The sequence below is a fragment of the Novosphingobium malaysiense genome (assembly GCF_000802225.1).
Classification (GTDB): domain Bacteria; phylum Pseudomonadota; class Alphaproteobacteria; order Sphingomonadales; family Sphingomonadaceae; genus Novosphingobium; species Novosphingobium malaysiense.
Window position 1 is genome coordinate 108,466 of sequence record NZ_JTDI01000007.1, and the last position, 114,407, is coordinate 222,872.

Annotated in this window: 104 protein-coding genes and 2 tRNA genes (2 of these 106 only partly in view); 51 read left to right on the top strand and 55 right to left on the bottom strand. The window is 64.4% G+C overall.

The annotated features are described in order from the left end of the window. A protein-coding gene (locus LK12_RS19950; protein ID WP_039288197.1) for a MarC family protein crosses the window boundary here: on the top strand, positions 1–517 show its 3' portion. It extends 119 nt beyond the left edge of the window; 517 of the gene's 636 nt are visible here — the last part of the coding sequence; the start codon falls outside the window, past its left edge; the stop codon is at positions 515–517. A 43-nt stretch (positions 518–560) separates the two neighbouring features. Here the strand turns inward: LK12_RS19950 and LK12_RS19955 are convergent, their stop codons facing one another. From LK12_RS19955 to LK12_RS19965, 3 genes are read right to left on the bottom strand one after another with little or no spacing between them, the layout of a single operon-like run. Beyond that, entirely contained in the window at positions 561–1,373 is an 813-nt protein-coding gene (locus LK12_RS19955) for a cephalosporin hydroxylase family protein (protein WP_039288198.1), read from the bottom strand. Positions 1,374–1,388: 15 nt separating this feature from the next. After that, the gene (locus tag LK12_RS19960) at positions 1,389–2,117 is read right to left on the bottom strand and encodes an FkbM family methyltransferase (protein WP_039288199.1); all 729 of its coding nucleotides are present in this window, start codon (positions 2,115–2,117) and stop codon (positions 1,389–1,391) included. A gap of 4 nt (positions 2,118–2,121) precedes the next feature. Further along, a complete protein-coding gene (locus tag LK12_RS19965) occupies positions 2,122–3,336 on the bottom strand; it encodes an FkbM family methyltransferase (protein ID WP_039288200.1) in 1,215 nt (404 codons plus the stop codon). A 119-nt stretch (positions 3,337–3,455) separates the two neighbouring features. Here LK12_RS19965 and LK12_RS19970 point away from each other — a divergent pair, with 119 nt between their 5' ends. Genes LK12_RS19970 through LK12_RS19985 form a run of 4 tightly spaced genes read left to right on the top strand, consistent with a single transcriptional unit; the run spans position 3,456 to position 7,597 of the window. Beyond that, the gene (locus tag LK12_RS19970) at positions 3,456–4,316 is read left to right on the top strand and encodes an NAD-dependent epimerase/dehydratase family protein (RefSeq protein WP_039288201.1); all 861 of its coding nucleotides are present in this window, start codon (positions 3,456–3,458) and stop codon (positions 4,314–4,316) included. Further along, entirely contained in the window at positions 4,313–5,389 is a 1,077-nt protein-coding gene (locus LK12_RS19975; protein WP_039288203.1) for a radical SAM protein, read from the top strand. The genes LK12_RS19970 and LK12_RS19975 overlap by 4 nt, the downstream gene beginning before the upstream one ends. Continuing rightward, positions 5,386–6,645: a glycosyltransferase gene (locus LK12_RS19980; RefSeq protein ID WP_039288205.1), complete on the top strand. Its 1,260-nt coding sequence runs from the start codon at positions 5,386–5,388 to the stop codon at positions 6,643–6,645. The genes LK12_RS19975 and LK12_RS19980 overlap by 4 nt, the downstream gene beginning before the upstream one ends. Before the next feature lie 40 nt (positions 6,646–6,685). After that, positions 6,686–7,597, top strand: coding sequence for a hypothetical protein (locus LK12_RS19985; RefSeq protein ID WP_156135573.1), 912 nt, complete (start codon positions 6,686–6,688; stop codon positions 7,595–7,597). Between the two features lie 25 nt (positions 7,598–7,622). Here the strand turns inward: LK12_RS19985 and LK12_RS19990 are convergent, their stop codons facing one another. The 8 genes from LK12_RS19990 to lptB form a co-directional block, all read right to left on the bottom strand. Continuing rightward, positions 7,623–8,864, bottom strand: a complete 1,242-nt coding sequence (locus LK12_RS19990; protein WP_039288210.1) for a glycosyltransferase family 2 protein — start codon at positions 8,862–8,864, stop codon at positions 7,623–7,625. Continuing rightward, positions 8,861–9,403, bottom strand: coding sequence for a dTDP-4-dehydrorhamnose 3,5-epimerase (rfbC, locus tag LK12_RS19995; protein WP_039288212.1), 543 nt, complete (start codon positions 9,401–9,403; stop codon positions 8,861–8,863). Before rfbC ends, LK12_RS19990 begins: the two co-directional genes overlap by 4 nt. Continuing rightward, positions 9,400–10,635, bottom strand: coding sequence for a class I SAM-dependent methyltransferase (locus LK12_RS20000; RefSeq protein WP_039288214.1), 1,236 nt, complete (start codon positions 10,633–10,635; stop codon positions 9,400–9,402). Before LK12_RS20000 ends, rfbC begins: the two co-directional genes overlap by 4 nt. Beyond that, positions 10,632–11,693: a CDP-glucose 4,6-dehydratase gene (gene rfbG / locus LK12_RS20005; protein WP_039288216.1), complete on the bottom strand. Its 1,062-nt coding sequence runs from the start codon at positions 11,691–11,693 to the stop codon at positions 10,632–10,634. The genes LK12_RS20000 and rfbG overlap by 4 nt, the downstream gene beginning before the upstream one ends. Further along, positions 11,684–12,457, bottom strand: coding sequence for a glucose-1-phosphate cytidylyltransferase (gene rfbF / locus LK12_RS20010; protein WP_039288217.1), 774 nt, complete (start codon positions 12,455–12,457; stop codon positions 11,684–11,686). The genes rfbG and rfbF overlap by 10 nt, the downstream gene beginning before the upstream one ends. A gap of 394 nt (positions 12,458–12,851) precedes the next feature. Beyond that, a complete protein-coding gene (locus LK12_RS20015) occupies positions 12,852–13,529 on the bottom strand; it encodes an energy transducer TonB (protein ID WP_039288218.1) in 678 nt (225 codons plus the stop codon). A 222-nt stretch (positions 13,530–13,751) separates the two neighbouring features. Next, complete coding sequence (gene rpoN / locus LK12_RS20020; RefSeq protein WP_039288220.1) at positions 13,752–15,263, bottom strand: RNA polymerase factor sigma-54; 1,512 nt, start codon at positions 15,261–15,263, stop codon at positions 13,752–13,754. Positions 15,264–15,310: 47 nt separating this feature from the next. Beyond that, entirely contained in the window at positions 15,311–16,075 is a 765-nt protein-coding gene (gene lptB / locus LK12_RS20025; RefSeq protein ID WP_052223672.1) for an LPS export ABC transporter ATP-binding protein, read from the bottom strand. 229 nt (positions 16,076–16,304) lie between these two features. On the opposite strand from lptB, the gene LK12_RS20030 reads away from it, so the two are divergent. Both LK12_RS20030 and LK12_RS20035 read left to right on the top strand, forming a co-directional pair. Next, complete coding sequence (locus LK12_RS20030) at positions 16,305–16,703, top strand: hypothetical protein (protein ID WP_231568427.1); 399 nt, start codon at positions 16,305–16,307, stop codon at positions 16,701–16,703. Positions 16,704–16,800: 97 nt separating this feature from the next. After that, positions 16,801–18,147 carry a TldD/PmbA family protein gene (locus LK12_RS20035; RefSeq protein WP_039288224.1) on the top strand — a complete coding sequence of 449 codons (1,347 nt, stop codon included), beginning with the start codon at positions 16,801–16,803 and terminating at the stop codon, positions 18,145–18,147. 4 nt (positions 18,148–18,151) lie between these two features. Here LK12_RS20035 and LK12_RS20040 read toward each other — a convergent pair whose 3' ends face one another. Both LK12_RS20040 and LK12_RS20045 read right to left on the bottom strand, forming a co-directional pair. Further along, complete coding sequence (locus LK12_RS20040; RefSeq protein WP_039288226.1) at positions 18,152–18,937, bottom strand: enoyl-CoA hydratase/isomerase family protein; 786 nt, start codon at positions 18,935–18,937, stop codon at positions 18,152–18,154. Next, positions 18,934–19,734 (bottom strand): enoyl-CoA hydratase-related protein, encoded by an 801-nt coding sequence (locus tag LK12_RS20045; RefSeq protein ID WP_039288227.1) that lies wholly within the window; start codon positions 19,732–19,734, stop codon positions 18,934–18,936. Before LK12_RS20045 ends, LK12_RS20040 begins: the two co-directional genes overlap by 4 nt. 70 nt (positions 19,735–19,804) lie before the next feature. Between LK12_RS20045 and LK12_RS20050 the strand changes: the two genes are divergently transcribed. From LK12_RS20050 to LK12_RS20065, 4 genes are all read left to right on the top strand, one after another. Next, positions 19,805–20,221, top strand: a complete 417-nt coding sequence (locus LK12_RS20050; RefSeq protein WP_039289553.1) for a secondary thiamine-phosphate synthase enzyme YjbQ — start codon at positions 19,805–19,807, stop codon at positions 20,219–20,221. Positions 20,222–20,290: 69 nt separating this feature from the next. Beyond that, positions 20,291–20,923: a carboxymuconolactone decarboxylase family protein gene (locus tag LK12_RS20055; RefSeq protein ID WP_052223634.1), complete on the top strand. Its 633-nt coding sequence runs from the start codon at positions 20,291–20,293 to the stop codon at positions 20,921–20,923. Next, positions 20,920–21,789, top strand: coding sequence for a cytochrome b/b6 domain-containing protein (locus LK12_RS20060; RefSeq protein ID WP_039288229.1), 870 nt, complete (start codon positions 20,920–20,922; stop codon positions 21,787–21,789). The genes LK12_RS20055 and LK12_RS20060 overlap by 4 nt, the downstream gene beginning before the upstream one ends. Continuing rightward, positions 21,786–22,550, top strand: a complete 765-nt coding sequence (locus LK12_RS20065; protein ID WP_039288232.1) for a molybdopterin-dependent oxidoreductase — start codon at positions 21,786–21,788, stop codon at positions 22,548–22,550. The genes LK12_RS20060 and LK12_RS20065 overlap by 4 nt, the downstream gene beginning before the upstream one ends. A gap of 133 nt (positions 22,551–22,683) precedes the next feature. Here the strand turns inward: LK12_RS20065 and LK12_RS24755 are convergent, their stop codons facing one another. After that, positions 22,684–23,139, bottom strand: a complete 456-nt coding sequence (locus LK12_RS24755; protein WP_156135574.1) for a hypothetical protein — start codon at positions 23,137–23,139, stop codon at positions 22,684–22,686. A gap of 327 nt (positions 23,140–23,466) precedes the next feature. Here LK12_RS24755 and LK12_RS20075 point away from each other — a divergent pair, with 327 nt between their 5' ends. Continuing rightward, positions 23,467–24,279: a sterol desaturase family protein gene (locus LK12_RS20075; RefSeq protein WP_039288236.1), complete on the top strand. Its 813-nt coding sequence runs from the start codon at positions 23,467–23,469 to the stop codon at positions 24,277–24,279. Between the two features lie 73 nt (positions 24,280–24,352). Here LK12_RS20075 and LK12_RS20080 read toward each other — a convergent pair whose 3' ends face one another. Further along, positions 24,353–25,618 carry a cytochrome P450 gene (locus LK12_RS20080; protein WP_039288239.1) on the bottom strand — a complete coding sequence of 422 codons (1,266 nt, stop codon included), beginning with the start codon at positions 25,616–25,618 and terminating at the stop codon, positions 24,353–24,355. Positions 25,619–25,739: 121 nt separating this feature from the next. Between LK12_RS20080 and LK12_RS20085 the strand changes: the two genes are divergently transcribed. The 4 genes from LK12_RS20085 (at position 25,740) to LK12_RS20100 (ending at position 30,476) form a co-directional block, all read left to right on the top strand. Further along, the gene (locus LK12_RS20085) at positions 25,740–26,699 is read left to right on the top strand and encodes an ABC transporter ATP-binding protein (protein WP_039288241.1); all 960 of its coding nucleotides are present in this window, start codon (positions 25,740–25,742) and stop codon (positions 26,697–26,699) included. A gap of 583 nt (positions 26,700–27,282) precedes the next feature. Next, positions 27,283–28,881, top strand: coding sequence for an L-aspartate oxidase (gene nadB, locus LK12_RS20090; RefSeq protein WP_039288244.1), 1,599 nt, complete (start codon positions 27,283–27,285; stop codon positions 28,879–28,881). A 90-nt stretch (positions 28,882–28,971) separates the two neighbouring features. Then, a complete protein-coding gene (locus tag LK12_RS20095; RefSeq protein ID WP_039288247.1) occupies positions 28,972–29,712 on the top strand; it encodes an SDR family NAD(P)-dependent oxidoreductase in 741 nt (246 codons plus the stop codon). Further along, positions 29,709–30,476 (top strand): SDR family NAD(P)-dependent oxidoreductase, encoded by a 768-nt coding sequence (locus tag LK12_RS20100; RefSeq protein ID WP_052223635.1) that lies wholly within the window; start codon positions 29,709–29,711, stop codon positions 30,474–30,476. The genes LK12_RS20095 and LK12_RS20100 overlap by 4 nt, the downstream gene beginning before the upstream one ends. 19 nt (positions 30,477–30,495) lie before the next feature. Here LK12_RS20100 and LK12_RS20105 read toward each other — a convergent pair whose 3' ends face one another. Continuing rightward, positions 30,496–30,741 carry a GlsB/YeaQ/YmgE family stress response membrane protein gene (locus LK12_RS20105; protein WP_039288250.1) on the bottom strand — a complete coding sequence of 82 codons (246 nt, stop codon included), beginning with the start codon at positions 30,739–30,741 and terminating at the stop codon, positions 30,496–30,498. Positions 30,742–31,533: 792 nt separating this feature from the next. Here LK12_RS20105 and LK12_RS20110 point away from each other — a divergent pair. Next, on the top strand, positions 31,534–33,426 hold the full coding sequence (locus LK12_RS20110) for a ribonucleoside-diphosphate reductase subunit alpha (protein WP_407938178.1): 1,893 nt from the start codon (positions 31,534–31,536) through the stop codon (positions 33,424–33,426). A gap of 4 nt (positions 33,427–33,430) precedes the next feature. Continuing rightward, entirely contained in the window at positions 33,431–33,748 is a 318-nt protein-coding gene (locus tag LK12_RS20115; protein WP_039288255.1) for a hypothetical protein, read from the top strand. Between the two features lie 34 nt (positions 33,749–33,782). On the opposite strand, the gene LK12_RS20120 is transcribed toward LK12_RS20115, so the two are convergent. From LK12_RS20120 to LK12_RS20130, 3 genes are all read right to left on the bottom strand, one after another. After that, positions 33,783–35,516: an alkaline phosphatase D family protein gene (locus LK12_RS20120; protein WP_039288257.1), complete on the bottom strand. Its 1,734-nt coding sequence runs from the start codon at positions 35,514–35,516 to the stop codon at positions 33,783–33,785. Between the two features lie 150 nt (positions 35,517–35,666). Then, positions 35,667–38,087, bottom strand: coding sequence for a TonB-dependent receptor (locus tag LK12_RS20125; protein WP_039288260.1), 2,421 nt, complete (start codon positions 38,085–38,087; stop codon positions 35,667–35,669). A gap of 216 nt (positions 38,088–38,303) precedes the next feature. Beyond that, a tRNA-Gly gene (locus tag LK12_RS20130) sits at positions 38,304–38,378 on the bottom strand. A gap of 239 nt (positions 38,379–38,617) precedes the next feature. Between LK12_RS20130 and LK12_RS20135 the strand changes: the two genes are divergently transcribed. From LK12_RS20135 to LK12_RS20145, 3 genes are read left to right on the top strand one after another with little or no spacing between them, the layout of a single operon-like run. Continuing rightward, complete coding sequence (locus LK12_RS20135) at positions 38,618–39,520, top strand: tetratricopeptide repeat protein (protein WP_039289559.1); 903 nt, start codon at positions 38,618–38,620, stop codon at positions 39,518–39,520. Between the two features lie 7 nt (positions 39,521–39,527). Next, complete coding sequence (locus LK12_RS20140) at positions 39,528–40,139, top strand: LON peptidase substrate-binding domain-containing protein (protein ID WP_039288263.1); 612 nt, start codon at positions 39,528–39,530, stop codon at positions 40,137–40,139. 47 nt (positions 40,140–40,186) lie between these two features. Next, positions 40,187–40,525 carry a TraR/DksA family transcriptional regulator gene (locus tag LK12_RS20145; protein ID WP_039288265.1) on the top strand — a complete coding sequence of 113 codons (339 nt, stop codon included), beginning with the start codon at positions 40,187–40,189 and terminating at the stop codon, positions 40,523–40,525. A gap of 3 nt (positions 40,526–40,528) precedes the next feature. Here the strand turns inward: LK12_RS20145 and LK12_RS20150 are convergent, their stop codons facing one another. The 3 genes from LK12_RS20150 to LK12_RS20160 all read right to left on the bottom strand — a co-directional run bounded on the left by LK12_RS20150 (position 40,529) and on the right by LK12_RS20160 (position 44,509). Further along, entirely contained in the window at positions 40,529–42,754 is a 2,226-nt protein-coding gene (locus LK12_RS20150; protein ID WP_052223636.1) for an O-linked N-acetylglucosamine transferase, SPINDLY family protein, read from the bottom strand. Between the two features lie 187 nt (positions 42,755–42,941). Continuing rightward, positions 42,942–44,075 (bottom strand): acyltransferase family protein, encoded by a 1,134-nt coding sequence (locus tag LK12_RS20155; RefSeq protein WP_039288268.1) that lies wholly within the window; start codon positions 44,073–44,075, stop codon positions 42,942–42,944. Positions 44,076–44,299: 224 nt separating this feature from the next. Then, positions 44,300–44,509 (bottom strand): hypothetical protein, encoded by a 210-nt coding sequence (locus LK12_RS20160; RefSeq protein ID WP_039288270.1) that lies wholly within the window; start codon positions 44,507–44,509, stop codon positions 44,300–44,302. Between the two features lie 466 nt (positions 44,510–44,975). Between LK12_RS20160 and LK12_RS20165 the strand changes: the two genes are divergently transcribed. Beyond that, a complete protein-coding gene (locus tag LK12_RS20165; RefSeq protein WP_052223637.1) occupies positions 44,976–45,932 on the top strand; it encodes a cupin-like domain-containing protein in 957 nt (318 codons plus the stop codon). A 191-nt stretch (positions 45,933–46,123) separates the two neighbouring features. Here LK12_RS20165 and LK12_RS20170 read toward each other — a convergent pair. Next, positions 46,124–46,199 (bottom strand) — tRNA-Thr (locus LK12_RS20170). Positions 46,200–46,367: 168 nt separating this feature from the next. On the opposite strand from LK12_RS20170, the gene LK12_RS20175 reads away from it, so the two are divergent. Both LK12_RS20175 and LK12_RS20180 read left to right on the top strand, forming a co-directional pair. Continuing rightward, positions 46,368–47,291 (top strand): enoyl-CoA hydratase, encoded by a 924-nt coding sequence (locus tag LK12_RS20175; RefSeq protein WP_052223638.1) that lies wholly within the window; start codon positions 46,368–46,370, stop codon positions 47,289–47,291. A gap of 4 nt (positions 47,292–47,295) precedes the next feature. Continuing rightward, positions 47,296–48,774, top strand: coding sequence for an AMP-binding protein (locus LK12_RS20180; RefSeq protein ID WP_156135575.1), 1,479 nt, complete (start codon positions 47,296–47,298; stop codon positions 48,772–48,774). A 25-nt stretch (positions 48,775–48,799) separates the two neighbouring features. On the opposite strand, the gene LK12_RS20185 is transcribed toward LK12_RS20180, so the two are convergent. Further along, positions 48,800–50,632, bottom strand: a complete 1,833-nt coding sequence (locus tag LK12_RS20185) for a flavin-containing monooxygenase (protein ID WP_039288273.1) — start codon at positions 50,630–50,632, stop codon at positions 48,800–48,802. 98 nt (positions 50,633–50,730) lie between these two features. Beyond that, positions 50,731–51,663 carry an SDR family NAD(P)-dependent oxidoreductase gene (locus LK12_RS20190; RefSeq protein WP_039288276.1) on the bottom strand — a complete coding sequence of 311 codons (933 nt, stop codon included), beginning with the start codon at positions 51,661–51,663 and terminating at the stop codon, positions 50,731–50,733. 266 nt (positions 51,664–51,929) lie between these two features. Here LK12_RS20190 and LK12_RS20195 point away from each other — a divergent pair, with 266 nt between their 5' ends. The 5 genes from LK12_RS20195 to LK12_RS20215 all read left to right on the top strand — a co-directional run bounded on the left by LK12_RS20195 (position 51,930) and on the right by LK12_RS20215 (position 57,679). Further along, a complete protein-coding gene (locus tag LK12_RS20195; RefSeq protein WP_039288279.1) occupies positions 51,930–53,537 on the top strand; it encodes a Vgb family protein in 1,608 nt (535 codons plus the stop codon). Positions 53,538–53,548: 11 nt separating this feature from the next. Beyond that, entirely contained in the window at positions 53,549–53,962 is a 414-nt protein-coding gene (locus LK12_RS20200) for an EthD domain-containing protein (RefSeq protein WP_039288282.1), read from the top strand. A 2-nt stretch (positions 53,963–53,964) separates the two neighbouring features. Then, complete coding sequence (locus tag LK12_RS20205) at positions 53,965–55,212, top strand: MFS transporter (protein ID WP_039288284.1); 1,248 nt, start codon at positions 53,965–53,967, stop codon at positions 55,210–55,212. A gap of 87 nt (positions 55,213–55,299) precedes the next feature. Further along, the gene (locus tag LK12_RS20210; protein WP_039288286.1) at positions 55,300–56,658 is read left to right on the top strand and encodes an aromatic ring-hydroxylating oxygenase subunit alpha; all 1,359 of its coding nucleotides are present in this window, start codon (positions 55,300–55,302) and stop codon (positions 56,656–56,658) included. Between the two features lie 100 nt (positions 56,659–56,758). Continuing rightward, positions 56,759–57,679, top strand: coding sequence for a VOC family protein (locus LK12_RS20215; protein ID WP_039288289.1), 921 nt, complete (start codon positions 56,759–56,761; stop codon positions 57,677–57,679). Positions 57,680–57,700: 21 nt separating this feature from the next. On the opposite strand, the gene LK12_RS20220 is transcribed toward LK12_RS20215, so the two are convergent. Beyond that, positions 57,701–58,735, bottom strand: coding sequence for a hypothetical protein (locus LK12_RS20220; RefSeq protein WP_039288292.1), 1,035 nt, complete (start codon positions 58,733–58,735; stop codon positions 57,701–57,703). Between the two features lie 103 nt (positions 58,736–58,838). Here LK12_RS20220 and LK12_RS20225 point away from each other — a divergent pair, with 103 nt between their 5' ends. Then, positions 58,839–59,975 (top strand): sulfotransferase family protein, encoded by a 1,137-nt coding sequence (locus LK12_RS20225; protein ID WP_052223639.1) that lies wholly within the window; start codon positions 58,839–58,841, stop codon positions 59,973–59,975. A gap of 10 nt (positions 59,976–59,985) precedes the next feature. Here LK12_RS20225 and LK12_RS20230 read toward each other — a convergent pair whose 3' ends face one another. After that, a complete protein-coding gene (locus LK12_RS20230; protein ID WP_039288294.1) occupies positions 59,986–60,579 on the bottom strand; it encodes a TlpA family protein disulfide reductase in 594 nt (197 codons plus the stop codon). Between the two features lie 19 nt (positions 60,580–60,598). On the opposite strand from LK12_RS20230, the gene argH reads away from it, so the two are divergent. From argH to lysA, 3 genes are all read left to right on the top strand, one after another. Then, entirely contained in the window at positions 60,599–61,972 is a 1,374-nt protein-coding gene (gene argH, locus LK12_RS20235) for an argininosuccinate lyase (protein ID WP_039289573.1), read from the top strand. Between the two features lie 5 nt (positions 61,973–61,977). Continuing rightward, on the top strand, positions 61,978–62,232 hold the full coding sequence (locus LK12_RS20240; protein ID WP_039288297.1) for a hypothetical protein: 255 nt from the start codon (positions 61,978–61,980) through the stop codon (positions 62,230–62,232). 125 nt (positions 62,233–62,357) lie between these two features. Continuing rightward, positions 62,358–63,617, top strand: a complete 1,260-nt coding sequence (lysA, locus tag LK12_RS20245; RefSeq protein ID WP_039288299.1) for a diaminopimelate decarboxylase — start codon at positions 62,358–62,360, stop codon at positions 63,615–63,617. Between the two features lie 179 nt (positions 63,618–63,796). Here lysA and LK12_RS24760 read toward each other — a convergent pair whose 3' ends face one another. Together LK12_RS24760 and LK12_RS20250 are read right to left on the bottom strand one after the other, a co-directional pair. Continuing rightward, on the bottom strand, positions 63,797–64,522 hold the full coding sequence (locus LK12_RS24760; protein WP_156135576.1) for a hypothetical protein: 726 nt from the start codon (positions 64,520–64,522) through the stop codon (positions 63,797–63,799). Position 64,523: 1 nt separating this feature from the next. Continuing rightward, a complete protein-coding gene (locus tag LK12_RS20250; RefSeq protein ID WP_039288301.1) occupies positions 64,524–65,576 on the bottom strand; it encodes a ribonucleotide-diphosphate reductase subunit beta in 1,053 nt (350 codons plus the stop codon). 311 nt (positions 65,577–65,887) lie between these two features. Here LK12_RS20250 and LK12_RS20255 point away from each other — a divergent pair, with 311 nt between their 5' ends. Beyond that, positions 65,888–66,139: a DUF2171 domain-containing protein gene (locus LK12_RS20255; RefSeq protein ID WP_039288303.1), complete on the top strand. Its 252-nt coding sequence runs from the start codon at positions 65,888–65,890 to the stop codon at positions 66,137–66,139. A gap of 144 nt (positions 66,140–66,283) precedes the next feature. Here the strand turns inward: LK12_RS20255 and LK12_RS20260 are convergent, their stop codons facing one another. Then, on the bottom strand, positions 66,284–66,676 hold the full coding sequence (locus tag LK12_RS20260; RefSeq protein ID WP_039288305.1) for a PepSY domain-containing protein: 393 nt from the start codon (positions 66,674–66,676) through the stop codon (positions 66,284–66,286). Between the two features lie 203 nt (positions 66,677–66,879). On the opposite strand from LK12_RS20260, the gene LK12_RS20265 reads away from it, so the two are divergent. The 3 genes from LK12_RS20265 (at position 66,880) to LK12_RS20275 (ending at position 70,781) form a co-directional block, all read left to right on the top strand. Next, on the top strand, positions 66,880–67,107 hold the full coding sequence (locus LK12_RS20265; RefSeq protein ID WP_039288307.1) for a DUF2171 domain-containing protein: 228 nt from the start codon (positions 66,880–66,882) through the stop codon (positions 67,105–67,107). 248 nt (positions 67,108–67,355) lie between these two features. Then, positions 67,356–69,752 (top strand): PQQ-dependent dehydrogenase, methanol/ethanol family, encoded by a 2,397-nt coding sequence (locus LK12_RS20270; protein WP_039288309.1) that lies wholly within the window; start codon positions 67,356–67,358, stop codon positions 69,750–69,752. Between the two features lie 150 nt (positions 69,753–69,902). Further along, positions 69,903–70,781 (top strand): SDR family NAD(P)-dependent oxidoreductase, encoded by an 879-nt coding sequence (locus LK12_RS20275; RefSeq protein ID WP_052223641.1) that lies wholly within the window; start codon positions 69,903–69,905, stop codon positions 70,779–70,781. Positions 70,782–70,817: 36 nt separating this feature from the next. Here the strand turns inward: LK12_RS20275 and LK12_RS20280 are convergent, their stop codons facing one another. From LK12_RS20280 to LK12_RS20305, 6 genes are all read right to left on the bottom strand, one after another. Beyond that, a complete protein-coding gene (locus LK12_RS20280) occupies positions 70,818–71,081 on the bottom strand; it encodes a DksA/TraR family C4-type zinc finger protein (RefSeq protein WP_039288311.1) in 264 nt (87 codons plus the stop codon). A 96-nt stretch (positions 71,082–71,177) separates the two neighbouring features. After that, positions 71,178–72,110: an SDR family NAD(P)-dependent oxidoreductase gene (locus LK12_RS20285; protein WP_039288315.1), complete on the bottom strand. Its 933-nt coding sequence runs from the start codon at positions 72,108–72,110 to the stop codon at positions 71,178–71,180. Positions 72,111–72,239: 129 nt separating this feature from the next. Beyond that, positions 72,240–73,454, bottom strand: a complete 1,215-nt coding sequence (locus tag LK12_RS20290; RefSeq protein ID WP_039288318.1) for a CaiB/BaiF CoA transferase family protein — start codon at positions 73,452–73,454, stop codon at positions 72,240–72,242. Further along, the gene (locus LK12_RS20295; protein ID WP_039288321.1) at positions 73,455–74,477 is read right to left on the bottom strand and encodes an alpha/beta hydrolase; all 1,023 of its coding nucleotides are present in this window, start codon (positions 74,475–74,477) and stop codon (positions 73,455–73,457) included. Positions 74,478–74,587: 110 nt separating this feature from the next. Further along, the gene (locus LK12_RS20300; RefSeq protein WP_039288324.1) at positions 74,588–75,712 is read right to left on the bottom strand and encodes an FAS1-like dehydratase domain-containing protein; all 1,125 of its coding nucleotides are present in this window, start codon (positions 75,710–75,712) and stop codon (positions 74,588–74,590) included. A gap of 120 nt (positions 75,713–75,832) precedes the next feature. Further along, positions 75,833–77,407, bottom strand: a complete 1,575-nt coding sequence (locus tag LK12_RS20305; protein WP_039288327.1) for an acyl-CoA synthetase — start codon at positions 77,405–77,407, stop codon at positions 75,833–75,835. Positions 77,408–77,529: 122 nt separating this feature from the next. On the opposite strand from LK12_RS20305, the gene LK12_RS20310 reads away from it, so the two are divergent. Both LK12_RS20310 and LK12_RS20315 read left to right on the top strand, forming a co-directional pair. Then, complete coding sequence (locus tag LK12_RS20310; protein ID WP_039288328.1) at positions 77,530–78,330, top strand: IclR family transcriptional regulator; 801 nt, start codon at positions 77,530–77,532, stop codon at positions 78,328–78,330. A gap of 76 nt (positions 78,331–78,406) precedes the next feature. Further along, entirely contained in the window at positions 78,407–80,110 is a 1,704-nt protein-coding gene (locus LK12_RS20315) for an FAD-binding protein (RefSeq protein WP_039288331.1), read from the top strand. A gap of 10 nt (positions 80,111–80,120) precedes the next feature. Here LK12_RS20315 and LK12_RS20320 read toward each other — a convergent pair whose 3' ends face one another. Continuing rightward, positions 80,121–80,573, bottom strand: a complete 453-nt coding sequence (locus tag LK12_RS20320) for a MaoC family dehydratase (RefSeq protein WP_039288333.1) — start codon at positions 80,571–80,573, stop codon at positions 80,121–80,123. After that, positions 80,573–82,414, bottom strand: a complete 1,842-nt coding sequence (locus LK12_RS20325) for an acetyl/propionyl/methylcrotonyl-CoA carboxylase subunit alpha (RefSeq protein WP_039288335.1) — start codon at positions 82,412–82,414, stop codon at positions 80,573–80,575. Before LK12_RS20325 ends, LK12_RS20320 begins: the two co-directional genes overlap by 1 nt. A gap of 168 nt (positions 82,415–82,582) precedes the next feature. On the opposite strand from LK12_RS20325, the gene LK12_RS20330 reads away from it, so the two are divergent. Then, on the top strand, positions 82,583–82,945 hold the full coding sequence (locus tag LK12_RS20330; protein ID WP_231568428.1) for an endonuclease domain-containing protein: 363 nt from the start codon (positions 82,583–82,585) through the stop codon (positions 82,943–82,945). 71 nt (positions 82,946–83,016) lie between these two features. Here LK12_RS20330 and LK12_RS20335 read toward each other — a convergent pair whose 3' ends face one another. Beyond that, positions 83,017–84,618: a carboxyl transferase domain-containing protein gene (locus LK12_RS20335; protein ID WP_039288338.1), complete on the bottom strand. Its 1,602-nt coding sequence runs from the start codon at positions 84,616–84,618 to the stop codon at positions 83,017–83,019. A 132-nt stretch (positions 84,619–84,750) separates the two neighbouring features. Between LK12_RS20335 and LK12_RS20340 the strand changes: the two genes are divergently transcribed. Both LK12_RS20340 and LK12_RS20345 read left to right on the top strand, forming a co-directional pair. Next, positions 84,751–85,623 (top strand): LysR family transcriptional regulator, encoded by an 873-nt coding sequence (locus tag LK12_RS20340; RefSeq protein ID WP_039288341.1) that lies wholly within the window; start codon positions 84,751–84,753, stop codon positions 85,621–85,623. Between the two features lie 30 nt (positions 85,624–85,653). Beyond that, positions 85,654–86,415, top strand: coding sequence for an SDR family NAD(P)-dependent oxidoreductase (locus LK12_RS20345; protein WP_039288344.1), 762 nt, complete (start codon positions 85,654–85,656; stop codon positions 86,413–86,415). A gap of 372 nt (positions 86,416–86,787) precedes the next feature. Here LK12_RS20345 and LK12_RS20350 read toward each other — a convergent pair whose 3' ends face one another. From LK12_RS20350 to LK12_RS20395, 10 genes are all read right to left on the bottom strand, one after another. Then, positions 86,788–87,822: a zinc-binding dehydrogenase gene (locus LK12_RS20350; protein ID WP_039288346.1), complete on the bottom strand. Its 1,035-nt coding sequence runs from the start codon at positions 87,820–87,822 to the stop codon at positions 86,788–86,790. Beyond that, a complete protein-coding gene (locus LK12_RS20355; RefSeq protein WP_039288348.1) occupies positions 87,819–88,820 on the bottom strand; it encodes an LLM class flavin-dependent oxidoreductase in 1,002 nt (333 codons plus the stop codon). The genes LK12_RS20350 and LK12_RS20355 overlap by 4 nt, the downstream gene beginning before the upstream one ends. After that, complete coding sequence (locus LK12_RS20360) at positions 88,817–89,320, bottom strand: nuclear transport factor 2 family protein (protein ID WP_039288351.1); 504 nt, start codon at positions 89,318–89,320, stop codon at positions 88,817–88,819. Before LK12_RS20360 ends, LK12_RS20355 begins: the two co-directional genes overlap by 4 nt. A gap of 4 nt (positions 89,321–89,324) precedes the next feature. Then, positions 89,325–90,158, bottom strand: a complete 834-nt coding sequence (locus LK12_RS20365; RefSeq protein ID WP_231568429.1) for an SDR family NAD(P)-dependent oxidoreductase — start codon at positions 90,156–90,158, stop codon at positions 89,325–89,327. Positions 90,159–90,251: 93 nt separating this feature from the next. Then, positions 90,252–93,728 carry an indolepyruvate ferredoxin oxidoreductase family protein gene (locus tag LK12_RS20370; protein ID WP_052223644.1) on the bottom strand — a complete coding sequence of 1,159 codons (3,477 nt, stop codon included), beginning with the start codon at positions 93,726–93,728 and terminating at the stop codon, positions 90,252–90,254. A gap of 218 nt (positions 93,729–93,946) precedes the next feature. Next, complete coding sequence (locus LK12_RS20375; RefSeq protein WP_039288359.1) at positions 93,947–94,966, bottom strand: DUF2889 domain-containing protein; 1,020 nt, start codon at positions 94,964–94,966, stop codon at positions 93,947–93,949. A 31-nt stretch (positions 94,967–94,997) separates the two neighbouring features. Then, the gene (locus LK12_RS20380; protein WP_039288362.1) at positions 94,998–96,035 is read right to left on the bottom strand and encodes an NADP-dependent oxidoreductase; all 1,038 of its coding nucleotides are present in this window, start codon (positions 96,033–96,035) and stop codon (positions 94,998–95,000) included. Then, positions 96,032–97,354, bottom strand: coding sequence for a cytochrome P450 (locus tag LK12_RS20385; RefSeq protein WP_039288365.1), 1,323 nt, complete (start codon positions 97,352–97,354; stop codon positions 96,032–96,034). Before LK12_RS20385 ends, LK12_RS20380 begins: the two co-directional genes overlap by 4 nt. Before the next feature lies 1 nt (position 97,355). Continuing rightward, complete coding sequence (locus LK12_RS20390; RefSeq protein WP_039288368.1) at positions 97,356–98,168, bottom strand: SDR family NAD(P)-dependent oxidoreductase; 813 nt, start codon at positions 98,166–98,168, stop codon at positions 97,356–97,358. 21 nt (positions 98,169–98,189) lie between these two features. Further along, on the bottom strand, positions 98,190–99,668 hold the full coding sequence (locus LK12_RS20395; RefSeq protein WP_269430670.1) for an aldehyde dehydrogenase family protein: 1,479 nt from the start codon (positions 99,666–99,668) through the stop codon (positions 98,190–98,192). A 208-nt stretch (positions 99,669–99,876) separates the two neighbouring features. Here LK12_RS20395 and LK12_RS20400 point away from each other — a divergent pair, with 208 nt between their 5' ends. Continuing rightward, entirely contained in the window at positions 99,877–101,328 is a 1,452-nt protein-coding gene (locus LK12_RS20400; protein ID WP_039289580.1) for an NAD-dependent succinate-semialdehyde dehydrogenase, read from the top strand. A gap of 136 nt (positions 101,329–101,464) precedes the next feature. After that, positions 101,465–102,358 (top strand): fumarylacetoacetate hydrolase family protein, encoded by an 894-nt coding sequence (locus LK12_RS20405; protein WP_052223645.1) that lies wholly within the window; start codon positions 101,465–101,467, stop codon positions 102,356–102,358. 151 nt (positions 102,359–102,509) lie between these two features. On the opposite strand, the gene LK12_RS20410 is transcribed toward LK12_RS20405, so the two are convergent. After that, the gene (locus LK12_RS20410; RefSeq protein WP_052223646.1) at positions 102,510–102,836 is read right to left on the bottom strand and encodes a WYL domain-containing protein; all 327 of its coding nucleotides are present in this window, start codon (positions 102,834–102,836) and stop codon (positions 102,510–102,512) included. Between the two features lie 169 nt (positions 102,837–103,005). Here LK12_RS20410 and add point away from each other — a divergent pair, with 169 nt between their 5' ends. Further along, positions 103,006–104,133, top strand: coding sequence for an adenosine deaminase (gene add / locus LK12_RS20415; protein WP_052223647.1), 1,128 nt, complete (start codon positions 103,006–103,008; stop codon positions 104,131–104,133). A gap of 3 nt (positions 104,134–104,136) precedes the next feature. Here the strand turns inward: add and LK12_RS20420 are convergent, their stop codons facing one another. From LK12_RS20420 to LK12_RS20430, 3 genes are all read right to left on the bottom strand, one after another. Beyond that, positions 104,137–104,979 carry a DUF2182 domain-containing protein gene (locus LK12_RS20420; protein WP_039288373.1) on the bottom strand — a complete coding sequence of 281 codons (843 nt, stop codon included), beginning with the start codon at positions 104,977–104,979 and terminating at the stop codon, positions 104,137–104,139. Next, on the bottom strand, positions 104,979–105,611 hold the full coding sequence (locus LK12_RS20425) for a DUF1326 domain-containing protein (protein WP_039288376.1): 633 nt from the start codon (positions 105,609–105,611) through the stop codon (positions 104,979–104,981). Before LK12_RS20425 ends, LK12_RS20420 begins: the two co-directional genes overlap by 1 nt. 103 nt (positions 105,612–105,714) lie before the next feature. Next, entirely contained in the window at positions 105,715–106,767 is a 1,053-nt protein-coding gene (locus LK12_RS20430) for a hypothetical protein (RefSeq protein ID WP_039288379.1), read from the bottom strand. 103 nt (positions 106,768–106,870) lie between these two features. Here LK12_RS20430 and LK12_RS24000 point away from each other — a divergent pair, with 103 nt between their 5' ends. The 6 genes from LK12_RS24000 to LK12_RS20460 all read left to right on the top strand — a co-directional run bounded on the left by LK12_RS24000 (position 106,871) and on the right by LK12_RS20460 (position 113,043). Continuing rightward, the gene (locus LK12_RS24000) at positions 106,871–107,950 is read left to right on the top strand and encodes an AraC family transcriptional regulator (RefSeq protein WP_052223648.1); all 1,080 of its coding nucleotides are present in this window, start codon (positions 106,871–106,873) and stop codon (positions 107,948–107,950) included. Between the two features lie 121 nt (positions 107,951–108,071). Beyond that, complete coding sequence (locus LK12_RS20440) at positions 108,072–109,271, top strand: amidohydrolase family protein (RefSeq protein WP_039288382.1); 1,200 nt, start codon at positions 108,072–108,074, stop codon at positions 109,269–109,271. 41 nt (positions 109,272–109,312) lie between these two features. Then, the gene (locus LK12_RS24005; RefSeq protein WP_052223649.1) at positions 109,313–110,131 is read left to right on the top strand and encodes an SDR family NAD(P)-dependent oxidoreductase; all 819 of its coding nucleotides are present in this window, start codon (positions 109,313–109,315) and stop codon (positions 110,129–110,131) included. A 4-nt stretch (positions 110,132–110,135) separates the two neighbouring features. Further along, positions 110,136–111,299 carry an LLM class flavin-dependent oxidoreductase gene (locus LK12_RS20450; protein ID WP_052223650.1) on the top strand — a complete coding sequence of 388 codons (1,164 nt, stop codon included), beginning with the start codon at positions 110,136–110,138 and terminating at the stop codon, positions 111,297–111,299. Then, the gene (locus LK12_RS20455; protein ID WP_052223651.1) at positions 111,296–112,186 is read left to right on the top strand and encodes an alpha/beta hydrolase; all 891 of its coding nucleotides are present in this window, start codon (positions 111,296–111,298) and stop codon (positions 112,184–112,186) included. Before LK12_RS20450 ends, LK12_RS20455 begins: the two co-directional genes overlap by 4 nt. Positions 112,187–112,293: 107 nt before the next feature. After that, positions 112,294–113,043 carry an SDR family NAD(P)-dependent oxidoreductase gene (locus LK12_RS20460; RefSeq protein ID WP_039288384.1) on the top strand — a complete coding sequence of 250 codons (750 nt, stop codon included), beginning with the start codon at positions 112,294–112,296 and terminating at the stop codon, positions 113,041–113,043. A 123-nt stretch (positions 113,044–113,166) separates the two neighbouring features. Here LK12_RS20460 and ppa read toward each other — a convergent pair whose 3' ends face one another. Beyond that, complete coding sequence (ppa, locus tag LK12_RS20465) at positions 113,167–113,706, bottom strand: inorganic diphosphatase (RefSeq protein ID WP_039288387.1); 540 nt, start codon at positions 113,704–113,706, stop codon at positions 113,167–113,169. 111 nt (positions 113,707–113,817) lie between these two features. Then, positions 113,818–114,407 carry the end of a M61 family metallopeptidase gene (locus tag LK12_RS20470; protein WP_039288391.1) on the bottom strand. It continues 1,354 nt past the right edge of the window, so only the last 590 of its 1,944 coding nucleotides appear in the window; its start codon lies beyond the right edge, outside the window; its stop codon occupies positions 113,818–113,820.

The window sequence follows — 114,407 nt, forward strand, 5'->3', positions numbered from 1 at the left end:
GGCCGCGCGCGCCTGTGCGGTCGCGGCCATGATCCTTGTGGCCTTCGCGCTGTTCGGAAAGCAGTTGCTCGGTGCGTTGCATGTCGAGCTCGACGCCTTCCGCATCGCGGGTGGCATCATGCTGTTCATGATCGCGGTCGACATGGTCTTCGAAAAGCGCACCCAGCGGCGCGAGGAACGCGCCGAAAAGCTGATAGCCGAGCACGCCGAAACGCCCGAAGTGGAAGACGTTTCGATCTTCCCGATGGCTATGCCGATGCTCGCCGGGCCCGGCTCGATCGCGACGATCATGCTGCTGATGAGCCGCGCCCACGGCTTCGAGCAAACGATGACGGTGCTGGCCGCGATGCTCTCGGTCATGCTCCTGAGCTTTGGCGCCCTCGCTGCCGCCGGCCCGCTCATGCGGGTGCTGGGGGACAAGGTCGAGGCCGTGATCACCCGCCTGCTGGGCGTGCTGCTTGCTGCTCTGGCAGCGCAGTATGTGATCGATGGGGTGACGGCCTCGCTGCTGCGCTAGCGGCTGATCAACCCGAACCAGCCACATTCCCCGTTCGGCTAAGTCAAACCCGCCGCAGGAACCCGTCGACCGAGGCGGTGATGACGATCTTGTTCTCGATGGTCTTGTCGAGTTCGAAGGCGAGCTTGCCTCCATCCGCCGCGGTGCGGCCTTCGTCAGCCAGCCGCTTCTGGTATTCCCAGACCGCCGTGCGCGGGTTGTCGCCTTTGCCCCAGGGCCGGTCGGCGCACATTTCGTCGGGCAGGTCTTCCACGCCGGTATCCCAGACCACGCAGTAGGACCCCTTCGAGGTCAGCGGCGCGTAGAGTTCCAGCTCTTCCAGCACATGTTCGTGCGTATGGTTGGAATCGAGGAAGACCATTATCCGCTCGTACCCTTCGGCATGGGCCTTCACCTGCTCGAAGATCTCGGGCGCCACCGAAGAGCCCTGGATGGTGGTGATCTTGTGTGCCATCGGGTGCGCCTCGATCCCGGCGCGGTTGTGCGCGCGGATATCGATGTCGACGCCCACCACCTTGCGGCGGCTGGCCTTCGGATCGAGCACGGTACCCGCTTCGAGGGCATCGCAGTAGTCGAGCATGGCCAGCATCGAGGCCGAGAGGATCAGCGATCCGCCGTGGGCAATGCCGGTCTCGACGATCAGGTCGGGGCGACAGGCCCAGATCAGTTCCTGGATCGCATACTGGTCCTGCGGCACCTGGATGATCGGGCGGCCGAGCCAGGTGAAATTCTGCGCATAATTGTGCCGGATCGCCTCGCGCAGCCAGATCTGCGTCATGCCGAGGAACGCGGTATCCTCGCCGATGCCGCGGATGTTGTCCTGCACATAGGCAGCGAACTTGGCGTTTTCAGACATGCAATCAATTCCCGATCATGTGAGGCGTGTGCAGTGGATGTCCCACCAGCGCGTACGCGGGGCGAGGCGGTTGCCTTCGCGGTCGCGCACCGTCGTGGCGTAGTGTTCCACCATATCGTTGTAGGAGAGCCAGTCGCCCTCGATATCGCGGCCAAGCGGACCGGAGGCACCGGCAGGGAAGACGTGGCCGTGTTCGGCATCGGTGCGCCCCTCGACGGTCGACTGGTCGAGCAGCTTGAACCCGTCGTAACCGCAAGCGGCGAGGGTTTCCATGTAGTCGAAGCCGAAGCGGCAATCCTCGACGCTGACGCAGGCGGGCAGCAACGGTGCGTCGCGGAGCTGGTCGAGCACGACATGATCGACCCCTTCGACATCGATCTTGAGATAGTAGGGCACGCCGTATTGCTCGAACAGTTCGGGCAGCGTCACGCACTGCACGGTGATGCGCTCACACGTGCTGTCGTCGCGTCCGGCCCAGCCCGGATCGATGCTGCTCCAGTGGTCGTTGTCGAGATTGACGAGAAAGCTCGTCTCGCCCGAGTGCTCCCAGATGGCGGCATGAACGATGGTAAGGCGGCCCTGTTCCACTGCATCGGCGAAACGCTCCGAAGCCTTGGCGCAGAGCGCGGGATTGGCTTCCAGCGCGACGACATCGTAGCCGAGCTTCAGATAGTAGTCGGTGTCGTCCCCGTTGTTCATGCCGAGGTCGAAGATCAGGCGGCTGTCGCGGGCATAGGCTGTCATCGGATCACCCCTGCTCCTTCGGCAGCGCATAGACGACGGCGCCGGTACCGCACCAGCTGTGCAGCCGCATCAGGAAGCGATAGTCCTCAAGCGTTTCCATCAGCCATGCGGGTGTCCGCCAGATGCCGTCCGCATTGTGATAAGTGGTCACGGCAAGGATCGGGCGGTGGCGCCGGATCGTCTCTTGCGCACCGCGCAGCGCATCGCGCTCCGCGCCTTCCAGATGCAGTTTGATGAAATCGGGTGCGAGATCGAGGCTGTCGAGCGTTTCGCTGCGCAGTGTGTCCTGCCCGGTGGTGGAGAATTGCGAGGCATAGCCGAGGCCGCGATGGAAGGGCCGCGTATCGTTCTCCGCGCCGAGTGCGGCGGATACGAGCGCGATCCGCTCGGCCACGTCCGGTGCCATCGCCGCGCGCATGGCTTCGATGGCGGCCATGTTGTCGGGATCGGGTTCGATGGCCACGATCTGCCTGAACGCATTGTCGCGCAGAGCCGCGAACTTGCGCGTGACCTGCCCATGATGCGCGCCACCATCGACGAACTCATCCAATGCGTCGGCGCTGGCGCTCACCTCGGGAATGAAGAAGCGGTCGCTTCTCGTGACGGGCGCACCTTCGAAGGTCCACTCCTCGCGCAACATGCGCCAGGCGAGGAACTGCAGATGATGCGCACGCGACAGATCGTCGTCCCACCCTTCAAGAACCTCTGCGGTTCGCGCGAAATCGGTGTCGCTCAGCGGATCGGCGAACCAACCGTTCGAAAGCGGGTGCCTATCGCGCTGGCTCTCGGCGACATCGTAGAAGGGGACGATCTCGGCCCAGCCGTCCGTCGCCAGTTCGCTTTCCAGCGGCTTGAAGGGCGCCGTGGCGACGCAGAGGATCAGCGGCGCATCCTGCTTCACATGGGACGGCACATCATCAGGATGCGCGATCTGAACGCCGCGCCAGAACGGGTCCTTGCGCAGCGTCTCGGCATTGCGGTCGACGACAAGGCCGATCTCGTGGCCGAGCGAGGCGAAGTAGTCGCGCGCCATCCGGCCCATATCGCCGCCGCCATAAAGCGTAATCGGAAAGCGGGGAGGTTGCGGCGCCGCACGGCAGGCGCTGTCCCTCAGTTCAGCCAGCAGCGCGCGTGCTTCGCTGCGCCCCGGCACTTCGCGGAAATGGCGTTGGCCATAGCGATTGGCGCCAGTCAGCACCGCTGGACCCCTTTCGCGCATGACCTTTTCCGTACTCCCCGTGACGAACCACGAACTTATCACACGCAAAGCGTATGGGAATCGTTAACCAAACCTTGGTAGTTGTGTCGGCCAAGGGGAAAAGGGCTTGTAGATTTACCATGAGCGTGGTGCTGTTGACTGGAGCGACCGGCTTCGTCGGTCGAGCGATCCACCGCTATCTCCAGCGGCGGGGCCATGACGTGCGCGTCACGGTCCGCCCCGGCACCGCTTCGCGTCTGGCCGCGCCGGTCCCGCATACCGCCATCATCGAAACCGACGACATCTTCGCGCACGACGCCGCTTGGTGGGCGCGGGCCTGCGAAGGTGTGGACGCCGTCATCCATGCCGCCTGGTATGTCGAGCACGGCCGCTATCTGAACGCTCCCGAAAACGCCGACTGCGTACAGGGCAGCTTTGCTCTCGCGCAGGGCGCGGCGCAGGCCGGGGTGGACCATGTCATCGGTGTGGGCACCTGCATGGAGTACCGCCTGCCGGGCGAGCACCTCTGCGTCGATGCTCCGCTCGAACCGGCCAATTTCTACGCTGCGTGCAAGGTCGCGACCTATCACATGATGCGCGAGTGGCTGGCGCAGCACGACACCCGCTTTTCCTGGTGCCGGCTGTTCTATCTTCACGGCGAGGATGAGCATCCCGCGCGGATCGGCGCTTACCTTCACCGCCAGCTACAGGCCGGTGAACAGGCGGATCTTTCCGCCGGCACCCAGGTCCGCGACTTCCTCGATGTGCGCGAGGCGGGCGCGATGATTGCCAATGTCGTCGACAGCGGCCAGACTGGCGTCATCAACATTTGTTCGGGCGAGCCGCTGACCGTGCGCGCCTTTGCCGAGCGGATCGCCGACAGCTACGGCCGGCGCGACCTGCTGAAATTCGGAGGCCAGCCGCCTCGTCCGTCCGACCCCGCAGCAGTGGTCGGCGTCTGCAATCTCGAAAAATCTGCCGAACTACTGGAGTTCTTATGAAAGCGCAGCTGAAGCCCCGGATCAATCTGGAAGGGCGCACGCCGCTGGAAACGGTCATTCCGCTGGAGACCCCGTTCGTCGTCTTCGTCGACCCGGCCAGCGCCTGCAACTTCCAGTGCAAGTTCTGCCCCACCGGGCACCGCGACATGATCGCCGACACCGGCCGCTACCAAGGCGCGATAAAGTACGACGTCTTCACCAAGGTGGTCGACGATCTCGCCGCGTTCTCGCAGCCGATCAAGGTGCTGCGCATGTACAAGGACGGCGAGCCGTTCCTCAACAAGCGGCTGGCCGACATGGTGCGTTACGCCAAGCAGGCCGATCACATCCTCTATATCGACACCACCACCAACGGCACGCTGATGACGCCGGAACGCGCCGGGCCGGTGATCGAGGCCGGGCTCGACCGGATCAACATCTCCGTCGACGGCATGACCAACGAGCAGTACAAGCGGTTCACCGGATTCGACTTCGATTTCCCCGCCTTCGTGAAGAACGTGAAGTGGCTCTATGAGAACAAGGGCGACATGGAGATCGCGATCAAGATCCCGGGCGAGCTGATCACCGAGGATCAGCGCAAGGAGTTCTTCGACACCTTCGGCAACTACTGCGACCGCATCTTCGTCGAGAACTTCGCGCCTTGCTGGCCCGAGTTCGACATCGAGGCGCATACCGGCGTGAAGATCGAGAAGGGCATCTACCAGCAGGACGTCACGCCCACCGACACCTGCCCCTACATCTTCTACGGCTATTCGGTGAACGCCGACGGCCTCGTCAGCTCGTGCTTCCTCGATTGGGGGCGCAAGCTGGTGATCGGCGACGTGCGCGAGCAGTCGATGAAGGAGATCTGGAACTCCGACAAGATGAACGCGCTGCGGCTGCAGCATCTGGAAGGCCGCCGCTGCGAAAACGGCGTCTGCGGCGATTGCGGCCAGCTGACGCACTGCCTGCCCGATAACGTCGATGAATTCCGCCCCACGCTGCTCGACAAGTTCAACAAGCTGGTGACCATCGATCCGTCCGTGGAGGCCCCGGGCGGGTTCAGGGAGCCGAGCGCCATCGCCGCAGAATGAAGATCCTGCACATCGCTGCGCACCTGGGCGGCGGCGTGGGCAAGGCCCATGCCGCGCTCTGCGCAGCCGATGGCGCCGATGTGCAGCGCCACTACCTGCTGCTCGAAGAACCGCGCGACCGGCGGTATGCGACCGCCATCGAGCAGGCCGGCGGCACGATCATCGTGGCGCCTGATCCGGCAATTGCGCGCGATCTCGTTGCGCAGACGGACATGCTGCAGATCGAATGGTGGAACCACCCGCGGCTTTACGAGTGCTTGTGCCGGTGGGATCTGCCGGCAGCCCGCACGGTGATCTGGGCGCACATCTCCGGCCTCCATGCGCCCTGCATCCCTGCAGGTCTGCTCACCGCCCCGCATCGTTTCCTGTTCACCTCGGCGTGCTCGATGGAAGCCGCTGCCGTGCAGGCGCTTCCGCCGAAAGACCGGACTGGTCTGGGCGTGATCAACAGTGGTTTCGGCTTTACAACACCCGCTCCCACATCACCGGAACGTGCCGGAAATGTAGCTTATCTAGGCACCGTCGATTTCAGCAAACTGAGCCCCGACTTCTTCGCGGTGGTGGACCGCGCCGAGCCCGATACGCCGGTGTCCATCTGGGGTGAGGTGGACGCAGGAAACCCCGTCCTTCGCCGCGCTTCGGCCATGCGCAAGCCCGCCGCGGTGCGCTTTGCCGGCCACACCGACGATCCCGAGGAGGTGCTGCGGCAGACGGGGATATTCCTCTATCTGCTACAGCCCGAGCACTTCGGTACCGCCGAGAACGCGCTCATCGAAGCGATGTCGCTGGGCTGCGCGCCGCTCGTCTTCGACAATCCCGCCGAACGCGCCATCGTCGAGCATGGCCGCACCGGATTCATCGAAGCCGATGCCCCCGCCGCTGCCGAGCGCCTGAAATGGATGCTGCGCAATCCGGATGCGGTCGGAAAAATCGGACAGGCCGCAGCCCGCTCCATGGCGAAAGCCCGGACCGCCACAAAATCCGCCGGCGAATTCGCGGCGATCTACCGCGACGTGCTCTCGCTTGAGAAGCGGAAGACCGACTACAACGCGATACTCGGATCGACGCCCGCCGAATGGTTTCTTTCCACGCTGGAAGATCCCGGTTCGCCCAAAAAAGACGCCAAGGGCCCTGCACGCAAAGGCACGCTGGCCCACTTCGCCCAATGCTTTCCGGACGACCCGTCTTTCGACACGCTGACAAACAAGGCAGCCGGAGCCGAAACGCTGTGGTCGGCAATGAGACAACAGCACTAACAGCGAAACGCCACTACCCAAGGTTTACAGGGGGCTCATCTTGAAGGTTATCATCCACGCCGGATGCGCGAAAAACGGCTCCACGGCGTTCCAGACATTGATGCATCGGGTCGGCCCCGCGCTGGCCGATCAAGGGGTGTATTATCCCCCCGCCGTGCTCGGTCACCGCGACTTCGCCGAGCGGGCCTATATCGACGACTACGAATGGGTGGACCGGGTCATGGCCGACGCCCGAGCCCGGGACGCGACGACATTGCTGATATCGACCGAGCATTTTCAAAATGTGCTGTGCCAGAAGGTCTACGGCCTCGGCATCGGTCTCGCGTTCCGCGAAAGGGAAGCAGAAGAAGTCCGCTACGTCTTCTCGGTCCGGGACCCGTTCGACTACTTCGAATCGATCTATGCAGAAGCGGCGAAGTGGTTTCCGATCAGCGTCGAACAGGCGGCCAATGCCGCGCTTCGGCAGGGCAGCTTCTGGACTGCCTGGCAGGCCCTTGTGCCGGTGGCTTATGTCTTCGACTACGCAACCGTTTTCGGAGAGTTCCGCAACTACCTGGCAACCGTCGATCCAGCCATCACGCTCGACTGCTGGGAACTGTCGGACTTTTCCCACGGCTTTGCCGGGCGGCGACTTCTTGAAACGGCAGGCGTTTCGGACGGGGTCTTGAAGGAGATCGAAGCCGGCCTCGAATCCGGTGAGATCACGATCAATCGCAACCAGCGCAGCAGCGCGCAGGACATCGAAATCTTTCACGCGCAGCAGTATCTGTTCGGCAATACGGTGCTGCCCTCGCTGGCCGCACAGAAGAGCGACCAGCTTGAACCCGTTGCGAACCTCGTTGCCCAGGTCGCGGAAACGAAGCTTCGGCAAATCAATTCACAGCGCGATGCCCTGCGCGCCCGCTTCGCCGAGCGGTTTGCGAACTGGCGGGAATGTCTCTCGCAGGACTAGGCGCCGAGACCCGGCACCGTCCGTGCTAGACCAGCACGAACTTCATCAGGTCGCTTTCCAAGAACACGAAGTGCGGGTCGAAGCCCCGGCCTGCAAAGGCATCTGCCGCTTCCTGTGATGACACGAGAACGGCGGTCGAGGCCGGTTGTGCATCGCTCTCGCCGGCATCGCCCGTCACTTCGATATGGTCTGCGAGGCCGAGCTTGCGCAGCACTTCACCGATGGCCTGCGGATCATCCGCCTCGCTCAGGATCAGGCGCTTCACCTCGGGTATGGCGCTGACGTTGTAGGCCAGCGTCTGCAGGCCAACCATCGCCGGAAACTGCGAGCGCAGTTCCGCAACGCTGGGATGGTCGCCGAAACCGGCAATGGCCATGCGCGTGTAGAGTTCATAGGCCCGCACATAGTCGTTGCGCGCCACCCAGAAGCGCACCGCCACCGACATGCGCAGCGCCGTAAAAATGTGGCACATCCGGTCGTAGAGCGCGCGCGCTTCCTCGTCGTCGCTCAGCTTGCCGCGGCTGACGCCGAAATGCAGGAAGTATTCGAGGCCGCCGCGATACATGTCCCATGAGGTCATGACATCTTCGTTGCCCGCCTGCTCGCGGTTGGGCGCAACCTTGGACACGGTGACCGAACGGTAGAACGGGTCCTTGAGGAAAGTCACCGCGCCCTGATCGAGGAAGTGGGCGAGATAGACGAAGGGCCAGAAGCAGAAGAAGCGCGGCACGAAGGACGAGCGCACGCTCGACATGCGGTAGATCGCGATTTCCGGGAAGATGTGCTTCTGGAAGATGAATTCGAACACGCTCAGGAAATCCTGCCGTTCGAACTTCACATCCGCATCCACCTCGTAGAACTTGCGGTGATCGACGCCCTGAACCTCGTCGTAGAGATACCACGGCGCATGGCAGGCGCTGACGTCCCGGTTGGCGTCGAGGTAGGCGATCACATCCTTGATCCGCGGCAGGATCAGCAGGTCGTCGTCTCCCTGATAGATCATGTACTCGCCCGAGGCGTGCTGGATCGCGTTGGTGAGATTGGGGCCCGGACCGGCATTTTCCGGCATGCGCAGATAGAGGATCGGCAGGCCTTTATCGATGAAACCCTGCACCACCTCCTGCGTGTTATCGCTGGAGGCGTTGTCCGAGATCACGATTTCGTGGGCAAAATCGAAATCCGCTTCCGCCAGGCAGGTCAGCGCAGTTCGCAGGTATTCCGCCCGGTTGTAGGTCGGGATACAGATGCTGAGTTTCGTGTCGGTCAAAGGACCACCTCGTTGCTGAAATCGGGATAGTGGGCATCGCGCGTGCCGATGACTTCGGGCGCGAAGGGCCAGGCGATGGCGAAGGCGGGATCGTCCCAGCGCACGCCGCGAGCCAGATCCGGCGCGTAGATCTCGGACATCTGGTAAAACAGCTCGCAATGGTCCTCAAGCGTGAGGAACCCGTGGGCGCAGCCGGCGGGAATGTAGAAGGCATTGTGCCGGACGGCATCGAGTTCGACCGCCGCCCACTTGAGGTAGCTGGGCGATTCCGGCCGCAGATCGAGCGCGACATCGAACACGCGCCCGCGCGTTGCCCGCACCAGCTTGGCCTCCGCCCTGGGGGCGATCTGGAAATGCATGCCCCGCAGCGTGCCACGCCTGGCATTGGTCGAGACGTTGCATTGCGAATAGACGCTGGCAAGGCCCTGCGCTGCGAACGTCTCCGCGCAGAAGGTGCGGGCGAAAGCACCGCGCTCGTCTTCGAGCATCTCGGGTTCGATCAGAAAAGCCCCGGCCACGTCCGTTGGGACGAACTTCACGCCAGCACCGTCAGTTCCGGAACGGCAACCACGAACTGCCCGCCCCACTCGCGCACCTCGCCCATCGTCGCCATGACTTCCTCGCGAATATTCCAGGGCAGGATCAGGACATAGTCAGGCCGCGTCTCGGCGAGCGTTTCGGGCGGCAGGATCGGAAGGTAGCTACCGGGCAGGAAGTGACCCTGCTTGGCCGGATTGCGATCGACCACATAGGCGATCCGGTCGGTGCCCACGCCGCAGAAGTTGAGCAGGGTATTGCCTTTGGCCGCTGCGCCATAGGCGGCGACCGTCTTCCCATCGCGTGCGGCCTCATCGAGGAATGCCAGCAGCCCTTCGCGCACCGGGGCCACACGGCTCTGGAACGCGGCGTAGGTCTCGATCCGGTCGAACCCGGCGGCCTTTTCATCGCCACGCACTTTGGCGAGGCCGGGGCCGGTTTCGTGCGCCTGCGACGTTGTTGGGCAGGCCAGCACGCGCAGACTGCCGCCGTGGGTGGGCAGTTCCTCGACTTCGAAGACCTTCAGGCCGTGTGCTGCGAAGACCGTCTCCACCGCCAGCAGCGAGAGGTAGTAGAAGTGCTCGTGATAGACGGTGTCGAACTGAACTCCCTCGATCAGCCGCAGTAGATGGGGGAACTCGACGCTGACGACACCGTCGGGCTTGAGGACGGCTGCAAGGCCGCCGACGAAGTCGTTTATGTCGGGCACGTGGGCCAGCACGTTGTTACCGATGACCAAGTCCGCCGCGAGGCCCCGGCTCACCAGATCCTGCGCCGTCTCCTCGCCGAAAAAGCGCGCCTCGGTCGGCACGCCGATCTGCCGGGCGGCCTCGGCGACGTTCTCGGCAGGTTCGATCCCGAGTGCAGGCACGCCCGCGGCAACGAAGTGCTTGAGCAGGTAACCGTCGTTGCTCGCCACCTCGATCACTTGCGAGGTCTCGTCCAGACCGAAGCGTTGGCGTGTCATTTCGGTGAAGCGCCGAGCGTGCTCCACCCAGCTGTCGCTGTAGGAGGAGAAATAGGCGTAGTGGCTGAAGATGTCCTCGGGCGGCACGAAGCTGTCGGCCTGGACGAGCCAGCATTGCGAACACACGAAAGCGCGCAGCGGATAGGCCGGTTCGGGTTGCGCGATCTGCGCTTCGGTGAGGTAGGCATTGGCGAGCGGGGTTTCGCCGAGGTCGACGAAGGGTTGTTCCACCGGCGCGCCGCAGAACCGGCAGGGGCGCGTGCTCATGCCATCAGGTCCTCGTAGGCTGCGATCTGTTGCAGCGTGAATTCGCGCATGTCCGCTCCCCGGCGATGGGCGTCGTACCAAGCGACCGTCCAGTCGACGGTCTGCCCCCGGTCGAGACAGGGACGCCATCCCAGAACGTCAGCGGCGCGGGCGGAATTAAGCATCAGGAACGGCGCTTCGCTGGCCCATTTGCCGGGAGCCTGCTCCCAGCTTCGGGCTAGGCCGAAGCCGCGCCCCAGTTCTTCGGCCAGTTCGGCAACGGTGGCGAAATCCTGCGCGTCGGGGCCGAAGTTCAGCGCATCGGGTAAACCGGCACTCCCGCCCTCGGTTAGCGCGCGGGCATAGGTGAGATAACCGCCGAGAGGTTCCAGCACGTGCTGCCAGGGCCTAACGGCATCGGGATAGCGCAGCATGGCCGGCTCTCCGCTTTCCAGCGCGCGGACGAAATCCGGCACCAGCCGGTCCTCCGCCCAGTCGCCGCCGCCGATGACATTGCCGGCGCGCGCGGTGGCGAGGACGACGCCCTGCTCGCGCAGGAAGCTTTTCGCGTAGCTCTTGCACACCAGTTCGGTGCAGGCCTTCGAACTGCTGTAGGGATCGCTGCCGCCCAGAGGATCGCTTTCCACGAAGGCTGTGGGCTGGCCATCGTTGGCATAGACCTTGTCCGAGGTCACCACGAGCACTGTGCGCACCGAGGGCGTGCTGCGCACGGCATCGAGCAGGTTCACCGTGCCCATGACATTGGTGGCGTAGGTCCCCACAGGATCGGCATAGGAGGGCCGCACCAGCGCTTGCGCCGCCATGTGGATGACAATTTCCGGCTCGGCTTCGCGCAGCAAACCGGAAAGCCCAGCGGAATCGCGGATGTCGGCAGTGTAGTGCTTGCCAGTCCAGGGCGCTGCCATCGCATAGAGCGACGGCGACGATACGGGTGCCAGCGCTACTGCCGATACCGTCGCACCCAGCCGCTCCAGCCAGAGGCTCAGCCAGGCGCCCTTGAAGCCGGTTTGTCCCGTGACGAAAACTCGCCGGTCCTGCCAGAAGCTATTCAGCCCCATACCTTCCAGGGCGCCTTGCCGGAGTTCCACAGTTCCTCGAACTGCACCTTTTCGCGCAGCGTATCCATCGGCTGCCAGAACCCGTCATGCTCAAAGGCCGCAAGCTGTCCGGCGGCGCAGAGCTTTTCGAGCGGCTCGCGCTCCCACACCGTCGCGTCGCCTTCGATCAGATCGATGACCGAACGGTTGAGCACGAAGAATCCTCCGTTGATGCGCTGATTGCTGATGTTCGGCTTCTCGACGAACGAGGTGACGCGTCCGTTCTCGATATTGGCTGCGCCGAAACGGCCCGGCGGCACGACCGCGCACATCGTCGCTTCCAGGCCATGTTCGCGGTGGAAGGCGATCTCGGCGGTGATGTCGATATCGCCTAGCCCGTCGCCATAGGTCATGCAGAACGGCTCGTGGGGATCGAGGTAAGGCGCCACGCGGCGCAGGCGTCCGCCGGTCATCGACTGGATGCCGGTATCGACAACCGTCACCCGCCAGTTGACCTGTTCGGCGCTGTGATGCTCGATCGTGCCGTTGGAAAGGTCCACCGTGATGTCGTTGTGGTGGATGAACAGGTTGGTGAAGTATTCCTTGATCATGTAGCCCTTGTAGCCGGCGCACACGATGAATTCGGTGATCCCGTGATGGGCGTAGATGTTCATGATGTGCCACAGCATCGGCTTTTCGCCGATCTCGATCAGCGGCTTGGGGCGGGCGATCGTTTCTTCCGAAAGACGCGAGCCGAAGCCGCCGGCCAGAATTACGGCTTTCATGAGAGGCGCCCCGCTCCCCAATTTCGTGCAAGCCCTGCCGCAAGCTGCATCTCAGCAATACCCCTGATTTCGCTTTTGTTATTGGCTGACCGGCCGTCCCATCCCGGCATGGCGATCTGAACGGGCAAGGGTATAGGCGTATCGACTCGTTCTGCGCAACCCGTGGAAATGAAGGTCGAAAACCTACGAAAAATGCGGCTCAGCCGAGAAAAAGGTCCTCCCCGGACAAGCCGGGAAGGACAGTATCAGCCGCCCAGGGTGGGGGCGTCAAAGACCGAAGCTGAAAGGCCGGAGCGGCGGTGGAAAGGCGCGGATCGGGCCGCTCCGGCCCTGCAGTCACAGCGACTGCATTCTCGAGGCGACAACGTGTCGCCAATGGATGGACTTTTTGCGGTCAATCGCGCGGAATGACCCAGCGGATCGTCCCGGCATAAGTGCCGGCGACCTGGTTGCCGCCCGCATCGGTCGCGGGTTCGAACCGGGCGCGGCGTGACACGTTGCGGCAAGTGGCATCGTCGAGACCGGCATAGCCGCTGGACTGGACGATGGTGCATTCGCTTACCCGCCCGCTGGCATCGATCGCCAGCCGAAAACGAACCGTTCCGCTGTGGCCGGCACGAAGATCGCGCGTCGGATAATCGTCGGTGGTCACCCATCCGGCCATCGTGCCCGTGGGCCTCGCCGACTTCGGCGCAAAGGGCGGCGGGGGATCGCTCGGGACCACCGGAGGAACGAAGATGAAATCGGCCAGGTTCTTGTCGCCCAGTGGCTCCACGGCTGGCTCCGGCGCGATGTCGAGTGGCGGCAAAACCCTGGCCTCGGCTGACTTGATGAACGTCTCCCGGGGGACCTGCGTCTTGGGCAGTACCTTCGGCTCCTCGACGGGTTTCGGCGGCGGCGGAGGCGGAAGCGCGATCTGCACCCCTTCGGTGCGCGATTCCGGTGCGCTCTCGATGAAGTTGACCGCCAAACCGTGGACGAGGGCCACGGCCAGTCCGACCTGGACAAGCGCGACCGTGCTACCGGTCAGCGCCTTGCGACCGCTGCCGGAATTCCCATCGACATAGGACATGGGCTTCCTCTCCATATGCTGGCCGCATCCCTGCAATCTATCGCAGACCCGGCTCGGTTCATGGACGGAACCGTAACACAATCAATTTGGTTGGGAATTATTTTTTACTAAGGAAAACAAGTATATATAGGATCACTGTTATAATAACCGTGCTTCATTTCTTGGGGAATCGCCGCATTCTGCGGGTGGCAAGCAAGTCGCTGAATTAGGGCTGAATGAAAATCAGCGCGCGCCGGCCAGGGCTTTCTGGCGCCGGCGCTGCACGGAACTGCCCAGACCGATCGCTTCGCGATACTTGGCGACAGTCCGGCGGGCGAGTTCGAAACCCTTTTCCTTGAGCAGTTCGACCAGGGCATCGTCGGACAGGATGGCCTTGGGGTCTTCGGCGTCGATGAGCTGCTTGATTGCCGCCTTCACCGCTTCGGCCGATGCCCCGCCTTCGCCGCCCGCCGAGGCGACACCGGAACTGAAGAAGTACTTGAGCTCGTAGGTCCCGCGCGGACAGTTGAGGAACTTGTTCGAGGTCACGCGGCTGACGGTCGATTCATGCATGCCGATGGCCTCGGCTACCGCGCGCAGCGTGAGCGGCTTTAGCTGCGAGACCCCGTGCCGGAAGAATCCGTCCTGCTGCTTCACCAGTTCGGTGGCGACCTTGAGGATGGTCCGCTGGCGCTGGTCGAGCGCCTTGATCAGCCAGTTGGCATCGGCCAGCTTATCGGAAAGCCAGGCGCGCGAGGACTTGTCGTCGCAGGTGCCCTTGAGCTCGACGTAGTAGCCGCGATTGACGATCAGGCGCGGCAGGGTGGCCTGGTTGAGCGCGATGTCCCACCCGCCATCGGCGCGCGGGGTCACGAGAATGTCCGGCGTGACGGCGCCGCTGGGTTCGCCGCCAAACCGCATGCCCGGCTTGGGATCGTAGCTGCGCAGCTCTGCCAGCATGTCGGCAAAGTCCTCGTCATCCACCCCGCACATGCGCTTGAGCCGGGGCAGGTCGCCGCGCGCGACGAGATCGAGATTGTCGATCAGCTTGGCCATGCAGGGGTCGTAGCGGTCAGCCTCCCTGGCTTGCAGCGCAATGCATTCAGACAGGCTGCGCGCACCGACCCCGGTGGGATCGAGCGACTGGACAAGGGCCAGCCCCTCTTCCGCTTCCCCAGGCTCGATGCCCAGATCCTCGGTAATTTCCTCCAGCGAAGCGGGCAGATACCCGGCCTCGTCGAGCTGGCCGATGAGGTAGCGCGCAATGCCGGCAAGCCGCAGGTCGTCGGTCTCCGCGCCGACCTGCGCTTCGAGGTGTTCCGTGAGCGTCTCGCTGCCGCTGGCCCTTTCGTCGATCCCGGGGCCTTCCTCTCCGGCCGGGCCGCGCAGATCCGAGCCCCAGCTGGCATCGTCGAGCGCGCGCTGTCCGTCACCGGTATCGCGGTCCCGGTCGAGCGAACCGGCATCGATGTCCAGGGGCCGGTCGTCGGCCCCTCGCCCCTCCCCGATCAGCTGATCGACGGAAGAGCTTTCCAGGTTGGTGCGACGCGCCTCTTCCGGCATTTCGACGGTTTCGGAAACAGGCTCCGGCGCACGTTCGCCGACGTCGAGGAGCGGATTGGCTTCCAGCGATTCGCCGATGAAAGTCTCGATCTCGAGATTGGACAGCGCCAGCAGCTTGATCGCCTGCTGCAGCTGCGGCGTCATCACCAGCGACTGGCTCTGTCTGAGGTCTAGGCGGGGCCCCAACGCCATCGGTCAGGCCCGCTTCAGGAAGATGCCCAGAACCCGAACCGCTGGTCTCACAACGTGAAACCCTCGCCCAGATAGAGTCGGCGTACGTTCTCGTCGGCGACCAGCGCTTCGGGACTGCCCGCGAAGAGCACCTGCCCGCCATAGATGATGCAGGCGCGGTCGACGATATCGAGCGTCTCGCGCACGTTGTGGTCGGTAATAAGCACACCGATACCACGCGTTTTGAGATCGCGCACGAGATCGCGGATATCGGCGATCGAAAGCGGATCGATGCCGGCAAACGGCTCGTCGAGCAGCATGATCGAGGGGTTCGCGGCGAGCGCGCGGGCAATCTCGCAGCGGCGCCTCTCGCCGCCGGACAGCGCCATCGCCGGGCTGGAACGCAGGCGGGTCAGACCGAATTCCTCGAGCAGGCGTTCCAGCTCCTGCTCACGCACAGCCTTGTCCGGCTCGTTGAGTTCCAGCACCGCACCGATGTTCTGCTCGACAGTCATCCCGCGGAAGATGGATGTCTCCTGCGGTAGGTAACCCAGGCCCAGGATCGCACGGCGGTACATCGGCAGCCGGGTGACGTCGATGCCATCCATGAGGATACGGCCCGAATCCGGCCTTACCAGTCCCATGATGGAATAGAAGCAGGTCGTCTTGCCGGCGCCGTTTGGACCGAGCAGGCCCAGCACCTCGCCCTTGGCCACGGACAGCGATATGTCCGAAAGCACCGTGCGCTTGTCGTAGCTCTTGGCGATGGAGATCACCTCAAGCCCGCCGCGCTCGGCCAAAAGCGATGCAGCATCGGCAGCATCGCCCGTCATCTGCTCTTGCGAAAGATCGGTCGTTTCGGTCATTCCTGCGAGGTTTACGCAGCGAGCGCGGCGACGGCAACCCAGCATTTCCGCTTGACCTGCCTGATTGGCAGGTTTCGTGCATGACTCGCGCGCGACGCCGTCCGCCGGTTCTTCGCACTTGCAAAAAGTGGAAGTGAACTTGATCTTAACGCATTTAAATGGTTAGCTTGGTGATCGGACGAGGGAGAGTCGCCTGATGAACAACGGAACAAACCAAGCCACGATCACCCAGGCGTCTGCGTTTCACAAGCAGGCAAGCAAGGCGGCAGACTGGCGCCGCAAGATGAGCGACCATATTGCCTATGCCCTGCTGGTCTATACGGCTCTGCAGATTTTCGTAACCGTGGGCGCGCTCAAGGCCGGAGGCGGTTCGCTCCTGCCCTATCTCGCCCTGGTCATCCTCGTCATTGCCATTATCCCCGCGTGCCGGCGCTTTGAATCGCGTTGGAACCGCCTCACCGACGAACAGGCGCACGATCCCAGTCTCGCCCCCTATTATCGGCGCGATCGCTTCATGCTCTGGGCACTGGCCATCGGTCTGCCCTTTGCGCTGACCGGTCTGTTCAAGGGTCTGGCTGTAGCTTTCGCTTCCTAAGCCTTCCTCGCAACTCGCATTTGCCCTTCGCCGCGCCGGCGACTAGGGCAGGCGCGCGCACGATTGCGTGCGCCGGTGACAGGGAGTTGCGATTCACATGCTCAGTCCGGAACAGGCCAGCGACCGCGCGCGGGACCTCGTCGAGCGCGCACGCCGTGCCGGCGCCGATGCCGCCGACGCCGTTTACGGGTCCAATGCCTCCGAAGGCATCCAGATCCGGCTGGGCAAGCTCGAGGACGTCGAGCGTTCGGAAAGCGAACATATCGCCCTGCGCGTCTTCCTCGGTCATCGCTCCGCCAGCATCGGCTCTTCCGATCTTTCGCCCGCCGCGCTCGACGAACTGGCGGCGCGGGCGGTGGACATGGCGCGCGCGGCACCGGAAGACCGCTATGCCGGACTCGCACCCAAGGAACTGCTGGCACGCGGACCGTTCCCCGAGCTGGACCTGATCGAAACCTACGAACCCAGCCCGCAGACGCTGCGCGCCATGGCCGAGGAAGCCGAGGACGCCGCCCGCGCGATTGCCGGCGTGACCAATTCCGACGGTGCCTCCGCCAGTGCCGGTTCGGGCGTCTTCGCCCTTTCCACCAGCCATGGCTTCACCGGTGGATACGCATCCACGCACCACTCGATCAGTGTCTCGGTGGTTGGCGGCGAAGGTGCCGGCAAGCAGCGCGACAACGCCTGGCGCACGGCCCATCACTCCGGCGACCTGCCGCCTGCTGCGGAGATCGGCAAGCTGGCCGGCGAGCGCACCGTCGCCCGGCTCGGCTCGATGCGAATGAAGAGCGGGCCGATGCCGGTCGTGTTCGATCCTCGTGTTGCGGGCACCCTGCTCGGCCACCTGATCGGCGCCATGTCCGGCAGTTCCATCGCCCGTCGCTCCAGCTTCCTGCTCGACAAGCTCGAAGAACAGATCTTCGCGCCCGGGATCGAGGTGGTGGAACGCCCGCACAATCCACGCGGCCTGCGCTCGCGCCCGTTCGACGGCGAAGGTCTGCCGACCGTCGCTCGCAATCTCGTCGAGGATGGCCGCATCACCGGCTGGCTGCTCGAGTCGGCCTCGGCTCGCCAGCTCGGCTTGCAGCCGACCGGTCATGCCGCGCGCAACGGCGGCGGCGCGCCGAGCGTTTCGGTGGGCAATGTCCACCTCGCGGCAGGGGCTCTGTCCCCCGCCGAGCTGATGGCGGATATCAAGGAGGGGGTCTACGTCACCGAGCTGATCGGCCAGGGCGTGAACGGCGTGACCGGCGACTACAGCCGCGGCGCCAGCGGTTTTCGCATCGTCAACGGCGAACTGGCCGGGCCGATCTCGGAGTTCACCGTCGCCGGCAACCTGCTCTCGATGTTCGCGAAGCTGACGCCTGCCAGCGATCTGGAATGGTACCGGGCGATCAACGTGCCGACGGTTCGCGTAGACGGCATGACCGTCGCCGGAGATTGATAGCCTACTGCGAGCCCTCTTTGCGGCGCGCATAGCCCTCGGCCATCAGCTTGCCGAGCTCGGGCCGGTTCGCCGTCTGCAGGTGGCGGGCACTTTCGACTTCGATGTATTCGTCGATAGGCAGTGTCTCGGCGGAGACGCAGTTGGCCTTCATCAGCCGCAGCGCCAGCGGATCGCGCGCGGCGAGCCGTTCGGCGAGCGCCATGGTTTCGCTGTGCAGCGCATCGGGCTCGTAGAGGCGATTGACCAGCCCCATCGCGTGCGCTTCCTCGCCGCCGAAGCGGTCAGGGAAGAACAGCAGTTCGCGGGCCTTTGCGCCGCCGACAAGGCGGTCGAGGCTCCACCCCAGCCCCATATCGCCGGATACGCCGACATTGAGAAAGGCCGTCGAGAAGCGCGCCCGCGCGGTGGCGAAGCGCAAGTCGCAGGCTGCCGCCCAGCCCATGCCTGCACCGGCACATCCGCCATCGATGGCCGCCAGCGTGACTTGCGGCATGGTGTGGAGCAGCGTGGAGGCGTGGTAGATCGCGCCCATGTCCGCTTGCGCGCCTGCACCGGATACCGGAGCATTGTCCTCGGGCGTGGAGGCGATATCCGCGCCCACGCAGAAGTCGTGGCCGGCGCCGCGCAGCACCAGCACGCGTGCGTCGCTCGCAGCCACATCGCGCACCGCCTCGTAGAACGCGACGCACATGCCCATCGTCACGCCGTTGCGCCGCTCCGGGCGGTTGAGCGTGACGAGGGCGATGGCGCCGTGCCGCTCGACGAGGACGGTCGGCGCGTCGCTCATTGCGGGTTGGACCAGACCGGCGCGCGCTTCTCGAACAGCGCCTTGCCGCCTTCGCGGGCATCGGGGCCGGCGAACATGGCGCGCACTTCGGGGAGTGCGAACATCTCCCTGTTCGAAGCTTCCATGCCGAGATCGTAGTAGGACTGCATCACCGCCTTGGTCGCGATGATCGATGCCGGCGAGCACGAAGCGATCTCCTCCGCCCAGCGCCGGGCGCAATCCATCAGCTCGCCATCGGGCACGATTTCGGCGACGATTCCCCAGTCGTGCGCCCGCGCCGCGGACACCTTGCGCGCGGTGAGCAGCATGGCATGCGCGCGCTTGGGCCCGAGTTCCTGCACGATGCGCTGGATACCGCCGCCAAGTGCCGCGAGGCCCACTTTCGGTTCGGTCAGGCCGAAACTCGCGCTTTCGGCAGCGACGATGACATCGCAGGCCAGCGCCGCCTCGAACCCGCCGCCCATGGCAAAGCCGTTGACCGCCGCGATCACCGGCTTGCGGCGATTGAAGCGCCACACCAGCCCGGCGAACCCGGTCTCCGGCACCGGCATGCCGTTGAAGGCACGCGGATCGGCCTTGTCGAAGGGCGTGCGCAAGTCCGCACCGGCGGAGAAGGCCTTGTCGCCCGCTCCGGTAAGGATCGCGACCCACAGGTTCGGATCGGCCTCGTAGGCATCGAACACTTCGCCCAGTTCGAAATTCGCCTCGCCGTGAAGCGCATTGCGCATTTCCAGCCGATCGATGGTCACGGTCATCACGTGGCCTTCGGTCTCGACCTTGCAGAACCGGGTTTCCATGCGCGTTTCTCCTCTCGTTGGCCTGCTGCCTGTTGAAACCTGCGCGGCCAAGGATCAAGATCGGCAGACGATGAGACAAGTGTCTAGCATTCTTTCCTTCGAAACTCCGGGCCGCAGCCTGACCGATATCACGCGAGCGATGGCGGACTGGCTGGACGAGGCCGGCATTTCCGAAGGGCTGCTCACGCTGCTGTGCCGGCATACTTCGGCCTCGCTGCTGATTCAGGAAAACGCCGCGCGGGAAGTGCGGGGGGACCTCCTGACATGGCTCGACCGGCTGGCGCCGGAAGGTCCGCACTATGCGCATGATGATGAGGGGCCGGACGACATGCCGGCGCACCTGAAGGCCACGCTCACCGGCGTGAACCTGCAGATCCCGGTGATCGGCGGCCGCATGGCGCTCGGCACGTGGCAGGGGATTTACCTTGCCGAGCACCGCGCGATGCCGCACCGTCGGCAGATCGCCGTGCATGTTTTCGGCGAATAGAAAACCGGGAAGCCTCGCGCTGTAACCGCCGGCGGTCCCGCAACGAATAACGGGAGAGAAGGAGCGGATATGGACGTGACAAATGCGGAATTCGATCCGGGCTTCGATATCGCCGCGCGCCAGGCGCACGTGGTGGGCGAAAGGCCGCGCATCGATCCGGTGGCGCAGGAAGACATCGACCCGGCCTCGCGCCGGCTCGTCGACGAGATCCGCGCCAGTGCCGGTGCACCGCCGGTCGAGGAGGTGCCCGAATACATGCGTACCGTCCTCAAGCACCCCGAGATCTTCCGCTGCCAGATGGAAATGGGCACCGTCCTGTTCCAGGGGCGCATTCCCGCGGACGAACGCGAGCTGGCGATCCTGCGCATCGGCTGGCTATGCCGCGCGCCCTACGAGTGGGGCCAGCACGTCAACTTCGCCTACCGCATCGGACTCGACCGCAATCTGATCGAACGCGCGCGGATCGGCTCGTCAGCGCCAGGGTGGACGGCCCACCAAGCCGCGATCCTGCGCGGCGTGGAAGAGCTGCTCGAAGACAAGGCGCTGTCCAATGAAACCTGGGACGTTCTGGCCAGGAGCTGGGACGAGGCGCAGCTGATCGAATTCCCGATGATGGTCGGCCAGTACGTCGCCACCGCATTCGTCCAGAACACGCTGCGCATCCGGCTCGAGGACGGCAATCCGGGGCTCGCCCACGCATGAGCACGCCTGAAGGTCACGGCAATTCCGCCCGGGGCGGGGATCTGGTGAAGCGCCACCGTCTCTCGACGCGGGTGTGGCACTGGATCAATGCCGTGACCCTGCTGGTCATGCTGATGAGCGGCTTGATGATCTTCAATGCGCACCCGCGTCTCTACTGGGGCGAGTACGGCGCGAACTACGATCCCGCCTGGCTAAAGATCAGTTCGGCGCGCGCCGGCGGCCGGGAGTTCGGCTATCTCCAGATCGCGAACACCCGGTTCGAGACGACCGGCGTGCTCGGGCTCTGGGAAGACCCCGAGGGCCGCACCCAGCGCCGCGCCTTTCCCCACTGGGCGACGATCCCCTCGCGCTACAGCCTTGCCGGGGCGCGGATCTGGCATCTGGCCTTTGCCTGGGTGTTGGCCGGAGGGCTCGCGCTCTACTTGGCATGGTCGCTGCTCAACGGCCACCTGCGGCGCGACATCCACATCACCCGGCGCGAGTGGAAGCTTGCGCACATCTGGAACGACATAAAGCAGCACGCACGCCTCCGCTTTCCCACCGGCGTAGCAGCGCTGCGCTACAACGTGTTGCAGAAGCTGTCCTATGCCGGCGTGCTCTTCGTGCTGCTGCCGCTGATCATCCTCACCGGTCTCGCCATGTCGCCGGGCACCGATGCCTGGCTGCCGCTGGCGACGCAGATCTTCGGCGGGCGGCAGTCTGCACGCTCGGTCCACTTCATCTGCGCTTTCCTGCTGGTGCTGTTTTTCCTCGTCCACATCGTGATGGTAATGCTGGCCGGCCCCTTCAACGAAGTCCGCTCGATGATCACCGGCCGCTATCGGCTGCCGCCCGAAAAGGCGGACGCCCCGGAGAAGCAACCATGAGCCGCCTGATTCTCTCGCGCCGTCACCTGATCCGGGCCGGGGCGGTCGGCGCCGGAGGGCTGCTCCTGTCCGGCTGCGACAAGCTGTTCGAGAACCGTACCTTTCGCGAGACACTCGAAAGCGCCGAGGACCTGCATCAGGCCACCCAGCGCACGCTGGGCCGCGATGCTCTCGCACGCGAATTCTCCAGGGCGGATATGTCGCCGATGTTCCGTGCCAACGGCAGCCGCGAAGTCGCCGATGCGGTCTATCAGCGGCACTTGCAGCAGGACTTCGCGCAGTGGTCGCTGCGGGTCGATGGGCTGGTGGAACGCCCGCTCGATTTGCCGCTCTCGATGCTCAAGGGCTTTCGCCAGCGCACCCAGATCACCCGGCACGATTGCGTCGAGGGCTGGAGTGCGATCGGCCAGTGGACCGGGCCCCAGCTCGGCCCGCTGCTCGACCTTGCCCGGCTCAAGCCGGAGGCGAACTACATCGTTTTCCACTGCGCAGACCTCTACAACGGGCGGCCCTACTACGAGTCCATCGATCTCGTGGATGCCTTTCACCCGCAGACGATCCTGGCCTGGGCGATGAACGGCAAGCCGCTCGAACAGGCCCACGGCGCGCCCCTGCGGCTGCGGGTCGAACGCCAGCTCGGCTACAAGCACGCCAAGTTCGTCACCCGCGTGGAAGCCGTGGCTTCGCTCGATGGCATCTATGGCGGCAAGGGCGGGTATTGGGAGGATAACGGCGCCTACGCCTGGTATGCCGGGATCTGACCGATCAATAGGCCGCGTGCACGAGCCAGCGCGAGCGCTCATGGCAGCTGTCTGGGATTTTCAATCAGAGGCGGACTTTCCTAACCCGCCGAAATATCGGTCTAAATTGCGAAAGGTCTTACCCCACAATCGATCAGTGGCTCGGCGGATCCTGCCTACCTTGCAGACAGGGCCGTTCGTAATTCGCTACCCTCGACATCCGGGCGGCAAGGCGTTTCCCTTCTGCCATGTGGATTTGACTTCTCTTCCCCGTCGACGCGTCAATCATCAGGGCGACATAGCAATTGCCATCAAGCGGGAAGGGAGGAGCCGCCTTGCCTCCATAACGCACTGGAAGAGCGATCATGACGATGTGCTTCTCATCAGCGTAAACATCCTTGATAAGACCTGCATGCGCGAACGTTCCATCCGGGCGTTTCAGCCAAGCCTTTGCTCCGCCACCATGCGAAATTTCATAGCCATTGGGGAGGGTTGGCGAGGCATCGCATGCCCCAATGGAGACAGCTGCAAGGATGCAAAGTACATAGCGGTTCAAAGCCAGACTGCATGGGAAGCTCATGCCTTGTTCAAATAAACGGCTTTGCAGCATTTGCCGAGGGTGCATCTGAATTCATTTCGATTGGTGGGAGTTCCATTCCGCCCCTTTCAAAAACGCGAGGAACTCGCTCGGTAGTAAAGGGAAAAGACCAATCGGGAACGCCCCTCAGCTCGACAATGCTTCCGTTCACCCATCGGATCGGCTTGCTGGATGCAAACAGCCATCCGGGGTGGAATTGGTTCACACCGCCTAAGACTCCCAGTTCCGCAAAATTGATCCAGCGCAAGGAAGTGATGCACTTCATATCGCTATGAGAACTGCGTTCTCGATCGCTGCAATGCGAATCGGGAAAGGGATTCGATGAGAGAGGATCAGGCAATGGACAGTGCATTCTGGGATGGACTGCTGGCGAGTTACCACTGGCAGTTGTCTCTCTACACCGCGCTCGGCATCATGGCCGTGACGTTGGCGGGCAAGCTGCTCGTGAGGATGGTGCCGACGTTTCGCGAAGCGGCGCAAGCGAACCAGGAGACCTACCGCACGAAGATGGAAAACCCGCGTTATGCGGCAAACCAGCGCTGGAACCGCAAGTGGGGCCTGTTCTTCTGGGTGGTGATCTTCGCGGGCATCCTGCCGTTCACCCTGACCGCCGAGCCGCAGCCGGTGTGGCAGATTCTGCTGGACTGCTTCGTGATCCTGATGGTCTATGACTTCTTCTACTATCTGGTTCACCGCTTCCTGTTTCACGATGCCGGATTCCTGGGCGGCCCGCTGATCTGGGTCCACGCCGTCCACCACCGCCAGCACAACCCGTGCCGCGAGGATTCAAGCTACATCCACCCCATCGAGGTTGCTATGGGTCTGGGGCTCTATGTCGCCTGCATCTTCGTGCTGTCGCGCGTCATGGGCAATTTCCATGTCGCCACGATCGTGATCACCTGGGTCGCCTTCTCGCAGATCAACCTGCACAACCATGACCTGTGGACGGTGAACCGCTTCCCCTTCAAGTACCTGAACACCATGTCGGTGATGCACCACAATCACCATGCCCGGTTCACCGGCGGCAACTTCGCCACGATCTCGCTGCTCTACGACTGGATGTTCGGGACGCTCGACTACGGCGCGGGCTACAAGGGCGCCGAATACACGCCCAAGCCCAAGAAGGCGTCCGAAGGCGCCGAAGCGGCCTGACGCGGACAACGACACGCAAAAGAAAACCGGGGCGGCCTGCCCCGGTTTTTGTATGGCACGGCATTGTCGGCCTTCAGGCGACCTTGATGTGCAGGTTCGCCAGGCCGCGGATGATGTAGCTCGGCTCGTATTCGATCGCGCGGTTGCCGGCCGGGCCATGATGCGCCTCGTCGAGCGTGATCGAACTCGTGTGTTCGAGGAACCGGTCGAGGATGACCGCCACTTCGGCACGCGCCAGAGGTGCCCCGGCACAGGTATGCGCGCCGCGTCCGAACGCGAGATGCTCCTTGATCTTGGGACGGCCGATGCGGAATTCGGCCGGGTCCTCCCAGCGGCGCGGATCGCGGTTGGCGGCGGACAGCGAGACGACCACGCGCTTGCCGGCCGGAATCTCCATGTCCCCGATCTTCGTCTTGCGCGAAGCAATGCGGAAGGTCGCCTTGGTCGATCCCTCGACGCGCAGGACTTCTTCCAGGAACGGGCCGATCAGCTTGCGGTCTTCGCGAAGCTGCTGCTGCAGATCCTGGTCCTCGGCCAGGCGGCGCATGGAATTGCCGATCAGCTTGGCGCTCGTGTCCTGCCCGGCGGCGAATAGGAACATCGCCGACTTCACCACTTCCATGGCATCGGGCGTGGACCCGTCGGGATACTTCGCCAGCGCCATCTCGGTCATGACGTCGTTCTGCGGCTGGGCCCGGCGCTCGGCGACATAGCGGGTGAAGTACCCGGCCATGACCATCAGCGGATGAACGCTCTGGCCATCCTCGCCCGCGTCCATGTTACCCGGCGGCGGCGCGGAATCGATCACTTCGCGGAACGCCTCGCGGTCGTCCGCCGGCACTCCGAGCAGGTCGGCGATGACCATGGTCACGAAGGGCGTGGCCACCTTGTTGACCAGTTCGCACCCGCCCGCCGCGACGACATCTTGCACCATCTCCTCGGCGTAGGCCCGCATGAACGCCTCGTTGGCCTTGAGGCGCGAGGGCGTGAACAACGGGTTGAGCAAGGACCGGGCCGCGGCATGACGCTCTCCATCGTAGGAGACCATCAGTTCCATTGGATTGCTGGGTGTCGCTGCAAGCTGCGCGGTAATGTCGTCGCCTTCGAGTTCGAACGGCAGCGCCACCAACGGATCGGGATTGAGCCAGGAGGAAAAATCCCGAGTGTTGAGCAACACGTCGAGTGCTTCGGCGAACCCGGTCACCACGACCACGTCGCGGCTCTGCATCTGGTAGACCGGACCGTGCGTGCGAATCGATTCGAAATAGTCGTAGGGATCGAGGAGGACGGAGTGGTCGGTAAAGTAGTCCTTTTCGAAGGTCTGGGCTGCGGTTGCCATTCTTGCTCTCCCAATGGTCCCGGCTTCAATGATACATCGTGTATCATAAGTGAGCGCCAAATTGGCGTCAAGCGACACTCACTCTTTACGCGGGCGCGAACGTGCCCCACATGCGGGAGCCATGAACACCGCCCCCCAGTCGAATGCCGCCATCTCGATCCGCGACCTCGTCAAGCGCTATGCGCCTGCCGGCAGCGGCGAGGGGAAGCTGGCGCTGAAGGGCGTCTCCTTCGACGTTCCCGAAGGCGGGATCTTCGGCCTGCTGGGCCCCAACGGCGCGGGCAAGTCGACGCTGATCAACATCCTTGCCGGACTCGTGCGCAAGACGTCCGGCACCGCCGAGATCTGGGGCTTCGACATCGACCGCGACCAGCGCAACGCCAAGCGCTCGATCGGCATCGTCCCGCAGGAAATCGTCTTCGATCCGTTCTTCACCCCGTTCGAGGTCCTGGAAAACCAGGCGGGGCTCTACGGCATAGCCAAGCACCTGCGCCGCAGCGAGGAACTTCTGCGCGCCGTCCATCTCGCCGACAAGCGCGATGCCTATGCACGAACGCTCTCGGGCGGCATGAAGCGACGCCTGCTCATCGCCAAGGCGCTGGTCCACCAGCCGCCCGTCCTCGTCCTCGACGAGCCGACCGCCGGCGTCGACGTGGAACTGCGACGCCAGCTGTGGGACCTGGTCACCGAGATGAACCGCGAAGGCGTGACCATCGTGCTCACCACGCACTACCTCGAGGAAGCCGAGGAACTGTGCGACCGCATCGCCATCATCAACCACGGCGAACTGATCACCAACAAGCCGACCCGCGAACTGGTCGGCATGGCGCGCGAGAAGATCCTGGTCCTGACGGTCGACCGCGACATCACCGACATGCCGAACCACCCGGGCGTTCTGAAGTGCGAACCGATCGGGGAGCGCCAGCTCGAAATCACCTACGACAAGGACCGCAGCAACGCGGGAGAGATACTCTCTGCCGTCCAGGCGCAGGGTTTCGCCATCGTCGACGTCACGACGCGCGAAGCCGATCTCGAGGATGTCTTCGTAACCCTGACCAGCCAGGCGCGCGCAGCGGCCTGAAACCCTGTGCTGCAGGCGCGAAGGGCGATGATCTGCCGCCGCTGAACGTCGCCACCGGGGACACCGGCTTTCCCGAGCGGGACAGGCGGACAGAAATTACAACAGTTTAAATGCACAAACCGCCGATTGGCGCGAATTTTGGCAGTGACGGCGGGCAGGACGCAACACTTTGCCTGAACGAACGGCGAGAATTTCACATTCGTCTTCGGGCGTAAAATCAACTGCCACTTCGTTTATTCACGCTGATCGTCGCGCTTCCAAAGGTGATGCTTCATTCGCCGGATAGGATCCCCGCAGTTCTTGCAAGTACCGATATAATTGGCACCATCCCAACGCACATCGTTACGAACCGGGCGATGCCGGTTCAAAGCGCATAACGTGAAAAAGTTAGCCACGCTTTTAACTCCGCGTGATGCTGGAATTCTGTTTCGACTGCCATAAATCCGGGAACGGCAATCGGGCGACCGCAGAAAGCTTTTTTGTACTGGTACGCATCCTATAGTTCATTTTGCCGCACCGCAACAAAACTATGCCCTCGCCGCAAAATCTTGCAGGGATCGTGATTGATCGGCAATGAAGTGCCATGGCCACACCTGCGAACGACGCTAAGACCTTCGATATCCTCGTAATCGGCTCGGGCGCCGCCGGCTTGACGGCTGCCCTCGCCCTCGCCGAGCGGCACAAGGTGGCCGTGCTCGCCAAGGGCACGCTCATCGGGGGATCGACCGCATGGGCCCAAGGGGGCATCGCTGCCGTGCTGGACGAGGGCGACACCTTCGAAGAACACGTGCACGACACGATGGTGGCCGGCGCCGGCCTCAACCGCCGTGAGACTGTCGAGTTTGTTATCGAGCGCGCACCGCATGCGATCCAGCGGCTGATCGATCTGGGCGTGCCGTTCAACATGGAGGGCAATGAACTCCATCTCACGCGCGAGGGTGGCCACTCCCACCGCCGCATCGTCCACGTCAACGACGCCACCGGCTGGGCAGTTCAGCATGCGCTGCTGAAAGCCGCCGAAGCGCATTCCAACATCACCCTGTTGCCGGGTCGCTCCTGCATCGATTTCATCACCGGCCGGCACGAAGTGCGCTATTCCGCTTCGGGCCGCGTCTGGGGGGTCTATGCCCTCAACGAGCAGACCGGCCATGTGGAGGCCTATACCGCGCGGGCGACCGTGATGGCGACCGGGGGCGCCGGCCGCGTCTATCGTTTCAGCACCGCCCCGCGCGGGGCCACCGGAGACGGCATTTCGATGGCCTGGCGCGCCGGTGCACGTGTCTCCAACATGGAAATGATGCAGTTCCACCCCACCTGTCTCTACAACCTCGACGTGAAGAACTTTCTCATCACCGAGGCCGTGCGCGGCGAAGGTGGCAGGCTCAGGCATCCGGTCACCGGGCACCGCTTCATGCCCGACTACGACGAGCGCGGCGAACTGGCCCCGCGCGATATCGTGGCCCGCGCCATCGACGATCAGATCAAGCGCTACGGTCTCGACTATGTCCACCTCGATATCAGCCACGAGCCGCCGGAATTCGTGAGGGAGCACTTCCCCACGATCCACGAGAAGCTGCTCTCGCTGGGCATCGACATGACCAAGGAGCCGATCCCGGTCGTGCCGGCCCAGCACTATACCTGCGGCGGCGTGGTCATCGACCTCGACGGCCGTACCGACCTTCCGAACCTCTATGCGGCCGGGGAATGCACCGAGAGCGGCCTGCACGGTGCCAATCGCCTCGCATCGAACTCACTGCTGGAATGCTTCGTCTTCGGCGATGCAGCCGCCGCGCACATCCTGGCCAACTGGGACAGCTTCGAATCGCCGCCCCAGGTCATGGGATGGGACGAGAGCCGGGTGACCGATTCCGACGAGGAAGTCGTGATCAAGCAGAACTGGACGGAGATCCGCCGCTTCATGTGGAACTACGTCGGCATCGTGCGGACCACCAAGCGCCTCGAGCGCGCCATGCACCGTATCCAGCTTCTCAACACCGAGGTGGAAGAATACTACCGCCATTTCCGCGTCTCGACCGATCTCATCGAGTTGCGCAACCTGCTCCAGACGGCGGAACTCATCGTGCGCTCCGCTCTCAGGCGGCACGAGAGCCGCGGCCTGCATTACACGCTCGATCACCCGGAGGCGGACGCCAATCCGGTCGATACGGTGCTGGTTCCGTGATCACATCGCTCATGCGAAGCTGGCACTTCCGCGCTCGACACTGACCCAGCCATGCCGCACTCTTCCGGAAAAGCGGGAGAGAACTGCATCATGAGCACCAAAACGGCATTCGTCACGGGATCGTCCCAGGGAATCGGGGCGGCCGCGGCTCGCGCCCTGGCGGCCGACGGCTATCGCGTCATCGTTCATTACGGCAACAGCCGCGAGAAGGCCGAGGCCGTGGTCGCCGGGATAAACGCGGAAGGCGGCCAGGCGGAGCTAGTGGGCGGCGACCTGTCCGATCCGCAGACGCCGGCCCGGCTTGCCCGGGAGGTCGCCGCGCTGTGTCCGGATGGCCTGCAGGCGCTCGTGCTCAATGCCGCCGTGATGCCGCCATCGGACATCGGCAGCTGCAGCGAGGAGACCTTCGACCAGATCGTCACCATAAACCTGCGCGCGCCCTTCTTTCTGCTGCAAGCGCTTTCAGCAACGCTTGCGGAGGGGGCGAGTGTCGTCTTCCTCTCCTCGCTCACGGCCCGACGCGTGACGGGCGGAGTGGCAGCCTATGCGACGATGAAAGGCGGGATCGAGACGCTGGTGCGACGCGCGGCGCACGAATTCGGGCCGCGCTGGATTCGCGTCAACGCGATTGCCCCGGGTACGACGGCTACCGGACCGATCGCGGCATGGGCCGAAACACCGCAGGGATTCGAGACCACCACCCGGGACCAGGCCCTCAAGCGGATTGCCCAGCCCGAGGACATTGCCGGTCCGATCGCATTCCTGTGCAGCGACGCGGCGCGCTGGATCACCGGCGCTGTCCTGCCGGTCGACGGCGGCGCATTGCTGTGAGCCGGCTCCAAGGACGCGTTGCGCTGGTCACCGGATCCTCGCGCGGAATCGGCGCTGCGATTGCCCGGCGACTTGCGGCCGACGGCGCCAGGGTGATCGTCCACGCCCGTACCCAGCGCGACCGGGCCGAGGGGGTGGCAGAGGCGATTCGCGCGGACGGCGGCACCGCCGACGTGGTGATGGGCGACCTGACTGCGGGTGACACGGCCCTCGACGTCGTGCGCGAAGCCTACGCGGTGCACGGTGCGCTCGATGTGCTGGTACTCAATGCCGGGGGCGGCAAGGGTGGTCTGGCCGCCGACATGCCGGTGGAGACCATCGACGCCGTGCTGGCTCTCAATCTGCGTTCGACGATTCTTGCCGCATCGGAATTCGCGCGCCTCACAGGCAGCACCGCAGGCCGCGTAATCTTCCTTTCGTCCGGGATGGCGGCCCATGCCGCTCCCGGTGTCTCGATCGGGGCGGCAGCCAAGGCCGGCGCGGAAGCGTTCATGCGCAGTCTGGCACAGGAACTGGGCCCGCGTGGCATCACTTGCAATTCGGTCGCACCGGGCTGCACCCGCACGGAAATGATCGCCGGGCAGTCCTGGCCCGAACAGGTGGTGCCCTGGACGGCATTGCGCCGCCTCGGCGAGCCCGAAGATATTGCCGATGTCGTCGGCTTCCTCGCGTCGGAAGAGGCCCGCTGGCTGACCGGACTCACGATTGCCGCCAACGGCGGCCTGGTGACGACCGCGGCAAACATCCTGGCGCGAGCGAAATAGACGCCCGCGCCGATGAGGCCTAACCGCCGATGCCGAGGGCACGGCCGATGAAGATCAGCGCCATGCCGCCCAGGATCGAGGCAAGGCAGCCGGCGCGGCTGAAATCGCTCTGCCCGCGGCTGGTTATGAGGCCGGCCGCCAGCGAACCGCCGATACCGAGCAGAATCGTCGCGATCCAGCCCATCTCGACCGCGCCCGGGTAGAAGAAGCGCGCCAGGACGCCGATCACCAATCCACTGATAATGGCGCCGATGATATTGAACATGTGAGCTTGTCCCTCTCGCAAAAACGTAGCCTAGAAAACTACGAACGGGCATACGGTTGCACGGATACGCCGGATGTGCACCCCGGGCTTCTGCAGGCGGTAGAGAGCCATCGACGACCGTATCTGGCGGGACGATTGCCCAACTTCCTACCTTGACATGCAAAAGGACTTACTCGGTTCGTCGCAAACCCGATTCGGTTCGTCGGCGAATTATGTGGAAAAATTTTTCAGTGCCGAGGACGATTTAGGCTCTTGCATCGACGACAGGTAAAGGACTTTCCACGCGTCGCGGAGCTTGGGTACCCGTCCAGTGGTCGTCGTCGCCACGCGTTAACCGTGACTTCACCCTCTTGCACCCGTTTCCAGAAAGAGCACTATGGGTTGTGTCGCTTCGGTCGCCAGGCCTCAATACCTAGGAATGCCACGTGGATCGGAACGATCGCGCAACGGTGTTCCCGGGACAGGGGGAAGGCCCGGAACCGGGGCACGCTCAGGGCAAGGCGGGGATCTATTCGTTCTCTTTTTGTGCCGGTCATGCTAGACAGGAACCACCCCGTCGACTCATGCCGGTGACGCCGACGACCCTGCAGGGGACTGAACCTGCTGCAAGGCGGTTCGATGAAGCTAAGATTGGCACGGGGGCGACAAGTGGATTTCAGAAGCGGTAACGAGGGTCATGTGGCCAGCCACGATTTGAGCCACGACGAAGGCAGCCAGGTCTCGACGGAAGACCGTGACACCCCGCGCGAGACTGCGAGGAACGAAAAGGAGACGGGCAAGAGCCCGGCAATCGTGATGGACAAGACCGACACTGCGACCGCCGATCTGGTGGAAGCGCCCGAGACAGTGAAGAAGACGGGCAAGAGTTCGGATTCCAAGGCGATCCACGACCGCCGCTTCACGATCGTCACCGACGACAGCCGCAATGCCCTGCTGACCGATTTCGGCAAGGAAACGCTCGACGACCGCTACCTGCTGCCGGGCGAGAAGTACCAGGACATCTTCGCCCGGGTGGCTGATGCCTATGCCGACGATCAGGAGCACGCCCAGCGTCTCTACGACTACATTTCCAAGCTCTGGTTCATGCCGGCCACACCTGTCCTGTCCAACGGCGGCACGGGACGCGGCCTGCCGATCTCGTGCTACCTCAATTCGGTGGACGACAGCCTCGAGGGCATCGTCGCGACCTGGAACGAAAATGTCTGGCTCGCCTCGCGCGGTGGCGGCATCGGCACTTACTGGGGCGCTGTGCGCGGCATCGGGGAGCCGGTGGGCCTCAACGGCAAGACCAGCGGCATCATTCCCTTCGTGCGCGTGATGGACTCGCTGACGCTGGCGATCTCGCAGGGTTCGCTGCGGCGTGGCTCGGCCGCCTGCTACCTCGACATCTCGCACCCGGAAATCGAGGAGTTCCTCGAGATCCGCAAGCCGTCGGGCGACTTCAACCGCAAGGCGCTCAACCTGCACCATGGCGTGCTACTGACCGACGAATTCATGGAAGCCGTGCGCGACGGCGCCGAGTTCGAGCTCAAGTCGCCCAAGACCGGCGAAGTGCGCGGCACCGTGAATGCCCGCTCGCTGTTCCAGAAACTCGTCGAGACGCGGCTTGCTACCGGCGAGCCCTACATCGTCTTCAACGACACCGTGAACCGCATGATGCCCAAGCATCACCGCGATCTCGGCCTCAAGGTCTCGACCTCGAACCTGTGTTCGGAAATCACCCTGCCGACCGGCCGCGACCACCTCGGCAACGACCGCACGGCAGTGTGCTGCCTCTCCTCGCTCAACCTCGAAACCTGGGAAGAGTGGAAGGGCGAGAAGCGCTTCATCGAGGACGTGCTGCGCTTCCTCGACAACGTGCTGCAGGACTACATCGACCGCGCGCCGGACGAGATGGCCCGCGCCAAGTACTCGGCCATGCGCGAACGCTCGGTCGGCATGGGCGTGATGGGCTTCCACTCGTACCTGCAGAAGAAGGGCATCGCCTTCGAAAGCGCGATGGCCAAGGCGCTCAACATGCAGATGTTCCAGTACATCAACCAGAAGGCCAACGAGGCCTCGATGCTGCTGGCGAACGAGCGCGGCCCGTGCCCGGATGCCGCCGATCAGGGCGTGATGGAGCGTTTCAGCTGCAAGATGGCGATTGCTCCGACCGCATCGATCTCGATCATCTGCGGCGGCACCAGCGCCTGCATCGAACCGATCCCGGCCAACATCTATACCCACAAGACGCTCTCGGGTTCGTTCGTGGTGAAGAACCCCTACCTGCAGAAGCTGCTGGCCGCGAAGTCGAAGGATTCCACCAACGTGTGGAACTCAATCCTCGAGCACGGCGGTTCGGTGCAGCACCTCGACTTCCTCTCGCCGGAGGAAAAGGCGGTCTACAAGACCAGCTTCGAGATCGATCAGCGCTGGCTGCTCGAATTCGCCGCGGACCGCACGCCCTACATCGACCAGGCGCAGTCGCTGAACCTGTTCATCCCCGCCGACGTCGACAAGTGGGACCTGATGATGCTGCACTTCCAGGCCTGGGAGAAGGGCATCAAGTCGCTCTACTACCTGCGCTCCAAGAGCGTGCAGCGCGCCGGCTTCGCCGGCGGCGTCGAGGCGGACAACACCTCCGAGGCCCCCAAGTTCGAGCTGGGCGAGACGACCGACTACGACGAGTGCCTCGCCTGCCAGTAAGGCCATGACCAGAACCGCGCGCCTCCTGCCCGTAATCGCACTTCTCGTGCTGGCAGGGTGCGCGCGTCAGGTCGCTTCTGCCATCGAGCCGGACGCCCCGGGTTTCCTGCTGGGCGTATGGCACGGGTTCATCTTCCCGTTCGCGTGGTTCGTCTCGCTCTTCACCGATGTCTCGATCTATGCCGTGCCCAACAACGGCGGCTGGTATGACTTCGGCTACTTCATCGGCATCATGTTCCTGGGCGTGGGCGCCCATCGCGGCAAGCGCGTGGTCTACCGCGAGCGCATCGTCGAAACGCGCGGGCCTATCATCGATCAGTAGCGACCGCCTGTCCGCCAAACTCAAGGTCCTGACATCAGATAAGCGCGACTTCCTTGCCCTGCCGTTCGAACGGTGCCCGGCGCAGCACCAAGGTACGATAGCTCGGCGTCAGCACCGTATCGACGCCCACAAAGGTCGCCATGCCACGCTCGCGTTCGAATTCGACGCGGACGTAGCCCTGGTGCATGTTGTCGGTCCAGGTCACCTCGGGAATGTGCTCGGCATAGGCCTTGTCGAGCGCGCGCGAGGTCGCCTCGCCGAAGCCGCTGGAGATGAAGTCGCCCGGCGAGGAAATGCCCGCCGTGCCGAATTCGATGCCGGCCGGACGGCCTTCGTCGTCGGCCAGGTCGTTGATCCAGAAACTGTGGCTGTCGCCCGAAAGGAACACGAGGTCGCCCGCGCCCGCCTTGCGCGAGAGATCGTAGAGCCGCTCGCGCGCCCACGGATAGCCGCCCCAGGCATCGGTGTAGTCGGGCAGGTTGTACTTGCCCTTCCACGCGAAGGCGACGGCGGGATCGTAGGCGAGCTTGGCAAGCTCTTCCTTCGTCCTGGCCTTTGCCAGCTTCTCGGAAGGATCGGGAACGAGGCCCAGCTTGACGACATCGGGCACCTCGACGCGGGCGATCACCATCGGGCAGCCGATGATGCGCCAGGGCTGGCCCTGCTCCACCGAGCGGGTAAGCGCAGCCGAAAGGTCCGCCTCGCACTCGGCCGAAAGGATGGGGCGGTCGGGTGCGCCGAGCACTTCCTTCTTGAAGCGCTCTGCCGATGCCGCATCGGTAATGGTATCGGCATAATCCATGTAGTCGATCTGCCTGGCGCGCGCGGTGTGGCGCGTTTCGATCGTGTGCAAGGTGGCCAGATCGCCGAAGCTGTAGCCGCGCCAGAACTGCATGCGCGTGCGGCCCTTGACCTTGAGCCACTCGGGCTCGCGCACCGGCATCCATTCGAAATAGGCGCGGATCGAGGCGGCACGGCGCGTCGCCCAGTCGCCCTGCGTGGCCGGATCGTGGTTCTGCGCGCCGCCGACCCAGGGATTGTTCGCGCTCTCGTGATCGTCCCAGCAGGCGAGCAGCGTATGGTTCGCGTGCATGGCCTGTGCGCCGGCATCCGTCTTGTACTGCGCGTGGCGCGTACGGTAGTCGGTCAGCGAGACGATATCGTGCAAGGGATCGTGGACGCGCCCGATCCTGCGGGCGACATCGGCGCCCCAACCATCCTTGCCGCCATATTCGTAGATGTAGTCGCCGGTGTGCAGCACGAAGTCGACATCGGCATCGCGCGCGATCGCATCGTAGGCGTTGAAAAAGCCGAAGGCGTAGTTCGAACAGCTCATCAGCGCGATGCCGAGGCGGTCGAGCTGCCCCTCGGGCAGGGTGCGGGCGCGACCCAGCACCGACAGCGCATCCCCGACGCGGAAACGGTAGTAGTAGATACCGCCCGGCTCGAGACCTTCGGCCAGGACCTTCACCGTGTAGTCCCGATCGGCGCCGGTGGAGAACGGGCCGGTCTTTGCGACTTCGGCAAAGTCCGGAGTGGTGCTCAGTTCCCAGGTGCCTTCGACGGGTGCGTCGCTGCTCAAGCGCGTCCACAGGACGACGCTGGTCGCATCGGGATCGCCGCTGGCGACACCGTGCCGGAAAATCGGATTGGGCGCGATGGCCTGCGCCAGAACCGCGGAGGGCATCGCCAGAAAGGCCGCGCTGCCGGCCATGCCGGCCAGCAGGGCACGGCGGGAAACTTCGGGTTGGCGCAGGGGACGGGTCATTTTCTTGGCGCTCCTAGTGGCTTCAGCCTGTCAGTTTCGGCGCGACTCATGCCACGCCGGTATTGCGGTTTCGGGAAACGGAAACGCGGACCGGCTGTGGACGCCGGCCCGCTTCCCAACACTCCCCCATGAGTGTCTGCGACGTGAGGATCAGAAGTCTGCGGTAGCGGTAAAGATCATCGTGCGCGGCGCACCGATCCACGCGTATCCGCCGGAAATGCCGCCGAGATAGTCCTCGTCTGTCAGGTTGTTGACGGTAAGCGCGAATTCGAGCGCCTTGAACGAGTCGGAGATCGCCTCGCCCTTCACGCTGACATTGAGGTCGGTGAGGAAGTAGTTCTCCGCCGTCCAGCTGTTGTCGGCATTGACGAAGCGGTTGCCGGTATACTTGCCGGTAACACCCAGAGTGACCGGACCGTAGGTGTACGAGCCCGATAGCACCCACATGTGCTCGGGAATGCCGGCCACGCGGTTGCCCGGCGTCACGCCCTGCTCGGCGTCGAGATCGGCGTTGCCGGTGCCGCGGTAGGTGGCGTCGATGTAGGTATAGGCACCGTAGAGGTTGAGGCCCTGCATCGGCCGGACGTTGGCGAGCAGTTCGAAGCCCTCGGAGTCGATGCCGCCGGCATTGAAGAACTTGCCGTCGCCTTCACCCAGGTAGTCGTTACCGGCCGACGTGCTGTTCGGCACGAAGATCACCTGGTTGGAGAACTTCGACTTGAACCAGGTCGCCGAGCCGCTGAACCAGCCGTTCTGGTAACGGATGCCCGCTTCCCAGTTCTCCGCCGTCTCGGGCTTGATCTCGGAAAGGTCGGCATTGTTGTATTCCAGAACCGAGTCGGTCAGCGCCTTGAAGTTCTCCGCATAGCCCGCGAACACATTGAGACCGTAGATCGGCTCCACCTGGATACCGCCCGAAAGCAGGACGTCGGATTTCGACTTGATGCGGGTGTCTTCGGTATCGCCGAACAGGTCGATGCGCTTGATGTGGTTGATGAACTGCTTGGCCCCGACATTGGCCGTGACCGGGCCGAACTTCACCGTGTCCTGCACGTACCACTTGAACGTGTCCTGCGGGTACTTGCGGCTGTACTGCGTCCAGTACGGCGTGGAGTCGTAGGCCGGGCCGACGGTGGTGTCGGTCACGTTGTGCCAGTCGCGCCATTCCTGGCGGTTGGTGTCCTCGTACCAGACGCCGCCGCGCAGGGTGTTTTCCAGCATGCCGAGATCGGCATTCCAGGACGCGTCCAGCGTGCCGCCGGTGCGGTCCTTGCGGTAGTGCGTGTGACGGTAGGACTGCGCACCGATCGCGCCCGGCGCGTAGCAGGCCGGGTCATAGACCGCAGCGGTGGTGCCGCCGTAGGGGTAGGTGAGAGAGCCGGTGCATCCCGCATCGGGCGTGAGACCCACACCGTTGGCGTCGACGAAATAGAAACGGTTGTCGTAGCCGCCGTCGGGAAGGGGAAGGTACAGAACCGGCAGCGGGCTTCCGCCATTCACCGTGCCGGTGCCGGACAGTTCGCTTTCGGGATTGCCGAGGCCATCGTCCGTCACGTTGACCACGTACTGCGGCACCCAGTCACCGCGGCCGGCCATGTCGTGGTAGTAGGCCGCGGCATGCAGGTCGAGCACGTTGCCGATCGTGGTGTCCGCCTTGAGGTAGGCGAAGAAGTTCTTGCGCAGCGTCGACCAGGCGCGGCGATAGGCCTGGTCCTGATAGGGCACGCCCGTCCAGTTCGTGGTGAGGCCATCGGTATGCGGGTAGAGCTGGTATTGCAGCGCCGAATAGACCTGGTCGTAATTGTCCTCGTGCGCGTCGTCGTAGCTCACGTAGCCGGTGACCTTGACCGGGGTGTCGATGATGAACTTGCCGGCGAAATTGTCGCGATGGTTCTGCGCCGAGCCGCCGACCCAGTCGGTCGCTTCCTGGTGCGAATAGGAAATCCACGCCTTGGCCGTGTCGTTGAGGAACAGGCCGGTATCGAAGCGACCGTAATAGCGGCTGGCCTCGAAATCGCCGACCGAGCCCGAAAGGCGCACGCGCATCTCGTCGAGCGGGTCGGAGGTCACGAAGTTGAGTGTGCCGCCGAGCGCCTCGTTGGAGAGCGAGCCGATGTCGGCCGTGCCCTGCGAAACTTCGACGGTGCGGATGTTCATCGTGTCGATGAAGCGGTTCGCCTTCGAGCCGCCGCCGTAGTTCGAGCCGCCGTTGGGCAGGCCGTCGATGGTGATGCCGACCTGCTGCTGGTCGAGGTTGGTCTGGAAGCCGCGAATCGAGACGGCGGTCGACCAGTCGTCGAAACCGAAGGCGTCGCCTTCCTGCACCTGCACGCCGGGCAGTGTGTCGACGAGGTCGAGCACGGAGGCGATCGGCGGCTGGTCCGCGATCAGTTCCTCGCTCAGGGCCGAGTTGTTGTAGGTAGCGCGCATGCCGGTGACGACGATCGTTTCGGCATTGGCGCCATCGGCCATGTTATCGGCGGCATCTTCGGCCACCGCCGGCGAAGCGATCGCAATTGCAGCAAGGCAGGTGCCGAGCACACTGGCGTTACGGATGTTCTGGAATGACATTGATTGGACCCCCTGAGCGAGTTTTGATTCGAGGGGGTCATCTGGTCCTGTTTTCTGACGTCCTGCGGTCAGTTCAGCGGCAGTTTGCTGTCAGAAAGGTGACGAGAATGTGTCCGCGGCCCAGCCGCGCCGCCTATGCTCTTCGCAGTGCAGCAAAACGCACCCCGCGCACGCCGAAGCTCTGCGGTATGGCTGTTCAGAATGCTGAGAAGAAACTGGAGCGGGCGAAGGGATTCGAACCCTCGACCCCAACCTTGGCAAGGTTGTGCTCTACCCCTGAGCTACGCCCGCTCTGGCGTTTCGGAGGCCTGTCGTACGCGACGTCAGGTCCGGGGTGGAGGCGCGCCACTAGCAGGGGCTTTCGGGAGCGGCAAGAGGGGAATCGCAAAATTTTTTGCAGATCGCCCCGTCGTCGTGCCATGCCGAGGACTGCGGCGCGCCTTCGGATGCATTCGCCCTTCACAAATGGCCCCGGAAATCCGATCTAGGGGCCGGACATTCAGGATATGGGAGCAAGTACCTTGGCCAGCATGGGGCTCAATCTAGACGAGCAGAAGGCAGTCGATCGGTTCCGCAAGACGGTAGCCGAACCCTCGATGTCTCAACTGGTGATCCTCGATTTCTGGGCGGAATGGTGCGGCCCGTGCAAGGCGCTGACGCCCGTGCTGGAGAAGGTCGCCGCCGAATATGCCGACAAGGGCGTGCTGCTCGCCAAGGTGAACGTCGACGAGGAACAGTTCATCGCATCGCAGTTCCAGGTGCGCTCGATCCCCACGGTCTACGCCATTTTCCAAGGCCAGCCGGTGGCCGATCTCACCAATGCGCGCACCGAATCGCAGCTCAAGCAAACGCTCGACCAGCTTCTGGAAAAGCTGCCGGTGCAGCCGGGCGGCGAACCGGCGAAGCCCGATATCGCCCCGCTGATCGCCATGGGCGAAGAGGCGCTGGCTGCCGAGGACGGCGAACGCGCCGCCAGCATCTTCATGCAGATCCTGGAGATGGCACCGGACAACGGCGAAGTACTCGCAGGTCTGATCCGCGGGCTCGTCATGGCCGGTCGGCTCGAAGACGCCGAGCAGGTCGTGAATGGCCTCGCGCCGGAAATGGCCTCGGATCCCCATGTCGAACGGGCGCGCACGGCGTTGGAGCTGGCCAAGAACAAGCCCGACGACAGCGAGCTTGCCGCCCTGCGCTCGGCCGCCGCCGAACGTCCCGACGACATGGAAGCCCAGCTGGCCTTCGCCAACGCGGCTTTCGCTGCGGGCGAGCGCGACGAAGCCGCCGACACGCTGCTGCGGATGATCCAGTCCGACCGCGAGTGGAATGATGGCGCCGCCAAAGCCAAGCTGCTGCAGATCTTCGAAGCTGTCGGCCTGGAAGATCCCTGGGTCTCGGCAACCCGGCGCAAGCTTTCCACGATCCTGTTCGGCTGATCCCGTCTTGGCGCGCATCTCCATCTTTCCCCTGCCCGGCGCGGTTCTCTATCCCGGATTGCAGCTTCCCTTGCACATCTTCGAGCCGCGCTACCGGGCGATGGTGAGCGACGCTCTCGCGCGCGACCGGCGGATCGGCATGATCCAGCCGCAGCGCCCGGAGGAAGGCGCGCCTCTTTTCGAGATCGGGTGCCTCGGCCGCATCGGCGATGTGGAAGCTCTGGAAGATGGCCGCTTCAACATCGTTCTCGAAGGCGAGCAGCGCTTCCGCATCGTGCGCGAACTCGACGTGACGACGCCGTTTCGCCAGGTCGAGGCCGAACTGCTCGAGGAAGACGAGGACGAAGTGCTGGCCCCGGTCGAGCGGGCCAGCTTCGAGCGCGAGGCCCGGCGCTTTGCCGATGCCCAGGGCTATGCGGTCGACTGGGACGAGGTCATCCGGCTCGACGACGTCTCGCTCATCAACGGTGTTTCGCAGATCGCCCCTTTCGATCCGGCCGCGAAGCAGGCGCTGCTGGAAGCGCCGGGCCTTTCCGCCCGCTGCGAACTGCTCGTCCAGCTCATGCAGTTCTTCGGCAGGGCCAGCAACGGCGACGAGGACGGCGCGACGCTGCAATAGCGGCGCGTCATTTGGGCGAGCGCGTCAGCCCGTGCTAGGCATGGGACATGGATATCGATCCGGAGCCGTTTCGCAATACGCTGCTGGAAAGGCGCGCAGAACTGGAGCGCGAGCAGGCCATGGCCGCTGCCGATCGCACCCCGGTCGAACTCGACCAGGAGAGCGTGGGCCGCCTTTCGCGGATAGACGCGATGCAGGTGCAGGCCATGGCCCTGGCACAGGAGCGCCGGCGCCAGACGGAACTGGCGGCCATCGACGCGGCGCTCGCCCGCATCGAGGACGGCGAATTCGGCTATTGCATCAAGTGCGATGAGGAAATCGCCCCGGCCCGGCTTGCGCACATGCCCGCGGTGACGACCTGCATTGGATGCGCCCGCGGCGACTGAGCCTCATTCCACCGCGAAATGGTCGGGCGCCTGCCCGGCCAGCCGCCGCTGGTGCATCTGGTCCAGAGCCGTTTCCACGCGCCGCGTGTAGGGCACCGTGTCGAACAGCGCCGTAGTTGTGCGGTTGGCGGCGAGACGCTCGCGCAAGGCGGCAAGGCGCGCCGGATCGCGAGCGAGATCGAGGGCCAGCGCGGCGTAGGCCTCTTCACTCTCCACGGCCATTTCGGGCAGGCCGACGCCGGTGACCAGACTGGCCGCTACGCGCGCCGCGAACTGCCGGCCAGCCAGGGTCAGCACCGGCAGCCCGGCCCAGAGGGCATCGCTGGCGGTAGTGTGGGCATTGACGGCAAAGGTATCGAGGAACAGGTCGGCGTGGACGAGACGGCCAAGGTGCTCGCCATGCGCTACCGAGCGACTGAAGACGAGGCGAGCGGGATCGACACCGCGCGCTTCCGCCTCGCGGCGCAGGTTGTCCTCGGCCCACTCGTTCGAGCGCAGCAGCCACAGCACGCTGCCGGGCACTTCGCGAAGAAGGCCCATCCAGACGTCCCATTCACGGGGCGAAATCTTGTAGGTGTGATTGAAACTTGCGAAGACGAAGCCGTTTTCCGGCAAGCCCCAGCCGCTGCGTCCCTTGGTGTCGGCCACGATTTCGCGACGGTTATCGTTGGCCTGGTAGCAGCCGGCGAGACGCACGATCTTTTCACTGAAGTACTGTTCCGCGCCTTCGGGCATAGTCACGTGGTCGGCGATGAAATAGTCCATGCACGGATGGCCGATGGTGCCGGGATACCCCATGAAGCTCACCTGCACCGGCGCAAGGCGATGACCGAAAAGCCGGGTTCGGGTTCCGCGGGTATAGCCCTTGAGGTCCACCGCGATGTCGAGGTTGTCCTTGCGGGCCAGCGCCACGATATCCTCGTCGCGCATCGCGCCCACTTCGGTAAAGCCGTCGACCTGTCCGCGCAGCTCGGCGCGGGTGTAGTCGTCATCGCGCCTGGGTCCGTAGCTGTAGAGGCGCACGTCGAATCGGGAACGGTCGTGCTCGCGGAAGAAACCCGCCATCAGGTACATCGTGGCGTGGTTGTGGAAGTCGGCAGAGAAATAGCCGATGCGGATGCGGCCGTCGGCAGCCGGCTCGGGCTGGGGCAGACTTTGGGGTTGCGCCGGGAACATCATGGCCGCGCAGTCCAGAGACCGGCGCAGCTGGTGGGCCGGATCGTCGACGAAAGGCAACGAGGCGAAGGGTTGAACGGCAGCCGCCTCTGGCCCGACCGTCAGCGGATACTGGCCGCGCGTGCTCCAGTCGCAGATGTGCGCTTCCTCGAAGAGCGCCTGTAGCCGGGCGGAGCGGTCGGTCGGGTCGAGAGCAAGAGCGCTGCGGAAGGAAGAGATCGCGCCCGGCTCATCTCCCTTGAGCACCAGCACCTTGCCCTTGTTTATGAGGGCCTGGCCGTTCTTGGGATTGGCCTTCAGAGCCAGGTTGAGCGATTCGAGGGCTTCATCGATGCGTTCCAGCTGGAGCAGTTCACCGCCCATGTTGTTGTGCGCATCGCTATGCGACGGGCGCAGCTTCACGGCCCGCTTGAAACACTCAACGGCCTCTTCGCGACGCGCCGCCTTGGCGAGCAGGTTGCCCAGATTGTAATGGGCGTCCACGTATTCCGGATTGATGCGAATGGCGGCCGCGAAGTGTTCGGCAGCCTCATCCGGTCGATCGGCTAGCTGCAGGAGATTGCCGAGATTGTACTGCGCATCCGCATAATCGGGCGCGTGGGCAATCACCTGGCGATAGGTCGCCTCGGCCTCGTCCAGAAGGCCTTGCTTGCGCAGCGCGATGGCAAGGTTGTTGTAGCTGGCCGGATGGTCGGGATCGGCTTCGATGGCGCGCCGAAACGCTTCGGCTGCGCCGGCATTGTCATTGAGCGCGAGCAGCGAGGCGCCAAGCAGGTTCTGGACACCGTGCGAGTGCGGATAGGATTCCGCCAGCGCGTGGCCATGCCGGGCACATTCGTCCATGCGGCCGGACTGGTAGGCCGCGACCATGACGTCGAACTGCTGTTGCGACGGGTTGTTGTGAGCGGCTTCCAGCGCTTCGAGCGCTGCCCGCGCACGCGGATTGCGCGGGTGCTTGTCCAGCACCTTGCGATAGAGCGCCCGCGCCGCATCGGTCTCACCGCGCTTGGCAGCCCCCTTGGCCTTGATAAGTAGCGTTTCCAGTCCGCTCATTTGCGCTTCCCCTTGCGTCCCAGCGAGCCTTTCCGAATGGTTAAGGCAAACAGGGTTGACCGACAGTGATCGTCGGCCACGGGGATTCCCCTAGACTGTCACTTATGGACCGTTTCGTTCTCGAGCCGCGGCCATGGGATCACGATCGGGAGCACTGCGCTCGCCCGTCGGTGTTTGCCAGCAGGCTTCATTCCGCCGGAACGGCGCCGGTTTCCGAAGCGAGGTTCGCGAAATCCGGCTTGGGCTGCGGGGAGCGGAGAAACTGCTGTTTGAGCAGCTTGCGGACAGGCAGGTCCCAGAGCCGGAACACGGCATAGGTCAGGAAGATCGTGACCGGAATGACGATCAAGCCGTTTGCCATCAGCGAACCGCCGAGCCGGAAGCCCTTGGCCTTGGCAACACCGTTGAGCATCCAGATCACGGGCGTGTGCAGCGCGTAAAGCGGGTAGGAGAGGTCCCCGAAGAACCGAGCGAGCCGCTCGGGCTTCGGAGCCAGATTGACCCGGCTGCCGCCGGCAATGATCGCAGGAAACACGAGCCCCAGCGCGGCCATGGCAATCCAGGATGGCAGCCACTCGACGGGAGCCGCGAACAGACCGACCAGCGCGATGATGGCAACGGGCGCCGGCACCGAGAGCTGGAAGATGCCGCGCTCTTTCATGCCGAACAGCAGAACACCGACCATGAACGAAAAGGCCACGCGCGACAGACCGTAGAAGTAGCCGTAGTTCTCGAGATCGAGGAACGAGGTGCCGTCCGCACCGGGGCCGAAATAGGCCACGCTCCAGGCTGCCGCCCCGATCGCTGCCGCACAGATCGGCAGCAGCAGAAACACATCGCGTATTCGGTGGAGCAGGAGACCGAATGCCAGATAGGCAATGAACTCGAAATGCAGCGACCACAGCGCGATATTGAGCGGAAAGAAGGATGCCCCCGCCTTGAGATCCGAAGGGATCATCAGCAGCGTCAGTATCGCTTCCTTGACGAGCTGTCCGTCGAACAGGGGCGCTCCTGCTGCGTAGGCGGCACCGACAAGTCGCACGATGCCGGCCACGACACCTGCGAGGATGAGCGGATAAAGACGAATGACGCGTGCGATCAGGAAACGCCCGACCGGATACCCTTGCCGAAGCCGGTCCTTGTACGCGTAGGCGACGACAAACCCGCTGAGCATGAAGAAGAAGTCGACGGCCAGGATGCTGGCCCCGAAAACCCTGTAGCCAAGCCCGTCGAACCAATGAAGCAGGACGACGGCAAGCGCAGCGACCCCGCGCAGTCCGTCAAGGAACAGAAAGTGTTGGCGACCTTGAGTTGCCGTCATGCAGTCTGCCCACCTCGAATTATGAAAAGCGCGTATTCCAAAAACCAAAAGCCTCGATCGCCCCGAACGACGAAATTGCATCGCCATCCACATCCGGAAGTGCAGGAATTTCGCAAAAGTTCGGAAAAACCAAGGACGAGCAAAAGGTATCAGGTCTCGGCCCGCCGGCAATCATTCAGAAGGGGAATAACCTTATTAGCTACGCTCGGCGCTATCGGTCGGGACTACTTGCGCCAAAAGGTGAGCCGGCTGCCGAACGACGATTCCTTCGCCGCGCTACCCTCGTCCCGGTGAAGCTGCCGGGCCTTGCGCTCGTGCTTTATTGCGGTTTCGCGGAGATACCGTGCAACCGCGTCATCGGTATGACGGTCTGCCATCATTCGTGCGTAGCGAGCCAACTGCTGGTAATAGATCGCATCACGAATCTCTTCCATGGCGGCGTTATACCGCCAAGCGCGACTATTTGTGGAGTCTTTTAAGGCCCCGATTTTCGCTGCGACAATCGAACAACTACCGAATAGGGCTCGACACGGCTCAAGGTGCTGCCGCGATGAAAACGGCATCATGAGCCTGCAGGTGCAGGCCTCAAGCAAGCCCTGCGTCCGTTGACCAATGCACACAAGTTGGTGAACGCCAGATCCATGCTCGCACATCTTCGTCTGCCGGCCATCCCCGAAAAGGTATAGTTTAGCCGATTCGCATGACAGATCACCGCCAATGACGTCTTAATAATCATCGCTTTATGGCTATGCTTGCATACTTGTTATATGTTTGATAAATACTTTTCCATACGAACGCCATTGGTCATCATTTCGCTTCATTCCGCTTAATTCGGAAATGGAGAATGAATATTCACGATCAAGGAAAGGTGCATTCCCAGTTTTTGTGGGAGGCCGTCCAATGACCGTACTCGAGCCGGAGCGGATTTTCGCAATCGCGTCGGAAACCTGTCGGCAGAACTTCACGCGTAGATCGTTCACTCTCGATCATCGTCTTTGCGGGCATGAGCTTTTTAGCCTGGACCGCTTGGCTCTGGCCGCAGAGCGCGCCCTCTCCTCTATGCCGGGCGAGCAGCTCTTCGCCAGCGCAGGCGATCAAGGCACTCTGGACAGCAACTTCGCCGAGATGGGCGAGCGAAAAAGCTCCCCGGAGATCATCTCCAATCTGTCCGGCGCCAGAGCCTGGAGCAAGTTATCGAAAATCAATGTGTTCGATAGCGACTATGCCGACTTGCTGGAGGATATACTTGCCGACTTCTACGTGATTTCGGAGCTCCCACCAGAAAGCGTGAGCGACGCCAGTCTGACTGTGTTCCTGACATCTCCGCGCGTGGTAACGCCATTTCATATAGATCACGAAGCCAACATACTCTGTCAAATCTCGGGAGATGCCAAAACCCTTTGCGTCTTTCCGCCAGACGACCGCGAGGTGGTGTCTCTCGGGCAAATCGAATCCTTTTACGTGAACGACATAAATGCCGCGAAATATCGGCCGGTAATCCAGTCGCACGGCGTGGAATATGTTCTGACGGCAGGCACGGCGCTGCATATCCCGCCGTTAGCGGCACACTGGGCCAAGAATGGCGATGACATTTCGATCAGCCTGAGCCTCAGCCTGTGCATGCATGAGCTGGAAAAGCGCGCCCGGGTCCATCAGGTGAACTACCATCTCCGCAAGATCGGATTGCAGCCAAAGGAGCCGGGAGACAGTTTCTTCGACAACGCCAAGGCCGGCATTCTGTCAATCTTTTCAAAACGCCATCCGCAGACTTACAACGAACGCGTCTTCTCGGCTGTCCAGAGATTGCGCAGCCCCGGGCGATTTGCACGCCAAGCCCTCCGCAAGTTTGCAAGATAGGATCGGGACGGGGCAGAGTACCTCGCAGATACCGGAATCCTGCCGGTCACAGCGACGTCGGATAACAGCGGCGCTCCACAACGCGCTCTCAACGCGAGCCGAGCCTGTCGAATACGAACGGAGTCGGTTGCGCGTTGGCCGATACGAGCAGCGAGACGGCGGTATTCCCTGCCAATGCATCTTCAGGAAGGTGGTGCCGCTTACAGGACTCGAACCTGTGGCCCCATCATTACGAATGATGTGCTCTACCAACTGAGCTAAAGCGGCGTGCCTCGCGTTTCCGGAGATCTCCGGCGCTTGGACAGGGGGCGCCTTTACCGAGGCGTGCGGGCTCGTGCAAGGGGCTTTGCACGGCATGGGCAATTGTTCGTCTTGCCGCGACGCGGATCGGGCCTATGTTACTAGACAAGTGTCTAAGAATATACCGAGGGAAAGATGCCGCAAGCCGATGCCGGTCAGGACCCGGCCTTCACGCAGATCCGCTATGACATCGCCGCGCCCAGGGTCGCGCGCATAACTCTGGCGCGCCCGGCAAAGCGCAACGCACAGGGCACGCGCATGACCTACGAGATCGACGCGGCGCTGCGGCTGGCGTGCGACGACGAGGCCGTGAGCGTGATCGTGCTGGCAGCCGACGGCGACCATTTCAGTGCCGGACACGACCTGTCGATGAGCGAAGGGCCGATGGGCGCGCCACGCGAACGGACCAGCCTGTGGGGCGAGTTCGGCACGCCGGGCTGGGAGGGACTCTATACCCGCGAGCGCGAGGTCTATCTCGAGATGACGGAACGCTGGCGCAACGCGCCCAAGCCGGTGATCGCCGCGGTGCAGGGCAGCGTGATTTCCGGCGGGCTGATGCTGATGTGGTTTGCCGACATCATCGTTGCGGCGGACGATGCCCGGTTCCGTGACAATACCGGGTCGGACATGGGCGTGCCGGGCGTGGAGTTCTTCGCCCACCCCTTCGAGCTGGGCGTGCGGCGCGCCAAGCAGATGCTGTTCACCGGCGGCTGGCTCTCGGCGCAGGCGGCTGCCGCCGCGGGCATGGTCAACGAAGTCGTGCCGCGCGCGCAGTTGCACGAGCGGGCGCTGGAACTGGCGCAGGAGATCGCCCGCACCGACCGCTTCGCGCTCAAGCTGATGAAGGCCTCGGTCAACGCAGCGCAGGATGCGATGGGGCGGCGCGAGGCGATGCAGACCGCCTTTGCCAACCACCAGATCGGCCACCTGCAGAACATGCTGCTTCACGGCTTTCCCATCGACATCACCCGCCTGCCCGACTCGGTGCGGCGCCATCTGGAAGAGGCGCTCGCGGCCAGCGGCGGCATGCCCTCCGCCCGTAAGCCTTCGGAGGACTGAGCACATGGCCGGGATCGTGCTGGGGGACCTGCCCGAACGCAACGCCGCGCGATGCGGTGCCGAGCATTGGGCGGTGCGCCACGGCGACGGGGTGCTGAGCTGGGGCGAACTCGCCGACGCCGCAACCCGCCGGGCGCGCGCGCTTCACGGGCAGGGGGTGGGACAAGGCGACCGCGTGGTTCTCTCCATCCCCAACGGCAACGCCTTTTTCGAATGGACCTTTGCGGTGTGGAAGCTGGGCGCGACGCCGACGGTCGTTTCCCACCGGCTGCCCAAACCCGAGTTCGAGGCGATCCTTGCTCTGGCCGAACCACGCGCGGCCGTGATCGCCGACGAGGATCTGCGCGCGGGATGCCAGGGATTGCCGGTCACATTCGGTCGCGATCATCCCGATGGCACGCCGCTCCCGGCCCTCGTGGCCCCGAGCTGGAAGGCCATGACCTCGGGCGGGTCGACCGGGCGTCCCAAGCTGATCGTTGACCACCACCCCTCGCAGCTCGACGATTCGGTGCGCGGGCTCGGCATTCCGGTGGATGGAGTGATGCTCAATGCCGGACCGCTCTATCACAACTTCCCTTTCGCCATGTCGCACTCGGTGATGGTGCACGGCAATTCCGTCGTCGGGATGGAGCGTTTCGATGCCGAGGAATTCCTGCGGCTGGTCCACCGGTACAAGGTGCAGTGGACCGCGCTGGTGCCGACGATGATGCAGCGCGTAGCGCGCCTGCCAGACGAGGTGCGTGCACAGTACGACATCTCTTCGCTCGAAGCCCTGTGGCACACCGCCGCACCGATCACGCCCGAACTCAAGGAATTCTGGATCGACTGGATCGGACCGCAGAAGGTCTGGGAGATGTACGGTGGCACCGAAGGCTTTGCGACCACGCAGCTGAACGGTGCGGAATGGTTGGCGCATCGGGGATCGGTCGGCAAACCGACGTGGTCCGAAGTGCTGATCCGGGGGGAGGATGGCGCTGCCCTGCCGCCGGGCAAGATCGGCGAGATCTATATGCGGCGCAAGGGCGCAACCGACGAAGACACGTCGTACCATTATCTTGGCGCGGACGGCCGGCGTTTGCCGGATGGATTCGAAAGCTTCGGCGACCACGGCTGGGTCGACGAGGACGGTTATCTCTACATTGCCGACAGGCGCACCGACCTGATCCTGTCGGGCGGGCGCAACCTCTATCCGGCCGAGATCGAGGCAGCGCTGCTGGCTCATCCCGAGGTGGCAGAGGCAATCGTGATCGGCCTGCCGGATGAAGATCTGGGCGCGCGTGCTCACGCCATCGTTCGGCTTGAAGAGGGTCCCGGCGTAGACGCGGCGGATCTGATGGATTGGGTGCGGGAGCGGCTGGTCGCCTACAAGGTGCCGCGCAGCATCGAATTCACCGAGACCGCACTGCGCGACGAAGCGGGCAAGGCGCGACGCAATGCGCTCCGTGCGGAACGGATCGCGGCAGCTGGCGCAGGCGCCGGCTGATCCTGCCGGCACCTGCGTATCCCAATCAGCTGTCGAGGCGCATGCCTTCCATGCTGCCTTCCTCGCGCCAGTCGCGCACGAGGCGCTGGAAGTCGTCCCAGCCCGGCCCCCAACCGCGGAACAGGAACCACTTGGCTTCCTTTTCGCCCTCGTTGGTGAAATAGCTGGGCGTACATTCGTTGAGAATGATCGAGAGGTCGAGTTCCTTTTCGCGGAATTCCCTGACGTAGGCGTCCTGGCCTTCCTGCGTCGGCTCGACAGCCTTGATTCCGCGCTTCATCGCTTCTGAAATGATGTAGCTGGCGTGCCGGCCCTGTTCGCCGAACTGCAGCGTGGTGTTGGCATTGAGGCCGCCCTGCACGTAGCCGGTGAAGAACATGTTCGGGAAGTGATGGGTCATCGTCCCGTGCAGGGTGAGCGGACCGTCGGCCCAGTGATCGTAGATCGAAACGCCGTCGCGGCCCTCGACCGTCTCGATGCCCCAGCGGCGCTTGAGCTCACTCGTCACTTCGAAGCCGGAGGCGAAGATCATGCAGTCGATCTCGTATTCCTTGCCCTCGTGGATGAAGCCGTTTTCGGTCATCGCCTCGAGTCCGGCCGTCTTCGACACGTCCATGAGGTGGACGTTGGGCCGGTTGAAGGTTTCGTAGTATTCGTTGTTCGACAGCGGCCGCTTGCACATGAAGCGGTAGTAGGGCTTGAGCGCTTCGGCTGTGTCTGGGTCCTCGACGATGGAGGCCACGCGGTTGCGCAGGCGCTCCATGACGCGGAAGTCCATGACCTCGCGGCGGCGCATGAATTCCTCCATGCCGATCTCGGGCCAGCCCTCGGCCTCGAGTTCCGCGTTGAGGTTGCGGTTGATCTCGGTCCAGATGTCGCAGACCAGGTCCGGATCGCCCGGCGGGATGATCTCGTTGGCGGCACGCAGGAAGTTCTGCTGCCGCTCCGCCTGCCAGCCGGGCTCGAGCGAGGCTACCCAGTCCGGGTCCGTCGGCGGATTGGGCCGCTCGTCGACGCTCGAGGGCGTGCGCTGGATGACGTAGAGTTCCTTGGCGTACTTGCCGAGATAGGGCACGGCCTGGATCGATGTCGCTCCCGTGCCGAGAATGGCCACCCGCTTGTCGCCCAGCTTGTCGATGACCGGATTTTCCCAGCTGCCGCCGGTATAGTCGTAGTCCCAGCGCGAGGTGTGGAACATCTTGCCGTTGAAGCGGTGGATGCCGGGAACGGCCGGGAACTTGGGAGTCGAGAGGGTGCCGCCACACATCATCACGAAGCGGGCGCGGATTTCGTCGTCGCGGTCGGTCGAGATGCGCCAGCGCTTGATCGACTCGTCCCATTTCATTCCCGTGATCTCGGTATGGAACAGGGCCTTGTCGCGGAAATCGAACCTGTCGGCGATCATCTGGATGTAGTCGAAGATCTCCTTGCCGTCGGAGAACTTCTTGGAGGGCATGTAGCCCATTTCCTCGAGCAGCGGCAGGTAGCAATACGCGTCGTTGTCACACTGGATGCCGGGATAGCGGTTCCAGTACCAGGTACCGCCGAAGCCACCGGCGTGTTCGATGTGGCGAAAGTTGGTCACGCCCGCCTTGGTGAGGTGATAGCCGGCCATGATGCCGGTCCAGCCGCCGCCGAGAATGGCCACGTCGAGGTCTTCCTCCACGGCATCGCGCGGGACGACGGGGGTGAAGGGATCATGCTCGCGGGTATCGTGGACGAAGTGGTCCTCGGGCGCGGCGTACTGGTTCTGCCCCTCGCGGCGCATGCGCTTCTCGCGCTCCTGGCGATACTTTTCCTTGAGCGCCGGGATATCGATGTCTTCCGGCGCGGGCACGTTGGTTGTCTGGCACTTCATGTCCGGTCCCACTTCTCTGGCAGGCGACTCTCCAGATGCGGTCGCCCTTGCTGCATGCTGATTAGGAAGGCACTGTTATTTGTCAACAGTGTTGTTCATTAAGCATCGACACCCTCCCGCGCCATGGCGAAACTGTACCCGATGTGATCGACGTGCCCATGCAGGCCGAAATCGAGGACTTTCGGGCTCTCCGCGCCCTTGTCGTGAAACTGCTCGCAGGCGGCAGCAACATCCTCGATGGTCCAGGAAGGGCGATAGACGCCGCGCGTTTCTGCAAGGAACATTCGCGCGATGCGCCCGGCGATCGAGGCGATCATCTCGCCGGTGACCGAGCAGGCCTCGTGCGCCAGCCAGGCCACTACCGGCGCGACCAGTTCGGGATCCATCGGCGGATACTGCGAGATGTCGATCCCCTCCGCCATGCGCGTGACGGCGCTAGGCACGATCACGTTCGACTTCACGTTGAACTCTTCGCCTTCGAGCGCAGCCACGTTGTTGAGCCCGATCATGCCGGACTTGGAGATGCCATAGTTCACGCAGTTTTTGTTGCCGTACACACCGCCGATCGAGCTGGTCAGGACGATCCGGCCGAAGTTCTGGTCGCACATGTGTCCGAAGGCTGCCTGCACCACATGGAAGGCGCCCATCAGGTGAACGTCGACCACCGACTTGAAGTCGTCGTAGCTGATGTCTCGGATTGAGCCGTAACGCACATTACCGGCGTTGTGGATCAGCGCATCGATCCGGCCCCATGTGGCGATCGCGGCCTGGATGATCGCCTTGCCGCCTTCGGGAGTCGCCACGCTGTCGGCATTGGCTATGGCTTCGCCCCCGGCCGCGACGATTTCGTCGACAACGCCTTGCGCCACGCTTGTATCCGGTCCGTCACCGCGGATCGCTCCGCCGAGGTCATTGACCACCACCTTGCATCCGCGCGAAGCCATCAGCAGCGCGTAGGCGCGGCCAAGCCCGCGTCCGCCCCCGGTAATGACGGCGACACGGCCATCGAAGCGCAGTTCGGTCTGGGGCATGGGCTGGGCAGTCCTCTCTATGTCCGCTCGAGTCTTCAGGCGGAATTGCTCTGTCATCATCCTAAGCAAAGATGATTATCGGTCCGATGAACGAGTATGCGGACAGCCCGAGGATTGGCAACCGCCGAAAAGCGAGTGTCATCCGCCCGGGCGATGGCCGCTCGCGTCCAGGCCGCGAAAGCGCCAGTGCGTTGCGCCTCCCGACTGCCGGCGATAGGCTTTCGACTAAAGACTCGGCGCTGTGCCGTAGGGAGAAGGATGTATACATGCTGGAACCGAGTGGCCGCAATAAGAATGGACTGTCCGCCGAACCGTCAGCCGGCTGGGCCCTTCATCGCCTGACCCCGGCCAGCCGCCTCAACGGCGCCAACGGCATCCGCACCGGCGCGGACGGACGGATCTATGTCGCGCAGGTGGCGGGCAGCACGGTCAGCGCCGTCGATGTCGACAGCGGCGAAGTCGAGACGATCAGCGCCACGCCTGCCGCCGGCGAAACCGGCATCGTCGGCCCGGACGATCTCGCTTTCGACAGTGCCGGCAATCTCTTCTGCACCGAAATCACCGAAGGGCGCGTCTCGATGATGACGCCCAAGGGCGAGTACAAGGTCGTCCAGGGCGACGTGCCGGTCGCCAATCCCATCACCTGCTATCAGGACCGGGTTATCGCCGGCGAACTGCGCATGGGCGGCCGGATCATGGAACTGGACAAGAACGGCGGCGCGCCGCGCGTGATCGTTGAGGGGCTGCCGATGGTCAACGCCTTCGAAGTCGGCCCCGACGGCAAACTCTACTTCCCGGCCCAGGGCGCCAACGAGATCTGGCGCGTCAGCCTCGACGGCGGCGAGCCCGAAGTGGTGGCCAGGGACCTCGGCGTCCCGGACTCGGTCAAGTTCCATCCTGACGGCTACATCGTCTCGACGCAGGTCTATTCGGGCCAGGTGCTCAAGATCGATCCGCGCACTGGCGAAAAGGAAGTGCTGGCCGACATCGGACCTGGCCTCGACAATGTCGCCTTCGTCAACGGGCGCACCTTCGTTTCGCACATTACCGGTTCGATTCACGAGATCACAGCGCCCGGCGTGGCGAAACCGCTGATTGAAAAGGGCCTGCAGTGGCCACTCGGCCTCGCGGTGGGTCCCAACGGCCACATTCTGGTCGCCGACGGCGGCTTTACCTATCTTCTCAACCCCGGCGAGAACCTGCAGCTTGCCGGAATGCTGTTTTCGCCCGGCTTCCCCGGCTGGGTCCGCGGTGTCGCGCCGTGCGGCACCGACGAATGGGTGGTCACCACGGCCAACGGCGACGTCGCCCGCTGGAACCCCGCGGCATCGGAATCACAGGTGCTCGCGAGCGGCTACGACAGGCTCATGGGCGTCGCCGTCGCGCCGGACGGCGCTGCCGTCTTCGCCGAATATCCCACGGGCCGCGTGCTGTCGGCCAAGGGCGGCGAAGTCAGCGAATTCGCAACCGGCCTCGACATGCCCATTGGCGTCGCCGTTGCCGGCGATGGCACCGTCTATGTCGCGGAGAGCGGTGCCGGCCGCGTGGTGAAGCTTTCCGGCCGCAAGGCCGAAACGGTGCTCGACGGTCTTTCGCGCCCGGAAGGGATTGCCATTTCCGGCGGCACGCTCGCAGTGGCGGATCCCGGCGCGCAGGACGTCGTGGTCAGCGACCTTTCCGGCGGGGGCCGGGAAGTCGCAGCCTCGAGGCTGCCCATCGGCGGCCCCGGCGGCGCGCGGCCGATGCAGCTCGGCGGCGTGGGCGACATGTGCGGGCCGATGAGCACCATGGTCGGCATTGCCTTCAGCAACGACGGCACAATCTATCTTTCCGCCGATGCCGAAGGCAGCGTCCTGGCGCTGCGCCGGGCCTGAAGGAGAACGCAATGCTCAAGCAGATCTGCTTCTTCCGCAAGCGTCCGGACATGACCATGGATGAGTTCATGGACTACTACGAGAACCAGCATTCGCAGCTCGCCAAGAAGATGGGCGCACAGCCGGCGATTCCGAACGCGGTGCGCTACGTGCGCCGCTATCTGGTACCCGAGAAAAACCCGGTCACGGGGGAAATCCATGATCCCGGCTACGATTGCATCATGGAAATCTGGTGGAACAGCCGCGAGGATTTTGAACGCTCACAGGCGATAATCTCCTCGCCCGAGCGTCTGCCGATGACCAAGGCGGACGAGGAAAAGCTCTTCGCCAGCCATGCCAATCCCGTGTGCACCTGCGTCGAATACGATTCGCCGATGGGGCCGAATGGGGAAGCCACCCACGTCGACTTGCGATACGGCGACTAGGCGTGAAGGCACAACACACGCGCAGCGGGCGCGAGGAATGGAAGGCCCACGGGCTTGTGCCGGTGGCGGCGGGTCTCGGTTATGCCACCAGCGTCATCCACATATACGGCATCGGCCCCTATTTCGGCCCGGTGGCCGAGCAATTCGGTTGGAGCCGCACCGAAGTGACCTTCGGCCTTACCATCGCGACGCTGGTGCAGGCGGTCGGAGGCATCTTCATCGGTCTGGCCGTCGACCGCTTCGGCCCGCGCCGCTTCGGCGTAATCGGCCTGCTTTTGATGGGTGTCGCCTTTTCGCTACTCGGCACGGCCAATGGATCGCTGCTGCAGTGGTATCTGCTGTGGTGTCTCGTGGCGCTGGCGGCCCTGCCGGTGCAAGCCTCGGTCTGGACCAGTGCGGTCGCCTCGCTGTTTCACGTCTCACGCGGCATGGCCTTTGCCGTGACGCTTTGCGGCGCGTCCATAGCGGCGGGCGTTTTCCCGTTGATGGGCACTTACGCCATCGCCAAGCTGGGCTGGGAAATGGCCTTTTCCGCCCATGCCGCCGCCTGGCTGATCATAGCCTTCCCGGTGATCTTCCTGTTCTTCCACGGGCGCTACGATCGGGGACGCAAGAACAAGGATGAGGGTGAGGTCGCCAGCCCTAAGGACCTGCCGGGCGTCACGCTGGGTGAAGGCCTGCGCTCGACGATCTACCACCGCCTGTTCATCGCCAGCCTGCTCTTCACCTTCACCATCATCGCCATCGTCGTGCACTTCACCGCGATCCTAGGCGATCAGGGCGCCGATCCGCTGACGGCTGCCGGGATCGCCTCCTTTGTCGGCTGGTTCTCGCTTGCCGGGCGACTGGGCACCGGCTTCCTGCTGGACCGTCTGCCCGCCTCGCTGGTGGGCGCGGCGGTCTTCATGCTGCCGGTGGCGGGGTCGCTGCTGCTTCTGCTGGGAGGCAATTCCTATGGCGCCATGGTTCTTGCATCGGGTCTGATCGGCCTCACATTGGGAGCGGAGATCGACGTAGTGGTCTTCCTGCTCACCCGCCATTTCGGACTGAAGAATTTTGGTGGGCTCTATGGTGGTGTGCTCGCCGCCCTTTCTATCGGCACGGCCATAGGGCCGCTGGTCGCCGCGCGCATCTTCGACGTGACCGGCAGCTACGAGGGATTCCTGTGGCTGGCGCTGGGTTTCATGGCCGCCAGCAGCCTTGCGATTGCCAGCCTGCCACGGCGCAACGAGGCCTTTGCGGCGCACTGATGGCAGCGCCTCAGCGATTTGCGCTGGCGTACGAATAATGAAATACTGAACGCAAATCCGCACAAATCGACAGAGAACGAGGAACCCATGGGTGAGATAGGCAAGATCGTGCAGGCGCCGGAAGACCTCGTCGCGCCGGTCAACGTCCCGGCCGAGGCCTACGTGTCCCCGGAATACGCCAGGGCAGAGCGTGACAAGCTATGGCGCAAGGTCTGGCTGCAGGCCGGGCGACTCGAGGACATTCCCGAAGTCGGCAATTACATCACGTACGATATCATCGACGATTCGGTGATCATCGTGCGCTCGGGCCCGGACGAGATCCGCGCCTTCCACAATGTCTGCCCGCACCGCGGCCGCAAGCTGGTCGATATTCCGGAAGGCAAGCGCAACGCGCACGGTACCCGCCCGAACTTCATCTGCGGCTACCACGGCTGGACCTTCGATCTCGACGGCAAGAACACCTACATCGAGCATCAGGACGACTGGCAGGGCCACCTGTGCGACGGGCTTGCCGATCTCGGCAAGGTCCAGGTCGATACCTGGGGCGGCTGGATCTGGATCAACCTCGATCCCGACTGCATGCCACTTGCCGAGTACCTGCAGCCGGCGGCGCAGATGCTCGACCCCTACGGCCTCGAGAAGATGCGCCCCCGCTGGCGCAAGTGGATCGTGTTCGAGTGCAACTGGAAGGTCGCGATGGAGGCCTTCTGCGAGACCTATCACGTCTCCACCACGCACCCCGAATTCATGACCTTCGGCCAGTTCCGCGGCTGGGCGCGCAATCAGGGGCTGCACTCCAACATCGGCTACGACGCGCCGAAGGGGCAGGAAGAGGATTCGGGCAAGCTGCGCCTCGGCGCCGGCGAGGACCCGCGCCTGACCACGGCGGAAATGCAGAACTTCACCTGGCAGAACGCCAATACCAACACCACGATGACGCTCGTCTCGGTTGCCAACCGGCTCAAGGACGAACTGCCCGAAGGCACGCCGCCGGCGGAAGTCTCGGCCTACTGGATCAAGACCGCGCGCGAGGAAGACAAGGCCCGCGGTGTCGAGTGGGCGCAGGTCGATCCGCAGCACACCGCACAGGCCGGCACCGCCTGGCAGATCTTCCCGAACTTCCAGATCGGACATGCGGTCAACAACATGCTCTGCTATCAGGCGCGTCCCTACGGCACCGACCCCGACAAGTGCATCTTCGAAGCCGCGGTCTATGAACTGTGGCCCGAAGGCGAAGCGCCCGAGACCGAGTGGGAATATACCAGGCCCCACGAATGGCCGCCGGTGCTGCAGCAGGACTTCAACAACATGGCGGCGGTCCAGCAGGGCATGAAGAACGTCGGTTTCCGCGGTGCGCAGCCCAATCCCTACATGGAGCGTTCGGTGGCCTCGCTTCACATGAACCTCGCCAAGTTCATGGGAACGGGCGCGCCCAAGACCTATTGAGGTAAGACAGCGCGGGACGGGTCGATCAGTCCGTCCTGCGCGTCACCCCCGCGCAGACGGGGGACGGGGAGTTCTCCTAGGCTGAGAGGATCGTTCGACCATGCAGTTACCGCTCGTCCACATCAGCTGGGCCCTTGCCGACAATGCCGACCGTCCGGGCTGCGACGCCTTCTTTCAGGACGTCTTCGGCGCCGAGCCGGTCTATGAGATCCTCGTGACGCCCGAGACCGAGAAGATGGGTCTCGACCGCGAGGAAACGCTGATGATGATCGGCGATGCCATGGTCATACCCATCGCGCCCGCCGGACGCGGTGCACAGGAAGGCGCACCGCTGGGCGACATGCTGCGCCGCTCTTCGGCGCCGATGCGCTGGCTGGGTCTGGCGCTCAAGACCAACGATCTCGAAAGTGCCGACGCCTGGTTTGCCGAGCGCGGGTTCAAGCGGCACTACGATCGCGGCATGGAAGCGCATTACTTCCTCGTGCCGCGCGGTCAGGCCATGGGCATGCGGCTTGAAATCGTGAAGCAGGATATGCCCAACGAGCCGCGCACCGCGCCGGACTGGTCGCCGGCGAAATGGCGCGATGCCCATCCGCTGGGAATCGAGGGCCTGCAAGCGGTCGGCATCAGTGCCCCGTCGCTCGACGAGGCCCGCGAACTGTTTGCCGACAAGCTGGGATGGCGCGAAATCGGTACGCGCGAGTTGCCCGACGCCGATTGCGCGGCTTTCGCAGCGGCCGATACCGTGCTGGAAGCGATGGAAGGCAATTCCGAAGCCTCCCCGCTGACCGCGCATGCCCGCGACGTGAAGGGCATCTATCATCTTGTCTTCAAGGTGAAGGACGCGGCGTCTGCCGCCACCTATCTGCGCGGCAAGGGCCTCACCCTGATCGGCAATACCGACGAGCGTTTCGCCATCCACCCCGACGAGGCGCATGGCCGCCTGATCTGGCTGACCGAAGTCACGCCGGACGGCTACCCCGAAGTGGGATCGAAGCTGGGCGAAGTGGTCGGCAACTGAACGGTCCGGCGCGGGCTGCCGTCAGGAAGACGCCCACGACGAGCGTTCGATCATGCCGAGCGCCGAGATCCCGTCCCAGTTGTACCGCGCGCCGCTTTGCGAAAGCCGCAGGCCGTGCAGGTGCGCCTTGCTCAACTGGAACGTGGTCAGCGTCGTCCTCCCCGCGATGCGCGTGACGCCCAGTTCGGATTCCAATTCGAACGAGACGTCTTCACCCGATGAAACGATGTCCGTGAGCCACGGAATGCGCGTCGCCTTGGCCGGATACATGGTCCCGTCCTGATAGACGAAACCCTCGTTCCACGGTTCGCTGCCGTCATCGTGCGCGGGCCGCGCTTCGTACCCGGCAGCGCGGCCATCGGGGAAGACCACCGCCTGCCAGCAATGGCCGCGCAGCATCAGGCCGTCGGTGCGGATGCTGCGGCGCTTGATGCGGCTTCCATTGACCCTCGCCGTCTGCGTCTCGCCATCGAGCGTCACTTCCCCCTCGCCGCGCAGCATCTGCTCGAACCGCGATCCCAGCCCGACCGAGATGGCATCGCGCTGACGGCCCTTGCCCCACGTCGCGAAGTGGGCGGGCGAGATATCCTGAATGTTGGGTGGAACGACCATCTCCAGCTCGAATTCGTAGCGCAGCGGTACCTGCCTGCTGCGGTCGACGGTGCAGGCGATCTGATCGTCGACATGCGTATCGACGGCCATTCCGTCGAAAGTCACCAGCCAGCGGCGAAAGGGTTCGATGCACCGGTAGGTGAGCGGCCCTCCACCCAGAATCGCCGGGCGGCCCTGGGCGTCGAATACCGAAGGCATAGCGCCGCTGCCCACGCTGTGCAGGATGCGGCCACCGGCAAACGCGAAGTTGGCCTGATAGCGGCGGTTGTCCCAGGTATGGGGCTCCGCTTCCACGCCGTTGCGGGGAATGCCGAAAGCGCCGTTTTCCTCGAACAGCCAGAACGATGTGCCCTCGCGCACCCAGTCGAACGGCGGTTTCGGCGGCACTTCCATCATCAGGTCCGCATCGGGCGGCAGTCCGCCGCTCATGTCCGTTTGAGCCATTTCCCTCTCCCTTGCTCCGGTGGCTGCCGCGCAGGCCGTTGCTTGTTTAATTCACATATGAGATCAATAATTCACTATTTAAGCAAGAGCGACGGGAGAGGAAATGCAGGGGCTGTCCGACGCACAGAACGTGACTGCCCGCGCGATCGTTCTGGCAGGGTGTGACGATTTCGGCGCAGAGGGCTGGCGCGAGGGGCTGGAACGCTCGCTCGATGCCTTCGCGCGGATACCGCTGACCGAACAGGCCCGCGCCGCCGTGCAGCAAAAGATCGTACAGGACCTCACCACGCGGCTGCAGATCGAGCAGTGGTACAAGCAGCATCCGGACACAGCGGCACAGGAGATGGAAGCGCCCGTTTTCGTGGTCGGCCTGCCCCGCACCGGCACCACTGCGACCGTCGCCATGCTCGCCCTTGATCCCGCCTTCCGGTTCCTGCGCATGTGGGAGGGTCAAGAGCCGGTCCCGCCGCCGGTAGCGGGTGAGGAGGAAAGCGACCCGCGCGTCAACGCGGCGCGCGAGGCGGCGCGGGCATACGAAAAGGGGCATATCCACCTGTTCGATCCCGATGGGCCCGAAGAGGACCTCGCGCTGCTCGCCGGGCTCGACATGCATGCCTACCACGGCGCCTATCCGATGCCCGATGACTACGTGAAGTGGTGGATGGCGGAGGACTTCGCCTCGACCTACGCCTTCCACGCGCGGGTGCTGAAGATGCTGCAGTCGCGCCGCCCGCCCAACCGCTGGCTGCTCAAGTCGCCGCCGCACCTGTTCAAGCTCGATGCCATCGCGCGGCAATATCCCGATGCCCGCTTCATCATGACCCACCGCGATCCGTGCAAGGTCATCCCCTCGGTGGCGAGCCTGCACCATGTTCTGCATTCGGAGCGGTGCCTGCCCGGTTCGCTCGACAAGCTATCGTCGGGCCGCAAGCTTCTGGCGTTCTGGAGCGAGGGTATGCGCCGCGGGCTCGCCGCGCGGACGCAGATCGGAGAGGAGCGCTTCATCGACGTGTTCAACGAAGACGTGATCCACCGCCCGCTGGAGACCTTCGAGCGCGTCTACGCCCACCTCGGCATGGACCTGACCCCACAAGTCCGGGCGCGGCTGGAAGAATATTCCAGCCGTAATGCCCCGGGTGCGTTCGGCAAGCACCGCTATACGCTGGAGGAGTACGGCCTTTCGCAGGATGCGATACACGAGGCCTTCGGCGACTATCTCGGCCGTTTTGCCGTGGCCTGACGGACCGGCGCTACTTCGTAGCTTCCTTGATCAGCTTCAGCGCTTCGGGCGAGGTCCAGTCGTTGCCGCCGGTATAGCGCCACACTTCCTTGCCCTGGCTGTCGAACATGATCGTCACCGGCAGATTGCCGCCGTACTGGAATCCGAGGTCGCCCTTCTCGTCGATCCACGGCTGGATGTTGTCGAGCTTGCGGCGGCGCAGGATCTCCACGACCTTGTCGTCCTGCCCCATGTCCTGCGAGATCGGCAGGACCACCACGCCCAGTTCCTCCTCCCGATCGATGAGCGCGTCGAGCGTCGGCATTTCGGCGATGCACGGGGCGCACCATGTCGCCCACAGGTTGATCAGCAGCGGCTTGCCCTTGAGCGAGGAGAGGTCGAGGCTCTCGCCGGTGGGATCGACCAGCGTGATGTCCGGCAGCGGCTCGCCCTTATGCGAGCGGTCGAGCTTCTCCACCGCAACATCCTTGCCCTGCGCCGGGCCTTGCGAAGCCTGCTGTTGCGCGTCCTCGCCGCTTTGCCTATCGCAGCCGCCGGCCAGCAGGGTCACGGCCCCGGCAAGTGAACACAGGACGAGCGACTTGAGCGATACGGCAGACGGCAAGGCGGGAGGCTCCAACCAGATGTGGGGCGGACGGTTCGCGGAAGGACCGTCGGCAATCATGCGCGAGATAAACGCCTCGATTCCCTTCGACAAGGCATTGTGGCGGCAGGACATCGCCGCCAGCAAGGCGCACGTCGCGATGCTGGGGGCGATGGGCATCGTTTCGGATGCCGATGCGCTGACCATCCGCAACGGTCTCGACAAGGTCGCTGCCGAGTACGAGGCCAATGGCGTGCCCGAGGACTGGGACCTCGAGGACATCCATATGACCACCGAGTCGCGCCTCGCCGAGCTGATCGGCCCGGCCGCCGGGCGGCTGCACACCGCCCGCTCGCGCAACGATCAGGTGGCGACCGATTTCCGTCTCTGGGTGCGCGATGCGCTGGATCAAGCCGATGCCGGGCTGCAGGCGCTGCAGGTCGCCCTCGTCACCCGTGCGGGCGAACATGCGGGCAGCATCATGCCCGGCTTCACCCACCTGCAGACCGCGCAGCCGGTCACGCTCGGCCATCACCTCATGGCCTACTACGAGATGATCGCGCGCGATCGCTCGCGCTTCGCCGATGCCCGCAAGCGGATGAACCGCAGCCCGCTCGGCTCGGCGGCGCTGGCGGGCACCGGCTTTCCCATCGACCGCGAAATGACCGCGCAGGCGCTCGGCTTCGACGGGCCGACCGCGAACAGTCTCGATGCCGTGTCCGACCGCGATTTCGCGCTCGATTATCTGATGGCAGCCAGCCAGTGCAGCCTGCACCTCTCGCGCCTGGCCGAGGAATTCATCATCTGGGCGAGCCAGCCCTTCGGCTTCGTTGCGCTGCCCGATGCGCTTTCCACCGGCAGCTCGATCATGCCGCAGAAGAAGAACCCGGACGCCGCCGAACTGGTGCGCGGCCATGCCGGACGCATTTCGGGCTGCCTGATGAGCCTGATGATGACCATGAAGGGCCTGCCGCTCGCCTATTCGAAGGACATGCAGGACGACAAGCCGCCGGTCTTCGAGGCTGCCGGGCTGCTCGCGCTCTCGATCGCGGCGATGACGGGCATGGTCGCCGACACCAGGTTCCGCACCGACCGCATGCGCGGCGCCGCCGAACTGGGCTTCGCCACCGCCACCGATCTCGCCGACTGGCTGGTGCGCGAAGGCGACATTCCCTTCCGCGAGGCGCACCACATCACCGGCTCTGCGGTCAAGCTGGCCGAGACGCGCGGCGTCGCGCTCGACCAGTTGCCGCTGGAAGATCTCAAGACCATCGACAGCCGCATCGACGAGCGCGTATTCAAGGCGCTCTCGGTCGAGGCATCGGTCGCCGCACGCAAGAGCCACGGCGGCACCGCGCCCGATCAGGTGCGCGAGCGCGTGGCCGAAGCCCGCGCCGCGCTCGGTCTGGAGTGAGCCGCATGCGCAAGATCGCCGTCCTCGCCATCCTCGCGGGTCTTGCCGCCTGCGGCCAGCGCGCGGACCTGAGCCTCAAACCCGGCCAGCAGCTTCCGCCTGCGCCTTATGGCCGGTCGGAGAAACCGGACGCGGCCGAGCTGCTCGAACCGCCCACGCTCGCCATTCCCGAGCGCAGCGTGGAACTGCGCACCCGCTCCGAGGAGCGCGAGGACGATCCCTTCGACCTCCCGCCCCCCGAAGCGCCGCAGCCGGAGTAACCCAAGCCCCCTCCGTTCGTGTCGAGCGTAGTCGAGACACGATAATCCGGCGCCAGCGTGTCTCGACTACGCTCGACACGAACGGAACGCGGTGTAAGGGCCACAAGACAAGTTTCAGGACGACCATGGACCATTTCGAACTCAGGAACGGCGAGCTTCATGCCGAGAACGTGCCGCTGGCCGCGATTGCCCGCGAAGTCGGCACGCCCGTCTACGTCTATTCGCGCGCCACGCTGACGCGCCATGCGCAGGTCTTCCGTGAGGCGCTTTCGGCGCTGCCGAGCGTGCACATCGCCTTTGCCGTGAAATCCAACCCCAACCTCGCCGTGCTGCGCCTGCTGGCCAAGGAAGGCTACGGGGCGGACGTCGTTTCCGAAGGCGAGATGAACCGTGCGCTCAAGGCCGGGATGCCGGCAGCCGACATCGTCTTCTCGGGCGTCGGCAAGACCCGCGCGGAGCTGACCGCGGCGGTCAAGGCCGGGATCGGCCAGTTCAACCTCGAAAGCGAGGAAGAAGGCGTCGAGCTGGGCGAGATCGCGGCGGCGCTGGGCAAGACCGCGACCTGCGCGCTGCGCGTCAATCCCAATGTCGATGCCAAGACCCACGCCAAGATCTCGACCGGCAAAGCCGAGAACAAGTTCGGCGTGCCCTACGACATGGCGGCAGGCATCTATACCCGCCTCTCGGCTCTGCCGGGCCTCGATATGCGCGGACTTGCGGTGCACATCGGCAGCCAGATCGGCGATCTCGATCCCTCGCGGCAGGCCTTCATCAAGATGGGCGAGCTGATGCGCGCACTGCGCGATCAGGGGCTTTCGGTCACCCACATGGACTTCGGCGGCGGGCTCGGCGTGCCCTACAAGGCGGGCGAGCAGCTCCCTACCCCAGCCGACTACGGCGCGATGGTGGCAGACGTGACGCAGGGCTGGGACGTGACGCTGATGTTCGAGCCGGGCCGCGTGATCACCGGCAACTCGGGCGTGCTGGTGACCGAAGTGGTGCGCGTGAAGCAGGGCGCGGGCCATCCCTGGGTGGTGGTCGACGCCGCAATGAACGACCTCGCCCGCCCGGCGATGTACGATGCCTGGCACGATTTCGTGGCGGTGAAGCCGAGCGGCGAGACGATGACCGCCAATGTCGTCGGCCCGATCTGCGAAAGCTCCGACACGTTCGCGATGGCGCGCGAGATCGACGCCGTGAAGGCCGGAGACCTCGCCGCGTTCCGCACCGCCGGCGCCTATGGCGCGACGATGGCCAACACCTACAACTCGCGCGCGCTGGTGCCCGAAGTCATGGTCGACGGCGACAAGTGGGCACTGGTGGCGAACCGCATCGAACCGGCCACGATCCTTGCGGCCGAGCAGGTGCCAGAGTGGTTGGATTGAGGTGAGGTTGCGCTGGGAAGCCCACCCCCGACCCCTCCCGGCTTCGGGAGGGAGTGGGACGCTTACCGAACCGTCGGATAACGCTTGTCGCAGCAGGACCGCCCTTCTGACAACACGATGGCTGTAAATGCAATTGGGCGTCGCTGTAACCGCAAAGGTCCGCTGTGGGACGACACAATTTACCCAAATGCGAATCCAACCCGACAATTGCTAAACAGACCGCCGGAGAACGTGCTTGATCCTATCATCAATTTTTCTTCGGTGACTTTGACTGGAATTCCATCAATGGAAGTCAAAAGCAATTCTATTGCAATCCAATTTGGCGGATTCATCTTAAGAATGAGGCTGGGAGCGTTAAATTTATCTAAGAATATGTATCTATTTCCAACGCACTTAAAATCCCAACTTCCAGACAAAACCCTCCATTCATTTTTATCGATACTTAGAATATTATTACCCGACGCATCCTGTAATTTAGCCGAGATGCGAGCCAAGTTACTCCCCTCCTCTGGAGGTTCAAACTCAATGATATTTGTCCCTCTCACTTGAATTGGGATAGGCGTCCCTTGGACTAAGGGACCTCCACCCATCTTGAGCGAGGGAATCCCCTTAAACCACGGATGTTCTGTCTTGGAATATCCCAAATCTTTGGCCGCAGGTTGAGCCCACGATTCTTGGACTTTTTCTTTTGGGATAATTCCTTTTGTCACCATGCTGTGATGGGTTGGACACAACAAAACGATTTTTTTGGGGTCGTGCTTCGACGCATCAACAAAATCTGGAAAAAAATGCTCGTATTCGGTGATGGTGGTTCCACATATCGCGCATCCGAAGCCGCAATGCTGCCTAACCGCGCGCTTTACGTCGTCCGGAATATTACGACTGAGGCCGAACTTGTTTGCCACTTCACTCCGCCGCCTGCGTCCCTCCGAACATATCCGGCTCGCTGCCGTCGTCGGCGTCTTCGACGTCGTTGGCCTTCGCCTTGCGGCGCTGGTCGAAGTTCGCCCACACGGTGTTCCAGTCGCCGCGGGTGGCGCCCTTCGAGTATTCGGTGGCGCGGGTTTCGAAGAAGTTGGCGTGCTCCACACCGTTGAGCAGCGGGGTGAGCCAGGGCAGCGGGTGCTCTTCGGCCATGTAGATCGCGGGCAGGCCGAGCTGGCCCAGGCGCCAGTCGGCGATGTAGCGGATATAGCGCTTGATGTCCTTGGGGCTCATGCCGGGGACCGGGCCCATCTCGAAGGCAAGGTCGATGAAGGCGTCTTCGAGCCGCACCGTCTTCTGGCAGCAGTCGATGATGTCTTCCTTCACCGCCTTGGTCAGGCAGCCGCGTTCCTTCACGAAGGCGTGGAACAGCTTGGTGATGCCTTCGCAGTGCAACGATTCGTCGCGGATCGACCAGGTGACGATCTGGCCCATGCCCTTCATCTTGTTGAAGCGCGGGAAGTTCATCAGCATCGCGAAGCTGGCGAAGAGCTGCAGGCCCTCGGTAAAGCCGCCGAACATGGCGAGCGTGCGGGCAATGTCCTCGTCGCTGTCGACGCCGAACTGCTGCAGGTAGTCGTGCTTGTCGCGCAGTTCCTGGTATTCGAGGAAGGCGCCGTATTCGCTTTCGGGCATGCCGATGGTGTCGAGCAGGTGCGAATAGGCGGCGATGTGCACCGTCTCCATGTTGGAGAAGGCAGTGAGCATCATCTTGACCTCGACCGGCTTGAACACGCGGCCGTATTTCTCGTGATAGCAGTCCTGCACCTCGATGTCGGCCTGCGTGAAAAAGCGGAAGATCTGCGTGAGCAGGTTGCGCTCGTGCTCGGAGATCTTCTGCGCCCAGTCGCGGCAGTCCTCGCCCAGCGGCACTTCCTCGGGCAGCCAGTGGACCTGCTGCTGGCGCTTCCAGAAGTCGTAGGCCCAGGGATATTCGAAGGGCTTGTAGGTCTTGCGGGATTCCAACAGCGGCATGTGCGACAACTCCGGTGGTGCGATTCGGCTCTGCTGCCCGGCCTCTCGTGCGGCTTCGGGCGGTAATTCGGATGCGTCCGCAAGGTCGGGCGCGAAGCCTCACGATACCCAAATTTGTCCGCAAGAGGAGTGACCTGGCGCAACGATCCACAGGTGCGTTTGCGTATATCTTGCGGTTGCAACGATATGGGGACGCAAGCGATTGTGGGCAATAGGATGTGCGACTCGTGGCGAGTCGCGGGTTTTGGAAGCCCCATGGAACACGGCCCGGCCGCGCCGGGTTGTATCTGAGCATGATGTGGAGATCGAAGATGAGTCAGATGCAGTCTCGCGAAGAGTCCTGGACCACGGTTGTGGGCACGATCCGCAAGGGCATGAGAGTGATCGCTCCGGACGGCTCGTGCCTCGGCCACGTCACCGGCGTGCAGGGCGACGAGGTCATGCTGGACGGCGACGACGGCAAGGACTTCATCTCGCTCACCCAGGTCGACGGCGTGGGCGAGGAAGGCGTGCTGCTGCAAGGCCGCGGCGATGCCACTTTCGGCCTCGGCGCGGAACCGTGAGCGACACCGCGGGTTGACCCCCTCCACTTGTCCTGAGCCTGTCGAAGGACGCTGGCGTGGTGCCGGGATCACATCCTTCGACAAGCTCAGGATGAGCGGGATTCGGCCGGCTCGGTATGAGCGGGCCGGAAACCTTTCAGGACATCATTTCCAGAACCAGCGCGGGGCGAGCTTGCGGTCGCTCCTGAAGCGCCACATCTGGACGTAGAGCCAGATCCCCGAAATCGAGAAGAACACCAGCGCCAGCCCGGACAGGACCGAAATGGTCGTGCCGATCGGCCCGAACGTCTCGCCCGAGTGCAGGTGATGGAATGTCCCCACCATCGAGCGGATGCCGCTCGTATCGCCGCGCGGCGGCAGGCAGCGCCAGCCCTCGGGGCATTCGAAGCCCGGCGGCGGCGTGGCGGCGGCCTGCGCGGCCGGATCGGGCGCACCGCTCGGCCAAAGTACCGCGACCTGGCTGAGCACGCCTGTCACCGCGATCCAGAGCATGAACACACCGAAGAAAACCGAAAGCCAGCGGTGCCATTTGCGCATCGTGTAGAACCCGTTTCTGCCTGTTGGAAGTTGCGCATTATGCAAGCGCGATCGGTCCGCTAGCTCAAGCTCCAAATTGTCGCAATTGGTATGAGACGGCGCCTGCGAACCGTTCTCAGTTTGCGACCAATTCGGGAACGGAATCGCCGTCAATTCCGTTGAATCAATGTATTACGCACACAGACAAATGGGAGAAGCAATGTATGTTTGAGAAGCTTCGCATCCACGAACACATGGAAGTCGCCACCAATACCGGACAGCACGTCGGCACGGTCGACGAGGTCAAGGACGACAGGATCAAGCTGACTCGTACCGACAGTTCGGACGGTGCACACCACTATGTCGCGCTCGATAGCGTGGACAAGATCGACGACAACCGCGTCTACCTGAAACAGGGGACCCCGGTCCCGATGGGCGCCGGCGCCAACTGACGACGCCCGCAGACGCGGCGACGGGCCGGTAATCCGGTCCGCCAGCGAAGACCCCGGCCGCCTTGCGGGGAGGCCGGGGTTTTTCGTGCGAGGAACAGGCGCGGTGCGCCGCTGTTTGATCGTCACAGCGGCGATATGATACACCGTGACCAGTATCTCTTCCTTTTCCGACACCTTGCTGGTACGTCCCCGAGCAAAGAACTGGACGGGGAGCAGATCGGGTGAAATCAGGTTTTGCAAAGCTCACGATGGCGGCGGCATTGGCGACGATCGCGCCCTTGGCGCTCACTGCCTGCAACCGTCCCGCACAGCCCATAACCGACCTGATGACGGCCGATCCCGACGAGTGGCCGAGCTGGGGCCGGACGGGCTCGGAGACGCACTATTCCCCGCTCGACGAGATCGACACCGACAACGTCGCCGATCTCAAGCTCGCCTGGCACTACGACCTGGAGCCGGGATACACCGCCTCGACCCCGCTGATGGCCGAGGGCAAGGTGTTCATCACCACCGGCCACTCACACATCCGCGCCTTCGACGCCGAGACCGGCAAGCTGCTGTGGGAATACGACGGCGGCACGCGCGAGCGCGCCAAGTCGGCGCTGCAGATGTCGTGGGGCAGCAAGGGCATCGCCTATAACAAGGGCCACGTCTTCCTCGTCACCACCGACGGCTATGTCGTCTCGCTCGATGCCGAGACCGGCAAGGAAGCGTGGAAGGTCTACGACTATCCCGACGATTCCCCGCGCAACTCGAACGGCGCGCCGCGCGTGTTCGACGGCAAGGTGATCGTCGGCTTCGGCGGCGCCGACATCAGTCCGGCGCGCGGCTTCGTCACCGCCTACGACGAGAACACCGGCAAGAAGGTCTGGCGCTTCTACACCACCCCCGGCGACGCGGTGACCCCGGCCAACAAGAAGGCCGAGGAGGTCATGCGCAAGACTTGGCCGAGCGGGTGGAAGAACGAGGACGGGACCCGGCGCGGCGGTGGCGGCACGGCATGGAACGCCTTCAGCTACGACCCCGACCTCAACATGCTCTACATCGGCGTGGGCAACGGCTTCCCCTACAACCGCGACAAGCGCAGCCCCGGCGGCGGCGACAACCTGTTCCTCGCCTCGGTCGTCGCGGTCGATGCCGATACCGGCCAATACAAGTGGCACTATCAAGTCTGCCCCGGCGAGCAGTGGGACTGCACCGCCACGACCGACATGACGCTGGCCACGCTCAAGATCGACGGCAAGGAGCGCAAGGTGCTGATGCAGGCACCGAAGAACGGCTTCTTCTACGTGCTCGACCGCAAGACCGGCGAACTGCTCAACCAGCCGGGCAAGATCGCCAAGGTGACCTGGGCCGACCACATCGACATGAAGACCGGCCGTCCGGTCGAGAACCCCGGGATCCGCTACAACGGCAAGCCGGGCATGTTCGAGATGTGGCCCGGACCGACGGGCGCGCATAGCTGGATGCCGCAGGCCTACAGCCCGAATACGGGCCTGGTGTACATCCCCGTGCTCGAGAACGGCGCGCTGATCGGCGAAGGCCAGGAAGGCGGCGGCGAGATCACCCGCGGCATGGGCGTGACGCTGATCCCCGAAGTCGACCTGCCCGGCGGCCATCGCAGCTTCCTCAAGGCCTGGGACCCGGTGAAACAGGCCGAAGTCTGGAAGGTCGAACTGCCAGGCTCATGGCCCGGCGGCGTGATGACGAGCGCCGGCGGCCTCGTCTTCGAAGGCCAGATCGACGGCAAGTTCGTCGCGCGCGATGCCAAGAACGGCAAGGAACTCTGGTCGTTCAAGACAGTGAGCCCGGTTGTCGGCGCGCCGATCACCTACCGCATGAACGGCAAGCAGTACGTCACCGTGATTACCGGCGCGGGCGGCCAGGGCGCGGGCATGCAGACCATTGCCGATGCCCCCTACCGCACCGACTACCGCCTGCCGCGACGGGTGCTGACCTTCACACTGGACGGCAAGGATACCCTGCCGCCCTTTACCTATACAGAACCGACCCCGCCCGACGATCCGACCTACAAGCCCGATCCCAAGCGCAGTCAGGCCGGCTTCATGGTCTATGCCGGCAACGCCTGTCTCGTGTGTCATGGCTGGAATGCCGTCGGCGGCGGTGCGGCACCCGATCTGCGCTATTCGCCGGTCATCACCGATGCCGATGCCTTCAAGGCCATCGTCCACGGTGCGCTCAAGCCGAACGGCATGCCGCCCTTCCCGCAGATCTCGGACAAGGACCTAGAAGACCTGCGCTTCTACCTGCGCACCCGCGCGCAGCAGGCCCCGGCCGAGAAGAAGGCGGCGATGGACAAGCTCAAGGCCGCCAAGGCGAGCAATGCCAAGCCGCAGGACTTCGCAGGCAAGTGGAACATCGTCATCCAGTCGCCGGTGGGCCCGCAGAAAGCCGTGCTAGACCTCAAGGTGGACGGGAACGTCGTGACGGGAACGGCCAAGGCCGATCAGGGCGATGTCGATCTCACCGGAGCGTTCAAGGACGGGCGGATCAAGATCGAGGGCAAGGCCTCGATGCCGATGCCGATCACCATCGCCTATGACCTCACCGTAAAGGACGGCGAACTGCAGGGCGAGAACTCGAACGGCCCCTTCGGCACTTTCCCGGTCACGGGCACGCGCTGAACCGGAATCGCAGGACCGGCACGTTCGCCGTGACGATCCTCCCTGCCGCTCCGTAACGGCGGGCTTGCATCGCGCCCGCCGCCGGTGTGCACTCTGCGCCAGCCCAACGATCGTGCCACGGGATGGACGAAACGGGCGGGGAGAGCAGGCATGACAGAACAGCCCGGACCGGTCTTCGCAGGGCGCGCGGCGCTCATCTTCGGCGGGGCCAAGGGGATCGGCCGGGCCGTCGCCCGGGAGTTCGCACTGCGCGGGGCGCGGGTGGCCGTGGCCGACATCGACCTTGCCGAAGCCGAACGGACTGCCGCGATGATCGTCGAGGGCGGCTGTCAGGCCAAAGCCTTCCGCTGCGACGTGACCAGCGATGCCTCCATCAGCGAAGTGGCCGAAGCTGCCGAAGCTGCCTTCGGGGACATCGACATCGTGATGAACAACGTCGGCGGCATCCTCCACGGCAATCCAGAGGACATTCCGGTCGCCGAGTGGCAGCGCATCCTCGACCTCAACCTGATGCCGGCGGTGCGCAGCAACGCGGTGTTCCTGCCGAAGATGCTGGCGCGCGGATCGGGCTTCCTGGTCAACACCGCCTCTTTCGCCGGGCTCTATCCCTTCGCCACCACACGCATGCCCTATGCCTCGGCCAAGGCGGGTGTGATCGCGCTTTCGGAGTCACTGGCGCTCTATCTCGAACCGCAGGGCATCCGCGTGAGCTGCCTGATCCCCGGCCCGGTCATGACCAACGTGCTCGACGGCATGAAGACCTGGACCGAGAACCTCGAAATGCGCGGCCCCGGCAGCGATCTCGACCTCAAGACCGTGGAAGACGTGGCCCGCACGCTGGCGGACGGCATGGAAGCCGGCAAAATCCTGATCCCCTCGCACGACGAGGCATGGGAAACGATGGCCCGCCACGCCGCCGACCCCGATGGCTTCATCCGCGACAAGATCGCCGAGGTAGAGGCCGGCGACTACGGCAAGCCGCGCATTCCGGAAGCGATGCTGGCGGCGATGAAGGTCAAGGCAAACTGAGCCTTCTCTTTCGTCACGGACAACCGATGAGCAGACTCAACGCAGCTGACTGTCCTTGCTGCCTCGCCGATTGAAACCGGACGATACCGCCTTGGTATCCCGCGTCGACTGGCAAGGGACGCAGGTTCGCACCCCCGGCACCGCCTTGCGACGGGCCTCCGGAATCTCCTCTCCGCACGACTGGCAATGGGTCAGCCCCTCACCGCTCGGCATTCTGGAGCGGGCGAACTGGACGGCATCGTTGACGGTGTCGTCGATCTGATCCTGAACGGCACCGTCGCGGCTCCATCCTCCGGCCATATCGATGCTCCCTTCTGAACTCGTCAAAAAGCAGAAAATAGGATTCGGCGGCCCGAATTTCAGCCCCTGCTGCGGCGCAGGCACTCCGCAGCAGGATCAAATGAGGACGTCGCCCTGCTGCGCCTTGCCGATCATGCCGAAGCCATGAACGAGGTGCTCCAGCTGGCCGTCGGGCACGGGCGGGAAGGCAAGCTCCTCGCCGCCGGTGCGGATCGCCTCGATCTGGGCGGCAACGTCCTCCAGCGACCATTCCGGCCGGTAGAGTCCCTCGTTCTCCGCGACCCAGGCGCGCGCGAGGCGGCCGCCCATGGCGACGTACATCTCGCCCGTCGCGGCGCAGTCCTCGTGGCACAGGTAACCGACCATCGGGGCGACCTGTTCGGGCGTCATCGGCGGGAACTTGCTGGTATCGATCCCGTCGGACATGCGCGTCACCGCTGCCGGGACGATCAGGTTGGACTTCACGTTGTTGTTCTGTCCCTCGATCGCGGCGGTGTTGGACAGGCCCATGAACCCGGCCTTGCAGATCGAGTACGTGACATTGTCCGACTTGCCGTAGAGCCCGTTGATCGAGCTGGTGAGGACGATGCGCCCGTAGTTCTGCGCCATCATGTGCGGGAAGGCCTCGCGCACGACGTGATAGGCGCCCTTGAGGTGGACATCGAGAACGGCGGCGAAGTCCTCGTAGGCCAGTTCGCACAGGCTGCCGCGCCGGACATTGCCCGCCGAGTGGATCAGGATGTCGATCCGGCCGAAGGCGTCGAGCGCAGACTGGATGATCGCCTTGCCGCCTTCGGGCGTCGCCACGGAATCGGTGTTGGCGACCGCTTCGCCGCCCATGGCGCGAATTTCCGCGGCCAGTGCCTCGGCCGGACCTTCATCGGTGGCATCGCCGGCCATGGAAACGCCCGGATCGTTGACCACGATCTTGCAGCCGCGGCTGGCCAGCAGCAGCGCATGCGCCCGGCCCAGCCCGCGCCCGCCGCCGGTGATCACCGCAACGCGGTTGTCGAAACGAAGATCGGGCATGAGGTCTCTCCTTGAACTTTCAGAACCACCCCCACCGTTCGTGTCGAGCGTAGTCGAGACACGTCAGCGCAGGGTCGGCGTGTCTCGACTACGCTCGACACGAACGGGACTTGAGACTGCTAAAAGCAATTATGCAATCACTCCAGCCGCCCGCAGGGCTGCAATCCGCTCGGGCGAAAGTTCCAGCACGTCGGACAGGATCGTCTCGGTGTGCTGGCCCAGTACCGGCGGCGCCTCGGGCACGGGCTGCTCGGCGTCGGTAAAGCGGATAGAGCGGTTGACGATGGGGATCGACCCCAGTGTCGCGTGCTCGGTCTGCACCACCATGTCGCGCGCCACCGCCTGCGGCTGGCTGAGCGCCTCTGTCACGCCCAGGATCGGTGCGTGCGGCACTTCGTGCTGCGTGAATATCTCGACCAGATCATCGACCGTGTGCTGCTCGGTAAAGGCCGAGACGATCGCGTTGACCTCCTCGCGCGCATCGCGGCGTTTTTCGAGCGTGTCGTAGCGCGGATCGTCGGTCAGTTCAGGCCGCTCGATCGAGCGGCAGACACGGCTCCAGAAGGCCGGCGTCAGGCAGGCGACGACGATCGATCCGTCGCTTGCCGGAAAGATGCCGTAGGGCACGAGGTTGGGATGCTGCGAGCCGACGCGCTGCGGGTCCTTGCCGGTGAAGAACGCCAGCTGCGCGATGTAGCCCAGCATGCCCATCAGCCCGTCCATCAGGCTGACATCGATATGCCGACCCACGCCGGTGCGCTCTCGCTCGTACAGCGCGGACAGGATGCCGATGGGGCCGTTGATGCCCCCCACCAGATCGCCCAGCGGGATACCGAGCTTCATCGGCAGACCATCGGGCTCCCCGTTCATCGAAAGCGCACCGCTCATCGCCTGCAGCACGATATCGAAGCTGGGGCGGTCCTTGAGCGGGCCGGTCTGTCCGTATCCCGAGATAGAGCAATAGATCAGCCGCGGATTGATCGCCTTCATCGTCTCGTAACCGAGACCGAGGCGGTCCATCACGCCGGGCCGGTAGTTCTCGACCAGAACGTCGCACTTCGCGGCGAGGTCCTTGACGAGAGCAATGCCCTCCTCGCTTTTCAGGTCGACGACGATCGATCGCTTGCCACGGTTGATGGCGAGATAATAGTGGCTCTCGCCGTCGCGCATCGGCGGGAAAGTCCGCGTCTCGTCGCCGGTGCCGGGCGGTTCGATCTTGAACACTTCGGCGCCGAGATCGGCCAGCGCGAGGCTCGCGGCCGGCCCCGCCAGCACGCGCGTGAAATCGAGTACGCGCACACCGGCGAGCGGGCCTTTCCATGGAGTGTCCGGGCTGTCGGTCATCTAGGCGAGGTTCTCCCGGAAGAAGGCGATGATCTGGTCCACTGCATCGCGTCCTTCAGGCATGGTGACCTGATAGTGGTAGCAGTGCCCCATGCTTTCGCCGACGATCAGCGTGGAGCGTACCCCGGCCTTCAGGAGCTGCGAATTGGTGAAGATCGCCGGGCTGAGATCGAGTGCGCGGGTGCCGGTGATGATCAGCGTGGGCGGGAAAGTCGCCAGCGTGTCGAGGTGATAGCCCGGCCAGGCGCTGGGATCGTTCTTCTCGTCGATCCCGTCGAAATAGCCTTTGGTAATGTCTTCCAGCTCGCTGCCATCGGCAGGCGGCGGCGGGAAGGACCCGTCGATATAACCTGCGGTCCAGGCGGATTCACCAGCATGGAACGGCACACCACCCGCGCCGAATATCCCCACGGCACCGGCTTGCGGCAAGCCGTGCGCGGGAAGCCAGGCCGCAGCCTGCGCCGTCAGCGCACCGCCGGCAGACCCGCCGTAGATGCCGATCCGCCCGGGCGCATAGTCTTCGAGCAGCGCGGCATAGACCGAGGCGACGTCCTCGACGCCTGCAGGGTGCCGATGCTCCGGCGCCATGCGATAGTTCACGCTGACGATGCGATAGTCGGCAAGCACGGCCATCGGGATCGATTCCACCAGCGCCACGCCGTCCCAGCCCACCGTGAAGGCGCCGCCATGCAGGTTGATCAGCACGCGGTCGGGATCATGGCTGCCGTCAGCCGGGGTCACGTCGAGCACTTCGACCCCGCCCAGTTCGGCCTTCTCGATGTTCACCGCGAACATGTCACGCAGACGCGCTATCTGCGGAGCCATGAAGGCATTGATCTGCTCGCGCCGCGTGGCCGTATCCACGTCGCCGCCGGCTGCATCGAAGGCGGGCACGGTAGCCCGGCGGCGCTGCGCCTCGGCAGCCGGTTCGCTCAACAGATCCGAAACCGGCAGGACGAATGCCGGGACATGAACGTCGCCATTGGGCTGGAATACCGGCTTGGCGGGTTGCTGCTCTTCCATGATCCTCTCCTTCTCGCATTACCGGTCTTTTACGAACACGGCCCGGACCTTGGGTAAAGGCCCGGGCCGAAATCGCTTTGCCAGCTTTGGCGAAAATCGCCGCAACGCGATCAACCCTTGCTGGGCAGTTCCGCAACGGCAGTGCCGAAGGCCGAGAGTTCGCCGCGGTGCGTGGTCGCCTTCTGCTCGACTTCGACGTACTTCTTGCCGTTCTCTTCGAACTTCTTCGTCACTTCGCCGGTGATGATGATCGCATCACCGTCCGGGTTGTGGCGGCGGATCTGGCAGTTCGACTTGTGCAGGAAGCCGTCGTCGCCGATCCAGTTTGTCATGTGGTGCGTCAGCCACGAGCAACGCTCTGGTCCGTAGTCGTAGGCACCCGGCGCGCCGACTTCGAGAGCGAAGGCTTCGTCCCAGTGCACGCGCTCGGGGCAGTCGGGCACGTTGAAGCGGTTGCGGATGCCGAGACCCGGGTGCGCCTTCTGCATCTTGTAGGCCAGCTTGTTGGCGCGGATGTAGAGGCCGCCCCAGCCCTGGGCGTAGCAGATGAAGCCGGTGACGGTCATCGGGCCCTTCATCATCGGCGGCAGCTTGTCGCCGACGTTCACGTCCTCGAAGTAGCGCGGGGCATTGCCGCGGATCTCTTCCTGGTCGTAGATGTCGTAGAACTCGTCGAGCTGCTCCTGGGTGAAGGGCTCAACGCGGCCGCGCGCTTCGGTGTACTTGGTGCCACGCTCGCGGGCTTCGTCGCGGTCGGTGCGGAACACCCAACTATCGGCGCCGGCAACGTGATCGCCGTTCTGGTTGAAGAAGTCGACATGATAGATCTGCTGGAACGAGCGACCGGCGAACTTGGTCTGGTGCTCGACGAGATCCTTCAGGTAGGCCTCGGTGCGGATGGTGTCGTTGCGCAGGACCGGCTTGTGCCAGGTCCAGTCGGCACCGGCCCACATCGCGTGGACGCCCGAGAGACCACCGCAGTAGCCCGAAACGATACGGCTGGTGGTGAAGAGGAACGAGGGCAGAGCAACGAGCGTGCCGTACTTGGTCTTCTCGGCGTACTCGGGCTCGCACCACAGCGGATTGTCGTCGCCGATGCCGTGGGCATAGTGGCGGATCGCGTCGCGGGTGGCTTCGTAGTTCCAGGGCTCGACCGTGTTCTCGATCTTCACGCCGATACGCTTGCGCAGATCGTCGAGGCCTTCCTCGGTGATCTTGGGGAATTTGGCTGACATTATTCTTGGCTCCTCAAAAACTTTTCGACTCTGAACAACGGTCCGTTCGGTTCGAGCGAAGTCGAGAACCGTTCGTGCAGGGTGTCTCGACTTCGCTCGACACGAACGGGAAAGGTTGGGCTATCCCGCCGCAGCCGCCGCGCGTTCGGCTTCCAGGTCGCGCAACTTCTTGCGGTGGACCTTGCCCGCCGGGTTCTTCGGCAACTCGTCGACATATTCGACGATCCGCGGGAATTCGTGCTGGGCAAGGCGTTCGCGGGTGAACTCCTGCAGTTCCTTGGTCAGCGCATCGCTGCCTTCGCAATTGGCGACGACGAAAGCCTTCACGACCTGGCCGCGCTTCTCGTCCGGCACACCGATCACGCCGCATTCCATCACATTGTCGTGGCGCAGCATGGTGTTCTCGATCTCGACCGCGGACATGGTCCAGCCTGCCGAGATGATCACGTCGTCGGCGCGTCCGCAGTGGTAGAAATAGCCGTCCTCGTCGGTCTTGGCGCGGTCCTTGGTGGTCATCCACCCGCCGCCGCGCCAGAGCATGAGTTCACCGATCTCGCCCGGATCGCACACCGTGCCGTCGGGGCGGTGGACTTCCAGCTTCTGGCCCGGAACCGCCTTGCCCAGCGAGCCGGGCTTCACCACGAAATCCTTCGCGCCCGGATAGTTCACCAGCACGACGCCGATCTCGGTGGTGCCGTACATCGAGCAGGCCGGGACCTTGAAATACTCGTCGATCCATTCGAGCGTTGCTGGGTCGATCGGCTCGCCGGTGAACGACAGCTTCTCGAAATGGAACGTGAAGTCGCCGCCCTTCCCGCTGTTCTTCATCATGCGGTAGTGGGTGGCGGCGGCCGACATGTTGGTGATCTTGAAGTCGTCCAGCGCCTTCATCAGGCGGACCGGATCGAAGCGGCCCGCGAAGGTGCCGGTGGTCACACCCATCGCCAGCGGGGCGAGCGTGCCGTGCCACAGGCCGTGGCCCCATGCGGGCGAGGACGGGCAGAAGAACTCGTCGCCCGGACGGATGCCGGTGCCGTAGAGCGCGGCGAACATCAGCGTGACGAGCGTCTTGTGCGAGTGCTTGACCGCCTCGGGCAGCTCGCGCGTGGTGCCGCTGGTGTACTGGAAGACGGCCATGTCGGTGGCCTTGGTCTTCGGCGTATAGGTGGTGGGCAGATCCTTCAGCGTCGCCAGAAACGCCTCGTCCGCGACGATCACGCGCGGGGTGCCGTCGTCGTTGGCAACCGAACGGGCGAGCTCCGCCTTCTCCGAATTGGTGATGAGGACCGAAGGATTGCAGTCGCCCACGCGCAAACGAAGCGCATCGGGCCCGAACAGCGTGAACAGTGGCACCGAGATCGCACCGGTCTGCATCGCGCCGAACAGGCACACATAGAAAGGCAGCGAAGGCTCGAGCATGAAGGCGATCCGCTCGCCCGGCTTCACGCCTTCGGCATCGAGCCAGTGCGCGAACTGCGCAGCGCCCGACGAAATCGTGTCGAAGCTGAGGATCTCGTCGTGACCGTCCGCATGAGCGATCCGCACCGCCGGACGGCCCGAACCGTCGGCATGGCGCGTAATGCACTCGTGCGCGATGTTGAGATGCTCGCGGCCCCCGTCGAACAGCTCCCACAGCGCGGCCGAGGAGGCATGCGCCTGCGCATCGGCATAGCTCGTGTAATCGGTCAACTTCACCCGGGACTCTCCCTTTGCAGCGTTCGTCGCAGATACCGACTCACGCCTTGTCCACATCTTGGGCGGCGCAATGGCACAATTTGCTTGTTGTTGCAAATATTGAACGCTATTCAACATATTGAATGACTGAATCCAGCGATCCATCCGCCGCCGACACGGCGAAGACCAGCAAGGCGCCTGCGATTGCGCGCGCCGCGGCCGTCCTGCGCCTGCTGGGCAAGAGCGACACGCCGCTGGGCGTGCAGGCCATCGCCCGCGAGCTCGGGCTGGTGCCCAGCACCTGTCTCTATGTGCTGCGGGCGCTGGTGACCGAGGAGCTGGTAGCCTTCGATCCCGCCACCAAGCGCTACACGCTCGCCTCGGGCGTGCTGACGCTGGCGCGCAACTGGCTGCGCCGCGACCAGTTCAACGATCTTGCCCAGCCCGCGCTCGACCGGATCAGCCAGGAGTTCGGACTCACGACACTGGGCGTGCAGATCTTCGGCCTGCAGCACATCGTCGTGACCGCGATGTCGCAATCGAGCCAGAACTTCCAGCTTTCCACCCAGGTCGGCAGCCGTTTCCCGGCGCTGGTCTCGGCAACCGGCCGCTGCATCGCCGCCTACGGCAATTACCCAGACAGCGAGTTGAAGCCGCGCTTCGCCAAGCTGCGCTGGGACGAGGCGCCCACGTGGGAAGAGTGGAAAGCGCAAGTGGAAGAAGCGCGCGAGACGGGCATCGCCGTCGACGCCGGCCACTACATCTCGGGCGTTACCGTCGCTGCAGCGCCCGTCTGGAAGGGTGGACACAGGGACGGCGCCCGTCCCACCCATGCGCTTGTCGCCATCGGCCTCGGCGCGGCGGTACGCGGAGAGAACCTGCCGCACCTGCGCGAAGCCCTGCTCAGTTCCGCCCGCAGCCTGACAGAACAACTGTCGGATTGATTCCCGACATCTGTCGTGGACAGGCCCGGCGTTCTTGGGCAACCCTCTCCCGCAAAGAGAAAGAGGAGAGGACGCCATGGCCAGCAGCTTGCCGGCACAGTGGGATGCGGAAGTCGACTTTGTATCCGTGGGATCGGGCATCGGCGGTCTTTCCGGCGCCATTGCCGCGCATGAGCACGGCCTTTCCGCCATGGTGCTCGAACGCGCCGACCAGCTGGGCGGTGTCACCGCGCTCTCGATGGGCGAGGTCTGGGTGCCCGGCAACGCCCATGCCCGCGCGCTCGGCATAGAGGACAGCGCCGAAAGCGCGTTCCGCTACGTGCGCCAGCTCTCCATGGGCTATGGCGAGGATGCGCTGATCCTCAACCAGGTCGTCCATGCCGCGCCTGCCCTTGCCTGGTTCGAGGACCGCATCGGCCTGAAGATGAAAGTCATCCGCGGCTGCCCCGATTACTACCGAGGCCACAGCAACGACGCGGTTTCCGAAGGCCGCCTGCTCGAGCCCGCGCCCTTTCGCGGCGAAGCGCTGGGCGAATGGCAGGAGCGAACCCGCGTCTCGCCGCAGGTTCCCTATGGCCTGACCCACGACGAGATCTACGCCATGGGCGGCACCTGCAACGTGATGCACTGGGACTATACCGAAATGGCGCGCCGCCTTTCCGAGGACGAGCGCTGCCTCGGCCCGGCGCTGGCGGCCTATTTCGTGAAGGGCGTGCTCGACCGGCCGATCCCCGTCGAAACGGGCGCCGAAGTGCGCGAAGTGCTCACCGACGGCGATCGCGCGGTCGGCGTGCGTTACGTGAAGGACGGGCGCGACCACTTCGTGAAGGCCCGGCGCGGAGTCCTCGTCGCGGTGAGCAGCTACGACCGCAACCCGGAACTCACCCGCACGCTGGGCCCGCAGCTCGATCCCGGTTCGATGGTCACCTTCGGAACGGTCGACGGCGCCCACTTCCGCCTCGTCGGTCCGCTCGGCGCGCGCATTGCCCGCATGCCCGACGTGACCATGCTCGGCTACAACATCCCCGGCGAGGAAACCGAGGACGGCACACCCCTGTGGCGCGGCGGCATGACCTTCATCGGCCTGCCGCATACCATCGTCGTCAACCGCGCCGGCAAGCGCTTCGCCAACGAGGGGTTCTACCGCTCGATCTACTATGCCGTGGACGCGATCGACGGCGGCACGCAGACGCACCCCAACTTCCCGGCCTGGGCAATCCTCGATTCTCAGGCCCGCGCCAAGTACCCGCTCGGCTCGATCATGCCCGGCGATGAAGTCCCTGAAGCAGTGGCCGTGAAGGCCGATAGTCTTGCCGAACTGGCCGCGCTGACGGGGATCGACCGCGACGGACTGGAAGAGACCGTCGTGCGCTTCAACCGTTTCGCGGAGGCAGGCGTGGACCCCGACTTCAACCGCCACGCCTACCCCTGGGGCGCATGGCTGTGCGGCGACGCCAACCACAAACCGCACCCGCAGCTAGGCCCGCTGCTCAAGCCGCCCTTCTATGCGCTGCGCTTCAAGCGCCTGACCGGATCGGCCATCGCCTCGACCGGCATCGTCACCGACCGTCATGCCCGCGCGGTGAACTGGGACGGGGAGCCGATCGAAGGACTCTATCTCGCCGGCAACTCGGTCGCGCGGCTCGACAACGGCGCGGTCATGCAGAGCGGCATGTCGAACGCGCGCGGCATGACGCACGGCTGGCTCGCGGCGAAACATGCTGCGGGAGAACCCAGCGACCTGCTGGACCGGGCTCTGGCGGCACACGCAAGCGCTTGATCAGGACGCGCTAGGCATCCTTCTTCTTCAGCAGCACCGTGCGCAGCATGGAGAGTGCCGTCTCGCCGCGCTGGTTGGTCAGTTCGTGCTTGAACACGACAATACCCTGCGTCGGGCGCGACTTGCTTTCGCGCATCTCGACCACTTCGCTCGAGCAGGTGAGCGTATCGCCGATGAAGGTCGGCTTGGGCGTCACCACCTTGTCGAAGCCGAGATTGGCAACAAGTGTGCCGACCGTGGTGTCGGCAATCGACAGTCCCACCGCGAGGCTGAACGTGAACGTCGAGTTCACGAGGATTTGCCCGAACTCGCTGGCTTTGGCGGTCTCGGCATCGAGATGCAGCGGCTGCATATTGTGCGTCATCGCCGAGAACATCAGGTTGTCGGTCTCGGTGACCGTGCGGCTCGGCTGGTGGACGATCCTGTCGCCCACGTTCCATTCGTCGAAGAACCGGCCCGGCATTACTCGCTCTCCTCGATCATCACCAGCAGTGCATCGACCTGCACCTGCGCACCTGCGCTGGCATTGAGTTCGGCCACCGTACCGTCGAACGGGGCGGTGAGCGTGTGCTCCATCTTCATCGCTTCGAGCGTGAGCAGCTTCTGGCCCTTGATCACGGCATCGCCCTTCTCGACCTCGACCGAGATGACCTTGCCCGGCATCGGCGCGACGATCGCGCCCGAGCCGTCGGCAGCCCCATGCGCGGCATCCTGACGCCAGGGCGTGAGCAGCCAGGCCTGGCCCTGCTCGGTCACCAGCACGCCGGTAGCCGGTTCGTCGGTGCCCATGCCGGTCAGGTCTACCTCGACCTTCTCGCCGTCGAGCAGGAACCATGCTGCACGTTGGGGCGCAGCATTGAGACGGAACCCGGCCATGTCGGTCGCGGGCACGAGTGCATCAGCGGCGGCCTGCAGCACATCGTCGGACGGCACCGGCGGCTCGGCCATTTCCTCGCCGTCGCGGCCGATCAGCCCGGTATCGACATTGCCCGCAGCAAAGTCGGGATGCTGCAGTGCCTTCACCAGGAACGAGGCATTGGTCTTGACCGGCCAGACGGCGCTGTCGGCCAGCATGTCGCCAAGACGTTCGCGCGCTTCGCTGCGGTCCTCGCCCCAGGCAATGACCTTGGCGATCATCGGATCGTAGTGCGGCGAAACTTCCGCGCCTTCGTAGACGCCGGTATCGATACGCCCGCCGTCGGCCTCGCCGAACTGCAGCAGATCGAGCTTGCCGATGCTCGGCAGGAAGCCCTTGGCCGGGTCCTCCGCATAGAGGCGCGCTTCCATCGCCCAACCGTCGATAGTCAGGTCTTCCTGGCTCATCGGCAGCGGCTCGCCCGAGGCAACGCGCAGTTGCCATTCGACCAGATCGACACCGGTGATCTCTTCGGTAACCGGGTGTTCGACCTGCAGGCGCGTGTTCATTTCCATGAACCAGATCTTGTCGGCGGAAAGCTTGCCCGAGCCGTCGGCAATGAACTCGATCGTGCCCGCACCAACGTAGTCGACGGCTTTTGCTGCACGCACTGCTGCAGCGCACAATGCCTCGCGGGTGTCGCTGTCCATGCCCGGCGCGGGAGCTTCCTCGATCACCTTCTGATGGCGGCGCTGCAGCGAGCAGTCGCGCTCGAAGAGGTGGACGACATTGCCGTGCTTGTCGCCGAAGACCTGCACTTCGATGTGGCGGGGCGAAGCGATGTACTTCTCGATCAGGACGTGATCGTTGCCGAACGAGGATGCCGCCTCGCGCTTGCACGATTGCAGTGCGTCGGCGAAGTCGTCTTCGCTCTCGACAAGGCGCATGCCTTTGCCGCCGCCGCCCGCGACCGCCTTGATCAGCACCGGATAACCGACCTTGCCCGCCTCGTCGGCCAGTACACCCGGCGACTGGTCCTCGCCCATGTAGCCCGGCGTCACCGGCACCTTGGCCTCGGCCATCAGCTTCTTGGCCGCATCCTTGAGACCCATCGCGGTGATCGAGTCCGGGTTCGGCCCGACCCACACGATTCCCGCATCCATGACCGCCTGCGCGAACGCGGCATTCTCGGAAAGGAAGCCATAGCCGGGATGGATCCCCTCGGCGCCGGTCTGCTTGGCCGCGGCAATGATCTTCTCGCCGACCAGATAGCTTTCGCGCGTCGGCGCCGGGCCGATGTGCACGGCCTCGTCGGCCTCCTGCACATGCAGCGCCTGCGCATCGGCATCGGAATAGACGGCCACGGTGCGGATGCCGAGTTCACGCGCGGTGCGGATGACCCGGCAAGCGATTTCGCCACGGTTGGCGATGAGGAGGGATTTGATCATGATTTAACTCCCAATCCCCATCCGAATGCCGGAAACCCGTTCCTCCCCGAGCTTGTCTCGGGGAGGTGGCTCGCGAAGCGAGACGGAGGGGGAACTGCGATGTTCAAAAACGTGGCGCCCAAGCCGAAGGCTGGCGGCATCGACCGGGCGCGGAAGCTGAGAAGCGAAATGTCGCTGCCGGAAGGGCTGCTCTGGCGTGCGTTGCGCAAGCATCCGGACGGACTGAAATTCCGCCGTCAGCACCCGAGTGGCGCGTATATTCTGGATTTCTATTGCGCCGATGCGCGGCTTGCCATCGAGGTGGATGGCATGGTCCACGGCATGGGTGACAACCCGGACCGGGATGACGCGAGAGATCGTTGGTTTGCAAGTGCGGGCATTGCGACCTTGCGCATTCCGGCAAGCGCGATTCTGGATGACCTTGAGGCGGCCTTGGCCCTGATCGTTGCCGAAGCACGGGCGCGGCTCCCCCTCCACCACCCGGCTATGCCGGGCGGTCCCCCTCCCCGAGACAAGCTCGGGGAGGAATGAGGCGGACAGGTTCCTCCCCGAGCTTGCTCGGGGAGGGGGACCATCCGCAGGATGGTGGAGGGGGAAATCCATCACATCCGGAACACGCCAAACTGCGGACGATCGGGGATCGGCGCCTCGAGGCTTGCCGCCAGCGCCAATCCCAGTACATCACGGGTCTGGGCCGGGTCGATCACGCCGTCGTCCCACAGGCGCGCGGTGGCGTAGTAGGGGTTGCCTTCGTCCTCGTACTTCTGGCGGATCGGCGCCTTGAAGGCCTCGGCCTCGCGCTCGTCCCACTTGGCTGCGTCGCGGTGGACGGTGGCGAGCACGCTGGCCGCCTGTTCGCCGCCCATCACCGAGATGCGCGCATTGGGCCAGGTGAAGAGGAAGCGCGGGTCATAGGCGCGGCCGCACATGCCGTAGTTGCCCGCGCCGAAGCTGCCGCCGATCAGCACGGTGATCTTGGGCACCGTCGCGGTGGCCACCGCCGTCACCAGCTTGGCACCGTGCTTGGCGATACCCTCGGCTTCGTACTTGCCGCCGACCATGAAGCCCGAGATGTTCTGGAGGAACAGCAGCGGGATCTTGCGCTGGCAGGCGAGCTCGATGAAGTGCGCGCCCTTCTGCGCGCTTTCGGAGAACAGCACGCCGTTGTTGGCGAGGATCGCCACCGGCATACCGTGGATATGCGCGAAGCCGCAGACCAGCGTGTTGCCGTAGAGCGCCTTGAACTCGTGGAACTCGCTGCCATCGACCACGCGGGCGATGACCTCGTGCACATCGTAAGGCGCGCGCACGTCTTCGGGGATGATCGAGTAGAGCTCTTCCGGATCGTACTTCGGCGCACGCGGTTCCTGCAGCGGCAGGCCATGCTGGTGGACCGGGCCGAGATGGCTGACGATATCGCGCACCACGGTCAACGCGTGCTCGTCGTTGTCGGCAAGGTGATCGGTCACGCCGGACTTGCGGGAGTGCAGATCGCCGCCGCCAAGGTCCTCTGCCGAGATCACTTCGCCGGTCGCAGCCTGCACCAGCGGCGGGCCGGCGAGGAAGATCGTGCCCTGCTCCTTCACGATCACGGTCTCGTCGCTCATCGCCGGCACATAGGCACCGCCCGCGGTGCACGAACCCATGACGCAGGCGATCTGGGCAATGCCCTTCGCGCTCATGTTCGCCTGATTGAAGAAAATGCGGCCGAAGTGGTCGCGGTCGGGGAAGACTTCCGCCTGGTGCGGCAGGTTCGCCCCGCCGCTGTCAACGAGGTAGATGCAAGGCAGGTTGTTTTCCTCGGCAATCTCCTGCGCACGGACGTGCTTCTTCACTGTCATCGGGTAATAGGTGCCGCCTTTGACGGTGGCATCGTTGCACACGATCATGCACTGGCGGCCCGAGACGCGGCCGATGGCCGTGATGATCCCGGCGCCGGGAATGTCCTCACCATAAAGCCCGTTCGCGGCGAGCTGGCCCAGTTCGAGCAGCGGCGAACCGGGATCGAGCAGGCGCTCGACGCGATCGCGCGGGAGCAGCTTGCCGCGGCTGACATGGCGTGCGCGCGACTTCTCGTTGCCGCCCAGCGCCGCGGTCGCGACCTTCTCGTGCAGATCCTTCGCCAGAGCGCGGTTGTGCGCGTCGCGCGCCTTCGCCTCCGGGCTTTCGAGGTTCACGTTGGTTGGGAGCACCGGCGCGCTCATGCCCTGATTTCCTTCCCGGCTACGATTTGCATCAGCCTCTTCCCGCAGGATTTCGATTTACAGCGTCTATCTATCCGACTCGCCAGAGCAGCGGAAATTGAAAGTTTGCGCAGTTCATCATAGACAGTGTCTATGATTGACCAGTATCTGCTGCGCTACTTCCTGGCCGTTGCCGAAACCGGAAATTTCAGCCGGGCCGCCAAGCGGGTCAGTGTGACGCAGCCTACGCTTTCATCGGGCATTGCCAAGCTCGAACGCGAACTCGGCGCACGGCTTTTCGACCGCGACCGCAAGGGCGTGGCGCTCACGCCCGCAGGCAGCCGCTTCCTCGTGCGGGCGCGCAGGATCGCTGCCGAATACGAACACGCGCTGGTCGAACTGAGCGAAGTAACCGACCCCACGCTGCTGCGCATCGGCGTACTCGGGACCATTCCCACGCGGCTGGTCGAGAGCTGGCTGGAACAGCACCGCGCCCTCGGCTCGGGCGAGGCGCTGGAAATCCTGGACGGCAACGAACGCGACATTTCCGAGCGCCTGGAACGCGGCCGGATCGATGTGGCGCTCACCGTGGTGCGCCCGCATCATGCGCGGTTCCATCCCGAGATGCTCGCGGACGAGCGCTACATGATGGTGCTGCCGCGCGACCACACGCTGGCGGACGAGGACGAAGTGATGGCCGAACAGCTCGCGCGCGACCGCATGGCTCTGCGCCGCCACTGCGAGGCCCTGCCGGAGATCAACCGCTTCTTCGTCGCGCGCGGCGTGCGCCCGCGCTTCGTGCTCAAGACCACCAGCGACGAGCGGGTGCTGGCGGTCGTGCGCGCCGGGGCAGGGGTGGGCATGATGCCCGAATGCTTCGCCGAGCCGACGGTCCGTTTCGTGCCGGTCAAGGATTTCGAACTCACGCGCAGCATAGGACTGCTCCATGCCAGTGATGCGCATATCGCCCAGGCGCGATCCAGTCCGTTCATCGCTCTTGTCCGCCGGCACTACGGCAAGGCATGAAGCACGCTTGATCAGTGCGAGGAGAAATTGATGCTGCAACCTGCAGACATGACCGGAAAGGTGGCGCTCGTCACCGGTGCGGCAGCTGGCCTTGGCCGGGCGACCGCCCTGCGCCTCGCCGCGGTCGGTGCCAGCGTTGCCATTGCCGACATCGACTCGGAAGGATTGGCCGAAACCGCCGAACAGATCCGCGCCGGCGGCGGCAAGGCGCTGCGGCTGATCCTCGACCTGGCGGACCGGGCCAACTGCGACCGGGCCGTGGCGGCGACGCTGGCCGAATACGGCCGGCTCGACGCCCTGTGCAACGTAGCCGGCGTGATGAAGCCGGGACCTACGCCGGAATTCTCCGACGAGGCCTGGGACCTGACGATGAAGGTCAACCTCGAGGCGCCGTTCTTCATGATCCGCGCCAGCCTGCCGCACCTGCTCGACAGCCACGGCGCCATCGTCAACGTGACTTCGTGCGCTGCCTTCCAGGGGCAGGCCTACTTCGCCGCCTACTGTGCCACCAAGGCCGGTCTCACCAACATGACCAAGGCCCTGGCCATGGAGTATATGAAGGCGCCGATCCGCATCAACGCCGTGGCACCGGGCGGGATGATGACCGGGCTTGTCGGCGGGATGGCGGCGCTGGCGGACTGCGACCAGGACCTGATCGGGCGCATCGGTTCCCCGCGCGGTCTGTGCGAGATCGAAGACGTGGCGGAAACGGTGGCGTTCCTCGCCACCCCCGCAGCGCGGTCCTATCACGGCGCCTGCATCAACATCGACGCCGGCGTGACGGCGGACTAGAGAATCTTGCAGCAAGACCCGTTCGTGTCGAGCGAAGTCGAGACACGCCAGGATCGCGCTATCCTGTCTCGACTTCGCTCGACACGAACGGCGGTGCTCCAAACTTTACGTGCTTGTTCTAATCGCTCTTCGGCAGCAGCGCCACCATGTCGGCCTCCCCTGATTGGTTGCCATGATGACTGCAAGCTGCGGGTCCGACCATCTCCTGATCACTTCAAATCGAGATTCACTTCAATCCCAGTCGTCATCCCCGCGCAGGCGGGGATCCCGCTTTTTCACAGCACAGCGTTGGAACAGGAAGCGTCGCCCCCGCTTGCGCAGGGGCGACGGAGCGGGGGCTAGACTGCACTTCCGCCGCGCGGGCCGCATCACCTAGAGCAGGCGCGGATCGACCACCGTGCGCACCGGCGTTCCCGGCCCCGAAAGGTTGGCAATGGCGTCGGCCACGCCACCAAGCCCGACGCGGCCACCCAGCCATGGCGTGACGTCGAGCCGCCCGTCGGCAATGCTGCGCAGCGCGAGATCCATGTCCTGCGGTTCCTCCCCGCCGGCGAACTGGATGTTGAGCCGCTTGTTTTGCGCCGCGAAGACGAACAGCGCCTCCTGCTCCATGCAATAACCGCCCATGACGATACGCCCGTCGAAGGGCGCCGCCTCGACGATCCGCTGCAACATGCCTGGCACGCCGACGTTCTCGTAGATCAGGTTGACCCGGCGCCCGCCGAAATCGGGCAGCGGACCATAGGGATCGGTCTCGCGCGGATCGATGGCGATGTGCGCCCCGGCCTTGAGCGCAAGGTCCCGCCGGTCGGCGTAGAAGTCCGCGGCGACAATCGGCCCCACGCCCATCATCGCAAGACCCGCGATCACCCCTAGCCCGATCGCCCCGCATCCCAGTACCAGCGCCGCATCGCCCTTCTCGGGTCGCCCACGCCGGGCATGCTCAAGGCCGACCGCAAGCGGTTCAATCATCGCTGCGTGATCGTCCGGCAGGCCCTCTGGAATTTCGAGCAGGAAGTCCTCGTCGAGCAGCATCAGCTCGCCGCAACCGCCCGGGCATTCGTGGCTGAAGCCGACGACGGCGTGGGTCCCGCCCTGCCGCATGATCGGAACCGACGTGACGCGCCGCCCGGTCTTCACGCTGCGGCGGCTGTCCGGTCCGTAATCGAGAACTTCGCCGACGAATTCATGCCCGGGCACGAAAGCGCGCTCGTAATGCAACGCCGCATAGGGACCGCCCATCTTGCGCGACAGGTCGATCACGTTCTGCCCGCCCGAAATGAAGTGCGCGTCGGAGGCACAGAGCCCACAGGAGTGCGTGCGCACCAGCGCCTGCCCCTTGCCCGGTTCGGGATCGGGCAGCTCGCGGACGAGAACCAGCCCGTTCTCGACGCAGGCCGCCTTCAAGACGCGATCGCCTGCTTGAGATCCGGCATGACCTGCTCCAGCAGGTTGAGGCTCTTCCAGCCTTCTGCCGGCGAAAGGCCGCCGAGAAGCGGCTGAAAGCCGACATTCCCGCCTTCCATGCCCTGCACCTTCTCCAGCAGCATTTCCGGCGTCCACGCCGCGAACAGGCCCGCCTGGCGCAGGACGGACGGTTCGGTCAGGCCCTTGAACGGCGAGTTCGACGCATCGCCTTCCTGCTCGGCCCACTTGGCATATTCGGTGACGACATGGACCGCATGCGGCGCAATGGCATCCCAGCCGGCATTCGGATCCTCGCACAAGTGGATCGCCAGCGGCATCCCCGGCCGGGGGCGGAAGTAGGTCCGCGGCTTGTGTCCGAGACGCGCGCATTCGGAAAGGTAGAGATCGACCAGTTCGCCTTTCATCGGCCCGAAGCCGACACCGAACTTCGCCGCGCGCCTTGCCGAGGCCGGCACGCCGCCCCCGACCATGACGATATCCTCCGGTTCCTGCACCGGCAGCGGCCGGGTGAAGATCGGGCGCCCGTCATGCTCGAACCGCTCGCCCCTGAGCGCACGCAGGATGATCTCGAGGCCCGAGTCCATCAGCCTCGCCCGGTCCTTCAGCGACTTTTGAAACATCGCGAATTCGCTGGGCACATAGCCCGCACCGAAGATCACGTTAATTCGGCCGTTCGACATGTTGTCGGCCACGGCGATCTGCTCGGCCAGTTCGACCGGATCGTGCAGCGGCAGGATCACCGCGCCCAACAGGAAGCGGATGCGCCTGGTCACCGCCGCCATGCCCCCGGCCAACACGAAGGGCTGCGGCAGATAGCCGTCCTCCGAACCGTGGTGCTGCATCAGGCCGATCTGGTCGACGCCGATGCGGTCCGCCAGTGCTGCCATCTCGACGGCGGCGCCATAGAGATCGGGCGTCGGCGCCGCCCAGTCGGGCGAGCGCATGTCGAACGAGACGGAAATCTTGATGTCTTTCACCGGGCGGCTCCCAAGGCAGCATAGGACGGATCTTGCAGGTCGCGCTTGGCCCATTGATGGTGATTCATCGGCGTGACCTCACGGATGGAATCGTAGTCGATCACGGTGTCGCGGTGGTCGATGCGCCACGTGCCGTCGCGCTTCGACCAGCGGTCGCAGTAGCGCGCCCATATTTCCATCAGCATCATCCTGCCGTCGCGCTCCATGCGCAACGTGGCCGTTACGTAGGCCTCGCTGCCGGCGCGCTCTCCATCGAGCACGATGTTGATGTTGGAGACCTGATGCGAGTGGGCGATCAGGTGGGTGTGCGCCTCGCAGATCCAGTCGATCGCGCCGCGCCCGGTACCGCGATAGCCGGTCGGGCCATAGTCGGCGGTGGCGTCCTCGTGGAACACCGAATGGCCGAGCGGCACGTCGAGCCGGTCGACGCTGCGGCAATAGCGATAGATCTGCTCTGTGATCGCGAACTTCTCTGCGATCTGTTCGATGGTGTCGGTCATGGCGCTACTCCTTTGCAGCATAGGCGGCAGCCATGGCGGCAAAGCCCCGGATACGTTCGCGGCGTTGTGCCGCTGAGGTCGCGGACATCTTCGCTTCGTCGTCGGCTTCGTCCCAATTGCAGACCGGGCCGAACGGCAAGCGCTCTAGGCCCAGGCGCGCCACATCGTCGGGATCGGCCAAGCCTGCGGGAATGGCCATACCGCGCGCTTCCATGAGTTCGCGGTGCGCCGGCGTATCGGTACGGCCGATGACATAGGAGAGCACGTCGACACCGTGCGGTTCGAGTTCGGCCCAGAGCGCTTCGCACAGGACCAGATCGAAGGCCTTGCTGGCGGCATAGACACCGATGCCGGGAAGACCGCCGTAACAGGCCCCCGAACCGACAACCATCAGCCCACCCCGGCCACGTTCGCGCATGGGAGCGCCGAAGGTGTGGAGCGCGCGCATGACCGTCATCACGTTGCGCCCGGCGAGAGCATCCCAGTTGGCAATATCGTTGTCGAGGAACATCGATCCGTTGGGATCGGCACCGGCATTGAGGATCAGCAACCCGACTTCGCGATCGCCTGCCGCCTGCCGCAATTGCTGCGCAGCATTTTCCGCGGCGAGATCGATCGACGCGGTCACGCATTCCACGCCGTGTGCGGCGCGCAGTTCCATTGCGAGCTGTTCGAGCGGCCCTTGGCGCCGGGCGACCAGAATGAGGTTCAGGCCCTTTTCGGCGAGCTGCCGCGCGAAGGAAGCGCCGGTCCCTTCCGAAGCTCCGGCGATGAGCGCCCAGGGTCCGTATCGCCTGGCGACTTGCGCATTGTCCATGTTCTCTCCCGGGTCTGGCATCAGGGACGACTCTCCGTTGCGAGAGAGGTGCGTCAATTTGCCCGAAGGGACAAACCCGGCCCGGGATTTACCGCCCCAGCGGAACGCGTGCGTTCAGGCGGGTTCCACTATGCGCTCCACCGAAGCCGGGGTGCCGGAGAGCTTCGGCAGAAGCTCGGCCACCCGCGCCCGGTAGGCCTCGACACCTTCGTCCTTCACCGGGCCGAAGCCGGCTATCAGGTCTGCCGAAGCGGCCAGTTCGATGGCGACCGGCATGGTTTCGGCCGTGACCTTGTCGGCGACCTCCTCCACCAGAGCGCGGTATTCGCCGATGAGGGCACGTTCCATGCGGCGCTCGGCCGTGTAGCCGAACGGATCGAAAGGCGTACCGCGCAACCCCTTGAGCTTGGCCATCAGGCCGAAGACCGGGAATATCCAGGAACCGAAGGCGATCTTGCGCGGGCGGCCGGTCTTGTGGTCCTTGCGGAAGGCCAGCAGCGGCGGCGCCAGATGGACCTTGAGCTTGGGATCGCCGGCAAAGGTATCGGCAAGCCCCTTGCGGAAGGCAGGATCGGTATAGAGCCGGGCGACCTCGTACTCGTCCTTGTAGGCCATGAGCTTGCCCAGACCGCGTGCGATCTCGGCCATCAGCGGCTCGCACTCGCCCAGCCCGCGCGATTGCAGCTTGCCGGCAATTTCATCGAGGAAAGCGCGGTATTGGGCCGCATAGGCCTCGTCCTGCCACTGCGTCAGGCGGCGCGAGCGGCTTTCGACGATCTCGGCATAAGTCCGCGGAATGGCAGGCCCGTCCGCCGAGGTGTCCGCCAGCGCGAACAGGTCGTCAGCACCCGCCGCTGCCAGCCGGCCGAGCGACAGTGCGGCCAGGTTGGCCTTCGCGGCGACGCCATTGAGGCGCACAGCTTCCTCGATCGAATCCAGCCCGACCGGGAGCAGGCCCTTCTGCGCCGCGAAGCCGACCATCATCAGGTTGGTGAAGATCGAATCCCCCAGCAGCCGCGTCGCCAGCGAGCCGGCGCGCAGCGAGGCGATATTGGCGGGATCGACACGCTTGCCGATGGCCGAAAGGAAACGCGTGGCGGTAAGATCGAGATTGCGGTTGCGCTGGAACTCACCGGTGGGAACCACGTCCTCGTTCGCCAGCACTTGGGTGTCGGGCCGCGCCATGCCCAGCACGTCCGGCCCGGACCCGACGACGAGGTCGCAGGCGATGATCACGTCAGCCTGACCCGTGCCGAGCCGCGCCGAGGGGATCGCGGCGGTATCGGCACCGATGCGCAAGTGGCTGGTGACCGCGCCGCCCTTCTGCGCCATGCCGGTCTGGTCGAGCACCTTGGCGGCCTTGCCCTCGAGGTGCGCGGCCATGGCGAGAATCGCGCCGACCGTCAGCACGCCGGTGCCGCCGATGCCGGTGACCAACATCGCGCGCGGCCCCTCCGACACGTCGAGCACCGGAGGAACCGGCAGCTTCGCGACCATCTGCTGCAGCGCGGCCTCATCCATGCTGCGCTTCGCCAGCGTTCCTCCCGACACCTCGACGAAGCTGGGGCAGAAGCCCTTGATGCAGGAATAGTCCTTGTTGCAGGTCGACTGGTCGATGGCACGCTTGCGACCGAATTCGGTCTCGATCGGGGTGATCGAAAGACAGTTCGACTGCACCGAGCAGTCGCCGCAGCCCTCGCAGACCGCCGGGTTGATCCAGAGCCGCTTGTCGGGATCGGGGTACTTGCCCTTCTTGCGGCGGCGGCGCTTTTCGTTGGCGCAAGTCTGGTCGTAGACGAGCGCCGTCGTGCCCTTCAGCTCGCGCAGTTCGCGCTGTACCGCGTCGAGTTCGTCGCGGAACAGGACGCGCACGCCCCTGGGCAGATCGGAGGCCGAGAAACGATCGGGGTCCTCGCTGAGAACGACGACCGGCGATACGCCCTCGGCGACCAGTTCATGGACGATCTGCTCGACCGTCAGCGAGCCTTCGGCGGGCTGGCCACCGGTCATGGCGACGGCGTCGTTGAACAGGATCTTGAACGTGACGTTGCTCTTCGCGGCCACGGCGGCGCGGATCGTCAGCAGACCGGAGTGCGTATAGGTCCCGTCACCCAGGTTCTGGAACATGTGCGGCGTTTCCACGAAGCTCTGCGCGCCGACCCAGGGCATGCCTTCCTGCCCCATCGAGACGGTCTGCATCGTGTTGCGCTCGGGCATGTAGTGGGCAAGGCCGTGACAGCCGGTAGCGCCCATCGCGGCGGAGCCTTCGGGCACCACCGTCGAAGTGTTGTGCGGACAGCCCGAGCAGAAATAGGCCGGGCGGATCGCGGTGAGCGCAAGCGTCTTGGCGCTGCCTTCGAGATCGCGCAGCGTTGCATCACGCGCGGCCACTTCGTCGGACAGGATGCCCAGCCCGGCCAGCCGCCCGACGAGCGCGGCGCGCACCGAACCGGGATCGAGCACGCCGATCTCGGAGAGCAGCTTCGCGCCGTCGGGTTCGTGCTTGCCTGAGATCGCGGGGGCATTCGCGGTGCCGTAGAAGATGCGCGCGATCTGCTCTTCGATGAACGCACGCTTTTCCTCGACCACCATGATCTCGGCACTGCCGCCGCAGGCTTGCCGGACGAAAGCCGTGTCAAGCGGCCAGACGAGGCCCAGCTTGACGACGCGCAGGCCGATGGCCCGGCACTTCGCCTCGTCCAGTCCGAGATCGGCGAGCGCCTGGCACACGTCGAGCCAGGCCTTGCCGGCGGTCACGATTGTCATCTTGCGCTCGGGCGCGTCATGACTGACGCGGTCGATCGGGTTGAGCGCGGTGAACTGCGGCACGATGGGCAGGCGCTGTTCGATCACCGCCTGCTCCTGCTGCAGCGCCGACATCGCAATGCGCAGGTTGGGCGAGGCCCCTTCGGGCAGCTCGGGCAGAGCTATCGGGAACTCATGGCCCGGCAGCGTGACGGTAGTCGTGAGGTCGAGCGTGTCGGTCACCGTCTTCATGCCGACATAGAGACCGCTGACCCGCGAGAGGGCCCAGCCGTATTGCCCGAACGAAAGGATCTCGTCGGTCGTCGCCGGATAGAGTACCGGCGTCATCGCCGTGACCAGCACGTGTTCCGACTGGTGCGCGGTGAGGGAGGACTTGGCCGCGTGATCGTCGCCGCACAGCAACAGCGCGCCGCCGTTCCTGTGGGTGCCTTCGAAGTTGGCGGCCTTGATCGCCTCGCCCGCGCGCTCGACGCCGACGCCCTTGGCGTACCACATGGCAAAGACGCCATCGACGCGGGCCTTGCCGTACCAGTCGAGTTGCTGGGTCCCGCGCACCGAAGTGGCTGCCAGTTCCTCGTTGAGACCGGGCTCGAAGCGGATATCGTGTTCCGTGAGCAGCTTCTCGCTCGCCCACAGCTGCGCATCGAGCGTGGTGATCGGCGAGCCGCGATAGCCGGTGATATACCCCGCCGTTTTCAGTCCTGCCGCCTTGTCGCGCCGGGCCTGGTCGAGCAGCAGGCGCACGACGCCCTGCAGTGCCGAGAGCATGACCTGCCCCGATTCCTGCGTGTACTTGTCATCGAGTGTGACGACCGATTTCGTCAACGCATTCCCCCGCGGGTTTCTGGTTATGCGCCGGGCTTTTCAGATGGAAGCGCCCTGCGCAAGCGCCCCGCGCCGCTTGCGCAGCAGCGGTCAATTGGGGTTGCGGGAGAGAACGGAAACGCAGCGTGGGAAGCCCTCCCCGCTGCGACTAGCCGGACCTCCCGGCCCGCCAAGTCTCGCTCACCTCCCGCATGCGGGAGGGGCTGGGGGTGGGCTTTCTACGACTGAAGCTCGGCCACCAGCTCCGGCACATCGGCCAGGGCCCGCAGGGCGTCGTTGAGGTGGGTGCAGCCTTCCGGTCCGCGAAGCTGCGCCAGAACTTCGTCGCGAATGTCGGGAAGCTTGCGGCCCACCAGCCGCTGCGTGTTGGCCATTGCGCCCGGACACTCGGAGAAGGGCAGAATGCGCGCTTCCGGCTCGAGCGTGAGCAGTTCCAGCGTCTCCAGATCGGCAGTCGCCCGCACGAGATATTCGTGGATCGCGATGCGCCCGCCGTCGGGCTTGGCAGCACTGTCCTGAAACGCGGAATCGATGCGCAGCACGCCAGCGGCTTCATCGCGAGTGACATCGATGCGACGGGCACGGCGAAAACCTGGGCCTTCATGGTCCGAAAGGCTGTGCCAGCCATGAGGGTCCTCGGGATTGCGCACATCGCCCGCATCCGCGTCGGCCACATTCCTGGGCGGGCCGCCGGGCTGCACGCCGCTGTGGCCTTCCTGCAGCCCCCAACAGACGTTGACCCGCTGGCTCATCATCTTGTCGTGCTCTTCCTCGCCGATGCGCTGACGCAGCTTCTCGGCCCAGTCGGGATACCACTGCGACCAGGCGAAGGCCGAAACCAGCGCCGCGCCGGAAAGGTCGTCCAGCACCAGATAGAGCGGATGCGCCTGTGCGATCAGATCGGGCATCACTTCGCGCAGCAGCATGCGCAGATGGCCGCCGGCCCTTGCGCCTACCAGTTGGGACAGACCCTCGGGCGCAGGATCGGCCTCGATCGCGGTGATCGTCTTGTCTTCCTTCAACCGGGCGCGGTAGCTGCCCTCTGCAACCGTGCGCGGCGTACCGCCCCCGGCGGGCGTCACCGCGTCGCGCGCGGCACCGATGAAAAGACGCTGCCCCTCGATCCCGTCGGGCCAGGAAACGTCGATGCTGGTGGTGCGGCGCACCGAATTGGCTGGGCGGCGTGGCGCCGGATTGGCCGTCTCGCGCGGAGGCGGAGGCAGAGTCTCTATGTCCATGCCTACAAGCTGGCCTCTGGGCGAATGTCAATCAAGTCTCGGGTGCAATGCGCACCAGCAGCTTGCCGACGTGGTCATGCCCTGAAAACACGCTGGAGAAGGCTTCCGGCACCGCGTCGATGCCGTCGACGAGGGACTCGGGGAAGCGGACCTTGCCCTCCTTAATCCACCCGGCGATGTCGTCCAGGCCCTTCTGCCCGGCGAAGATGCCGGCAAATCCCTTGATCTCCAGCCCTTTCGCCATGATGTGCCGGTAGAAGCCGGGCAGGTGATCCGGCCCCGGCCCTTCCATGCCCACGCCGTAGTAGGCGATGAAGCCGCACATCGGCATGCGCGCGCCGCGCTTGAGCAAGGGCAGCACGGCCAAAGTCACATCGCCGCCGACATTCTCGAAATAGACGTCCGCCCCTTCGGGCAGTGCCGCCTTGAGCTGATCGGCGAAGTCCGGCTCCTTGTAGTCGGCCACGGCATCGAAGCCGAGATCGAGCAGCGCCTTGCACTTGGCCTCGCCTCCGGCAATGCCCACCGCGCGGGCGCCGAGTGCCTTGGCGATCTGCCCCGCCATCGAACCGACCGCGCCTGCCGCGGCGGATACGACTATGGTCTCGCCCGCCTTGAGCCTGCCGACGTTGACCACGCCTTCATAGGCCGTTTGCCCCGGTCCGCCGAGCGCGCCGAGCGCGGTCGAGACCGGCGCCAGCGACGGATCGAGCTTGCGCGGCGGACCGCGATAGTCCGACTGGTCGGGCGCGACGACGGCATATTCCGCCCAGGCCGTGCGCCCTTCCACGAAGTCGCCGGGGGAATAGTCCGGATGGTTCGATGCCACGACCTTGCAGACCGTGGGCCCGACCATCACCGCGCCCAGATCCATCCGGCTCGCGCCCGAGAGCAGCTTTTCATCGAGCGAAAACCGGATGAGTGGGTCGACGGCAATATAGAGCGTCTGGAGCAGCATCTCGCGCTCGCCCGGCTCAGGCACCGGCACTTGCTCGATGCGGAAGTCGGACGGTTTGGGATTTCCCTTGGCATAGCTGGCCAGCACGACCTGCTTCATCGTGCCGCTCATTTGAGCTTCACGGGTACCGACGTCATGCCGCGATGTTCAAGTCCGCGATACTCGGGTCGTGGGAGTGCCGGATCGTATCTCATGTTCGGGAATCGATCGAGCAGACCGTTGATGGCGACGATCATTTCCTGCCGCGCGACCTCGATGCCAAGGCAGCGGTGCGGGCCGAAGCCGAAGCCCATGTTGGCCGCGCTCTTCTTGCGGAATATGTCGTATTCGCCCGGGCGTTCATAGACAGCAGGATCGTGATTCGCTGCACCGAAGCACAGGAACACCCGCGTCCCCGCCGGCACCATGACCCCTTCCACCTCATAGTCCTGCGTGCACAGGCGCGGCATCATCGGATCGGTACAACGCCAGCGCAGCGATTCCTCCACGGCGGCGTCCACCAGAGAACGATCCTCGCGGCAGGCCTCCCAGAAATGATAGTGCGTCATCAGCGCATCGATGGTGATGCCCAGCTGTCGCCAGGTGGTGCCACCGCCGGCGAAGATCGCCAGTTTGCAGTAACCGAAGATTTCATCCTCGGTGAGCGGACGCCGGTCGCCCGTATCCTCGTCGACGATTTCGGCCGCGATGAGACCGGCGATCAGGTTGTCGCCGGGATTGCGGGTATTCTCGGCGATCAGGTCACGCAGCGTCTGATCGACAATGCGACGCGACTCGGCCGCTTCTTCGGGCGGCAGCTTGGCGGCACCGAATGTCGCACGGGTAAGCTGGTAGCGAAATTCGATCACATCCTCGCCTTCAAGCCCGATCGCGCGGGTGACTGTCGCCATCGGCAGGCGCGCGCACAGCTCGATATTGAGGTCGGCCGATTCCTTGCCCAACTGGCGGTCGAGTAGGGCATCGACGGTTTCCTCGATCCAGCGCTTGTTCCACCAGTCGATCACCTTGGGCCGCTTGAACAGCGGCTGGGCGGCGGAACGCAGGCGCTTGTGCGGCTTGCCCACCATTGACAGGATGGTCGTGCCGATCGTGCGCACGCCCGGGCTCTCGTTGTAGCCCTCCGACGAGAAGATCAGGTTCTCGCGAAAACCAATCTCGCACGCCCTGTAGGAAAAGAACGTCATCGCCTCGCGCGGCGGCCCCAGCGACATCGGCAGTTCGGGCACGCCCAGAAGTTCGCGCAGCGATCCCTTCTGCACCGCGGCCTTATCACGCAGGGCGTTCATGTCGTCGGTATAGTCGCGACTGTTGTCGATACCTGCGTTGGCAGCCTCGTTGTTGACGTCGAACATCTCCGCGTAGCGCGGATTGTCGCTCATCAGCGATGCCAGGGCATTGGAATTCCCATTCGTTACCGGACAGCCTGCCATGTCAGCCTCCTACCTTGCGACCGGCCGTGAAACCGCCGTCGACGGGCAGGTTCACACCGGTAATGTTCGACGCCAGGTCCGAGCAGAGAAACATTGCCGCCGCCGCCGTGTCACGCGGGTCGATCGCGCGTCCAAGCGGGTGCGCCTTGCCCATGCTTTGCAGGATCATGTCACGATGCTCGCTCTCGGGGTCCATGCCCGCATAGTGCGTGAGCATGCCCGCAGGGCAGACCGCATTGACGCGAATGCCCTTGTCGGCAACCTCGATGGCGAGCGCACGGGTCAACTGGACGACAGCGCCCTTGGTGGTGCCATAGATGACGCCGCCATAGCCGGTGAGCCCCGAAACGGACGCGGTGCTGACGATGCTGCCGCCGCCCTTGCCTTCGCTGGCCTGCTTCTCGAACTGCCGGATCGCCGCCTGGCTGCCGTAGATGACGCCGTTGATATTGACGTCTTCCACCCGCTTCATCTCGTCGGGTTCGCATTCCACCAAGCTGCGCAGCCCCTTGCCCGGCACCGGACTGACGGTGATTCCGGCGTTGTTGTAGATCGCGTCGAGACGGCCGAACGTGTCCACCGCCTTCGCAACAGCGGCATCGACCGAGGCCGGATCGGCGACATTGCAGGTCACGGCGACGCACTCGCCACCGGCATCGCGCACCATGGCGGCAGTCTCTTCCGCATTGTCGCCGTTGATGTCGGCGGCGATCACCTTGGCGCCGTGCTCGCTGAACAGCAGACAGGCCGCGCGGCCCACGCCCGAGCCCGCGCCGGTGATGAGCGCCACTTTGCCTTGAACCAATCCTTCCATCATCTCATCCCTTGTCTTGTTTTACCCGCCGATATTGAGCGTGGTCATCATCTGGAATTCGCGCAGGCCCTCGATCCCGCGCTCGCGGCCGATGCCGCTCATCTTGATCCCGCCGCCGCTGGCGTAGCTCGACATCACCGCGCCGTTCACGTTGACCGCGCCGCTGCGGATCTTGAGGCCGACTTCCACCGCCTTGACCTTGTCGGCGCCGTGGACCCAGCCGGACAAGCCAAACTTGCTGTCGTTCGCCATCTCCACGGCATGGTCGAGATCGCGGTAGCCGATCACGCCAACGACCGGCCCGAAGATCTCCTCCTGCGCGGCGGGGTTCTTGTTGTCGGGCAGGTCGAGCACGGTCGGCTCCCAGTAATAGCCCTTGTCCATGCCATCCGGGCGCTTGCCGCCGCAGACCACCTTGCCGCCAGCCTCGACGGCGGCCTGGGTGAAGTGCTCGCAGCGGTCGCGCTGGGCCGCGCTGATGACCGGGCCGAGCTGCGTTTCCGGATCGCTCGCCGGGCCGATCTTCACGCCCGAGAGCATCTTGGCCATGCCTTCGAGCACTTCCGCCTTGTTCTCTTCGGGCACGAAGACGCGTGTGCCCAGCACGCAGCCTTGCCCGGCATGCGAGGTGCAGACGGTGAAGGCCGCCGAAGCCGCGCGGGCGGCCGCATCGGGCAGGTAGATCTGCGCCGACTTGCCGCCCAGCTCGAGGACCAGCCGCTTGAGCGTGGGCGCGGCCTGCTCGGCCACCTTGGCGCCGACGGTGCACGACCCGGTAAAGCTCACCATGTCGACGCGCTCGTCGGTCGTCATGGCAAGACCGCCTTCGAGGCCCTGCTCGACAATCACGTTCATCACGCCCTTGGGCAGCCCTGCCTCGTCCGCGGCCTCGGCAAAGACCATCGAGGAGATCGGTGTCAACGGATTGGGCCGCAGGATCACCGTGTCGCCCGCCATCAGCGCGGGCACGACTTTCCAGAACGCGGTGTAGAACGGCACGTTGTAGGCACTGATCGCGGAGACCACGCCGAGCGGCGACCAGCGCTTGAGGCTCTGAACCACGAAATAGGGGTTCACCCGCTCGTGCATCGGCAGCGGGTTTTCCTCCTGCTCGGGCAGGCGCAGGAACAGGTCGATGATCTCGTCGGTCATGCGCAGCGGCGCATGAACCTGCGCACCCATCACCGTGGAACTGACCGGACAGCCGGCTTCCTTGATCGCGCAGTCCTTGAGCACGTCGGCCCGCTTGCGCAGCGCTTCGCCGTAGCGCGTCATGTAGGCGGCGCGCTCCTTCATCGAGAGACCCGACCAGCCGCCGTCGTCGAAGGCGCGGCGGGCCGCACCAATGGCGGCATCGGCCTGCGCGGCGGAAACGCCCTGCACTTCGGCCACGACCGATTCGTCCGACGGATTCTCAACCTCGAAGCGCGTACCCTCGCCCTTGACAAAGGCGCCATCGATATAGGCTGCGTAGTCCAGCGATCCTCTCCTGCAATTAATTCGTAATCGTGAATTATTATTCGGATGTGAGACTACGCGAGCATGGCTCCTGCGTCAATCGGAGAACCTCGCGCTTGTGCGAGGAGGCAGCGGCTCATGCCCGGCGTAGGTGGGCAGTTGTCACGGCAGGGGGTCGCCCCTATGCCAAGCCCGCAATCGCCATTCTGCGAGAATGGCCGTCAGGATTCAGCAAGGGGACCCTTACGAAATGGCCTACACCGACTTCCTCAAGCAGCAGTGCTACATCGACGGCAAGTGGTGCGACGCCGATTCCGGGGCGACTTTCGACGTCACCGATCCCGGCACCGGCAAGGTACTGGGCACGGTTCCGAAGATGGGCGCGGATGAAACCGCCCGTGCGATTGACGCGGCGGAAGCCGCGCTCCCGGCGTGGCGCGCCAGGACCGCCGGCGAACGTGCCGGCATGATGCGCAAGCTGTTCAACCTGATGATGGAGCATCAGGACGACCTGGGCGAACTGCTCAGCCGCGAACAGGGCAAGCCCTTCGCCGAAGGCAAGGGCGAGATCGTCTATGGCGCCAGCTTCATCGAGTGGTTCGCCGAGGAAGCCAAGCGCGCGTATGGCGACGTGATCCCCAGCCACCAGGGCGACAAGCGCATCGTCGTGATCAAGCAGCCGGTGGGCGTCGTCGCCGCGATCACGCCGTGGAACTTCCCCAATGCGATGATCACCCGCAAGCTCGGCCCGGCCCTCGCCGCGGGCTGCACCATCGTCATCAAGCCTGCCTCGGCCACGCCCTATTCGGCGCTCGCCATCGCCAAGCTGTGCGAGATGGCCGGTATTCCCGCCGGCGTCGTCAATGTCGTCACGGGCAGCGCCGGCCAGATCGGCTCGGCGCTCACGCAGAACCCCAAGGTCGCCAAACTGACCTTCACCGGCTCCACCGAAATCGGCCGCGACCTGCTGCGCGAATGCGCCGACACCATCAAGAAGTGCTCGATGGAACTGGGCGGCAATGCGCCGTTCCTCGTGTTCGACGATGCCGATGTCGACGCCGCCATCGAAGGTGCGATGATTTCCAAGTTCCGCAACGGCGGCCAGACCTGCGTGTGCACCAACCGCTTCTACGTGCAGGACGGCGTCTACGACGAGTTCGTCCAGAAGCTGGCTGCCCGGGTCGAGCAGATGAAAGTCGGCTACTCGATGGACGAAGGCACCGACATCGGCGCGATGATCGACGAGAAGGCCGTCGAGAAGGTCGAGGAACATCTGGAAGACGCCGTTTCGGGCGGCGCCAAGCTGGTCGCGGGCGGCAAGCGCGCTGATCTGGGCGGCACCTATTTCCGCCCCACCGTGGTCTCCGGCGTCACCCCCGATATGAAGCTGGCGCGCGAAGAGACCTTCGGCCCGCTCGCCGGCGTGATCCGCTTCACCGACGAGGCCGATGCCATCCGCATGGCCAACGACACCGAATTCGGCCTCGCCAGCTACTTCTACTCGCGCGACCTCTCGCGCGTGTGGCGCGTGGCCGAAGCGATCGAGGCGGGCATGGTGGGTATCAACACCGGCCTGATCTCGACCACTGTCGCACCGTTCGGCGGCGTCAAGCAGTCGGGCCTCGGCCGCGAAGGCTCGCACTACGGCCTCGATGACTACATGGAGGTGAAGTACCTCTGCATGGGTATCGAACCGGCCTGATCCGCCTCTTGCCCCTCCTCTTCAGAGGAGGGGGGGTATCTGGACGTTAGGGCAACCCTGCCGGACACCCGGCACTTGCCGCCGCCGTGCCCAGCGCCAATGATCCCTCCCAAACACATCGGGAGAGGATGCCGCCATGAAGATTTGCCGCTATCAGGATACACCGGACGGCCCGGTGAAGATCGGCGTCGTGCGCGGCGATCAGGTGCACGACGTGTCGGCAGTGGCGGACATGCTGCCCGACGTGCGCTGGCCCTATCCCGAGGGCGACCTGTTCATCGCCAATCTCGAACGCCTGCGCCCGGTCATGGAAGACCTGGCCGACAAGGCGCCCGGCGTGCCGGTGGAATCGGTGCTGCTGCGCAAGCCCGTCGCCAATCCCGGCAAGTTCCTGTGCGGCGCGGGCAATCACAAGATCGTGCTCGACATGGGCGGCCATCCGCGGCGCATGGGGCTGCTGTTCAAGATGACCAATGCCGCGGCGGGCCCCGCCGACGGCGTCACCCTGCGCTGGCCCGAACGCACGACCTTCCACGAAATGGAAATCGCCATCGTCATCGGCAAGGAAGGGACCGAGATTCCCGCCAGCGAGGCGTTCGACCATATCGCCGGCTATTGCATCGGTCTCGACATGACCATGCAGGGCAGCGAATTTCCCAGCTTCGGCAAGAGCTTCGACACCTATGGCGTGATGGGCCCCTGGCTCACCACCCGCGACGAGATCGCCGATCCCGACAACCTTGCCTATTGCCTCAAGGTCAATGGCGAGGACCGGCAGGTCGACAGCACCGCCAATCTCGTGCTCGGCATTGCCGATCTCGTCGAGCACGCGGCCTCGGTGATGACTCTCCATCCCGGCGACGTGATCTTCTCGGGCACGCCGCCGCGCTCGACCGGCCCCGTCGTTCCCGGCGACGTGATGCACGCGGCCATGGACGGGCTGGGCGAGATGACCGTCAAAGTGTCCGGTGGCCCGGGTCGCAAGACCCCTCTCGAAGGCATGGAGCCGGCAGAACCGGCTGCCGGTTAGCGGTCACCGCTTCAAGCCAGATCACGGGCACGGCGGCAGTCACCCGCCGTTCGTGTCGAGCGAAGTCGAGACACGCATACCCGGCGCTGCCGTGTCTCGACTTCGCTCGACACGAACGGAACGTCAGGTGGGGCAATACCCCGCCCGACGGTCAGGCGTAGACGGAGAGGACTTCTTCGTCCGTTTCGCGCGGCAGGACGTTTTCGTTGGCAGGAAGCGGCTCGAACGCATCCTGCATCATCGCCGTGTTGGAAAGGCCGTCGAGCTTGAAGTGGCCGAGGCGGCGTTCTTCCTCGCTGCGCCAGTTCTTGCGCAGGTTGAGCGCGCTGACGAACAGTTCGCCATGGCGGGAGAACATCCGGTGCGGCGCCAGCAGCATCTCGCCTCCGTTGTACTCGGCACAGATGGTCCGGCGAAGGACGATGGCCTCGATAATCGTACGTTCCTGGGTCACTTGCGTATCACTTGAATTGTGCATCGCAGCATATTGCAAAGACCATGGGGGTCCCGCAACCCGCAAAAAGCCCCGCAGGGACACCCCGTACTGCTCCAATTTCTGGAACGGGGCGTAGCCAATTCGTCGATGGACCGGTGCCAACCCGGCGCCGATAGTGCCCAGATCAGGCGAGGGCCACGGGGACAGCACCATGCTTCACAGACGACAGCTCATCCGCGCCGCGATGGCGGCGCCGCTTGCCTGCGCGCTTCCGGCGTGGGCTCGGGCGGCCACACCGCCCGCCGATGACGAGAGCATGGCGCGCTTCATTGCCGGGCTGCCCAAGGCGGAATTCCACGTCCATCTGGAAGGTACGCTCGAAGCCGAAATGAAGTTCGCGCTCGCCCAGCGCAACGGCCTGTCGCTGCCCTATGCCACGGTCGAGGAGATGAAGCGCAGCTACATCTACCACGACCTGCCGAGCTTCCTGAAGATCTACTACGACGGCATGCAGGTGCTGCTGACCGAGCAGGATTTCTACGATCTCGCCTATGGCTACCTCAGCAAGGCGGCCTCGCAGAACGTGCTCTATGCCGAGATGTTCTTCGATCCGCAGGAACACCTGAAACGCGGTGTTCCCATCGAGGCGGTAATCGGCGGCATCACCCGCGCCCGCGCGGACGCCGCGAAGACCATAGGCATCGAATCGCAGCTGATCCTGTGCTTCATGCGCGATCTCAGCGCCGAATCGGCGATGGAAGCGCTCGATGCCGCGCTACCCCACAAGGACAAGCTGATCGGCGTCGGCCTCGATTCGGACGAGAAGGACAACCCGCCCGAAAAGTTCGCCGAGCACTTCGCCAAGGCACGCGCGGCGGGACTCCACGTGACGATGCACTGCGACGTCAATCAGGAGAACACGCTCGAGCACATCCGCACCGCGCTGGTCGACCTGCAGGCCGAGCGCATCGACCACGGCGGCAACATCGTCCAGTCGCCCGAACTGATGGCGCTGGCCAAGAGCAAGGGCATTCCCTTCACCGTCTGCCCGACTTTCTCCGGCAAGGTCATGGAGGACGGCCATCCGATCAACGCCCTGCGCGAGATGCTCGACGCCGGGCTGAAAGTCTCGGTGAACTCGGACGATCCGGCCTACATGGGCAGCGAATACATCACCGAAGTGCTGGTCCGGGCGCAGAAGGACAGCGCGCTCACGCCGGCCGAACTTGTGCGGATCGAACGCCATGCCTTCGAGACAGCGTGGATACCCGAAGCGCAGCGCGACGGGTATCTGGCAAAGCTCGAAGCCTATGCGCAAGATTGGGGCGTTACGGCGTAAGAGCTAGGCCACGAGGATCCACAAGGCCCACACGAGGCAGACGATCCCGCCGGCAAACGCGATCCCCCGCCCTCCGGGCAGCATCTTCTCCGCCGCGACGATCAGGGTGAGGATCGCGATCCAGGCGATGTTCATCACGCCGCCGACGAAAAGCAGCGCCATCAGCAGCCAGCAGCAACCGATGCAGAAGGCTCCGTGCCGCGCCCCCATCGCAAGCGCACCGCCCTTGCCGGCCCGGTAACTGCGCGAAAGGAACCGCGCCGGGCTGCGGCATTGATGAAGGCAGACATCCTTGAGCGGCGAGAGCTGATAGATGCCGGCGGCAATGAGCACGGCCGCCGACAAGGGCCGGCTGACAGACATCATGTCCATGCCCGCAAGCAGACCGGCAAGTTCGAGCAGCATCTGCAACCCGGTGGCCACGAGCGAAAACAGCCCCCAAACCAGCAGATATCCGGCCAGGAAACTACCGGTCGACGGGATTGCCGTCGTTCCACGGGACGAAGCGGCCCGGACATAGAGCAGGATCATGCGGGCGGCCGAGGGCAGCATCATCGCCACCATCATCACCCACCACATCCAGAACGTCAGCAGGAAGCGCCATACCGACCAGAGCTTTGCGGTCACGGCCCCCGACAAGATGCCGGCACTGCCCATGTCCATGCCCTGCATGCCTGTCAGTCGCGCGCCGTCTTGCGGCAGGAGCGGAGGCAGGAAGAACCCGGGCCTCATGTCCATGCCCGCGCCCGTAGCCAGCCATGCCCATGCCGACAGCGTCAGCACGAAAAGCGATACCACCGACACGGCGCGATGCCGGGCAAGCAGTTCTTCCACGACCGCGTCCATCAGGCGCGCACGACGCCATGGCTATCGAGATGCAGATGCGCGAATTGACCGTAACTGGCGGAATGTTCGAGTTGCATCGGCTGGTAGGAGCGGCTGGTTCCCGAACCGATTTCCGCGACTTCGTACTCGAATCCCTCCGGCAGGTTTATGCGGGCGCGGATCTCGTGCCCGTCGATCGGACTGCGAATCGGTTCACCGTCCATTTCCACGTGCCCGTCGATGCGCAGTTTTCCGGTCCGTCCCTCGACGTCCACGTCGAAGTCGATGGGCAGGAAGCGGGGCTCGTGCATGGTTTCGATCGTGGAGGCGAAGACGGCGAAAACCGTCGCGAAGGGATCGGTATCGCCGCCGGTCATGATCGTGAGCAGGGCATTGCGCTGGGGGACGCTGGCGCGTTCGTCAACGAAGGCCGCGCATTCGCCGTGCCCTTCATGAATCGGTCCCGGCCAGTGGAACACCGCTGCGATGTTCAGGCCGGAAAGGTCGACGTCGCCATGATGGCCCTCGTCGATCGCCATGCCGAAAACCGCCTGGCACTTGCCCTTGTCCGGCAACCCGCCGAACTGGCAGTTACATCCGTACTCACAATTGCAATTGGCGAGTTCTCGTCCCTTGAGCTTCCAGTATGCCATTGCCTCATCTCCCCATGAGCAATGCACGAGTCGCCAAAAAAGGCGACCAAGAAGGATTCTGTTTACCATATTCCGAGCGAGTAGGCTGCCCTGAATCTACGGGTTAGTCCTGAGCGGCGAAGACAGCGCACCATTGCCCGAACAGATGGATGCGTTCCCACAGCAAAGCGCGGGTCCCGGCCATGTTGTGCATGTGCCCCATGCGCGGGCAGACGAACACGTCGATGCTCTTCGCGGACGGGTAGGCGCGCGGCTCGCTGTGCGGGTCCGGCACCAGATCGCGCACGCCCATGGCCGCCAGAACCGGGATCGTGATCGCCGCCGCTTCCGAGGCAACCACACCGGGCGTGAGCGAGGAGCGCGCGGCCCTTTGCGGAATGCGATGCGCATACCACGGGGGCAAAGGGGCCTCGGGATCGATCCCGCGCGCAATGCCCTCGTAATGTGCCAGGTCCTGCTCGACGACGTCGGGAGGCACGTCGTCGTAGTGGAAGCCCCAGGCCACCGCTTCCCAGGCAGCCTGTTCCTGCGCCGCCTGCGCGCCGGTGAGCGCTGCGGCATTGAGCGGCTCGCGGCACTCCTCCAGCGAGGCGTCGCGCGGATACCAGGCAACGACGACCGGTTCGCCTCCCGGCGGCGTCGCGGGATGCGAATGAATGGCGCTGAACCCCAGCACGCCGATGCCGTCGAAGCTGCGGTGCCGCGCCTGCTGGTAGATCAGCAGCCCGCCGCCCAGCGACTGGCCGATACCGATCACGCAGGGGCGCCCGACCGGCGGGTAACCCGGCTCCAGCACGCCATTGGCAAGTCGCATCAGGATCTCGGTCTGCGCGGCATGTGCGGCCGCGGTCAACGCTTCATAGCCCAGGTCTTCCGGATCGATCGCCGAGGTCGCATCGCAGCCCAGCCAGTCGAGCGCGACGAAGATCCAGCCGCGTTCGACATGATAGGCGGCCTGCGCTCCGGCCTTTCCCGCGCCCGGCAAAGCGCAAGTGTAATAGCCGCGCGCATAGCTGCTGCTCGGCACCCCCACGCAGACGATCGGACGTTCGGGCAGCCCCTCGGGCTCGGGCAGCACCACGCTTGCAGCGACTCGCGCCGGCACGCCCAGCCCGACGGCATCGCCGACATCGATGGAAAGCTCTATCTGCCTCAATTGTCTTCCTTCTCCCGATCAAGCGCTTGATGCGTGGATTGACGGCCGCGGGCAATCCCATAAAGTCAGGTGGACATGACCGATCGTCCAGAGGATCGGCAAGATGGGAGAAGCGGGCACCGTGCCGGGCAAGCCAGCAAAACCGGTTTCGCGCAGCCTTTCCGACCTGCTGGCCGATGTGCGCCTGTCGGGCCAGACATGGACCTACGGCGACTTTGCCGGACACGCGGGGTGCGCGGTGGCGCCGGGCGATGCCGTGTTCGTGCATGCCGTGATCCATGGCGAGGTCCGACTCGCCTGCGCCGGCGGGGGCATGGCCGAACTGGGACCGGGAGATGTCGCCATGGTGCTCTCGGGGGAAGCCCATGCCCTGCGCACCACGGCTGGCGCCACGGCCCAGCCCCATGAAGGTCTTCGCCATGACCGGGATTGCGACATTCCGCCGGCCACGGCATTTGGCGACGGCCCCCGGGTGACGGCGCGTGTGCTGAGCGCGCGCCTGCATGCGCAGTGGCCGGGCGAAGTCTCGCGCGGCGCCCTGCCCTCACTGCTGCGCGCCGGGACCGGCCTGTTCCAGTCGGACGCGCTGCCGCTTGCCGGCATGGGCGCGGGATCGAGCGCCCTGCTGACGCGGATCGCCGAAACCCTGATGATTGGCGCCCTGCGCGCAGATCCGGGTTGTCGCCGCATCCTCTCCGCTGAAACCCGCGATCCCATAGAAGACGCGCTGCATCTCATCGCGGCGGGCCCGGCACAGCCCTGGACGGTCGAATCGCTGGCCCGCGCCGTCGGCATGGGCCGCTCGAATTTCGCCGCGCACTTCACGCAGACCGTCGGCAAGGCTCCGATGGAAGTCGTGGCCGAGCGGCGCATGGAGCATGCCGCCACAATGCTGCGACAGGGGCGGATGAAGATCGCGGAAATAAGCGAACTGGCCGGTTATGGGTCGGAAGCGGCCTTCAGCCGCCGATTCAGCCGGCATTTCGGCATGACGCCGAGCCGGATGCGCGACGAAGCCCGCGCCGCCCGGCACGAGGAAACGCCGTCACCGCGCTTTCGCGCCCTGCTGGCCGGCGCCCGCAACCGCAGCGGACGCCCCGCCCGTAACGAGGCGGAACCCTCTCCGTCGCCGGCCCCCGTCGATCTCGGCAGGGTGTTCTTCACGCAAGGCCGGCGCGACTGAACCGGCTGCCGGATTCCGGCGGCGTGGACGATCGGGCAAGGCAGGTGGAGACGCGGGGCTTCTCATTGCCCGGCGTCTGCGCGACCAATCCTGCCAAGAACCGCATTTGGGAGAAGACACAATGGCGACTGCCAGCCTGGACCGGCCGGGCGCGAAGACCGGCTACAAGGTCATCGACGCCGATACCCACCTGACCGAACCGCACGACATGTGGACGAGCCGCGCGCCGGCCTCGATCCGCGACCGCGTGCCGCAGGTAAAGATGCTCGACGGCCAGCGCTGCTGGGTGATCGACGGCGACAAGTCGATCGGCACCGGCGCACACCCCAACAGCGCGATCCTGAAGGACGGTGGCAAGGTCCGCGTGCTCGACGACTTCCTCAAGCTGCAGTTCGAGGACGTGCACACCGGCTCCTCCTCGCTGAAAGAACGCCTGCAGGTGATGGACGAGACCGGGATCTACGCCCAGATCGTCTATCCCAACATCCTCGGCTTCGGCGGCCAGGCCGCGGCCAAGGTCGATGCCGACCTGCGCCTTGCCTGCGTGAAGATCTACAACGATGCCGTCGCCGAGATGCAGGCCGATTCGAACGGCCGTTTCTTCCCGATGGCGCTGCTGCCCTGGTGGGACGTCGATCTCGCCATCAAGGAAACCGAACGCTGCGCGGCGATGGGCCTGCGCGGGATCAACATCAATTCGGACCCGCACCTCGTGGACCTGGGCGGAGAACGCCTGCCCGACCTCGCCCACGAGCACTGGTATCCCCTGTGGGAAGTCTGCGAGGACATGGGCATGCCGGTGAACTTCCACATTGGCGCATCGGAAACCTCGATCGACTGGATGGGGCAGCAGGGCTGGCCTTCGCTGACGCGCGATCTGCGCTCGGGCATTTCCGGCGCGATGCTGTTCTTCAACAACGGCAAGGTCGTCGCCAACCTGATCTATTCGGGCCTGCTCGACCGCTTCCGCAACCTCAAGTTCGTTTCGGTCGAAAGCGGCATCGGCTGGGTGCCCTTCATGATGGAAGCGCTCGACTATCAGCTCGTCGAGATCGCCGAGGGCAAGGGCTTCGAGAAGAAGCCCAGCGAGTACTTCAAGAGCAATTTCTACGCCTGCTTCTGGTTCGAACAGGGCCAGCCCGCGGCCGACATGATGCGCAAGGTCGGGATCGACAACGTGCTGTTCGAAACCGACTTCCCGCACCCGACCGGGCTCTATCCGATCGAGAACCTCGACTCGCGCTACGGCGACCTGACGCACGAGGAGAAGACCAAGGTGCTCGGGGGCAACGCCGCGAAACTCTACCGCATCGACATCTAGCCAGCAGCCCACGGCAACAGCGGGCAAAGGGAGAGGATACCATGACTCTAGCCATCGACCTGACCGGTCGAACCATACTCGTGTGCGGTGTCGCGCGCGGCGGCATCGGTGGGGCGACCTGCCGTCAGCTCGCCAAGGCCGGGGCGACGATCATCGCGCTCGACAAGGACGAAGCGCTGATCGCGCCGACCGTCGAGGACGTCGAGGCCCTGGGCGGGACGATCCACCCGATGGTCGTCGACCTGATGGACAAAACAGCATGCGAAACCGTGATCGCGCAGATCTTCGAGAAGTTCGGCGTGCTCGACGGCATGGCCAATGTCGCCGGAGGCACGCGCGAAGGCGAATGGATGCCGCTCGACGAAACGCCCACCGATGCCTTCTGGCAGACATTCCAGCTTAATCTCGGATACATCTTCACGCTGTGCCGCGATGCCGCCAAGGCCTGGATCGAGCGTGAAGAGCGCGGCGCCATCGTCAACGTCTCGTCGGTCTCCTCGCTGACCTCGGCGCCCTGGCACGGGCCCTACGGCGCGGCGAAATCGGGCATTACCGCGCTCACCCGGACCATGGCCAACGAGTGGCACGAGTTCGGCATCCGCGCCAATTCGGTTCTGCCCGGCGCCGTCGCGACTGAACGCGTGATGACCCGCGTGGTCTCAGAAAATGTCGTGCAGGGCAGCGAGCAGAACTTCTGCCCGCCCGAGGAACTGGCGAACGCGATCGTCTTCCTGCTCTCGGACCTTGCCAGCGGCATTTCCGGTCAGAGCCTGACGGTCGACCGCTCGCTTTCCACGAAGTTCTGCGCCGGCGCGCGCAAGAGCCGCAAGCAACTCGAAGCCGAAAAGCAGGAGGCCTGACAGCATGGAACTCGGACTTCTCTACGAATTCGAAGCCCCCAAGCCATGGGCCGGCGAACACCCCTGGGGCCAGCGCACGATGGAGCGGCAGGCCTACAAGAACTGCATCGAGCAGATCACCCTTGCCGACAAGAAGGGCTTCCACACCGCCTGGCTGGTCGAGCACCACTTCCGCGAAGGGCGCAGCCACATGCCCTGCAACGACGTGGTACTGGGCGCGCTCTCGCAGATAACCGAGAACATCCGCCTCGGCTTCGGCGTTACGCTCATGCCGCACGAATTCATTCATCCTGTACGCGTCGCCGAAAAGGTGGCGACGGTGGACCTGCTCAGCCGCGGCCGCGCCGAATGGGGCATGGGTCGCTCGACGCCGATGGAGCAGATCGCTTTCGGGGTCGACGGGGCCGAATCGAAGAAGAAGATGCTCGCCGCCTGCAAGACCGTCTCGGAAATGTGGGCCCAGGAATACTACGAGGAAGACTCCGAGTACCTGAAGTTCCCCAAGCGCATGGTGACGCCCAAGCCCTACCAGTATCCGCACCCGCCGTGCTGGATGGCGGCCAGTTCGGAAGAGACGATCCGCATGGCGGGGCAGAACGGCCTCGGCCTGCTGTGCTTCTCGATCATGCAGCCGCTCGAAAAGCTCGCCAGCCTGATCGACATCTACCGCGAGGAACAGAAGAACGCCGTCCCGGTAAGCCACGTTCACACCAACAAGGTGGGCGTCTATACGCTGGTCCACTGCACCGAGAGCCGCAGCAAGTTCGAGACCAACCGCGTGTGGGAATCGATGTGGTGGTGGTACCGCGAAAGCGCCGCCTTCATCCTCAAGTGGGAGATGGCCCACCTGCCCAAGGAAGCGCAGGACAAGGCCTTTCCGCTGCTCAAGAAGCAGGCTGACGGCGATTTCGACATCCACTCCTTCGACGAGCAGGACATGGTGATCATCGGCACGCCCGAAGAATGCCTGAAGAAGTTCCTCAAGTATGAGGAAGCCGGGATCGACCAGGTGCTGTGCTACGTGAACTTCGGCTACCTGCCGCAGGATGCGGTGCTGGAATCGATCACCCTGCTGGGCGACTACGTGATCCCCGAGCTGAAGGCGATGGGCGCCAAGCGCACCGCCCGCAATCTCGAGCACTCGATCGCCCTGCAGGCCGCCGAATGACCGGGAAGGCCGCGTTGGCGCTCCCTGCGGGACGCCCCGGCTACCCGGCCCCGCCCGACCTTGCCGAGCGACGGGCTCAGATGGCGGCGGGAATCGCTGCCGGCGCCTTCGCGACCAGGGCGCCGCCGGTCGAAACCGAAATGGCCGGCCTGCGCACGCTGCGTTTCGAGGCCCCGGGCACGCCGCGTGGCTACATGCTGCAACTGCACGGCGGGGGCTTTCGCATCGGGCGGCCCGAATTCGAAGGGCCGTTGTCCGAGGCCCTCGCCGAACGATGCGGCGTGAGCGTGGTCGTGCCGCAGTATCGGCTTTCGCCGGAAACGCCCTTTCCGGGCGGTCTCAACGACGCGCTGGCCGCGCTGGAGGCCTTGCACGCCGAAGCCGGCGATGCGCCGCTGATCGTCTCTGGCGATTCCGCCGGTGCCGGCCTTGCCGCCAGCATCGGGCTCATGGCCGCTGCCGGACAGACGCCGCCCGTCGCTGCTGTCATCATGCTCTCGCCCTGGCTCGATCTGAGCGTCACGGCGCCAAGCTATGCCGCAAATGCCGACACCGACCCCCTGTTCGGCACGGAATCGGCGCAACTGGCGGCCGACCTCTATCTTCAAGGCTTCGATCCCTACCACCCACTGGCCTCGCCGGTTCATTGCAACGATGCCGATCTTGCGGGCTTTCCGCCCAGCCTGATCAGCGTCGGAACCGGCGAGGTTCTTTTGGACGATGCCCTGCGCTTCCATGCCCGGCTGGAAGCGGCCGGCCGCCCCAGCCGCCTTGTTGCTATCGACGGTATGGAACACGTCGCGATCGTGCGCGGGTTCGACTTGCCGGGAGCCCGGGAGACATTCACCGCGCTCGTCGAGTTCATTGATGGAATTCTCGCTGGATGATCCCGCCGAGGCGAAGACTGAACACACGTTCAAATTTCCGTCTTTCTCGCCTCCGATTTGTACCGTAGCCCTAGGCATTGAAAACAAGCAAACGGGAGAGAATTGTCATGAGCTACAAAGTCGCCGTCGTCACCGGTGCCGCCGCAGGGATCGGGGCCGCCTGTTCCAAACGCCTCGCCAGAGAAGGCGTGGCCGTTGCCGTGCTCGATCTCGATGCCGAGCGCTGCGCCGATACGGTCAAGGCGATCAAGGACGCCGGCGGCACGGCCATCGCGGTAGGCGCCGACGTTTCCGACCGCGCCTCGGTCAAGGCCGGGCTGGAGCAGGTTCGCGAACAGCTCGGTCCGATTGCGATCCTCGTGAACAATGCCGGTGTGACCGACTTCACGCCCTTCGAGGAGCTGACCGACGAGCGCTGGGACTTCATCTACGCCGTGAACGTGCGCGGCCTTTTCGTGATGACCCAGGAATGCCTGCCCGACATGAAGAACGCGGGCTGGGGCCGTATCGTCAACATCTCGTCCTCAAGCGCGCAGACGGGCGCGATCAACATGATCCCCTACAGCTCCTCCAAAGGCGCCGTGGTCACCATGACCCGCTCGATGGCGCAGGAATTCGGCCCTTACGGCATCACCGTGAACAACATCCCGCCAGGCTCGGTCATGGGCACGATCATGTCGGAGGCGAACCGCGAGAAGTTCCAGATCCCCACCGAGGTGCTGCTCCAGACCATCCCGGTGCGTCGCATGGGCGAGCCCGACGATATCGCCAACGCCTGCGCCTGGCTGTGCGACGAGCGCAGCGGCTACGTCACCGGCCAGACCATCGGCGTGAACGGCGGCCGCGTCGTCACCTGAGCGGAATCACCACCGGCGTCATTCGCGCACCGGTGTCGCCGGAAAAGAGCAAGGGCCGGTGACTTTCGTCACCGGCCCCGATCCACATGGGGGAGTGGACCTCGTAGATCCCGAATACTGAATTCAGGCGGCTACAGAGCTTTTATAGCGATCAATTGCTTCCAATACGATCTTTCTCGCGTCTTCAGCGCCGCCCCACGTCCCGATCCGTACCCACTTTTCCTTTTCAAGATCTTTATAGTGCGTGAAAAAGTGCTCGATCTGCTTGAACACGATTTCCGGCAGATCGTCCTTCTCGTTGACGTTCGTGTAGTACGGAAAGGTCGAATCGACCGGCACGCAGACCAGCTTCTCGTCGCCGCCGTGTTCGTCTTCGAGGTTGAGAACGGCAATCGGGCGGGCACGAACCACGCAGCCGGGAATGAACGGCGAGCGGGCCACGACCAGCGCATCGAGCGGGTCACCGTCGGGCGAAAGGGTGTGCGGCACGAAGCCGTAATTGGCCGGGTAGCGCATCGGCGTATGCAGGATCCGGTCTACGAAAAGCGCGCCCGAATCCTTGTCGAATTCATATTTCACCGGCTCGCCGCCGATCGGAACCTCGATGATGACGTTGAGGCTTTCCGGCGGATTGTCGCCAACAGGAACCTTGTCGATGCGCATGATGATCCTTCTTTCCTGGCACTCTTTGTCCTGAGGCCGGTTGAGAGCAAGATGCGCGCGACTTAGCCTTGGCTTTATTGCACTGCAACAGCCTTCTCGCTGATGCGAAATTTAGTTGCGTCTAGGCGCCAGCAAGCGGTCGAGACCGTTGGTCTTGCCGGGCGTTTCGGACTCCAGCCAGGGCCAGCGCAGGCCTCCGTGATAGTCGATGGAGACAGTCTCGTAACGGTCTCCGCGCTTCACCAGCAGCGCGATCGGCTTGGCACCGGGATCCTTGGCCGCCGTGATCGCGTCGCTGATCACGCCCTTGTTGTAGGCGCGGCCATTGACGGCGACGATTTTCACCCCGTTGATGATGCCGGCGTTGTACCCCGGCCCGTCCCACAGCGCCGAGGTCACGTTGCCCTCGTTGTCCAGCGAGAAGCCCAGCGAATAGGTGAGGTCGAGCGTCTTTCGCGCATCGGCGATGCCTTGCGAATAGGGGTTCGGCTTTTCCTTCCACACCAGCTTGTACCCCGCCATTTCCACGCCTTTCATCGGCGCCGGCTGGCCGGGGAGGTACAGGCGGGTGCGCAGGAACGACGCCCAGTCGTAGGGATAGACGCCATTGAGCGTCGAGACGACGTCGTCGAAGGTATAGGTAAGCTCGCCCCAGTCACCGTCGCGCATGCCGAAGAACGCCTTGGCGAAATCGTCGAGCC

Excerpts from the sequence above, each read along its gene's own strand:
- LK12_RS19955 (WP_039288198.1), bottom strand. The coding sequence starts at position 1,373 with ATGTCTGAAAACGCCAAGTTCGCTGCCTATGTGCAGGACAACATCCGC.
- LK12_RS19960 (WP_039288199.1), bottom strand. The coding sequence starts at position 2,117 with ATGACAGCCTATGCCCGCGACAGCCGCCTGATCTTCGACCTCGGCATG.
- LK12_RS19965 (WP_039288200.1), bottom strand. The coding sequence starts at position 3,336 with ATGCGCGAAAGGGGTCCAGCGGTGCTGACTGGCGCCAATCGCTATGGC.
- LK12_RS19970 (WP_039288201.1), top strand. The coding sequence starts at position 3,456 with ATGAGCGTGGTGCTGTTGACTGGAGCGACCGGCTTCGTCGGTCGAGCG.
- LK12_RS19975 (WP_039288203.1), top strand. The coding sequence starts at position 4,313 with ATGAAAGCGCAGCTGAAGCCCCGGATCAATCTGGAAGGGCGCACGCCG.
- LK12_RS19980 (WP_039288205.1), top strand. The coding sequence starts at position 5,386 with ATGAAGATCCTGCACATCGCTGCGCACCTGGGCGGCGGCGTGGGCAAG.
- LK12_RS20000 (WP_039288214.1), bottom strand. The coding sequence starts at position 10,635 with ATGAGCACGCGCCCCTGCCGGTTCTGCGGCGCGCCGGTGGAACAACCC.
- rfbG (WP_039288216.1), bottom strand. The coding sequence starts at position 11,693 with ATGGGGCTGAATAGCTTCTGGCAGGACCGGCGAGTTTTCGTCACGGGA.
- rfbF (WP_039288217.1), bottom strand. The coding sequence starts at position 12,457 with ATGAAAGCCGTAATTCTGGCCGGCGGCTTCGGCTCGCGTCTTTCGGAA.
- LK12_RS20015 (WP_039288218.1), bottom strand. The coding sequence starts at position 13,529 with ATGTCCTATGTCGATGGGAATTCCGGCAGCGGTCGCAAGGCGCTGACC.
- rpoN (WP_039288220.1), bottom strand. The coding sequence starts at position 15,263 with ATGGCGTTGGGGCCCCGCCTAGACCTCAGACAGAGCCAGTCGCTGGTG.
- lptB (WP_052223672.1), bottom strand. The coding sequence starts at position 16,075 with ATGACGGGCGATGCTGCCGATGCTGCATCGCTTTTGGCCGAGCGCGGC.
- LK12_RS20030 (WP_231568427.1), top strand. The coding sequence starts at position 16,305 with ATGAACAACGGAACAAACCAAGCCACGATCACCCAGGCGTCTGCGTTT.
- LK12_RS20035 (WP_039288224.1), top strand. The coding sequence starts at position 16,801 with ATGCTCAGTCCGGAACAGGCCAGCGACCGCGCGCGGGACCTCGTCGAG.
- LK12_RS20040 (WP_039288226.1), bottom strand. The coding sequence starts at position 18,937 with ATGAGCGACGCGCCGACCGTCCTCGTCGAGCGGCACGGCGCCATCGCC.
- LK12_RS20045 (WP_039288227.1), bottom strand. The coding sequence starts at position 19,734 with ATGGAAACCCGGTTCTGCAAGGTCGAGACCGAAGGCCACGTGATGACC.
- LK12_RS20050 (WP_039289553.1), top strand. The coding sequence starts at position 19,805 with ATGAGACAAGTGTCTAGCATTCTTTCCTTCGAAACTCCGGGCCGCAGC.
- LK12_RS20055 (WP_052223634.1), top strand. The coding sequence starts at position 20,291 with ATGGACGTGACAAATGCGGAATTCGATCCGGGCTTCGATATCGCCGCG.
- LK12_RS20060 (WP_039288229.1), top strand. The coding sequence starts at position 20,920 with ATGAGCACGCCTGAAGGTCACGGCAATTCCGCCCGGGGCGGGGATCTG.
- LK12_RS20065 (WP_039288232.1), top strand. The coding sequence starts at position 21,786 with ATGAGCCGCCTGATTCTCTCGCGCCGTCACCTGATCCGGGCCGGGGCG.
- LK12_RS24755 (WP_156135574.1), bottom strand. The coding sequence starts at position 23,139 with ATGCTGCAAAGCCGTTTATTTGAACAAGGCATGAGCTTCCCATGCAGT.
- LK12_RS20075 (WP_039288236.1), top strand. The coding sequence starts at position 23,467 with ATGGACAGTGCATTCTGGGATGGACTGCTGGCGAGTTACCACTGGCAG.
- LK12_RS20080 (WP_039288239.1), bottom strand. The coding sequence starts at position 25,618 with ATGGCAACCGCAGCCCAGACCTTCGAAAAGGACTACTTTACCGACCAC.
- LK12_RS20085 (WP_039288241.1), top strand. The coding sequence starts at position 25,740 with ATGAACACCGCCCCCCAGTCGAATGCCGCCATCTCGATCCGCGACCTC.
- nadB (WP_039288244.1), top strand. The coding sequence starts at position 27,283 with ATGGCCACACCTGCGAACGACGCTAAGACCTTCGATATCCTCGTAATC.
- LK12_RS20095 (WP_039288247.1), top strand. The coding sequence starts at position 28,972 with ATGAGCACCAAAACGGCATTCGTCACGGGATCGTCCCAGGGAATCGGG.
- LK12_RS20105 (WP_039288250.1), bottom strand. The coding sequence starts at position 30,741 with ATGTTCAATATCATCGGCGCCATTATCAGTGGATTGGTGATCGGCGTC.
- LK12_RS20115 (WP_039288255.1), top strand. The coding sequence starts at position 33,431 with ATGACCAGAACCGCGCGCCTCCTGCCCGTAATCGCACTTCTCGTGCTG.
- LK12_RS20120 (WP_039288257.1), bottom strand. The coding sequence starts at position 35,516 with ATGACCCGTCCCCTGCGCCAACCCGAAGTTTCCCGCCGTGCCCTGCTG.
- LK12_RS20125 (WP_039288260.1), bottom strand. The coding sequence starts at position 38,087 with ATGTCATTCCAGAACATCCGTAACGCCAGTGTGCTCGGCACCTGCCTT.
- LK12_RS20135 (WP_039289559.1), top strand. The coding sequence starts at position 38,618 with ATGGGGCTCAATCTAGACGAGCAGAAGGCAGTCGATCGGTTCCGCAAG.
- LK12_RS20145 (WP_039288265.1), top strand. The coding sequence starts at position 40,187 with ATGGATATCGATCCGGAGCCGTTTCGCAATACGCTGCTGGAAAGGCGC.
- LK12_RS20150 (WP_052223636.1), bottom strand. The coding sequence starts at position 42,754 with ATGAGCGGACTGGAAACGCTACTTATCAAGGCCAAGGGGGCTGCCAAG.
- LK12_RS20155 (WP_039288268.1), bottom strand. The coding sequence starts at position 44,075 with ATGACGGCAACTCAAGGTCGCCAACACTTTCTGTTCCTTGACGGACTG.
- LK12_RS20160 (WP_039288270.1), bottom strand. The coding sequence starts at position 44,509 with ATGGAAGAGATTCGTGATGCGATCTATTACCAGCAGTTGGCTCGCTAC.
- LK12_RS20165 (WP_052223637.1), top strand. The coding sequence starts at position 44,976 with ATGACCGTACTCGAGCCGGAGCGGATTTTCGCAATCGCGTCGGAAACC.
- LK12_RS20175 (WP_052223638.1), top strand. The coding sequence starts at position 46,368 with ATGCCGCAAGCCGATGCCGGTCAGGACCCGGCCTTCACGCAGATCCGC.
- LK12_RS20180 (WP_156135575.1), top strand. The coding sequence starts at position 47,296 with ATGGCCGGGATCGTGCTGGGGGACCTGCCCGAACGCAACGCCGCGCGA.
- LK12_RS20185 (WP_039288273.1), bottom strand. The coding sequence starts at position 50,632 with ATGAAGTGCCAGACAACCAACGTGCCCGCGCCGGAAGACATCGATATC.
- LK12_RS20190 (WP_039288276.1), bottom strand. The coding sequence starts at position 51,663 with ATGCCCCAGACCGAACTGCGCTTCGATGGCCGTGTCGCCGTCATTACC.
- LK12_RS20195 (WP_039288279.1), top strand. The coding sequence starts at position 51,930 with ATGCTGGAACCGAGTGGCCGCAATAAGAATGGACTGTCCGCCGAACCG.
- LK12_RS20200 (WP_039288282.1), top strand. The coding sequence starts at position 53,549 with ATGCTCAAGCAGATCTGCTTCTTCCGCAAGCGTCCGGACATGACCATG.
- LK12_RS20210 (WP_039288286.1), top strand. The coding sequence starts at position 55,300 with ATGGGTGAGATAGGCAAGATCGTGCAGGCGCCGGAAGACCTCGTCGCG.
- LK12_RS20215 (WP_039288289.1), top strand. The coding sequence starts at position 56,759 with ATGCAGTTACCGCTCGTCCACATCAGCTGGGCCCTTGCCGACAATGCC.
- LK12_RS20220 (WP_039288292.1), bottom strand. The coding sequence starts at position 58,735 with ATGGCTCAAACGGACATGAGCGGCGGACTGCCGCCCGATGCGGACCTG.
- LK12_RS20225 (WP_052223639.1), top strand. The coding sequence starts at position 58,839 with ATGCAGGGGCTGTCCGACGCACAGAACGTGACTGCCCGCGCGATCGTT.
- argH (WP_039289573.1), top strand. The coding sequence starts at position 60,599 with ATGTGGGGCGGACGGTTCGCGGAAGGACCGTCGGCAATCATGCGCGAG.
- LK12_RS20240 (WP_039288297.1), top strand. The coding sequence starts at position 61,978 with ATGCGCAAGATCGCCGTCCTCGCCATCCTCGCGGGTCTTGCCGCCTGC.
- lysA (WP_039288299.1), top strand. The coding sequence starts at position 62,358 with ATGGACCATTTCGAACTCAGGAACGGCGAGCTTCATGCCGAGAACGTG.
- LK12_RS20250 (WP_039288301.1), bottom strand. The coding sequence starts at position 65,576 with ATGCCGCTGTTGGAATCCCGCAAGACCTACAAGCCCTTCGAATATCCC.
- LK12_RS20255 (WP_039288303.1), top strand. The coding sequence starts at position 65,888 with ATGAGTCAGATGCAGTCTCGCGAAGAGTCCTGGACCACGGTTGTGGGC.
- LK12_RS20260 (WP_039288305.1), bottom strand. The coding sequence starts at position 66,676 with ATGCGCAAATGGCACCGCTGGCTTTCGGTTTTCTTCGGTGTGTTCATG.
- LK12_RS20265 (WP_039288307.1), top strand. The coding sequence starts at position 66,880 with ATGTTTGAGAAGCTTCGCATCCACGAACACATGGAAGTCGCCACCAAT.
- LK12_RS20270 (WP_039288309.1), top strand. The coding sequence starts at position 67,356 with ATGGCGGCGGCATTGGCGACGATCGCGCCCTTGGCGCTCACTGCCTGC.
- LK12_RS20275 (WP_052223641.1), top strand. The coding sequence starts at position 69,903 with ATGACAGAACAGCCCGGACCGGTCTTCGCAGGGCGCGCGGCGCTCATC.
- LK12_RS20280 (WP_039288311.1), bottom strand. The coding sequence starts at position 71,081 with ATGGCCGGAGGATGGAGCCGCGACGGTGCCGTTCAGGATCAGATCGAC.
- LK12_RS20285 (WP_039288315.1), bottom strand. The coding sequence starts at position 72,110 with ATGCCCGATCTTCGTTTCGACAACCGCGTTGCGGTGATCACCGGCGGC.
- LK12_RS20290 (WP_039288318.1), bottom strand. The coding sequence starts at position 73,454 with ATGACCGACAGCCCGGACACTCCATGGAAAGGCCCGCTCGCCGGTGTG.
- LK12_RS20295 (WP_039288321.1), bottom strand. The coding sequence starts at position 74,477 with ATGGAAGAGCAGCAACCCGCCAAGCCGGTATTCCAGCCCAATGGCGAC.
- LK12_RS20300 (WP_039288324.1), bottom strand. The coding sequence starts at position 75,712 with ATGTCAGCCAAATTCCCCAAGATCACCGAGGAAGGCCTCGACGATCTG.
- LK12_RS20310 (WP_039288328.1), top strand. The coding sequence starts at position 77,530 with ATGACTGAATCCAGCGATCCATCCGCCGCCGACACGGCGAAGACCAGC.
- LK12_RS20315 (WP_039288331.1), top strand. The coding sequence starts at position 78,407 with ATGGCCAGCAGCTTGCCGGCACAGTGGGATGCGGAAGTCGACTTTGTA.
- LK12_RS20320 (WP_039288333.1), bottom strand. The coding sequence starts at position 80,573 with ATGCCGGGCCGGTTCTTCGACGAATGGAACGTGGGCGACAGGATCGTC.
- LK12_RS20325 (WP_039288335.1), bottom strand. The coding sequence starts at position 82,414 with ATGATCAAATCCCTCCTCATCGCCAACCGTGGCGAAATCGCTTGCCGG.
- LK12_RS20330 (WP_231568428.1), top strand. The coding sequence starts at position 82,583 with ATGTCGCTGCCGGAAGGGCTGCTCTGGCGTGCGTTGCGCAAGCATCCG.
- LK12_RS20335 (WP_039288338.1), bottom strand. The coding sequence starts at position 84,618 with ATGAGCGCGCCGGTGCTCCCAACCAACGTGAACCTCGAAAGCCCGGAG.
- LK12_RS20340 (WP_039288341.1), top strand. The coding sequence starts at position 84,751 with ATGATTGACCAGTATCTGCTGCGCTACTTCCTGGCCGTTGCCGAAACC.
- LK12_RS20345 (WP_039288344.1), top strand. The coding sequence starts at position 85,654 with ATGCTGCAACCTGCAGACATGACCGGAAAGGTGGCGCTCGTCACCGGT.
- LK12_RS20360 (WP_039288351.1), bottom strand. The coding sequence starts at position 89,320 with ATGACCGACACCATCGAACAGATCGCAGAGAAGTTCGCGATCACAGAG.
- LK12_RS20365 (WP_231568429.1), bottom strand. The coding sequence starts at position 90,158 with ATGCCAGACCCGGGAGAGAACATGGACAATGCGCAAGTCGCCAGGCGA.
- LK12_RS20375 (WP_039288359.1), bottom strand. The coding sequence starts at position 94,966 with ATGGACATAGAGACTCTGCCTCCGCCTCCGCGCGAGACGGCCAATCCG.
- LK12_RS20380 (WP_039288362.1), bottom strand. The coding sequence starts at position 96,035 with ATGAGCGGCACGATGAAGCAGGTCGTGCTGGCCAGCTATGCCAAGGGA.
- LK12_RS20385 (WP_039288365.1), bottom strand. The coding sequence starts at position 97,354 with ATGGCAGGCTGTCCGGTAACGAATGGGAATTCCAATGCCCTGGCATCG.
- LK12_RS20390 (WP_039288368.1), bottom strand. The coding sequence starts at position 98,168 with ATGGAAGGATTGGTTCAAGGCAAAGTGGCGCTCATCACCGGCGCGGGC.
- LK12_RS20400 (WP_039289580.1), top strand. The coding sequence starts at position 99,877 with ATGGCCTACACCGACTTCCTCAAGCAGCAGTGCTACATCGACGGCAAG.
- LK12_RS20405 (WP_052223645.1), top strand. The coding sequence starts at position 101,465 with ATGAAGATTTGCCGCTATCAGGATACACCGGACGGCCCGGTGAAGATC.
- LK12_RS20410 (WP_052223646.1), bottom strand. The coding sequence starts at position 102,836 with ATGCACAATTCAAGTGATACGCAAGTGACCCAGGAACGTACGATTATC.
- add (WP_052223647.1), top strand. The coding sequence starts at position 103,006 with ATGCTTCACAGACGACAGCTCATCCGCGCCGCGATGGCGGCGCCGCTT.
- LK12_RS20420 (WP_039288373.1), bottom strand. The coding sequence starts at position 104,979 with ATGGACGCGGTCGTGGAAGAACTGCTTGCCCGGCATCGCGCCGTGTCG.
- LK12_RS20425 (WP_039288376.1), bottom strand. The coding sequence starts at position 105,611 with ATGGCATACTGGAAGCTCAAGGGACGAGAACTCGCCAATTGCAATTGT.
- LK12_RS24000 (WP_052223648.1), top strand. The coding sequence starts at position 106,871 with ATGGGAGAAGCGGGCACCGTGCCGGGCAAGCCAGCAAAACCGGTTTCG.
- LK12_RS20440 (WP_039288382.1), top strand. The coding sequence starts at position 108,072 with ATGGCGACTGCCAGCCTGGACCGGCCGGGCGCGAAGACCGGCTACAAG.
- LK12_RS24005 (WP_052223649.1), top strand. The coding sequence starts at position 109,313 with ATGACTCTAGCCATCGACCTGACCGGTCGAACCATACTCGTGTGCGGT.
- LK12_RS20450 (WP_052223650.1), top strand. The coding sequence starts at position 110,136 with ATGGAACTCGGACTTCTCTACGAATTCGAAGCCCCCAAGCCATGGGCC.
- LK12_RS20455 (WP_052223651.1), top strand. The coding sequence starts at position 111,296 with ATGACCGGGAAGGCCGCGTTGGCGCTCCCTGCGGGACGCCCCGGCTAC.
- LK12_RS20460 (WP_039288384.1), top strand. The coding sequence starts at position 112,294 with ATGAGCTACAAAGTCGCCGTCGTCACCGGTGCCGCCGCAGGGATCGGG.
- ppa (WP_039288387.1), bottom strand. The coding sequence starts at position 113,706 with ATGCGCATCGACAAGGTTCCTGTTGGCGACAATCCGCCGGAAAGCCTC.